This is a genomic window from Kribbella pittospori, assembly GCF_004331465.1.
GTDB classification, from domain to species: Bacteria; Actinomycetota; Actinomycetes; order Propionibacteriales; family Kribbellaceae; genus Kribbella; species Kribbella pittospori.
This window is the reverse complement of sequence record NZ_SJKB01000002.1, coordinates 167,099-281,291: the sequence shown is the minus strand read 5'-3', so window position 1 is coordinate 281,291 and position 114,193 is coordinate 167,099. Positions and strand designations below refer to the sequence as shown.

The following is a 114,193-nucleotide window of genomic DNA, read 5'->3' as shown; positions in this document are numbered from 1 at the left end:
CCGATCGGCCGCCAGCCGATGCGTCATCCAGTCGTGCGGCAGCACGACTGCCGCCGCACGGGCCGAGGCCTCGCGCCGTGCCGCGTCGCCGGGAGCAGTCGCGTCGGCGTCCCGCACCCAGCGCAGCTTGGTCACAGTGAACGAAGGCACCGGGACCGACCCGACCGCCTCGGCCCACGCACCCGGCCCACCGAGCTCCTCGACGAGCTCGACGGTCGCGTCGGCGGAGCTGGTGTCGTTCCACAGCACGGCAGGGTGGACGACCTCGCCGGCCTCGTCCAGCAGCACCATGCCGTGCTGCTGTCCGCCGACGGAGATCGCCTCGACCCCGTCGAGCAGTCCGTCCGACGCGATCTCCCAGGCCTTCCACCACTCGGCCGGATCCACCTGGGTCCCGTCCGGGTGCGGTGCCCGGCCTTCCCGCAGTACGGCGCCGGTCTCGGCATCGCACACAACGACCTTGGTCGCCTGAGTGGAACAGTCCACACCCGCAACCAGCCTGGCTTCAGTCATGACGTCCAGACTAAAGGGCTTCGAGAGTGGCGCGGGCGCCGATCTCGTGGAGCGACTTCAAGGCCGCGGTGTACTGCGTCACGAACACGTCGTCCGACGCCAGCTCACCGAACAGATCCGGGTCCGAGATGAACACCAGCGGGTCCTCGTGGTTGTGCTGCGCCCGCTCGACCAGCTTGTCGCGCAGCCGGTCCACCACCTCGATCGGCTCGCCCTGCTCGTCGACGCCCTCGGCGTACCGGGCCCACGACGCGACCACCAGCACGGACCGCGTGATGCTCCGCCCGGCCGCTAGTTGCTCGCGGACGACCGGCAGCAGCCACTTCGGGATCCGGTCCGAGCTCTCCGCGCACAACCGGGCCAGGGTGTCGCGGACCTCCGGATTCGCGAACCGCTCGACCAACTGGTGCTTGTACCGATCCAGGTCGACCCCGGGCACCGGCGGCAGCGTCGGCGTCCCCTCGTCGTCCATGTAGCGGAGCAGGAAGTCGACGAACAGCTTGTCCTGGCACACCTCGTGCGCGTACCGGTAGCCGGCCAGGTAGCCGAGGTAGCACAGCGCCTGGTGGCTCGCGTTCAGCAGCCGCAACTTCATCAGCTCGTACGGCTCGACGTCACCCACGATCTGTACGCCGACATCCTCGTACGGCGGCCGGACGCCACCGAAGTCGTCCTCGAGCACCCACTGGGTGAACGGCTCGCACACCACCGGCCAGCCGTCCTCGACCCCGAACCGCTCGGCCAGCGCTGCCCGGTCGGCGTCCGTGGTCACCGGCGTGATCCGGTCGACCATGCAGTTCGGGAACCGCACCTCGGTCTCCAGGAATTCGGCGAGCTCCGGATCCTTCAGCCGGGCGAACGATGCGAGCATCTTCCGGGCGACGTGACCGTTGCCCGGGATGTTGTCGCACGACATCACCGTGAACGGCGGCACCCCAGCCGCCCGCCGGCGCGCCAGCGCCTCGACGATGAACCCGAAGACACTCCCCGGCGTCGCGCCCGGCTCCAGGTCGGCGGCCAGCGCGGGGTCGGAGGTGTCCAGTTCGCCGGTCACCTGGTTCACGTTGTAGCCGCCCTCGGTGATCGTCAGCGACACGATCCGCGTCGCCGGATCGACGAGCCGGTCCAGTACGGCCGACGGGTTGTCCGGCGCGAACAGGTAACCGACGACGGACCCGATCACGCGCGGCTCGAGCGTCCCGTCCGGGTGCTTGATCACCAACGTGTACAGGTGGTCCTGCGTGGACAGGACGTCGTACATCCTCCTGTCCTGGGGGAGTACGCCGACGCCGACGATGCCCCAGTCCAGGGCCTTCCCGTCGTTCATCAGCCGGTCCAGGTACATCGCCTGGTGGGCCCGGTGGAAGCCGCCGACACCGAAGTGCACGATGCCCGGCTTCACCGCCGTACGGTCGTAGCCCGGTGTGGGGACGTCGTTGCCCAGAGCATCCAATGCGGTGGTGGTCAGTGCTGTCACTTGACCGCCCCCAGCGACAGACCCTGGACGAGCTTGTCCTGGGCGGCGAACCCGGCGATCAGCACCGGCAACGACACCACGATGGACGCGGCACAGACTTTGGCGAGGAACAATCCTTGGCTGGTCACGAACCCAGTCAAGAACACCGGAGCCGTCTGCGCCACTGTGCCGGTCAGCACCCGGGCGAACAGCAACTCGTTCCAGCTGAAGATGAAGCAGATCAGCGCCACCGACGCGATCCCCGGTGTCACCACCGGCGCGACCACCGACCGCAGCGTCCGCGACAGCGACGCCCCGTCGACTGAGGCCGCCTCGAGGATCTCCACCGGGACCTCGGACAGGAAGCTGCGCAGCATCCAGACCGCGATCGGCAGGTTCATCGAGGTGTAGAGGATGATCAGCAGCCAGATGTTGTCCAGGAATCCGACCGACTGCGCGAACAGGTAGATCGGCAGCAGGCCGGCCACCACCGGCAGCATCTTGGTGGACAGGAAGAAGAACATCACGTCGGTCCACTTCTTCACCGGCCGGATCGACAGCGCGTACGCCGCCGGGAACGCGAGCAGGATGACCAGCGCGGTGGACAGGATGCTCGCGGTCAGCGAGTTCGCGATCGATGGCCAGGGACCGGTGTCGAAGAACGCCCGGTAGCCGTCCAGCGTGAGCGGCGCGGCGATGTCCGGCGGGTTCTTGGCCGCGTCCTCCTCGGAGTGGAACGACGTCAGCAACATCCACAGCACCGGCAGCACGAACAGGATGCCGACGATCCAGGCCACCCCGCTCAGGACGAACCCTCCGCCCCGGTTCTTCCGCCCGGTCACGATTGTCACTTGCGAACTCATCGTCGTCCTCGCTTCGCTCCGGGCGCCGATGAGGCACCAAGCGCACTGTGCTTGATTGTGAATTCGCTTCGCTCATTCACCGTCCGGTCTCCTCTCGGAACAGCGTGGACACCGACCGCAGCGCGAGCGTCGCGATGACGATCGTGCCGATCACCACGATCACGCCCGCGGCCGAGGCCCGGCCGTAGTCGTGCGCGGTGTAGAAGGTCTGGTAGATCGTGTACGGCAGGTTCGCCGTCCCGAGGCCGCCGGACGTGATGGTGAAGACGGCGTCGAAGTTCTGGACGACGTAGATCGAGCCGAGCAGCGCGGACAGTTCCAGGTACTGCCGCAGGTGCGGCAGCGTCATGTACCGGAAGATCTCCCACTGGTTCGCGCCGTCGATCCCGGCCGCCTCGATCACGTCCAGCGGACGGCTCTGCAGGCCGGCCAGCAGGATCAGCATCATGAACGGCGTCCACTGCCAGACCAGCGCGAAGATGATCGACCACAACGGCTGGTTGCTGATCCAGTCCGGTTGCGGCGCGTTGTCACCGAAGATCCACTTCAGCACGCCGTTGAACAGGCCGTACGTCGGGTTGTACAGCGCGTGCTTCCACAGCAGCGCGGCCGCCACCGGCACGACCAGGAACGGCGTGATCATCATCGTCCGGACCGCACCCCGGCCGCGGAACTTCCGGTCCAGCAGCAGCGCGATCAGCAGCCCGAGGACCAGGCTGAGCAGGACGACGCCGGCCGTGAGCACGACCGTCACCCAGATCGCGTGCCGGGTGTTCGAGTCGGTCAGCACCCGGCGGAAGTTGTCGATGCCGGCGAACCCGCGCTCGTCGGGGTAGTAGGCGTTCCAGTCCATGAAGGACACGATGATCGTGACCACGAACGGCAGCTGGGTCACGATGATCATGAACACCAGCGCCGGCATCAACGGCGCACGCCGGGCCCAGTCGCCGGCCTTGCGCATCATCGTGCCCTCGGATCCCGGCGGCGGCGCATGGCGGCGCCCCGGACGCGTCTCGGTGTCAGGCTTTGCGTCGACGGACATGACCGGCTCCCCTTACTTCGCTGCGCGCGAGCGATACCGCTCGGCGACGTCGTCGGCGAGCTCCTGCCCGCGTTTCAGCGCTTCGTCCACACTCATCCGCCCGGCGATCGCCGAGCTCACGTCCTGGCTGACCTGCGTGCCGAGGTCCGGGAACTCCGGGATGTCGACGAACTGGATCCCGATCGCCGGCCGCGGCTGGGTGCCCGGGTTGCGCGGGTCGGCGGTCTCGATCGCTTCCTTGGTCGGCGTCGCGAACGCCGCGGCCTCCTTCAGGTACGACGGGTTGTCGTACGTCGAGGCCCGCTTGCCGGCCGGGACGCGGGACCAGCCGAGCTTCTCGCCGACCAGCGTCTCGTAGTCCTTGCCGGAGGCCCAGGAGATGAACTTCCAGGCGTTGTCCTTCTTCTTGCTGGCCTCCTGGATGCTCCACGACCACGCGTACAGCCAGCCGGAGCTGTCGGTCTTCACGACCGGCGCCGGGACGTAGCCGATCTTGCCCTTGACCGGCGAGTTCGGCGCTTCCAGCGATCCGGCCGCGGACGTCGCGTCGTACCACATCGCGACGTTGCCCTGGATCAGGTTGTTCAGGCACTCGGTGAACCCTGCCTGCGGTGCGCCGAGTTCGCCGTGCGCGCGGACCAGGTCGACGTAGAACTTGGTCGCCTCGGTGAACTCCGGTGAGTTCACCTGGGCCTGCCAGTCCTGCGTGAACCAGGTGCCGCCGAAGGTGTTCACCACGGTGGTGAGCGGCGCGAAGATCTGACCCCAGCCCGGCTGGCCGCGCAGGCAGATGCCGCGCATCCCCGGCTGGGCGTTGTCGACCTTGGCCGCGATGTCCGCGACCTCCTGCCAGGTCGGCTTGGCCGGCATCGTGACGCCCTTGTCCGCCAGCACGTCCTTGCGATACATCAGGAACGACGACTCACCGTAGAACGGTTCGCCGTACACCTTGCCGTCCTCGCCGGACAGCGACAGCGTCATCGGCTTGAGCACGTCGTCCTGGTCGAACGACGGGTCGCCTGTGATGTAGTCCGACAGCGGCGCGATCCACTTGCTCTTGGCGTAGATCGGGATCTCGAAGTTGCTCAGCGACGCCACGTCGTACTGACCGGCCTGGCTGGAGAACTCCTGGCTGATCTTGTCCCGGACGTCGTTCTCCGGCAGCACGGTGAAGTTCACCTTGATGCCGGTGTCCTTGGTGAAGTTGTCGGCCGTGAGTTGCTGCAGGTCGACCATCTGCGGGTTGTTCACCATCAGCACGTTGATGCTGTCGGTCCCGCCGCCACCGGCGCCGCCGCCCCAGCCGGCGCAGCCGCTGACCGCACTCAGCAGGAGTGCGACCCCGACAGTCATAAGCCTTCGTCCGGGCACGAGCCGCTCCTTCGCTGGTCTGCTCACCGTCGTCCGCTCATTTGAGCAAGCCTCTGCTCACTCCACGAGTGAACCGGGAACGTGCTTGACCTGTCAAGAGTCTGTGCAACACTAGTGCGCAGTCATGCTCATATGAGCGGCCGTGACTGTGGAGGCATCATGGAGCCCATGGCGGGGGGACCGGCACAGCTCGTGCTGACCGCGTCGATCGCGCGGCGGTACTACGTCGACGGCCGGTCCAAGGTGGAGATCGCCGACGAGTTCCGGCTGAGCCGCTTCAAGGTGGCCCGGCTGCTCGACCAGGCGCGCAGCAGCGGTCTGGTGCGGATCGAGATCAGCCATCCGGGCGCCATCGATCTCGACCTCTCCGCTCGCCTGCAGGAGTCCCTGGGCCTGCGCCGCGCGATCGTGGTGGACACGCCCGAGGAGGACCCGGCCGCGCTCAGGTTGCAGCTCGGCAAGGCCGCCGCTGATCTGCTGTCCGAGATCGTCACCGCGGAGGACGTGCTGGGTCTTGCGTGGGCACGGGCGGTCACCGCGATGACCGAGCAGCTGACCGCACTCGCTCCCGTTCCCGTCGTCCAGTTGACCGGTGCGTTGACCCGACCAGATGTCGAGGCGAACTCGGTGGAACTCGTCCGGCACACCGCTCGCTTGTCCGGCGGAGCGGCGTACCTCTTCTATGCGCCGCTGGTCGTTCCGGATGCGGCGACCGCGCGGGCACTGCGGCAGCAACCGGAGGTCGCGGAGGCGATCAGCCACTTCGACTCGGTCACCAAGGCCGTGGTCGGGCTCGGGTCCTGGGCGGCCGACCAGTCCACGCTGTACGACGCGATGGACGAGAAGGCGTGTGATCAGTTGCTCCGGCGCGGCGTGGTGGCGGACATCTCCGGGGTGTTCGTCGACGCGGACGGCGTACCGGTGCAGAGCCGGGTGACCGACCGGGTGATCGCGATCAACGCCGAGCAGATGGACGCGATCGACGAGGTGATTGCGATCCCGTACGGCCTGGCCAAGGTCGGCGCGGTCCGTGCCGCGGTCCGCAGCGGCCTGGTGAACGGTCTCGTCACCCACAGCCCTCTTGCACGAGCACTGCTCGAGGCGACACCCTGACCCGATGGCCGAGGTCGAAACGCCCCTGCTCGGTGGAACCGCCAACCGCGGACTGGTGGTGCGTGTCCGCGACACCGTACGCCGTCCGCTGCGCGGAAACAGCTCATCCATCCACGCGCTGTTCGAATATTTGAACGACGTCGGATTCGAGGGTGCGCCGACGCTGCTGGGGATCGACGAGCAGGGTCGCGAGGTCCTGTCGTACGTCCCCGGTGAGACGGTGACGCCGCCGTACCCGGCCTGGTCGATGACGGATGCCGCGCTGGACAGTGTCGCGGCGTTGCTCCGTGACTATCACCAGGCGGTCGCCGGCTTCCGGCCCGACGGCTACACGTGGTCCGAGCCGGTGCCGCCGGCGTACGTCGAGGACATCGTCAGCCACAACGACCCGAACCTGGACAACATCGTGTTCCGGGACGGGGTCGCGGTCGCGCTGATCGACTTCGACCTCGCCGGCCCTGGCTCGGTGCTGTGGGACGTCGCCACCGCGATCCGGCTGTGGGGGCCGCTACGCCCGGCCGCCGACATCCACGACGCCCGCCGCGGCCGCACGTTCGCCCGGTTCCGCCGGTTCGCCGACAGCTACGGTCTGTCCGAAGCCGACCGGCTGCGCCTGGTCGAGGCGGCCGCCGACAATCACGTCTGGTGCATGGACTACGTCCGCCGAGGCGCAGAAACCGGTCACCCCTGGTTCCGTCAACGCTGGACCACCGGCGAAGCAGCGCTCACCCAGCGCACCAACCACTGGTTCACCGCTCACGCGGACGCGCTGCACCAGGCTCTACTGGCCTGAGCCCGGGCGGGGACCGAGCGGGTCTTCGTCGGGTGGAGTGGGGGTACGGCGGGTGCTGTTGGTGAGGGAGCGCTCGGGGAGCCAGATGATGAACGTGCTGCCGGTGCCGAGCTCGGAGTGCAGGGCGACGGTGCCGCCGTGGGATTCGGCGATCTGGCGGACGATGGCCAGGCCGAGGCCGGCGCGGCGTTGACCGGTCGAAGGGATGGTCGCCGGCGGCTGCCGCTGCCCGCCGCGGAAGAAGCGGTCGAAGACCCGATCGGCGTCATCCGCCGCGATTCCTGGGCCTTCGTCGCGTACGGCGATCCAGGCCCAGCCGTTCCGACTTCCCACTGCGAGCACGAGTTCACTGCCGCCGCGCGCCAGCCGGACCGCGTTCGAGAGCAGATTGTCGACCGCACGCCGCAGCGCCGACGCGTCTCCGGCCGCGATCGGCCCGGGGGACAACCGGCGTACGACGTGAAGTTCGCGATCGGCCGCGAGCAGTTCGTACTCCTCGGCTGCCTCACCCGCGATCGCGGCGAGATCGACGTCCGCGTCGACGAACGCCGGCGAGGACCGGCGGGCCGAGGCGAGCAGGTCCTCGACCAGCCGCGTCATCCGCTGGATCGCCCGGCTCACGATCGCGGTCGCCTGGGCCCGGTCCTCCGGTGGAGTGTCGTCGTGCGCGAGGACGGCGTCCACGTTGGCCTGGATCACCGCGAGCGGATTGCGCAGCTCGTGCGACGCGTCGTCGACCAGTTGCCGTTGCGCCACGAACGCCGACTCCAGCCGGCCGAGCATGTCGTCGACGGTGTCGGACAGGTTCCGCAGCTCGTCCTGCGGTCCGCCAAGTGCGATCCGGCGGGACAGATCGGTTGCCGAGATCTCCTGCGCGGTCGCGGTGATCCGTCGTACCGGTCGTAGCGCCCGGCCGGACAGCCACCAGCCGGTGCCGAGGCTGACCAGGAACAGCACGCCCATGCCGGCGGCCGAGTAGTTCCGCAACGTCTGCAGGGTCTGGTAGTTCACCGCCGACTCGACGCTGGAGATCTCGGCGGCCTGGATCACCTGGCCCTGCTTGAGTTTGAGGTTGCCCTCGGCATCTTTGTAGACCTTGTTGACCTGGATCTGGTCCAGCGGCTTCGGATCCAGGATCTGCGACAGCGTCAGGTAGACGCCGCCGAGCAACAGTGCGGAGAGCGCGATCAGTACGGCGGAGTACGTCAGCGTCAGCCGGAAGCGGATCGTCTGGGCCCAGGGCGGGCGGGGGATCTTCATGCGTCACCTCGAAGCCGGTAGCCCCGGCCGATCACCGTTTCCAGTACGGGTTCCTCGCCGTCCTGGGTGAGCTTGCGGCGCAGCGTTCCGACCGTCACCCGGACGCTCTGCGTGAACGGGTCCGCGTTCTCGTCCCAGACGTGCTCGAGCAGTTCCTCGGCCGAGACCACGTGTCCGGGGCGCGACATCAGATACCGCAGTACGCCGAACTCCTTCAACGTCAGCGGGAGTTCGCGGCCGGAGCGAGTGGCGAGATGGCGGGAGGAGTCCAGGACCAGATCGCCGACGTGCAGCTGGGTGCTGCCGTTGGTGACGTCGCGGCGCAGCAGCGCGCGGATCCGGGCGAGAAGCTCGACCAGGGCGAACGGCTTGGTCAGGTAGTCGTCGGCGCCTTCGTCCAGCCCGCGGACCCGGTCGGCGAGCGAGGCGCGCGCGGTCAGCATCAGCACCCGCAGTTCGCGGCCGGACGCCACCTCGATCTCACCCCGGCGTACGGCGCGGCACAGGTCGAGGCCGCTGGTGTCCGGCAGCGTGATGTCGAGGATCGCCAGGTCGTACGCCGTGGTCGCGAGCTTCTCGGTCGCCTCGGCGCCGGTCAGCGCCGTGTCGACGGCATAGCCGGCCCGGCCGAGTCCGGAGCGCAGCGCGCTGACCAGGCCTTCCTCGTCCTCCACCACCAGTAGTCGCACGCAACCAAGGTAGCCGGGTCATCCGTATCCCCCGGCCTGCTCTTTCGGCGGACTTTCGCTCCGCTTTCCTGCCGTTTTCGCACTCCTTTGATGGTCTGGAGGCCAATCGAGCGAAGGAGTTTCCATGAACATCCCTGGCAAACGGCTCATCCTCGGTACGGCGGTCGCCGTGGCGGCACTCGGCGTCGGCGGGATCGCGTATGCGGCCGGTAACGACCCGGCTCCCGAACAGGGGTACGTGACCGTCGAGGACGGTGCCACCACCCCGTCGCCGCAACAGAACGGGACGCGGGAGGACTGCCCGGAGAAGAACGGCGCCGGTCAGGGGCAGAACCAGCCCTCGCAGCCCTCGCAGCCTGAGCAGAACCCGGCTGGGAACGCATGACGACGGCTGTTCTCGAGCACGCGCTGTTCGAGGTGAAGAAGGTGGTCGTCGGGCAGGACCACCTGGTCGAGCGGATGCTGGTCGGGCTGCTCGCCCGCGGACACTGCCTGCTGGAAGGCGTCCCGGGCGTCGCGAAGACCTTGGCCGTACGGACGCTGGCGGAGGTGATCGGCGGCCGGTTCGCCCGGCTGCAGTTCACCCCGGACCTGGTGCCCGGCGACATCATGGGAACCCGGATCTGGCGGCCGTCGACCGAGGGCTTCGACACCGAGCTCGGCCCGGTGTTCGCCAACCTGGTGCTCGCCGACGAGATCAACCGCGCGCCGGCCAAGGTGCAGTCCGCCTTGCTGGAGGCGATGGCCGAGCAGCAGGTCAGCATCGGCGGCACCAGCTACAAGTTGCCCGAACCGTTCCTGGTCCTCGCCACCCAGAACCCGATCGAGTCCGACGGCGTCTACGCCCTGCCCGAGGCGCAGCGGGACCGGTTCCTGCTGAAGATCACGGTGGACTACCCGAGTCCGCTCGAGGAGCTCACCATCCTGCAGCGGATGAGCACGCACCGGCCACACGCCAACGCGGTGCTGAGCCCGGAGCAGGTCGCACAGTTGCAGGAGGCAACGGAAGACGTGTTCGTCCACAATGCCGTGGCGGAGTACGTCGTACGTCTGGTGCATGCGACTCGGGCGCCTGCGCAGTACGGGATCCACGACCTGGGCGGCGTGCTGGAGTTCGGGGCCAGCCCTCGGGCCACGCTCGGTCTGGTCGCAGCCGGTCGGGCGCTGGCGTTGCTGCGTGGGCGGGACTACGTCCTGCCGGCCGATGTGTACGACGTCGCGCTTGACGTGATGGCGCATCGGCTGGTGCTCACGTTCGACGCGCTTGCCGACGGGGTTGACCCGCGTGCTGTCGTGTCCCGCATCCTGCACACGATCGAGCAGCCGCATGTTGTGCCGGCCGATGACGCGGCGGCCTGATGTCCGGCCCTGATCTGCTGGCCGGTCGGGAGCGGGCGCTGCGGGCGCTCGAGCTGACGGTGAAGCGGAAGCTGGAAGGGTTCCTGCACGGCGACATCACCGGCCTGCGCAGCGGTCCCGGCAGCGAGCCCAACGAGGCCAGGCCGTACCAAGCCGGTCAGGACGACGTACGCCGGATGGACTGGAACGTCACCGCCCGTTCGCTGGAACCGCACGTCCGGGCGCCGCTGGCCGAGCGTGAGCTGGAGACCTGGGCACTGCTGGATGCGTCGGCCAGCATGGACTTCGGTACGGCGCTCAGCGAGAAGCGGGACCTCGCGATCGCGATCGTCGGGGCGGTCGGTCTGCTGGCCGACCGTCCCGGCAACCGGCTGGGGGTTCGTGTTGCGATCGGCAACGAAGTACGCCGGCTGCCTGCGGCCGCCGGTTCGGTTCAGCTGCGGCGGTCGTTGCGATCGCTGCTGTCGTTGCCCAGAGCAACGCCGGGGGAGTTTCCGCGGACCGATCTCGGTCGCGCGATCACCCGGTTGAACCGCGAGCATCCGCGCCCTGGGCTGCGGGTGGTCGTGTCCGATTTCCACGACGACGACGGCTGGGTCGATCCATTGCGCCGGCTGTCGGCGCGGCACGAGGTGATCGCCGTCGAGGTACTGGATCCGCGCGAGCTCGAACTGCCCGAGGTCGGACTGCTCACCCTGGTCGATCCGGAGACCGGCCGGCGGCGCGAAGTCCGGACGAGCAGCCGCAAACTGCGCCGGCGGTACGCCGATGCGATGACCGCCCACCGCACCCAGACCACCCAGGCGATCCGGGCCGCCGGTGCCGCACACCTCGTGCTGCGGACCGACACCGACTGGGTCCGTGACGTCGCCGCCTTCGCCACCGCCCGCCGCCGGTCGAGTATCCGGCGGCACCCGACCGGGAGGACAGGTATCCGATGAGATTCGAGCAACCGCTGTGGCTCTGGCTGCTGGTGCTAGTGGCGGCGCTGATCGCCGCTTACCTGATCGCCCAGCGCCGCCGCAGCAAGTACGCCGTACGGTTCGCGACGCTGCCGATGCTGGAGAAGGTCGCGCCACACCGGCCTGGTTGGCGCCGGCATGCACCGGCTGCGGCGTTCCTGGCTGCGTTGACCGTGCTGACGATTGCGATCGCGCGTCCGGTGGCCGACGTACGGGTTCCGCGGGAGCGGGCCACCGTGCTGGTCGCGATGGATGTGTCGAACTCGATGGCGGCCACTGATGTTGCGCCGAATCGGTTCGAGGTGGCCAAGCAGGCGGCGGTGCAGTTCGTCCAGGATCTGCCGGAGAAGTTCAACGTCGGGTTGGTGTCGTTCGCGCGGACCGCGACTGTGGTGGCGACTCCGAGCACGAACCACCAGGCGACCGTTGATGCGATCAATGGTCTGGAGTTGAGCGACAGTACGGCGATCGGGGATGCCGTGCTGACCAGCTTGCAGGCAGTACGGACGATCGACCCGGATGACCCGCCGCCGAGCCGGATCGTGTTGCTGTCCGATGGTGGGAACACCGCGGGGCGGCCGATCGAAGAAGCGGCTGATGCTGCGGCGCAGGCCGGCGTACCGGTGTCGACGATCGCTTATGGCACGCCTGAAGGCACTGTGAACCTCGAAGGGCGCGACATCCCTGTCCCTGCTGACACGGAGTCGTTGCAGGGGCTCGCTGATGCGACGAGCGGGTCGTTCTACGCCGCCGAGAGCGATGAGCAGCTGCGCGACGTGTACTCCGACCTCCAGTCGTCGATCGGCTGGACCACCGAACCACGCGAGATCACCAACCTGGTGGCGGGAGTCGCCCTGGCCGCGGCCCTCCTGGCCGCCCTGGCGTCCCTCCTCTGGTTCTCCCGCCTCCCCTGACCAGGAGCCCCCATGCCCCCACACCTAGGCCACCCCTTCCGAGGCCCCCACTACTACCCCAGCCCCCCACCCGCCACGCCTCCACCCACTGCATCACCCACCTTCGCCGCGTCTGCAACCTCCTCCACCTCCACGCCGCCCACATTCCCCGTCACCCCGGCCTCCGCTCCGCAGAGGCCCCCCTCATCTGCTCCCCCCTCTCCGGCGGCGGCACCTCGGGCCGGGGTGACGGCCTCTCCTTCCACTGCTAGGTCCGGGCGTCGCGCCGGGTTGCTGGTTGCGAGTGTCGCGATGTCGATCGTCGCTGGCGGACTGGCTGGAGCGGTGACCGGCTCGCGGGACGCCGACCCGACGGCTATCAACCTGCCGCAGGTGGCGGCTCCTCCGGCGGCTGCTCAGGGGTCGATTTCGGCTGCGGCGGCGAGTGTGTTGCCTGGGGTGGTGTCGGTGCGGGCCGGGCGGGCGACCGGGTCCGGGTTCGCGATCGACCAGGAGGGGCACGTGGTCACCAACGCGCACGTCGTGGAAGGAGCGCGCGATGTATCCCTGGTCCTGTCGAACGGCCGCCGGGTCGACGCCGACGTCATCGGTTCCGACGCGGACAACGACCTCGCCGTACTCCAGGTCTCGACGGCCGATGCCGAGGGACTGCGCGCGCTCACGCTCGGCCGGTCCGCACAACTGCGGGTCGGCGACCCGGTGCTGGCCGTCGGTTCACCGCTCGGCCTGGAAGGAACGGTGACCGCCGGCATCGTCAGCGCGGTCGACCGCCAGGCCCGCTTCGGCGACAACGGCAACCGCCAGTCCGCGATCCAGACCGACGCCGCCATCAACCCCGGCAACTCCGGCGGCCCGCTCGTGAACGCCGCCGGCCAGGTGGTCGGCGTCAACACCGCCATAGCCACCCTCGGCGCCAGCCGCTCCGGCAACATCGGCATCGGCTTCGCCATCCCCGTCGACCGCATGACCACCATCGTCGAAGGCTTGGTGGACTGAACCGCTGGCCCATCACCACCGCACCGACCAGCCGCCGCCAAGCGGGAAGAAGCGGCGGGCGCCACGGTGGTGATGGCATGGCGGTCCCCGTCGTCCTCTAGCCTGGGTAGAGGACGCGGACCCGGTGCGGCAGCTGCGGGCGAGGGGAGAGATCAGGTGCCCAGGATGAGCAGGTCGACCGCTTTCGGGGTCGACATCGGCGGCAGCGGGATCAAGGGCGCCGTCGTCGACCTGGAGAAGGGCGACCTGGCCACGGAGCGGGTGAAGTACCTGACACCCAACCCGTCCACGCCGGAGCTCGTCGCCGCGGCCGTAGCCCGGCTGGTCAAGGAGGCCGGGTGGACCGGTGAGCTGGGTGCGACGTTCCCGGCCGTGATCAAGCACGGGGTGGCCAGGAGCGCCGCGAACGTCGACAAGAGCTGGATCGGGACCGACGTCGACAAGGTCCTCACCGACACCACCCATTGCGAAGTGACCGTGCTCAACGATGCCGACGCGGCCGGCATCGCCGAGGCCCGCTTCGGCGCGGCCAGAGGCGTCGACGGCGTGGTCATCATGCTCACCTTCGGCACCGGTATCGGCAGCGCGCTGCTGCTCGACGGCCGGCTCGTGCCCAACACCGAGCTCGGTCACCTCGAGCTGGACGGGCACGACGCGGAGACGAAAGCCTCCTCGGCGGCGAAGGACAACGAGGGCCTGTCGTTCAAACAGTGGGCCAAGCGGGTCCAGAGCTACCTTCGGCACGTGGAGAACCTGTTCACCCCCGACCTGTTCGTGGTCGGCGGCGGGGTCAGCAAGCACGCCGACAAGTGGGTGCCGCTGCTCGAGCTCTCCACCCCGGTGAAGCCGGCCCAACTGCTCAACAACGCCGGCATCGTCGGCGCAGCGATGGCCGCCCACGAGAAGTTCACCGAGTAAGACGCAACAATGAGCTCCAGGTAGGCGGGGATCGCGGGTCCCGGCGCGTAGTGCTGGGGAGCCCTACAGTTGGTGGATGGTTTGGTTTGGTGGGTTGCTGGGGCTGATCGGGCTGACCACGTTGGTGTTCCGGGATGGCGACGTGGTGGGTGTGTCCGCGGTCGGGGTTGGGGTCGCCCTGGTGCTCATTGGCGCCGTGGTGGCCGGGCTGGGAGTGGTACGGCGCCGGGCAGTGAAGCGGCGGCGGGCGGCTCGGGGTGAGCCGGAGCCGGTGGGGAATGTGTTCGAGCGGGCGGCTGCGTTGCCGCGGCTGCTGCGGGCCGCTCGGTCAGGGGCGTATGCCGACCTGCCGAAGAGCCGGATGGCCTTGTGGGTGTTGGCGTTGGTGTATCTGGTTTCGCCGATCGACATTCTGCCCGAGTTGTTGCCGATCATTGGTGTCGCCGACGATGCGGGCGTCGCGGTGTGGCTGCTCACGAGCGTGTCGACGGCGACAGGCCTCTACCTCGGCCGCGAGCGAGACCAGCAAAGGCGAGGAGAGCAGTTCGGGCGCGAACCTGGGACGAGGTAGCTCAGCCCGAGGAGCGCAGCCAGTCCGCCACATCAGCGGCGGCTTCCTCCGGATGCTCGTACGCGAACAACTGCAGAGCGTCCACCGGAGGGTACGGCGCAGGCTCAGCCAACCGGGATGCGGCCGCCAAGAGCCGTTGCGCTGCCGCCACCACGAGTTCAGCCTGAGCGCGAGCCTCCGCCGGGCTTGTCAGAGTGACCGCCGAGCGGGCGAGATCGGCCACTTCGCACGCCTGATAGGCCATCGCGAGCTGCGCCCGGTTCATCGCGCCGCCCGCACGAAGAACAACGCGGTCATCGCCACCGCGGTCGTGAGAACGAGGGCCTTGAGCAACGATGCGGGCAGGCGCCGGACCAGATGCGCCCCGGCGTACCCACCGACGACGGCCCCGACCAGCAGCGCCACAAGGCGGATCGGCTGATCCAGAACGTCGGCAGCGAAGAGGAAGATGACAGTCGCCGTGAGATAGACGGCCGCCACCTGGATGACCCGCAGAGGATTCCCACGAGCCGGGTCGAGTGTCGTCGTGGCGGTCCAGAACGCCAGCATCATCAACCCGACCGCACCACCGAAGTACCCGCCGTAGATCGACAGCAGGAACTGGCCCGCCAGGATCGCGGCCGGTCCCGGCGCACCCAGGCGGAGCGCCCGGGTGAGCCGCCGACCGAACGCGAGCACGACGGTGGCGAACGCCAGCAGCCACGGCACCGCCGCATCGAACGACGCCGACGGCAGCACCAGCAGCAACCCGGCGCCGATCGCCCCGCCGAGCACGCTCGCCAGTGTCAGCCCGAGCGTCGACGGCGGCGCGAATGCCTCCAGTTCCCGCCGGTAGACCCAGGCGATGGTTGCGTTCCCGGGCAGCAACGCGACGGTCGTGGTCGCGTTCGCAGTGACCGGCGGCATGCCGGTCGCGACCAGTGCCGAGAGTGCCACGAAGCTCCCACCACCGCCGACGGCGTTCAGAGCGCCGGCGGCGACACCGGCCAGGAGGATCATCAGCACCCTTCGAGGATCACGGCTCGGCGGGCACTCCACAATGCGCGATCCCCGTAGCCAGCCTCAGGCTGAGACGTAGGCTGGGGTCATGCGGTACGACTTGGACGACCTCCGGCTGTTCACGCACGTTGCAGCGGAAGGCTCGATCACCGGTGGAGCCCGCCTGATGCACCTGAGTCTGCCTTCGGCCAGCGCGCGGGTCAGAGCCCTCGAAGCGCAAGCCGGCGTACCGCTGCTCATCCGCGAGCGCCGAGGCGTCCGACTGACCCCGGCGGGCGCGACACTCGCCCGGCACGCCCGCGAGGTCCTGGCCGAGACCACCCGCTTGGACAGCGCCGTCGCGTCGTACGCTGTCTCCGGATCGGCCCCGATCCGCCTGGTCGCCGGCGGTTCCGCGATGCATCAACTCGTCCCCGCCGCGCTCGCCACCTTCCTGCGCGATCATCCGGAGTACGACGTGAACGTCAGCGAACGCCGCACGACCCGCAGCGTCCGCCTGCTCGCCGCCGGGGAGGCCGATCTCGGCGTGATCCTCGACGACGAACCCACGCCACTGCGGACCGAGCCGCTCGCCGACGACTCCCTGGTGGTGATCGGCCAGGCCGGCGGCATCCTCTCCGGTCGCGCCTCGATCGCGTACGCCGAAGTCGCCGAGCACCCGCTGGTCGGTCTGGACCGCCGTTCGCCGCTGACGCAGTGGATGGACGACCGCCTCGGTCCGCACGCCCCCGCGCCGCGCTTCCGTACTCTCGTCCCGACCCTGCACACCCTGATCACGCTCGCTACCGCGGGCGCCGGTCTGGCGATCGTTCCCCGCCGGGCCGTCGACACCAACCCGGCCGTCGAGATCTGCCCGCTGCAGGACTCCTGGTCCACCCGCCAGCACCTGCTCTGCTATGCCGCGGACGCACCCGCCTCCGCCCACCTCTTGGCGACGCACCTGCACGCGGCGGCTAGCGTGCGGGTATGAGTGCGGACGACGTTGCCATCCCCCTGCAGGCGTTCAGCGCGCTGCTGCACAGCGACAACATCGCCACGGTGTGCAGGGCCCTGAACATGTACCAGGTGGCCGCCTCGTACACGCGGTTGAGCGGTGGGAATCCGCTCGAACCGCTCGCCCAGGACGTCCGTCAGGTCGCACGCAACGTGCTGTCCGCGCCGCCGATGGAAGCAGATGAGGAACTGCGAGCCGCCTTCGACCACCTGAGTGCACTCAACGTCCTGACCAGCCTGGCCGAGGCCGACGACGCGGACCTGATCGCGACGATCCTGGAAGACACCACGGACGCCGAGGTCCGCGCGACAGCGCTCCTCGCCGCAGCCGCCGTACCAGCCGACGGGACGCCCAACGCGCACCTGCTCCAAGTCCTGGAGACCATGGCGGTCAACCAGGCGCTCGATGAGCGGGATCGAGGTCGGGCCAAGCTCGTGCGGGAGAAACTGACGGGTCCGTAGAACGGCTCTCGGATAGCGTGCACACATGCGCGCTTTGACAGTGGAAGAGGCCCGGCAACGGGCGACGGACCTTGCCGTGCGGTCGTATCGGGTCGAGTTCGACCTGACCGGACCCGGCGACACCTTCGTGACGACCAGCCGGATCTCGTTCGCGGCCCGGACCGGCACGAGCTGGGTCGACGTGAAGCCCGAGCGATTGCTCGCGGTGGAGCTGAACGGCACGGCACTGGACGTCGGTCTGCTCGCCGAGGGCCGCTTTCCGCTGACCGAGCTGCGGGACGAGAACGAGCTCGTGGTGACAGCCGAGCTGAAGTACTCCGCGGATGGCGAGGGCCTGCAGCGCAGCGTCGACGCCGCGGACGGCAAGGTCTACACCTATGGCATGTCGTCGCTCGAGTCGGCGCCACGGTACTTCCCGTGTTTCGACCAGCCGGATCTCAAGGCGCCGTACACGATCACTGTGAAGTGCCCCGAGGACTGGGTTGTCCTGGGCAACGGTGCGGCGACGCAGGTCGGATCGGGGGAGTGGCAGCTGGCCCAGACGAAGCCGCTGTCGACGTACTTCGTCACGATCCTCGCCGGGCCGTATCACCTGATTCGCAGCGAGCACGACGGGATCCCGCTCGGGCTCGCCTGCCGGCAGTCGCTGAAGGAGCATCTGGACCGGGAGGCGGAGGACCTGTTCCGGACCACCAGCGAGGCGTTCGACGAGTACCACCGGATGTTCCGGCAGCGGTACCCGTTCGGTGAGTACTGGCAGGCGTTCGTGCCGGACTTCAACCTCGGTGCGATGGAGAACCCGGGCTGCGTGACGTTCGCCGACCACCTGGTCTTCCGTGGCGCGGTGACCGCGGCGGAACGCAGTACCCGGGCCCGGATCGTCGACCACGAGATGGCGCACATGTGGTTCGGCGATCTGGTCACGATGCAGTGGTGGAACGACATGTGGCTGAACGAGTCGTTCGCGGAGTACATGGGGCACCGGGTCGCGGAGGACGCCACCAGCCACGGCGGCAACTGGACCGACTTCGCCTTCGTCCGCAAGTGGTGGGGTCTGCGCACGGACCAGAGCAGCTCGACCCACCCGGTCGCCCCGGACAGCCTGAAGAACGCCCGGGAGTCGCTCGACGACTTCGACGGGATCTCGTACGCCAAGGGCGCCGCGGTGCTCAAGCAACTGGCGAAGTACCTCGGCGACGACGTGTTCCTGAAGGGTGTGAACGCGCACCTGGAGGCGCACGAGTACGGCAACGCCGACCTGGCCGAGTTCATCGCGAAGCTGACCGAGGCCGGCGCGCGGGACCTGGCCAACTGGTCGGACCAGTGGCTGCGGACGTCCGGCCTGGACACCATCTCGATCGAACGCACCGCCGACGGCGTCGTCCTGCACCGCAAGAGCCCGGACGGTTCGCGCCGGCCGCACAAGCTGAGTGTCGGTGGGTACGACGCCAGTGGCGCGGCCACGATCGTGGACGTGATGCTCGACCAGGACAGTGTGGAAGTTGCACTGAGCAACGAGTACGCCGTGATCGTGCCGGACGCGAACGACGACACCTGGGCCAAGATCCGTCTCGACGCGACGAGTCTCGCCAACCTGCCCGCGGTGCTGCCGAAGATCGCCGACGGCACCACCCGCGCGGTGATCTGGAACTCGATCCGCGACTCCACCGCCGGCGCCGAGCTCGACCCCCGGCAGGCACTCGACCTGTTCGTCACCGCGATCAAGGACGAGGACAGCGACATCGCCGTCGGCTCGCTGGTGCGCTGGCTCGAGGAGCATGTGCTCGGCGTCTACCTCCCGTACGACGAGTCGCGCGGTCTCGTCGCGGATGCAGTCGGCGCGAAGCTGGCGACCGTCGAGCCGGGCAGCAGCCTGCAGCTCGCGACCGTGCGCGGCTTCGTCGCGACGACCGACGATGCCGAGCTGCTGAAGTCCTGGCTGGACGGTGCCGAGACCCCGGCCGGCCTGGAGCTCGACCAGGATCTCCGCTGGGAGCTGATACTGCGGCTCGTCCAGCTGGACGCGTTCGGCGCCGCGGAGATCGACGCCGAGCTGGCACGCGACACGTCGACCGAGGGCGTCAACCAGGCCGCCCGCTGCCGGGCCGCGCTGCCCGCGGGCAAGGAGGCGGCCTGGACGCGGATCATGACGGACCCGACGATCGGCGTGAAGGAACTGCTCGCAGTGGCCGACGGCTTCTGGCATCCGGGGCAGGCCGCGATCACGGCGCCGTACGTGCAGCGCTACTTCACCGACATCGCGGGAACGGACGCCATCCGGGCCGGGATGGTGATCGGGCTGACCGCGCGCCTGATCGCGCCGCGGTTCGCGATCGACGAGAGCCTGGTCGAGCCGGCCGAGCGGCTGATCGCCGACGAGTCGGTGGTCTCCTCGGTGCGGCGGCAGACGGCGAACTTCCTGGACGACCTGCGCCGGGCGCTCGCCGTCCGCCGTACCTTCGGCTGACCTCCAGGGGTACTAGCAGGTCAGGTGACGGTGAGGCGCTCCGCGACGGCCTTGCGGGCTTGGTGGATCCGCGCCTTGACGGTGCCCAGCGGTACGTCGAGTTCGTCGGCGATCTCGGCGTACGTGAGTGAGCCCAGGTCGCGTAGGACCAGCGGCTGGACGAGTTGCGGGTGGCTGGACTCGAGAGACTCGAGCGCCTCCAGCAGGTCTAGCCGCGAGCCGGCGATCACCGAGGTGGTGCGCGGATCGGCCGACTCGGGCATCACCTCGGCGGACTGCTCGACCGAGCGCCGCTTCAGCGACCGGTAGGTCTGCCGGGCCTGGTTGGTGGCCACGACGGTGACCCAGCCGGCGAAACTGCCGGTGCCCTTGAAGGTGTGGATCTTGTTGGCCACCTGGAGCAAGGTGTCCTGGGCCGCCTCCTCGGCGTCCTCGTGGTACGGCAGGAACTTGGCCACCCGCCGCTGCACCTGCGGGCGGATCGCCGCCAGGATGGTCGGGAGCACGCTCTGGTCGCCGGCCGCGGCGCGCGCAGCGAGTTGTTCCAGATCGTCGTTCATGCTCCCCCAGGGTGCTGTTGGCCGGACAACCCAGCCGTGCACGACAATAGCCGGGATGGATGTCATCGGCAGGTACCGGCTGCAGGACAAAATCGGTGCGGGCGCGTTCGCGACCGTCTGGCGTGGGTACGACGACGACCTCGACGTGGACGTGGCCGTGAAGGTCCTCGCCGACAACTGGGCGTCGCGCGCCGACGTACGCGAGCGGTTCCTGTCCGAGGCACGGCTGATGCGGCGGATCGCCAGCGACCGGGTGGTCCGGGTCTTCGACCTCGGCCGGCTCCCGGACGGACGCCCGTACTTCGTGATGGATTACGTCGGCGGTGGCTCACTGGGCGACGTACTGCGGCACGGGCCACTGGACGTTGTCGATGCCTTGTGGTGGGGCGCTGACCTGTCCCGCGCGGTCGCAGCGTTGCACAACGAGGGCGTCGTCCATCGCGACGTCACCCCGGCGAACCTCCTGCTCCGGCCTAACCAGAGTGGCGAATCCGGCGGCGGTGGCACGCATCGGATCGTGCTGGCCGACCTCGGCCTGGCCAAGCGCGCGGCGGAAGCATCCGGGTTGACCCAGGCCGTCGGGACGCCGTCGTACATGGCGCCGGAGCAAGGCCGCGGAGACGGTGGATTCGACGAGCGCGCGGACATCTACGCGGTCGGTGCGGTGACCTACGCACTGATCACCGGGCATCCGCCGTTCTCCTCGTCCTCGATCGGCGAGGTGGTCAACCGCGATCCGGATCTGCCGCCACCGAGCCTTCAATCGCTGTTGCACGACGCCGTTGGCCAACTCGACGACGTCCTGGGGCGTGCGCTGGCGTACCGGGTCACCGATCGCTGGGAGCGTGCCGACGCACTCGCCGAGCGGCTGGAGGCGGAGGCGTACCGGCTCGAGCAGGAGGCGCCGATCCGGGCGATGGAGCGGACCCGCATCGCCGACGACGACAGGCTGCCGACGACGGTCGCGACCGATCCGCCGGTACGGCGACGCCGGCGCCGGAACCGGGCGTGGTTCCTGCTCTCGCTGCCGGTGGTGTTCGTGCTGGCCGGCGTGGGTGGCTGGTTCCTGTTCGGTCAGTGAGACGAGGGGTCCCGTCGCCGACGATGGCTTCTTAGAGTAGCCATATGGCTACTCACCGCAGTCTTATGATTCTCGGTGTCGCCGTACTCCCGTTGCTGGTCGCCACCGGTGCCGAGGCGGCGCCGACTGCCAGCTACGCCTGCCGGGCGGACACCAAGTTCGGCCGGCATCTCCTGTCGTTGCGGCAGGGCGTCGACGCGAAGGCGCCGGCGACCGTCCGGCCGAACGCCCGGTTCGCCATCGTTGTCGACCTCAAGCCGGGCTCGCTGCCGGGTGAGGTCAAGGGCTTCAAGCTCCAGGAGGTGCGCGATCTGTCCCTGCGCGTGCCGATCCCGGTCAACTCGTCGTACGTCAGCTCCCGGCTCACCGGCGGGTCCGGCCTGAACTCGACGCCGACCGTCCAGCTCGACGGACGCGTCGCGGTCGTCAAGGTCCCGGGTCCGATCTCCGGCGGGGCGAACTACCAGTTGCCGACTCTGGCCGTCCGGCTGCAGGCGGGCACCGCCGGTACGGTCATCGAGACCAAGCTCAAGGGCACCAGCTATGACGACCCGGGCCTGACCCTGCAGGCCAAGATCAAATGGAAGTTCATCTCGATCACGGCCCCGGTCGCCTGCTATCCCGACCCCAACCCGGCGCTGACGCGCACCGAGGTGCACTAGTAGGTGACCGTGATCCGCTGGTTGACCGGGTCGACCCGTGCCTGGCCGCCGTACGGGAGGATCTGCGCCGGGTCGGTGTGCCCGATGTCGAGGCCCTTCACCACGACCGCGGACGGGTTGTACTCCATCAGCGCGCGATCGACCGCGAGGTACTGCCCGGTGACGTAGGCGACGGACTCCGCCGGCGTGAGGTGGTTCTCGAGCGACGAGGACTTCGGACGGGCCCAGAGGACGGCGTCGAACCGCTCGAGCAGACCGCGTTCGCCGAAGTTGCGAAGGATCTGGTAGACCGTCTGGGAGCTCGGCATCTCCTCGCTGGTCTCCAGGAAGAGGATGCCGTTGTAGGAGTCCGTGGGCAGCATCCAGCGGTTCGCGGCCAGTTGCCATTCGAGGATCTCGAGGCAGCCGCCCCACAACCGCCCGCTGACGGGCTGCGAGCCCTGCCAGGTCCAGCCGGTGCCGGGGAAGAGCGGCGGCTCGGTCTCCAGGTTGGCCGGAACGTTCCAGTCGTGGTCGTGATCCGTCCAGGCCTCGGCCGGGGTCAGCTCGAACTCGCCCGGGGTGAAGAAGGCGGCACGCAGCGAGCGCTCGGTGTCCGGGTGCATCGCGCCGCCGCGACCGAGCTGCACCATCACACTGCCGCCGTGGAAGGCCGGCAAACCCAGCGAGTACAGGAAGTTGAGCAGGTTCGTGTTGTCGCTGTACCCGAAGAACGGCTTCGGGTCCGCCTGGAACACCGCGGGATCGAGGTGCTTCAGCACGGTCAGCTGGTCGTCCCCGCCGATGGTCGCGATCACCGCGCGGATCGACGGATCCGACCAGGCCGCATGCAGGTCGGCGGCGCGCTCCTGCGGGGTGGCCCCGAGGACCTTGGTGGTCGGGTACTCGACCGGAATCAGCTTGAAGTCGTCGCGCAGCCGTCGCAGGCCGAGCTCGTACGGTCCCGGAAAGATCTCCGGCAATCCCCGCGAGGGTGAGACGATCGCGACCTTGTCGCCAGGCTGAAGCATGCTGCGACTGTACGACGCATCCGGTCCCGACGGGACTGGTTTACAGTCCGATCGGGTGCCAGACGGTCTTCAGTTCCAGGTACTGCGTGAGCCGCGACAGCCCGGGGGACTCGGTCCAGTCCTCCTCGGCCGGACGCCGTACCCGCTTGAGGTTCTCGGCCGACGCGGCCTCCAGGTCGCGGGCCTCGTCCGGGTCCTCGATACCGCACAGGTCGATCGCGTTGACGTCCATGTGCGACGCCAGCCACGGGCCGACCTCGGAGGCAGACCCGGTGAGGATGTTGACCACGCCACCCGGTACGTCGGACGTCGCCATCACCTCGCCCAGCGTCACAGCCGGCAGCGGCCGCTCGTACGACGACACCACGACCACCGTGTTGCCGGACACGATCGCCGGCGCGATCACGCTGGTCAGGCCGAGCAGGCTGGACTCCTGCGGTGCCAGCACCGCGACCACGCCGGTTGCCTCAGGCAACGAGAAGTCGAAGTACGGCCCTGCCACCGGGTTGCTCGAGCCGACCACCTGGGCGAGCTTGTCGGCCCAGCCGGCGTACCAGACCCAGCGGTCGATCGACGCGTCCACGACCGCGCGGGCCTTGCTGATCGACAGGCCTTCCGACAGTGCGACCTCCGAACTGAACTGCTCGTGCCGGCCCTCCATCACCTCGGCGATCCGGTAGAGCACCTGGCCGCGGTTGTACGCCGTCCGGCCGGACCAGCCACCGAACGCCTTACGGGCCGCGACGACCGCGTCCCGGGCGTCCTTGCGGGAGGCCTGTGACGCGTTCGCCAGGAACTTGCCCTTGGCATTGTTCACCACGTACGACCGGCCGGATTCGCTGCGGGGGAAGGCGCCGCCGATGTAGAGCTTGTACGTCTTGCGCACTTCCAGACGGGTGCCAGGCTTATCGGACGCAGCCTTAGTGGGCAAGGTAGGCCTCCAGACCGTGGCGGCCGCCCTCGCGGCCGTAGCCCGACTCCTTGTACCCGCCGAACGGCGAGGCCGGGTCGAAGCGGTTGAACGTGTTGGCCCAGACCACGCCGGCGCGCAGCTGGTTGGCCATCCAGAGGATCCGGGAGCCTTTGTCGGTCCAGATCCCGGCGGACAGCCCGAACGGGGTGTTGTTCGCCTTCTCGACGGCCTCGGCCGGGGTGCGGAAGGTCAGCACCGACAGCACCGGGCCGAAGATCTCCTCGCGGGCGATCCGGTGCGCCTGGGACACGCCGGTGAAGACGGTCGGCGGGAACCAGTACCCCTCGGCCGGCAGCTCGCACTCCGGCGACCAGCGCTCGGCGCCCTCGTCCTCGCCGATCTGGGACAGCTCGCGGATCTTGGCCAGCTGGGCCGCGGAGTTGATCGCGCCGATGTCGGTGTTCTTGTCCAGCGGGTCACCGACGCGCAGTGTGCCCATCCGGCGCTTCAGTCGCGCCAGCACCTCGTCGTACACGCTCTCCTGGACCAGCAGCCGCGAACCGGCGCAGCAGACGTGGCCCTGGTTGAAGAAGATGCCGTTGACGATGCCCTCGATGGTCTGGTCGATCGGCGCGTCCTCGAAGACGATGTTCGCCGCCTTGCCACCGAGCTCCAGCGTGACCGCCTTGTCCGAGCCCGCGACCGACTTGGCGATCGCGCGGCCGACCTCGGTCGACCCGGTGAACGCGACCTTGTCGACGTCCGGGTGCTCGACCAGGGCCTGACCGGTCCGGCCGGCGCCGGTGACGATGTTCACCACGCCCGGCGGCAGGTCTGCCTGCTGGCAGATCTCCGCGAACGCGAGCGCGGTCAGCGGCGTGGTCTCGGCCGGCTTGAGGATGACGGTGTTGCCCGCGGCCAGGGCCGGCGCGATCTTCCACGCCAGCATCAGCATCGGGAAGTTCCACGGGATCACCTGACCGGCGACACCCCACGGCTGCGGGTCGTCGCCGACGCCGGCGTACTCGAGCTTGTCGGCCCAGCCCGCGTAGTAGAAGAAGTGTGCGGCCACCAGCGGGATGTCTACGTCTCGTGACTCGCGGATCGGCTTGCCGTTGTCCAGCGACTCCAGCACGGCCAGTTCGCGGGAGCGCTCCTGGATCAGCCGCGCGATCCGGAACAGGTACTTGGCCCGGTCCCGTCCGGACATCGGGCCCCAGACCTTCTCGAACGCCTTCCGGGCTGCCTTGACCGCCTTGTCGACGTCCGCCGGTCCGGCCTCGCTGATCTCCGCGAGCACCTCCTCCGACGACGGGCTGACGGTCTTGAACGGCTTGCCGTCCGTCGCCTCGACGAACTGGCCGTTGACGAACAGCCCGTACGACGACCTGATGTCGACGATGGCCCGGGATTCCGGGGCCGGTGCGTACTCGAATCTGCTCATACCTCAGTCCAGCGTGAAGTAGTCGGGTCCGGGGTAGTGCCCGGTGGCCAGCTTGGTGCGTTGCATCAGCAGGTCGTTCAGCAGGCTGGACGCCCCGAAGCGGAACAGTTCCGGGTCCAGCCAGTCCGGTCCGGCGGTCTCGTTGACCATGACCAGGTACTTGATCGCGTCCTTCGCGGTCCGGATGCCGCCGGCCGGCTTGACGCCGATGTGCAGGCCGGTGGACTCGTGGTAGTCGCGGACCGCCTCCAGCATCACCAGCGTCACCGGCAGGGTGGCCGCGGGGGACACCTTCCCGGTGGAGGTCTTGATGAAGTCCGCCCCGGCCAGCATCGCCAGCCAGGACGCGCGCCGGACGTTGTCGTAGGTGACCAGCTCACCGGTCTCCAGGATCACCTTCAGATGCGCGTCGCCGGCCGCCTCACGGATCGCGGCGATCTCGTCGAAGACCAGGCCGTACCGCCCGGACAGGAAGGCACCGCGGTCGATCACCATGTCGACCTGGTCGGCACCGGCCGCGACCGCGTCCTTGGTGTCCTGGATCTTGATCGGCAGGCTGGAACGCCCACTGGGAAAGGCGGTTGCGACACTCGCCACCTTGACGTCGGAGCCGCGCAGTTCGTGCTTGGCCGTGGCCACCAGGTCCGGGTAGACACAGACGGCGGCGACCTGCGGGGCGGTCGAGTCGGCCGGGTCCGGCCGCATCGCCTTCGCGCACAGCGCCCGCACCTTGCCGGGGGTGTCCTGGCCTTCCAGCGTGGTCAGGTCGATCATCTGGATGGCCAGATCCAGCGCGTATGCCTTGGCGGTGGTCTTGATCGACCGCGTGCTCAGGGTGGCGGCCCTGGCCTCGGCGCCGACCTGGTCGACGCCCGGCAGGCCGAGCAGGAACCGGCGCAGCCGGTCCTCGGACGAGGTCACGTCGGCCAAGGAGTCGACGCCGCTGTCGAGTGTGGTCACTTCGGCAGTCTAAGCCGTGTCCGGTGATCCCACGCCTACTGCGCGGCACTCGGCACGGCATCTCGCCGCACTGGAGCAAAGGCCACGATGGAACCACATCGAGGCCTTCACTCCAGCACGCCGAGCTACCGCACCGAGCACCTGCTCGCGACGACGTGGGATCACCGGACACGGCTTGTGCCGATCGTGACACCCGGTGGACGTACTGGTCCTATGCCTGCTACCGGTCGCCGGTTAGTTTGTCCGGGTGAAGTCGAAGTCCTCCGAGAGCGAGCAGTACCTGTCCGCGTCGAACCGGATCACCGGGGTCATCGTGATGGTGATCGGCGCCGTCGGCCTGCTCGACATCGTGCTGGAGTGGCGGACCGCCACCGGCGTACTGGTCGCCAGCCTGATCGGCATCCTGATGGTGCTGGCGTACGTCGGCCTGATCCGGCCGTCGGTCACCCTCAGCCCCGAGCACCTGCTGCTGCGTAACCACCTGCGCGACCATCTGATCCCGTGGGCGAAGGTGACCGGTGTCGACGTCACCGACATCCTGCGCGTGCACACCGCCGACAACCGGTGGCGTGCTCCCGGCGTCCAACTAGTCATGCGCGATCTCAGGAAGCAGCGGGTCGGCGGGCGCAAGCTGTCCACCGACAGTTCGATCTCCCGCGCCGACTTCGTGGTCGGCCGGATCGAGACCCACATGACGCAGTACTCCGAGCAGTCGAACGGCGAGGTGGTGACCACCTGGGCCAGGCCGGAGCTGACCATTGTCGGTGTGCTCGCTGCCATCGGCATCGTGGCCGCCTTCCTCCGCTGACTGCCGCTGTACTGATGCCTTTGTTGTCACGCCGCCTCCTGCTGCGCACCGGCACGGCCGCCACGATCGTCGGGGTCGCCGCGGTCGCGGGCCTGGAGTCCGGTGCGATCCCGGGCCGCGCGAAGGTGCACGACGTACTCGGGCTGAGTGGCCCGGACGGCGTCGTACCCGATGTGCCGGCCGGTCCGGTGGAGTCCGGGACGTTCGAATCCGCTGCCCGGCGTACGACGGTGGGCTACAGCATCATCCGCCCGCACGAGTCGTCCGCGGAGCTGCCCGTCGTTCTGGCGCTGCATGGGCGCGGTGGGGATCACACGTCCGCGATCGGCGACTTCGGGATGGACCGCTACCTGGCCGCGGCGATGCAGTCCGGTACGCCGCCGTTCGCGGTGGCGACTATGGATGGGGGACGGGACAACTACTGGCATCCGCGTGCGACCGGAGACGATCCGCTGCGGATGCTGTCCGCGGAATTCCTTCCCCTGCTGGCGAAACGCGGCCTCCGCACCGACCGGGTCGGCGTACTCGGCTGGTCCATGGGTGGGTACGGCGCTCTGTTGTGGGGCGGACGATCCGCAGTCGCGATCGGTGCGATGAGCCCTGCGTTGTGGCGCCGGTACGGCGACGATGTGGCGGCCGGCGCGTTCGACGGGGCTCGCGACTTCGAGCAGCACCAGGTCTTCGGTCGTCCGCTCGAGAATGTTGCCGTGCGCATCGATTGTGGCCGGGACGACCCGTTCGCGGACGCGGCCGGGGCGTTGCGCCGCGAACTGCACGCGGCCGGTGGGCAGCAGGCCGGTGCGCACACTGGTGGCTACTGGCGCCGGATGCTGCCCGAGCAGTTGCGCTTCCTCGGCGAGAAACTCGCCCGCTGACAGGAACGGTCGCCTGACCAAGCTGTGCCGTAGCCTGCTCGAGAGCGTAACTCGGCCGCCTGGTACGCGTTGGCGTACCGGGCGGTGTTGCGTTTTGCCGAGACGTGCACGATCTGCGATCGTGTGGTTACTTGTTTCGGGTCCGCACGCCTTACAGTTCTGGTCGAGCAGTCTCACGGCAGGAGTCAAGGACAGTGAACTACGACGAGTTCAACACCGAGTACGCCAAGGTGCTGGACAAGATCAAGAGCGGCAGGAGCACCTGGTCGGAGCTGTCCGGTCATGTCACCCGGCTGCGTCAGGCCACCGCCGGGATCACCGTGCCGATGGAGCGGACGCAGATCGACCACGACCTGGCCGCACTGAGCCAGATGGTCGACATGTCCCGGCGGACCAACGACAAGGAGGACGTCTGGACGGTCACGTCCGACGCGATCCGCAAGGCCAGCAGCCAGGAGGGTTCGGTCGCCGACCGGATCGCCCGGATCGAGGCGAGCATCAACGAGATCGCCAACCTCGCCAACCGGAACCCGGACGAGCGCGACGCGCTGATGCAGTCGACCAGCACGCTGCGGATCCTGCACTCGTCGCTGCAGAGCTCGCTGCGCGCCGAAGAGGCCGACGCGGCGGCTGCCGCAGCCCGCTGACCGGAGCCACCCGCCAGGTGTTCCGGTCGACGTCAGCCGCTGAAGCTCCGCTCCAGCGGCTGACCACTCACGCGTTCTACAGACCCAGAGCTGTGGAGAGCGCCTGCTTGATGCCGGCCAGGTTCTTCGCTGCCTGGGCGCGGGCGCTCGAGACATCCGATTCCACCACCGGCACGACCACTTCCAGGTAGCACTTCAGCTTCGGCTCCGTGCCCGACGGCCGCACCACCACTCGAGCTCCCTCGGACAGCGTGTAGCGAAGACCGTCGGTCGGCGGGAGCGTCTCCGAGCCCTGGCTCAGGTCGTCGATCCGCTCGACCGTGTACTCGCCCAGCGCCGTCGGCGGTGTGGCCCGCAGCCGCTCCATCGCGGCACCGATCAGCGACAGGTCCTCGACCCGCACGGACAGTTGGTCCGTGGCGTGCAGGCCGTACTTGTGCGCCAGATCGTCCAGCAGATCCAGCAAAGTGCGCCCGTCGGCTTTCGCCGCGGCGGCCATCTGCAGGACCCGGACCAATGTCGAGATGCCGTCCTTGTCCTTCACGGCCGTCGGATCCACGCAGTACCCGAGCGCCTCCTCGTAGCCGAACACCAGCTCCGGGACCCGCCCGATCCACTTGAACCCGGTCAGCGTCTCGACGTACCGGACGCCGTACGACGCTGCGATCTTGCCGAGCAGCGACGACGAGACGATCGAGCAGGCGGCGACTCCGTCGGGCCGTGGCGACAGCAGGAACTCCCCGAGCAGCGCGCCGAGCTCGTCCCCACGCAGCATCCGCCAGCCGCCGTCGGCCGCCGGATCGGGTACGGCGACAGCACACCGGTCGGCATCGGGATCGTTGGCCACGGCGATGTCCGCGTCCACGGATCGCGCCAGCTCCAAGGCGGCGTCGATCGCGCCCGGCTCCTCCGGGTTCGGGAACGAGACGGTCGGGAAATCCGGATCCGGGTCCGCCTGCGCCGCCACCACCGCCGGTACGGCGAACCCGGCGCGGGCGATCGCATCCTCGGCCAAGGTCCGTCCGACGCCGTGGAGTGGCGTGTAAGCGACCTTGAGGTCCCGGGGTGCGTCGGCCGGTACCAACTGGGCGATGCGGTCCAGGTAGGCGTTCAGGAGCTCGTCACCGATGGTCTGCCAGTCGTCTCCGCGCGGCACCGAGTCCAGATGGCCGACCGCCGCGATGGCCGCCGCGATCTCTGCGTCCGCGGGCGGCACGATCTGCGAGCCGTCGCCGAGGTAGACCTTGTACCCGTTGTCCTGCGGCGGGTTGTGCGACGCGGTCACCACGACGCCGGCCACGGCTCCGAGATGCTTGATTCCGAAGGCAATCACTGGCGTCGGGGTGTGCTGGTCCAGCAGGACCGCGTCCAGGCCGGCACCCCGGACCACGGCCGCCGTGTCCTGCGCGAACACGTCGGACTTGTGGCGGGCGTCGTACCCGATCAGGACCGGGCCGTCGGTGCGGCCCTTGGCCTTCAGGTAGGCGCAGAGGCCGGCGGCGGCGCGGATCACGACGACCCGGTTCATCCGGTTCGGTCCCGCGGCGACGGCGCCGCGGAGCCCCGCCGTACCGAACTCGAGGGTGCCGGCGAAGCGGTCGGCCAGCTCGTCGCCGGCCTCGGCGGAGCCGTCGGACAGCAGTTGCCGCAGCTCGGCGCGCGTGTCGGGGTCGGGATCTTCGCTCAGCCAGGCTTCGGCGGCTGCCCTGAGGTCATCGTTGACGGTCACCACCGCACGATAACCGGCGTACCGGATCTAGTGCCCGGACGACTGGCAGGGGCGGGCGCGGAGGTCGGCGACGTAGTCGTCCGGGGCGCCTGCGGCCTCGGCCGCCTCGGCAAGGATGCCCAGGTAGCGGGCGGACGGCAGGCCGCCCTCGTAGGCGTTCAGGACGTACATCCAGGCCAGTTGCTCGCCGTCCAGGGTCTGCACCCGGACCTGGATCTTGCGGTAGATGCCCTGGTCGATCGCCTCCCACTCGTCCAGCCGCTCGACGTCCTTGGGGTGGATGTCGTACAGCGCCACGAAGACCTGGTTGGCCGGGTCGGCCGGGTCCTCGACGACGGTGGCCATGGCGCCCTCCCAGCCCAGCTCCTCGCCGCCGAAGGTGAGGCGCCAGCCGGTGATCCAGCCGGTCCCGCGCAAGGGCGAGTACGGGCACCGCTCGGCCATCAGGTTCGGGTCCAGATTCGACGCAAACGCGGCGTACAGGGTCACGACGACACAGGATACGGAACAATGGCCTCCCGTGGCGCGAGTTGTGATCATCGGAGGCGGTCCCGGCGGGTACGAAGCGGCCAGTGCGGCTGCCCAGCTAGGGGCGGAGGTGACGGTTGTCGATTCCGACGGGATCGGCGGTTCCTGCGTGCTCACGGACTGTGTCCCGAGCAAGACTTTGATAGCGACCGCCGAGGTGATGACCGAGGTGGAGGAGGCCGGCGAACTGGGCGTCCGGCTGGATGACGGCGACGAGGACCCGGCGAACTCCGTGCGGGTCGATCTGTCCGTCGTCAACCAGCGCGTGAAGGCGCTGGCGACGGCCCAGTCGGAGGGCATCGAGCGGCGGCTGGACTCGGACGAGGTCCGGGTGATCAAGGGTCGCGGCCGGCTGGACGGCCCCGAGACCGTGGTCGTCGGCAACGAACGGCTGGACGCGGATGTCGTCCTGATCGCCACTGGTGCAAGGCCGCGCATCCTCAAGGGCTCGGAGCCGGACGGCGAGCGGATCCTGACCTGGGAGCAGGTCTACGAGCTCGAGGAACTGCCGGAGCGGCTGATCGTGGTCGGCTCCGGTGTCACCGGTGCGGAGTTCGCCAGCGGGTACGACGCCCTCGGCAGCGACGTCGTCCTGGTGTCGTCCCGGGACCGGGTGCTCCCCGGAGAGGACGCCGATGCGGCCGCCGTACTGGAGGACGTGTTCAAGCGGCGCGGGCTGACCGTGCTGGGCAAGTCCCGGGCCGAGTCGGTCAAACGGCAGGGCGACGGGGTCGTGGTGACGCTGACCGACGGCCGGACGGTGGAGGGTTCGCACGCGCTGCTCGCGGTCGGATCGCTGCCGAACACCGACGACATGGGATTGGTCGAGTCGGGCGTGTCGCTCGGCGACGGCGGCTTCGTCACGGTCGACCGGGTCTCCCGGACGACGGCCCGTGGCGTCTACGCGGCCGGCGACTGCACCGGCGTACTGATGCTCGCCTCGGTCGCGGCCATGCAGGGCCGGATCGCCATGTCGCACGCCCTCGGCGACGCGGTCTCCCCGCTGGACCAGTCGACCGTGTCGTCGAACGTCTTCACCGCGCCCGAGATCGCCACAGTCGGCCTGACCCAGGCGGTCGTCGACGCCGGCGGCAGTACGGCGATGGTCGTGAAGGTGCCGCTGGCCGACAACGCCCGGGCCAAGATGCAGGGTGTCCGGGACGGTTTCGTGAAGCTGTTCTGCCTGCCGAACACCGGCATCGTGGTCGGCGGCGTCGTCGTCGCGCCACGGGCCAGTGAGCTCATCCACCCGATCTCACTGGCCGTCGGCGCCCGCCTCACAGTCGATCAGGTCGCCCAGTCCTTCACCGTCTACCCCTCCATCACCGGATCCATCGCTGAAGCAGCCCGGCGCCTCCACCTCCGCAGCTGACCGCTCAGCAGTACAGCGGCTCCAGGGTGAAGGGCAGACGGGTGTCAGAACCCTGGCGGAGGGCCACGTCGACCGAGGCCGGTCGGTAGTCGGGGGCGGCGACCACTACGCGGGCCTTCGGTCCGCCGCCGGGCAGCCAGAGGGCGTAGCCGCCGTCGTTCGCGGTGGCGAGCGTCCAGGAGTTGGCGCGGCGGTCGATCGCGACGGTCGCACCGGCCAGGGGAATCGTGTCGCCGTCACAGGTCCGCCCGATCACAGTGCCCGAGAGCCGAGCCCAGTTGGCTGGCGCCTGCGCGGTCAGCATGACGTCGACCGAGGGAGCGGCGTACGGCGTGTCCTCGCGGACCGACACCGCGGATCGGTAGACACCCGGCTGGGACAGCTCCCCGGAGTCCATCGTCAGCGTGACGGTCACACTCGCCTTCTGGGCCAGCGTGCCGGTGGTGACGGACTCGGTCAGCCAGGGTGCGTCGGTCCCTGCGTCGTCGCAGGTGCCGTAGGCGGGGAGCTGCTCGGTGTACGGGACGGCACGGGCGTCCTGCAGACCGCCCACGCGGTACAGGCCACAGGCCGCCGCGCCCCGGTAGATGCCGTTGGCCGAGTTCGGCAGGGCGGTCCACCGGTCGGTGCCCGGGTCGTAGACGAAGCCCTCGTTGGTCAGCACGGTCGAGTCCATCGCCGCGCCGCCGGTGACCGCCAGCTGCCCATTGGCAACGGCGTAGCTGCTCGCCCACAGGTCCAGCGGGATGTCCGCGACGCGTGCCCAGCTGTTCGTCGCCGGATCGTAGACGTAGCTGTGCGAGGTGCTCTGCGGGCGCGGAGAACCGTCCGACCCGAGACCGCCTGAGCAGTACAGCTTGCCTTCGATCCCACCGCAGGACACCCACGAGATCGGCTCCGGGTACGGCGCCACCGTGTCGAACCGGTTGTGCGCCACGTCGTACGCCGTCACGTCGGTGGTGGCGGACTGACACTCGTCGACGCACCCGCCGACCGAGTAGACCTTGCCGTCGACAACCGCCGAACCTGCCGCACCCCAGGGCTTCGGGTTCGCAGCGCCGGAGCTCCAGCGGTTCGCGGCCGGGTCGTAGATCAGCGTCTTCGGCGCCGGAGCGCCCGACGGCCCCCATCCGCTCACCACGTAGAACTTGCCGTCCACGAACCCGGCGGCGGGCTTCTGCCGCGCCTCCGGCATGTCAGTCAGCCGGCGCCACTGCAGCTGCGCCGGGTCGTAGACGAACGACACCGGAGTAGGAGTGCCGTCGGCCAGCGCGCCACCGAACGAGTAGAGCAGACCGTCATGCGCCGCTGCGGCGTTGTCCTTCACCGGCACCGGATAGTTCGCCACCGGCACCCACCACTCGGCGGCAGGTTGAGCCGCGGCCGGTTGAGCGCCGCCACTGGTGATGCGCCCAGGCTGGGGCTGCGCCGGAGTACGCCGTACCGGAGTGGTTCCAGCAGCCTTGAGCGACTGCTGCAGGTCGAATCCGCGCTGCGTGTCCGCGATCGAGTACGTCGCCGGCGCCGTGCCGTCGTTGGTGATGGTGATCGTCTTCTGCGTGGACTTGCCGAGCCTGATCGTGGCGTCGACGCCAGACTCCGCCACCGTCAGCCGGCCGGCCTTCAGTGCGAAGTTCAACGGCCGCACCCAGTCGGTCTGGACTGTGACGGCCTTCTTCTGCTGTTGATAGCCGTGCATCGCCACGGCGGCCTTCTCGGTGCCGGCCGGTGCGAACAACCAGTAGAACCCGTCCGACAGCGCGGGGTCGTCCGGGGTGGTGACCGTCGTCGCCGACTGACCGGCGCGGGTGATGGTCGCGCCGTTGACCGGCTGATTGGTGTTCGCGTCCTTGACGACGCCCTGCACCAGTCCGCCGCGCACCTTCTGGCATTCGGCGTCGTACCCGGGTGCCGTGCAGGTCTTGGTGTCGATCTCGATGCTGACGTCCTTGACCAGGTCATCGGTCAGCAGTACGTCGACGCTCGTGGTGGTGTAGCCGCCGTACACGGGCTGGACGACCAGCTTGTGGGTGGTGCCGACCGGCATGTCGATCGTGTACCGGCCGGTGCGCGGATCGGTGTACCACTGCCCGGGTACGCCGTCGATCGTCAGCTTGGCGTAGAGCGGCCAGCCGTGACCCGAGCCGTCCCGGACGAGCCCGCTCAGCGTCGAGCGTGGCGTCGTACTGAGCTCAAGGTTCTTCGTTGTCGTGGTCTGGGCCCCGATCTGCACGTGGAAGGTCTGCGTGGCGTAGCCGAACGACTGCACGGTCACGTCGTGATCGCCCGCATCGAGGTACAGCCGGTACGTCCCGTCGGTGCCAGTCGTCACGACGTTGCTGTCGGGGGCGCTGAGTTTGGCGCCGGGCAGCGGTTTGCCCGTGTCGTCGGTCACGGTGCCGGTGAGCAGGCCCGCGTTGGCGCGCGGTGCGTCGCTGACGGCTTCGTAGACGTCGAGCATGCCTTCGCCGTAGACGTTGTTGTCGGCCGGCGTACCGCCGCAACTGGTGTCGTCGTGATCGTGCGCGGACCGGTCCAGGAGCGCCCGAGTGGCCTGTACGTCGCCGATCAGCGACGGAGCCGCCGACAGCAGCAGGGCGACAGCGCCGCTGAGGTGCGGTGCGGCCATCGACGTACCGCTCGAGTAGCCGAACCGGTTGCCCGGAACGCTGGACAGGATCATCTGACCCGGAGCGACGATGTCGGGCTTGATGGTGCCGGACGCCGGGTTGCCGCGCGCGGAGAAGCTCGCCACGGCGCCGTGCTCGTCGACCGCGCCGACGGCGTACGACTCGGCGTAGTCACCCGGCGAGGCAACGGTCGCACAGGCCGGTCCGTCGTTGCCGGCGGCAAAGGTCGTGAAGATGCCGGCGGCAACCCACTGCCGGACCCAGTCCTGGTACCACGGGTCGTTCGGCAACCCGGACCACGAGTTGTTGATGACGTTCGGCCGCTTCGACGGGTCCGGGTCGGACCCGTCCAGCTTGGTCGGCGCCAGCATCCACTGCGCGCTCAGCGCGAGCGACACATCCGTGCAGCCGTCAGGGGTCTCGCAGCCCTTCGCGGAGATCCAGCGGGCACCGGGGGCGACACCGATCTGGTGGCCGGCGTGATCGTCGCCGACCATCGTGCCGATCGTGTGGCTGCCGTGCCCGACGTTGTCGCACGGCGCGTCGGTCGGACAGACCCGGCCCGGGTCGTACCAGTTGTAGTCGTGGCTGAACGTCCCGTCGGCGTTGGTGCCGCGATACTGCTGCACCAGCGCCGGGTGGTCGTACTGCGCTCCCGAGTCGATGCTCCCGACCACGATGCCCTGACCGGTGGCGCCGTACCGGCTCCAGACCTGGTCGGCGTGGACGGCCGAGACGCCCCACTCGAGACCTGCGGTGGCGTTGGCCTTCGGTGTGGTCGACAGCTTCGGCAAGGCGTACGTCTTGGGAGCCTGCAGGGACACGACGTCCGGGTCTGCCTCGAGCTTCGCCGCGAGTTCACGGCTGCCGTTCCGGACGTAGATCGAGTTGTCGATGTAGAGCGAGACGTAGTCCGCCTTCGCGGCTCGCAGTACTTGGACCGCCTTCGATTGATCACTGTCCGCCTTGGTGCGCAGGGCGGAGACGACGGCCTCACCGCGCGCTTTCCAGTCGGTGATCCGTGCCGCGGTCTTCAGCTCGGGCTGCCGCGCGAAACGCACCCAGAAGCCGGACTGCCCCGCATCGAGCTGCGCAGCCAGGGCCCGCTCGACCTTGCCGGGTTGTTCGTCGGCTCGCGCACTCACCCCCGACGTGGCGAGCAGCCCCGCCGCCAGTACGCCGATCACGGTACGCCGAAGGTGTCGCCTCACGGATCCTCCCCAGATGGTTCGCCGCCGTGATCCTCACCACCGGCAGGACGCGCGAGCAAGACGTCCCCGCTGGCCTGTACCCGCCAAGTCGTGTGTCTGCCAGTTGCTGCTGGTGCCCCGCAACAAAAACCACCCGCGGACAGGTGTCCGCGGGTGGTTCTGTGGAGCGGTCGGTCAGAAGTCGCCGCCGAAGTCTCCGCCGCCGAAGTCCCAGCCGCCGGAGTCGCCGCCGCCGTCGCCCATGTTGAAGTCGCCACCGTCACCGCCACCATCGCCGCCGCCGTCACCGCCACCGTCGGCCATGCCGGCGTCGTACCCGGCCGCGTAGTCCCCGTAGCCGCCACCGGCGAACATGCCGCCGAGCATCGTGCCGAGGAACATGCCGGTCATCACACCGCCCAGCGCGCCGAACATGCCCTGCGCGTACGGCGAGTAGGCCGGGCCGGCCTCCCAGTACGGCACCCGCTGCGGGCCGACCATCACCTTGCGGACGTCCGGCTCGGCGCCGGCGCGGACCCGCTCGGCGTCGGCCGCACAGGCCGGCACCTCACGCGGCGCACCGCCCGGCGGCGCCCAGGTCACGTCCACCACGGACGGACCGTGCTGCGGGTTGAAGAAGCAGGACGGGCGGCGCTGCGGCAGCGGCTCGCCGTTCACGCGAGCGCGCACACAGGCAGCCGCGTACCGGCCGTCCTCGAGGATCTCGATCACGTGCTTGATCTGATCGGCCTCGGTGACCTGGCCGACCGCCTCCTTGGCCGACTCGTAGGAGTCCAGCGCGCGCTGGTAATCCTGCCGGGCCCCGTCGCCGAGGTCCTTGCCCACCATGTCCAGGTCGAGGTCCTGCAGCTCCTCGCCGAACCGGGTGATGTCCTCGTCGGCGGTCCGCTTCACCGATTCCAGTTCGGCGGCGGTGATCTGGTGCTGCTGCTTGTTCTGCAGCTGGGTCCGACGGTACGAGCGATATGCGAGCACCGCGATCACCACAACCGCGATGATCAGGATGAGTTCCATGCCGGGCCTCTTCAAACGTAGGGATCAAGCCTCGACGGCTTTACGCCGAGCCTATCCAATCCGTCAAAACCGTGCCGCCACGCAGGGTCACGCAATACCGGTAAAGCGGTCACCCAGCGCGCATAATCGATGAGCGCCGCCCAGCGACCGTCGTACCTCCGCCGGAAGGCTGGCCCATGAGCACGTTCTCCCGACTGCTCCCGCTCGCTGTCACCGTTGTCTCACTGGTCCTACCCACCCTGCCGCAGCCGGGCGACGAGGTCGAGCCGTCGTACCAGGAACTCTCGCTCGACGGACGTTCTGTAGCCGTTGAGACGAAGCCTTTTGCGATGGTCGGCATCACGTGGCCCGTGAGTGCGCAGACGGTGCAGGCGAGGGTCCGCGTTCAGCAGAACGGCCAGTGGAGTGACTGGGAGTCGCTGACCGTCGAGGATGAACACAGCCCGGATCCATTGGTTCCTGAAGGAATTGAACGATCCGGTACCGAACCGTTGTGGGTCGGTAATGCGACCGGCGTGCAGGCGCGTGCTGAATCTGGCGGTACATCGGTTGCCGATGCAAAAGTGGTGCTGATTCAGCCGGGTGTATTGGCTGGTGATTCTTTTGAACCGTCCGATATGCAGGCGTCTGCGAGTGGTACGCCGTACCCGATGCCGGCGATGGCGAGCCGGAAGCAGTGGGGTGCGGACGAGCGGCTGCGCAGTCACAACGGGGCGGCCTGCGCGCGGCCGAAGTACACGACGACCGTGATGGCCGCGTTCGTCCACCACACCGCGGATCGCAACGACTACACGCGCACGCAGGTGGCCGCGATGGTGCGCGGGATGTACGCGTACCACGTGAAGAGCCGCGGCTGGTGCGACCTCGGCTACAACTTCCTGGTGGACCGCTTCGGCCGCGTCTTCGAGGGCCGGTACGGCGGTGCGCAACTGCCCGTCCTCGGTGCGCACACCGGCTCGTTCAACACGAACTCGTTCGGCATCGCGCTGATCGGCAACTTCGAGAAGGCCGCGCCGACGCAGGCGATGCTGGAGAAGACGGCACGGGTGATCGCGTGGAAGTTCGACGCCTACTACCGGTCGCCGAAGTCGACGGTGGTGCTCGCCGGCACCACGCTGCTCAGCATCTCCGGGCACCGCGACACGAAGGCGACGGCGTGCCCGGGTGCCCAGCTGTACAAGCAGTTGCCGTGGCTGAGACATCGGGTCGACGTGCTGATGGGCGGCGGTGTCGCGACGCCGATCTACCGGTTCGCGCTGAAGCTCGGCCTACGTGCGGTCGGTCCGCCGTTCTGGGGTGAACACCGGACCCGGACGGGCTGGGCGACGTACTTCGCGAACCGCGACATCTTCTACTCCGTTGCTACCGGCCCCCATTCGACGGTCGGCATGTTCCGCTCGCGGTACCGCAGTCTCGGCGCTGAGCGGTCGCGGCTGGGGCTGCCGACGACCGAGGTCTACAAGATGACGGGTGGCTCTCGGCAGCGGTACCAGCACGGCTGGCTCAACTACAACCAGAGCCGGCGCACGATCACCGTCCAGTACAGGAGTGCAACATGAACAAGCGCGCAGTTGCCGTGATCGTCTTGTCCTCCACATTGATCAGCGCGACCGCACAGGCGAGGGAGATCGACCCGGCCGCCGCCGCGGACACCACCATCAGCGGTCGCGGCTTCGGCCACGGCCGGGGGATGTCGCAGTACGGCGCCCAGGGCGCGGCGATCGCGGGGAAGTCGGTCAAGCAGATCCTCGACTTCTACTACCCGGGAACGACGACAGGCAAGGCGACCGGCAGCATCCGGGTCCGGGTCACCGCGGACACCACCGACGGCATCCGGGTCGGTGTGGTCAACCACCTGAAGGTCCGCGATCTGGTCACCCGCAAGGTCTACGAGTTGCCCAGGGCCTCGACCCGGAACCAGTGGTCGATCGATCCGTACGGCGACCACGGCACCAAGGTGAGCTCGTTCAACACCAAGACGCGCAAATGGACGCTGTGGAAGACGTTCACGGGCATCACCCAGTTCGAGGGTGCGCCGGTGATCGGGCTGATCCTGCCGAGTGGCGCCGTACGGCGCTATCGCGGTGCGCTGCGGGCGGTCGACGTGTCCGGGATGCATCTGGACACGGTGAACGTCGTGTCCCTCGAGTACTACCTGCGTGGCGTCGTGCCGCGGGAGGCCGTGTCCAGCTGGAAGCCGGCGGCCCTGCAGGCGCAGGCGGTTGCCGCGCGCACCTATTCGGTCTTCCATCGGAGCCGGGCAACGCGGAAGGCGTACGACCTGTGTGACACGACGGCCTGCCAGGTGTACGGCGGGTATGACTCGGAGAAGGGCTCGACGAACACCGCGATCGCTGCGACGGTCGGGCAGGTGCGGTTGTACAAGGGGAAGCCGATCATCGCGGAGTTCTCGTCGTCGAACGGCGGGGCGACGCCGGCCGGGCCGATTCCCTACCAGGTGATGAAGGCGGACGGCTGGGACGCGTACCCGGGCAACGGGAATCCGAACGTGACCTGGACGGTGACGCGGACGGCGGCGGAGATCGAGGCGGCCTTCGCTGTCGGGACGATCCAGAGCCTGCGGGTGGTGAAGCGGACCGGGGTCGGGCCGTCCGGTGGGCGGGCGGTCACCGTGGAGGCCGTCGGGTCGAAGGGGAAGCGGGCGCTGACCGCTGACCAGTTCCGGATCCGGCTGCATCTGCGGTCCGGCTGGATCGCGTTCCCGGTGGATCCTCTTGATATACCAACCGATCCGTCCAAGACGCTGGATCGCTGAGGCATTGACGGGGTGTTGGTCCGCCGGTTAGAACGTGACATCGATGTCAACCGCCACCGCCCAGGAGGAGCAGGTCGATGCTCAGAAAATTTGGTATATCAAGTCGGATCGCGGCGGGTGTGCTCGCGGTCGCTGTCCTCGGATCACTTCACCTCACGGCGGCTGACGCCGTGACCGGACCGGCCTCCCGCGCCAAGGCGTCGTACGAGGCACTGAACAAGTACTTCGACGCGGGGCAGCAAGGGCTCCTGCTGGAGGAGTACCCGAACACGCAGACCAACCCGTACTCCTACGTCTGGCCGTACTCGCAGGCGGCGATCGCGGCCGAGAACCTCGCCGGGGTGCCGGGCGCGGGCCGGGAGGCGTCCGAGGAGGCGGATCGGCGGATCGCGGCGTACGAGCCGTACTGGAACGCCGGGACGACGCCGACGGGGTACGACTCGTACGTGCGGCCGCCGCTCGGTCAGGGTGGTGACAAGTTCTACGACGACAACGAGTGGATCGGCCTGAACCTGGTCCAGCACTACAAGCGGACCGGGGACCGCGCGGCGCTGGCGCGCGCCAAGGAAATCTTCGCGCTCGTCGTCCACGGCTGGGACACCGATCCGTCGCATCCGTGTGCCGGCGGGGTGTACTGGACCCAGGCGCCGTGGAGCCAGGATCGCAACACGGTGTCGAACGGGCCGGGCGCTGAGCTCGGTGCGCATCTGTACCTGCTCACCCGGGACAAGTCGTACCTGACCTGGGCGAAGCGGATGTACGAGTGGGCGCAGACCTGCATGCTGGCGCCGAACGGCCTGTACTGGGACCACATCGACCTGGCCGGTAACGTCGAGAAGACCCAGTGGAGCTACAACCAGGGCGTGATGCTCGGTGCCGGCGTGTTGTTGTTCAAGGCAACGGGTGACGGGCAGTACCTCCGCGACGCGAAGTCGGTCGCGAACGCCTCACTTGCCTTCTACGGCGCCGAGGATCGGCTGTGGAAGCAGCCGACGCGCTTCAACTCGATCTACTTCAAGAACCTGCTGATCCTCGACTCGGTCGCCCCCGACCCCCGCTACAAGAAGACCATGCAGGCGTACGCCGACCGCGCCTGGACCGAAGCCCGGGACCCCGCCACCAACCTGTACCACTTCGCCGAAGGCCCCGTGCAGTTGCTGGAACAAGCCGGCATAACCCAAATCCAAGCCCTACTCTCCTGGCCCCGCTCCAAGTACGACCTCCTCGCCTGAGTCCGGACAGCAGTCGGCCCCTCCTGAAGACTCTCAGGAGGGGCGGACTCTTGATCAGGCAGCCGACGTAGCGGTCTTGATTTCTACTGGGGTGATGGGGGTCCCGTCGGTCGGGCTCTGCTGGGGAGCGACCCCCGCCTGCGCGACCTTGTCGATCAGCTTCAGGCTCGGCTCGTCGATGGTCCCGAAGGCTGTGTACTGCGGCCCCAGCCCGGACGCGTCGCCGTACACGATGAAGAACTGGCTCCCGTTCGTGTTCGGCCCCGAGTTCGCCATCGCCAGCACGCCGCGACCGTACTTCAGCGTCGGGAACACCTCATCCGCGAAGCTGTACCCCGGCCCGCCGCTCCCGGTCCCCGACGGGTCGCCGCACTGCAGGACCTGCAGCCCTTCACCCACCGTGAGCCGGTGACACTTCGTCCCGTCGAAGTACTTCTGCCCGACCAGACTGACGAAGCTCTTCACCGCGCACGGCGCGAGCGAGCTGTCCAGCTTCAACTGCAGGTCGCCAATGGACGTGTTCAGGCTGACCTTCGACGTACCCGACGCCTTGACCTTCCCGTCGGCCGGCGGGTCCACCTTCTTGCTGGCCGGCTCCGGGCTCTTCTTGTACGTGCAGCTGACCTCCGCCGGCAGCGGAGTCGCCCGCTTCGGCGCCGCCGCTGGTGCGGTCGGAATGCTCTTCGGCTTGTTGTCCGGCCCCGCCGACGCCGGCAACTCGGTCGGCGCCGTCGACGCCCCGGCCGTCGGCGTGTCCCCGTCGTTCCCGGTCCCGATCACCACGAAGACCCCGACCACGACCACGACGACCGCCACGATCGCCGTGATCGTGATCGCCAGATTCCGTCGCTGCCGTGCGTGCTCAGCCGCCCGTTCGGCCTGCCGCTTCGCCTTCCGCGCCGCAAGCTGCTGCTGATGAGTCTTCTTGGACATGCAGAACCCTCCTCACCGAGATGTCTGCAGGGAACCTACAGCGTCAACCTGAGAACTGTCTGTCAACCCCCGAACCACCCGCCGACGGTACAACCCTCCCAGCACCCACCCACCCAAGACCCCCACCTGGTGTCGGTGGGTGGGGGCAAGATGGCGCGCGAACAGTGCTCGAGTCAGGGAGGCTGCTTGTGTCGGTCCGGCGGACGGTGAAGGTTCTGCTGCTTGATGAGGAGGACCGGTTGCTCCTGCTGCGGGGGCGTGAATCGGCTGGATGTGAAGCGATCTGGTACCCGGTGGGCGGGGGGATCGAGGACGGTGAGGATGCTGTTGCCGCGGGGCGTCGGGAGATCCTGGAGGAGACTGGCCGGCGCGAGGTGGTGATCGGGCCGGAGGTGTGGCATCGACGGCATCTGTATTCGTGGCGAGGAAAACAGACCGACACGGATGAGCGGTGGTTCGTCGCACGGACCCAGCACTTCACCCCGACGCCGTACGCCCTGACCGCCGAGGAGCAGACCTATGTCACCGGCTCCCGCTGGTGGAGGGCCGAGGATCTTGCCGCGACGACCGATCCCGTCTTCCCGCCCGACCTGGGCATGCACCTGGCATCCCTTCTGCACAACGGCTTCCCCGCAACACCTATCAACATCAGTGCGCTTGGCTGAAGTGGCAGATAGACCCGGCTGTCGAAACGGTCAGGTGGTGGGGCGGGTGAACAGGCGTTCGGCTGTCGAGCGGTCAGGTGGTGGGGGCTGAACAGTCGTTCGGCTGTCGAAGCGGTCAGCCGGTGGGCGGGTGAGCGGGCGGCCGGCGGCGGCTGTCGAAGCAGTCAGGTGGTGGCGCGGGTGCCGTCGGCTCTCGCTGCCGGACATCGTCCGCGGCATCAAGCTCGCCTCCAGAAGGTCGGCTAGGGCGCAGCATTCCAGCTCCGACATCCGGCTAGGCCAAGGGAACCGCTTCCTGAGGCTGCTGCATGCACAGCCGGAGTACATCGGTGACAGATCACCGGCACCGTCACAGCTTCCGGTGCGGCCCGTTCCGGTGCGGCCCGGCCGAGGGTGCCGCGGCCCTGAACCCGTGCCACCCGCGGCGGTCCGGGCCTGCCGCAGGTGTCGCCCACCTGAACTCGCGCCATCCGCTGCCGGTTGTCAACCACACATCACCACTCAGGGTCCGCGGAACGGTGCACAGACGGACGTGAATCCGTGGTCGGTGGTTGTCCGGGGTGGTGGCTACGGCGCGTGTTCGGAGGTGAGGGTGGTCTGGTGCCACGGGTCGAAGGGGTGGTCCTCCTGGAGAGCGAATGGTTGATCGTCGGGGGAGAGTTTGGCTGGGGTGGCGGGCTGATCGGGCGGGGAGGGTTCGCCCCAGATGGCGAGGCTTGCGGCCTCTCGGAGCGATGACAGCGTCGTACCGCCGTCGTTCTCACTCTCGGTGCGGAGCAGTCGATGGAGGAGTCCGATTCCGGGGGCCATGTGACCTGCGGATCTGCGGACGCTCGTGGTGCTCACCGCGGTCGGTGAGGGTGGAGTCCTGGGCTCGAGTCGACTGCTTGGAGCTCCGCGAAAGGCCGGTGGAGTTGGAGGCTCGGGCCAGAGTTGAAGCGGGCCGCTCGCGGAGGATGGTTGAGGCGTGCGGGATGGACCGGCCGGCTCGGGTCGCGAGCCGGATGGGACCGGTTCGGTGTCTGCGGGCGAGCCCGGTGTGCCATGGGCGGGTGCAACAAGCGGTGTGCCATGGGCGGGTGGAACAAGCGGGGTGCGGGCATGCGAGCGCGGTGTGGTGTGCGCGGTGGGTTGGAGGGGTGGTCTGGTTGTGCGGCGTGGTGGTGGGTCGGCCCAGGTGGGGCGGGAGACGTGGACTACGCCGTTGGTGATCGTGATGGCCCAGTCACCTGCGTGGAGGTCGATGTGGTGGCGGCGGCAGAGGAGGACCAGGTTCGAGACTGCGGTCGGGCCGCCGTCAATCCAGGAACGGACGTGGTGGGCGTCGCATTGGATCGGTGGGGCGCTGCAGACGACGCAGCCTTTGTCGCGGGCGTTCAGGGCGCGACGCATCGCGCGGTTGACGAGGCGTTCGGCGCGGCCGACGTCGAGCGGTTCGGACTTGGAACCTAGTACGAGCGGGATGATCTTCGCGTCGCAGGCGAGTCGCCGGATCGCCGCGGCGGACAGACCGTCGCCGTAGACCAGATCCCCGGTCGCATCCGCGGCAGCCGATGTCAGATCCTGCAGGTCGATCGTGACCGTAATCGTCGCCTTCGCCCCAAACCCAGGAACAGCACCCGCCGCCCGATCACCCGAGTTGCCGTCAGCACATGCTGCGCCGTCGCCTGGGTTGCCGTCGGATCCTGCTGCGCTGTCGGCTGGGTTGCGGTCGGTGCCTGCCGCGTCGTCGCGTGGGTTGCCGTCAGCGCCTGCCGCCCGATCGCCCGGGGTGCCGTCAGCACTTGCCGCGCCGTTGCGTGGGTTGCCGTCAGCGCCTGCTGCGCTGTCGGCTGGGTTGCGGTCGGTGCCGGCCGCCCGATCGCCTGGGTCGCCGTCAGCACCTGCCGCCCGATCGCCCGGGGTGCCGTCTGCACTCGCCGCGCCGTTGCGTGGGTTGCTTTCAGAGCCTGCTGCGCCGATTGTGTATTCGCCAGCTGTTGTTGTGTGGGTGCGTGAGCTGCCCTTGGTGGCTGGTGTGTGGGCGGTTTGGGGGCCGGCGGTGGGGGTGGGGGCTTGCGGGAGTGTGGGTTGGCGTGGCGTCGTAGGCGGTGGCTGCGATGGTGAGGGTGGTGGTTAGGGCGTCGGCTTGGCGTTTGTCGCGGGGTCGGGGGTCCAGTTGGCCGTCGACGGTGCGGTGGGGGCGGGCGCCGGCGTGGATGAGGGATCTGAGGAGCTCGGCGTTCTCGTTGGCCAGGTAGCCGCGGAACTTGACTCCGTTGGGGGCGGTGAACAGAATCAGGCTCTCGCGGTCGTAGGCCTTTCGTTCGTCCGGCTCGGGGCCGTCGGTGTCGAGTATGTCGCGGATCCGCTGGCCGGCTTTGCGGAGTTCGCCGGGAGACAGGTGGCGGGCGAGGTTGACCAGCTGCTGCTCGGCGACGGCGATGTCGTCGGCAGGGACAGTGCTCGGGACTCGCTCGAGTGCGGACACGATTGCCTCGGCCTGGGCAGGACGCAGGTACACATCAGTCGCCCTGTCCCGGTCGCCAGTCTCATCGTCGTGCAGGCCCGGCTCGTCTGCCTGAGTTGGGGCGTCCGGCCGAGTTGGATCGTCGAGCTGGTCTGCGTCGACGGGGTGGTCGGGATCACCGGGCCGGCCGGCATCGACGGGGCGGTCGGTTGCGGGGAGGGCGGCCTCTACTTCGGCGTACTTGGACAGGGCTAGGGCTAGGCGTACGTCGCGGCGGGCCTCGGGGCGATCGATTCGGTACCGGAAGGCCAGCAGCTGGACGGTGTCATGGGCGCCGATCTCCTGTGCGTATCCGACTTCTTCCAGGCCGGCGATCGTCTGGAGACGAGCCGTCTGCAGGCGGGCGAGCTCGGCCTCCAGGGCGTCGAGGGTGGCGAGTCTCTCCGCGCCACTCATCGACCACACCGGTCGCTCGCCCAGAAGTTCCATACCGCCAACCTAGACAACGCCTCCGACAGTTTCTGAGCCCCAGAAACCCTTGTTTTCAAGCTATTTCGTTATCCACAGGATCAGGTACGTCCCGTCCACAGCTGCTCAGGGCTGTGGATGTTGCCTAGTGCAACAACTGCGGTCGGTAGGGTCCTGCACAAGGCCGGCTGGAGTGAGTGCATGCCGACGGACGCTGGTGGGGGAGCAGATCGCACCAGACAGTGAAGGGCTCGGAGGGCGACACGCGTGCGCTCGGCCAGGGGATGGGACCCGGGCGAGGTCGAGCTGCCGAAGACTGGCGTACGGCGGCGCGGGGTTGCTTTCCAGACACGGCCGCTGCGGCCGGCAGCTACCTCGCCGGACCGGCCGCACCTTTGATTTTGATCCTCGATGGGTTCGAGGTGGGGTTGATCAGTCGTTGATCTCGCAGAGGACTGCGCCGGCGGTGACGGTGGCGCCTACTTCGGCGGACAGGCCGGTGATGGTGCCGGATTTGTGGGCGTTGAGGGGTTGTTCCATCTTCATGGCCTCGAGGACGACGATGAGGTCGCCTTCGGCTACCGTTGCGCCTTCCTCTACGGCGATCTTGACGATGGTGCCTTGCATCGGGGAGGTCAGGGAGTCGCCGGACGCGGCTGAGGTCTTGCCGGAGCCGCCGGCCCGACGGGCGGGCTTCTTCTTTGTGCCAGCGCCGGCCGCCGCACCCCCACCGACCGCGCCGGCGCCCAGGCCGGCCGGCAGAACGACCTCGAGGCGCTTGCCGCCGACCTCCACCGTGACTTTCTCGCGTTCGGCGGGTTCCGGGATCTCGGCCGTGGGTCCCTCGTACGGCGTGAGTTGGTTGTCGTACTCGGTCTCGATCCAGCGGGTGTGGACCTTGAAGCCGTCGTCGCCGACGAAGGCCGGGTCGGACACAACCGCGGAGTGGAACGGGATGACCGTCGGCATTCCCTCGACGACGAACTCGCGCAGCGCGCGCCGCGACCGCTCGAGCGCCTGGGTGCGATCCCGGCCGGTGACGATCAGCTTGGCGACCAGCGAGTCGAACGCACCCGGCACGGTCTCGCCCTGGTCGTAGCCGCCGTCGAGCCGGATGCCCGGGCCGGACGGAGCGTGCCAGCGAGTCAGCGTCCCCGGCGCGGGCAGGAACCCACGCCCGCCGTCCTCCGCGTTGATCCGGAACTCGATCGAGTGCCCCGACACGACGGGATCGTCGTACCCGAGTTCCTCGCCGTCGGCGATCCGGAACATCTCCCGGACCAGGTCGAGGCCGGTGACCTCCTCGCTGACCGGGTGCTCGACCTGCAGCCGCGTGTTCACCTCGAGGAACGAGATCAGCCCGTCCTGACCGACCAGGAACTCACAGGTGCCGGCGCCGACGTACCCGGCCTCGCGCAGGATCGCCTTGGAGGACTTGTACAACGTCTCCAGTTGCTCGGCGGTGAGGAACGGCGCGGGCGCCTCCTCGACCAGCTTCTGGTACCGGCGCTGCAGCGAGCAGTCCCGGGTGGAGACGACCACAACGTTGCCGTGGGCATCGGCCAGGCACTGGGTCTCGACGTGCCGCGGCTTGTCCAGGTACCGCTCGACGAAGCACTCGCCGCGGCCGAAGGCACTCGTCGCCTCACGTACGGCGGACTCGAACAGCTCCGGCACTTCCTCCAGATTGCGGGCGACCTTCATCCCGCGGCCGCCACCGCCGTACGCCGCCTTGATCGCGATCGGCAGCCCGTACTCCTCCGCGAACGCCAGCACCTCGGACGCATCCGCGACCGGGTCCGGCGTACCCGGGACCTGTGGCGCGCCGACCTTCTCGGCGATGTGCCGGGCCTTGACCTTGTCGCCGAGGGAGTCGATCGCGGACGGCGGCGGACCGATCCAGATCAGTCCGGCATCCAGAACGGCCTGGGCGAAGTCGGCGTTCTCGGCCAGGAAGCCGTAGCCGGGGTGGACGGCGTCCGCACCGGAGCGGGCCGCGACGTCGAGGATCTTGGCGATGTTCAGGTAGGAGTCGGCCGGTGTCGACCCGTCCAGCGCGTACGCCTCGTCGGCGAGCCGGACGAACAGGGCGTCACGATCCTGGTCGGCGTACAGGGCAACGCTCCCGAGCCCCGCGTCGGCGGCGGCCCGGACGACCCGGACGGCGATCTCGCCACGGTTGGCGATCAGCACCTTGGTGATCTTCTTGCTGTCGGACACAGCTGACTCCCTTCGGCCAGCCTGAGTCTAGGGTGAACCGGGCCTGCTGGGAGTACGGCGTTGCTCACACGACGGCGGGTTGCCGCTCGAAGAACGACTCCAGCACGACGACAGTCTGCGTACTGGTCACGCCGTCCACCTCGTGCAGCGCCCGCAGCGTCGCCTGCAGGTCCTCTGTGGTGGTCGTCCGTACCTTCACCAGCACGGACGCGGGACCCGCGATGATGTGCGCCTCCTCGACCGCCGGGATGTCGCGCAACGCCTGCTGAGTCGGCTCGTCGCCCATCCAGGCGTTCGCCTCGAGCAGGACGAACGCGAGCACGCCGGCGCCGAGCGAGGCCGGGTCGATGTCGACCGTCGTGCGGCGGATCACGCCGGCCGCCTTCAGCTTCCGCACCCGCTCGTGGGCCGATCCGGCCGACAACCCGGCGATCTCCCCGAGTGCGGCGTAGGACTGCCCGGCATCCTCCTGGAGAGCCGCCAGAAGCTTGCGATCCACATCATCTATGGTCATCAATACCCAATTCCATATCTCATTCTGTCAGAATGGATGATAGCAGGATATGGTTCGGATATGACGATCACTCTCACCGACACTCTCCCGCGGATCCGGGCCGAGCTCGAGGTGCTCGACGAGCGGTTCCGCAAGATCGCGGGGGACGAGTACGTCGAGTGCCTGTACGACGGCGGCCGCTGGCTGGAGGGCCCGGCGTACTCACCGGCCTGGCGCTGCCTGATCTTCAGCGACATCCCCAACGACCGGCTGCTGCGCTGGGACGAGGTCTCCGGCGAGGTGAGCCTCTTCCGCCAGCCGTCGGGGTATGTCAACGGCAACACGATCGACCGCGAGGGCCGCCTGGTCAGCTGCTCCCAGGGCGAGCGCCAGGTCGTCCGGACCGAGTACGACGGGACGCGGACGGTGGTGGCGTCCCACCTGGACGGGAAGCGGCTGAACAGCCCGAATGACGTGGTTGTACGGCGGGACGGCTCGATCTGGTTCACCGACCCGCCGTACGGGATCACCTCGAACTACGAGGGACACAAGGCCGGGCAGGAGATCGACGGCTGCCACGTCTACCGGATCGACCCCGCCGGGGCGCTGACCGTGGTCGCGGACGACTTCATCCGTCCGAACGGGCTGGCGTTCTCGCTCGACGAGTCCCAGTTGTACGTCGTGGACACCCCGGGCAAGCACATCCGCCGCTTCGACGTGGACGGCGACAAGCTGATCGGCGGCGAGGTGTTCGCGCCGTGCGAGGCCGGCATGTTCGACGGCATCAGGCTGGACGACGCGGGCCGGGTCTGGGCCGCGACGCATGAGGGCGTGCACTGCTTCGATCCCGACGGCACGCTGATCGGCAAGCTCCTGCTGCCCGACGTCGTCTCCAACCTGACCTTCGGCGGACCCAAGGGCAACCGGCTGTTCATCACCGCGACGAACGCGGTCTGGTCTTGGCTGTTGACCGCATCCGGCGCACCGCAGCCATGGGCGGCTCCGAGGGAATAGGCTTTCCGGCTGACGCACAGTCGAGCCCTGGGAGAGTGCTGATGACCATCCTCGAGCCGTTGGCCGGAACCGCGCCGGCCGTCTGGGAATCGCTGGACGACCGGTTCGCCGGCATCCGTGGGGACAAGTTGCTCGAGCGGTTGTGGACCGGTGGCCGGTGGGTGGAGGGGCCGGTGTACTCGCCGGCCGGCCGCTACCTGCTCTGGAGCGACATCCCGAACGACCGCATCCTGCGCTGGGACGAGACGTCGTACCAGGTGTCGGTGTTCCGGCAGCCGGCCGGGAACACCAACGGGCACACGCTCGACACCGAGGGCCGCCTCGTCAGCTGCGAGCACGGGAACCGCCGGGTCACCCGGACCGCGCACCACGGCGCAATCACGGTGCTGGCCTCGGAGTACGACGGGAAGCGGCTGAACAGCCCGAACGACGTGGTCGTGAAGCGGGACGGCTCGGTCTGGTTCACCGACCCGGCGTACGGGATCGACAGCGACTACGAGGGCTACAAGGGCCAGATCGAGACCGGCGGCTGTCACGTCTACCGGGTCTCGACCGACGGTGTGCTGACCCGGGTCGCCGACGACTTCAACCGGCCGAACGGGCTGGTCTTCTCGCTGGACGAATCGTTGCTCTACATCACCGATTCGGAGGAGGGGACGATCCGCGTCTTCACCGTCGAGGGCGACAAGTTGTCCGGCGGAGACCTGTTCGCCGAGTGCGGCAACGGGATCTTCGACGGCATCCGCCTCGACACCGAGGGCCGCATCTGGGCCTCGGCGGCGGACGGTGTGCACGTCTACCACCCGGACGGCACGCTGCTCGGCAAGCTGCTCGTGCCCGAGACCGTGTCCAACCTGACCTTCGGCGGCGCGAAGCGCAACCGCCTCTTCATGACCGCCACGACCTCGGTCTACTCGGTCTTCACCACCGTCAACGGAGCACCGCAGCCGTACCAGCGCTGATCTCCCTCGGCGGAGGGAGACGGTTGGTTCTCCGGATGGATCCCTGGCCGCTGGCTGAATGGAAACGTCTTCTCGGTGGCCCGCACACGGCGGGCCGGCCGAGGAGGGGTTCGCGTGAGAAGCCGGAGATTCGTACGGCGGTTGGTCGTCGGAGCACTGGTGTTGATGGTGACGGCCGGTGCCGTGCCGCCAGCGGTTGCTGCTGGCAACAACCATGGGGGTACGACGGGCGTCATGCGGGTGGTCGGGGCGGGCGGTGGCACGCTCGGACCGGAATGGCGCGACTTCGCCGGGGATCCGGTCAGGTTCGAGATCGACGGGCGGGCCACCGACCCGCTGCATCCGTCCGGCACGTTCCATGTCGTGCACCGCAAGCCCGACGGCAAGTTGCTCGCGGAGTTCAGTGGCCCGATCACCAGCCTGAAGGCGGTCGACGAGGTGGCGGTGGTCACCGGGGTGATCGACACGGCCGACAACCCGGGTCTGCCGCTGGAGATGGTCGGGAAGAACATCTCGCTGACCGTGTACGACGGCGGCCGGCAGGACCGGATCAGCTGGATCTGGGGCTTCTTCGGCGCCCCGGTGAGCCTGTTGCAGGGCACCGCGCCGACGTTCCCGCTGACCGAAGGCGGCTTCCAGGTACACGGCGTGCGGCAGGCGCCGGGGGCTCACCCGGCAGTTGCGGTGCAGGCGGCCGACGGCGGGACTACGGTCGCCGCGCTGCTAGGTGATTCCAAGCTGCGGTTCCGGATGGCGGCTCGGGTTCCGGCCGGCGGCAACCCGACGGAAGTTCAAGGGAACTTCCACTTCGCGGATCGGCGCGGCTCCGGGGTGGACGTCGAGGGCCGGATCGGCTGCCTGGTCGCCGGCGGCCCGGTGGCGGTCGCGACCGGCGTGGTGACCGCGTCGAACGACCCGGCGAAGGTCGGCAAACCGGTCTCGTTCTCGCTGAAGGACGGCCGGATCGACCGCCTGGGGTGGATCTGGGGCTTCGCCGCGGACGCTCCGCAGATCGTCGACTGCCAGTCGGTCGTGCCGTCGTACGCGCCACGCTGGGGCGGTCTCGTCGTCCGGTAATTGCCAGGAGAATGCGCCGGACAACCAGTAGCGTGACTGCGGTGTGGGTTCAGGACGACGTACGGACGAAGGATCAGGTGTGGCGGGCAACGGCCTTCCTGGTCGTGATCGCGAATCTCGTGCTTGCTGTGGTCGAGATCGTCCACTACGCCGGAGCGGACGCCAGTTGCCCGACGGACGTCACGGAGTACCTGGAGTGCAGTCACCGCACGCTCGACGTGATGGACGACTCGTACACCTGGATGACGATCGCATCGATTCCGTTGCTGCTGGGCGTGTTCCTGCCGCTGCGACCGAGTACGACGCCGTGGCGGATCGCCTGTGTCGCGGTCCTGGCGCTGTCCTTCGTCGTCCGGCTGATCCTGATGCTCACACACTGACCACGCACCCCGAGGAGGAGTTGTGACCACACCGATCGACCAGGTTCCCGCGCACCTTCGGGAGATCGCGCAGGCCGTTGTCGCCGAGGCCGCGGCCGACGAGCGGATGCTGGCCGTCGTGGCCGGCGGATCGATCGCGACCGGGACGAGTGACGAGTACTCCGATCTCGATCTGGTGCTGGTCTGCACTCCGGAGGGGCAGGCAGCCTGCCTGGCCGAGGCAAAGACCTTCGCCGGGCGGTTGGGGACGCTGCTGACGAGCTTCACCGGCGAACACGTCGGCGAGCCGCGGCTGCTGATCGCGCTCTACGGACCGCCACTGCTGCATGTCGACCTGAAGTTCGTCACGCCCGACGATCTGCGTCGCCGGGTCGAGGACGGCCTGGTGCTCTGGCGGCGCGACGACACCGTCGACACGACTCCCGGCGGGGCGGCGCAGTGGCCGCAGCCCGATCCGCAGTGGATCGAGGACCGGTTCTGGGGGTGGACCCATTACATCGGCGTGAAGATCGCGCGGGGCGAGTTGTTCGAGGCGATCGAGGCCTGGGCGCGCTGCGTTCGGCCGCGATCGCGCCGCTCGCTGTCCACGGTCGTACGCCGAAACCGTCCGGTGTACGGCGGTTGGAGACGTTGGCCCCGGAGCTTGTGCCGGAGTTGCGCCAGACCGTGGCGACGGCGGACCGCGACGACTGCCTGCGGGCCTTGAAGGCGGCGGTGGAGCTGTATCGCAAGGTCCGGGACAGCAGTGGCGTCGCGGTCGAACGCCGTACCGAGGCCGAGCGGGTTGTGGCCGAGTTCCTGACCGACTTCAAGTGACCCCGGGGTACGGCGTACCCCGGGGTCCCAGGGTCAGAAGTTGTTCTTGATCTGGTCGATGACGGTGAACACGGCGAGGAACCCGAACGCCAGGAACGCGAACGCCATCACCAGCGTGCGGACCAGGTTGATCCGGATGGCCTGCGGCAGGGCGCGGGAGTTCATGTACCAGAGCAGACCGGAGTACACGAACATCATCGTGCCCGCGGTACAGGCGGAGATCACCAGCAACACCAGCGGCTGGGTCAGGCCGGCCAGCAGCACGATGATGCCGAAGGCAACCAGTCCCCAGACCAGCCAGAAGTACAGCTTGGATTCGCTGACCGCCGAGTCGCGCAGATAGCGGGCCTTGATCATGTCCGAGGCCAGCCGCGAGGTGTAGTCGACGATGCCGGCCGCGGCCGCGAACAGTGCGAACGCACCGATCGCCCAGAACAGGTAGCCGAACCAGTCGCCGACCAGGGACTGCAGCGTGGTGCCCTCGATCTTCAGGAAGCTGATGCTGTTCTTGACGGTCTCGTCGCCGAACAGGGTCGCGTGCGCCAGCATCGAGGTGAACACGATCGTGAGCACTGTGATCGCCACGAATGTCGCGAGCTGCTCGATGTTGGCGAACTTCCACCAACGCCTCCACCGGGCCATGTTCGCCTCGTCCGGTTCGAACACGTAGCCGTTCGCGGACGGGTCGGCCTCGGTCTCGCCGGTGATCGGCGAGGTCAGCCGCGGCACATGCACACCCATGCCGAATCCCTTGTCCCGGATCCAGTTGCTCTGCACCAGGTTCTGGCCGCCGCCGGCACCGGCGTACGCGATCGCACCCATGATCAGGGCGAAACCGAGCTGGTCGGCCGGGAACTCCGGGTGGGTGACCGCGTCGCCGAGCGCGTGGTAGGTCTTCGCCCGGATCGCGAAGATCAGCGCCAGGATCACCAGCAGGGCGACGGCGAGGATCTTGACCAGGATCAGCCGCTCCAGCATCACGTAGACCACCGGCGCCAGGGTCAGGATCACGCCGATGACGACCAGGATGCCGATCGCGATCCAGCGCGGATCGCCGGCGCCGAACAGGTACGTCAGCATCGAGGCCGAGCTGGTCGCCCAGCCGGGCCACATGTTCGCGAAGTACGTCATGATCGCGAAGAACAGGCCCCAGTGCTTGCCGAACCGGTTGAAGCCGGTCAACGCTGTCTCACCAGTGGCCAGCGTGTACCGCTCGATCTCCATGTTCAGGAACCACTGGACGATCACGCCGACGACGGCGCCCCAGAGGAACACCAGGCCGACCTGACTGGAGATGTACGGCCAGAGGATGAACTCACCGGACGCCAGACCGACACCGGCACCGACCATGCCGGGGCCGACGATCTTCCAGGTCTGGCTGGGTGGTTCGGGTAGGTCACGCACCTGCGGCGCGGGCAGGTTCTTGGTGGGCAGTGCGAATCTGCCGTGGTCAGTCGATCTCGTGTCAGCCATAGGCTCCTCACTTCCTCGACCCCCTTTTTGGAGGTTAACGAAGTCGACGGGTACAGGCGACCCGACACAGCCACGACTCAAGAGGACTTGAGCATTTCCAGCACCTTGGTGATTCGACGGTTGCGCGTTTCTGGCTTCTTCGCGTCGTTGATCGCGCTCACGTGCTCGCGGCGGTGGCTGTAGCTCAGCGCATCGAAGGCCTTCCGCAGACCGGCGTCCTCGAGCGCCGCGGCGAGATCAGCCGGAACCTCGACGGTCCGCTCGGCCGCGTCCCGCGTCAGCGTGACGGTGACCGGATCGCCGGCGCCTTTGCCCAGCTCGGTGCGGATGCTCTTCAGGATGCCGAGCGCCATGCAGCCGCCCATCGACGCGATCGAGCCGCGGTACGCGATGCCGTCGAACGTCGCCTGCACCGGGATCCGCCCGCCGCCACCGAGCCCGGCGATCACCTCGCCCGGCACCTCCACCCAGGCGCCGCCCCCGTCGTTCACCACGATCGTGCCCTCGAACGTCTCCATGTGACGCACCCTAGGACGAGAGTTTGCTCGGCCACCAGACCCGCTTGCCGATGTCGTACGCCAGCGACGGCACCAGCAGCGAGCGGACCACGGTCGTGTCCAGCAGTACGCCGAACGCGACCATGAACGCGATCTGGACCAGGAACAGGATCGGCAGCACCGCGAGCGCCGAGAAGGTCGCCGCGAGCACCACCCCGGCCGACGTGATCACACCGCCGGTGACCGCCAGGCCGACCAGGATTCCCGGTCTTGTCCCTTGTTCTCGCGATTCCTCCCGCACTCGGGTCATCAGGAAGATCGAATAGTCGATGCCGAGGGCAACGAGGAAGACGAACGCGTAGAGCGGGATACTCGGGTCCGCGCCGGGGAAGTCGAAGATGTGGTTGAACGCGATCGCGCTCACCCCGACGGTCGCGCCGAACGAGAGCACGTTCGCGACCACCAGCAGCACGGCCGCGACGATCGAGCGCAGCAACAGCATCAGGACGACGAAGATCACCGCCAGGATGGTCGGGATGATCACGCGCAGATCCCGTTTGCTGGCGTCGAGTACGTCGAGGTTGATCGCCGTACTGCCGCCGACCAGGACGTCCGGACTGACCGTGTCCAGCTCGGTGCGCAGATGCTCGACGACCTTGGTTGCCTCCGGTGAGTCGGCCGGGACCTTCAGCGTGGCCTGGACCAGCACCTTCCCGTCGACAACCTTAGGCGGTGCGCCGGGAGCCACCGACGCGGACGCCGTAGCAACGCCGTCGACCTTGGACGCGACCTGGACCACTTGGTCAGCCTGGTTGGACGGTGTGAGGATCTGGACCGGCGTACCGGCGCCGGCGTCGAAGTGCTGGCCGAGCACCTCCTGGCCGGTGACGGACTCGACCTCGTTCAGGAACAGGTCCTCCTGCGACGTACCGCTCGCCTTGAACGTCGGCAGGAACGCGGCACAGGCGAGCAGTGCCAGCACGGTGATCACCCAGACCCGGCGCGGACGGCGGCCGACGAGTCCGGAGACGCGGCCCCAGAGCTTGCGGCCGCCGACCTGGTCGCGGGCGTGTACGTGGTCGAGCCGCGGGATCGACGGCCAGAAGATCCGCCGCCCGAAGGCGAGCAGGATCGCGGGCAGGAACGTCATCGCGGAGATGAAGGCGCCGGCGATACCGATCGCGCCGACCGGGCCGAGACCCTTCGTACTGCCGAGCTGGGAGAGCAGCAGGCAGAGCAGACCGAGGATGACGGTCGCCGCGCTGGCCGCGATCGGCTCGACCGCGGCCCGCCACGCGATCCGCATCGCCTGGTACTTGCTGGCGTAGTCGTGCAGCTCTTCCTTGTACCGCGACACCAGCAACAGCGAGTAGTCGGTCGCGGCTCCAACGACGAGGATGAACAGGATGCCCTGACTCTGCCCGTTCAGTTCGAGTACGTCGCTCTTGGCCAGCGGATACACCACCAGCGCGGCGAGGGCGAGGCCGAAGACGGCGGTGAGCAGAACGGCGATCGGCAGGACCGGACTGCGGTAGACGATGAGCAGGATGACGAAGACGACCGCGAGTGCGACGCCGAGCAGGATCCCGTCGATGCCGCTGAACGCCACGACGAAGTCCGCGAACACACCACCGGGGCCGGTGACGTAGACGTCGAGACCGGTCGGAGTCAGGGTCTGCTTGATCTCGGTGCGCATGGTGTCGGCGACCGCGAACAGCACGGTCTCGCCGTCCTTGACCACTTCGTCGGCCCGGTCGCCGTCGATCTCGACCGTGAGCAGCAGCGCCTTCTTGTCCTCGGACGGGACGATCGTCGTGGCCGGTGCGGCCAGATAGTCGCCGATCGTCTTGCCGTCGCCGAGGTCCATCGCCGGGACGGAGGCCAGGAAACGTTGAGCGTTGGCCAGATCCGTCGGCGTGATGCCGGAGTCGCGCACGATCAGGACGAAGTACGGCAGAGCTTTGGAGTCGACGAACTTGGCCGACTCGTTCGCGACCAGGGTCGACTCGGCCTGTTTCGGAAGGAAGTTCGCGTTGTCGTTCTCCTGGACCTCGCTCAGCTTGCCGACCGTCGGACCGCCGAGTGACCCCAGCACCAGCCACCCGATCAGCACCGCCGCGATCGCCGCCCGCCACGCCCAGCGGCTCCGGCTCTTGCCACGCCGGCTGCCGCTGTCAGGGCTCTGCTGCTCGTCTTGTTCCACCGCTGTCCCCTCGCCGTCGGTGCGGCCCACGAGTAGGCACAGTACCCAGGCCCGGCCACGTCTTCTCTCACCACCCACCGGCGGGTGTGCGGGAGCCGTTTCTGCGGCGTAACAACGAGATGACCACTCGGAAACACCCCGGTCATAGCGTCCTGGCCTACTAAGTGAGGCCGGATGATCGGAGACGCACGATGACGCTCGAGGCACGACCGGAGGTCGTCACTCACCGCGACCGGACCGGGACGGTCGGCACGGTCGAGGCGCCGCGCCGCGGCCGCTGGATCGACGTATGGGACCCCGAGGACGCCACCTTCTGGGCGCGAACCGGTCGCCGGGTGGCGCGCCGCAACCTGTGGCCGTCGATCTTTGCGGAGTTCCTCGGCTTCTCCGTCTGGCAGCTGTGGAGCATCGTCGTGGTGTCGATGCCCAAGGCGGGCTTCACCTACAGCACCGATCAACTGTTCTGGCTGGTCGCGCTGCCCAGCCTGGTCGGCGCGACGCTGCGGCTGCCGTACACGTTCGCGGTGCCGCGGTTCGGCGGACGGAACTGGACCATCGTCTCCGCGCTGCTCCTCCTGATCCCGACGGCCGGACTTTCCTACTTCCTGACCCAGCCGGACACGCCGTTCTGGCTGATGGCGCTGGTCGCGGCCACCGCAGGCGTCGGCGGCGGCAACTTCGCGAGCAGTATGACGAACATCTCGTTCTTCTTCCCGGAGAAGGAGAAGGGCTTCGCACTCGGCATCAACGCGGCCGGCGGGAACCTCGGTGTCGCCGTGGTCCAACTGGTGGTGCCGATCGTGATCGCGGCCGGAGCCGGGCTCTCGCTGAACCGGGCCGGGCTGCTGTGGATCCCGCTGATCGTGCTGGCCGCCGTCCTGGCCTGGAAGGTGATGGCGAACCTGTCCGTCGCGACCTCGTCGTTCCGGACCTCGGTGACGGCGGCGAAGCGGCCGCACACCTGGATCATCTCGTTCCTCTACATCGGCACCTTCGGGTCGTTCATCGGCTTCTCGGCCGCGTTCCCGCTACTGATCAAGACCACGTTCCCGGACGTCACCGGGGCCAACATCGCCTTCCTCGGCGCGCTGGTCGGCTCGGTCGCTCGGCCGTTCGGCGGCAAGCTCGCCGACCTGGTCGGCGGCGCCCGGGTGACGGTCTGCTCGTTCGTGGTGATGGGCCTGGGCATCCTGGCCGCGATCGTCTCGCTGAACGCGGGCAGCTTCGCCGGGTTCCTGATCAGCTTCCTGTTCCTGTTCGTCGCCAGTGGTGCCGCGAACGGATCGACGTACCGGATGATCCCGGCGGTGTTCCGGCTGACCACGCCTGGCGACCCCGGCCGGGCGCGGCGCGAGGCGGCGGCCTGCATCGGCATCGCCTCCGCGGTCGGCGCGTACGGCGGCTTCCTGGTCCCGCGCGGCTTCGCGATGTCGACGAGCCACTTCGGCTCGTTGATCCCGGCGCTGTACGTCTTCTGCGGCTTCTATGTGATCTGCCTGGCCGTGACGTACTTCTGCTACCTCCGCAAGGGTGGCCCGCTGAGTGGGGAGCGCGTGTGACGGCTGTCCCCACTCACTGCCCGTACTGCGCCCTGCAGTGCGCGACGACCCTGGTTGACCGGCAAAGCGTTGTGTCGGTGCAGCCGCGTGCCATTCAAGCATTTGAGGGTGGCCCGACCAATCGCGGCGGGCTGTGCCGGAAGGGCTGGACGGCGCCGGAGGTCCTCACGGTGCCGGACCGGCTCACGACGCCGCTGATGCGGAACGCCGCGGGTGAGTTGGTGGCGGCGAGCTGGGACGAGGCGCTGGACTTCGTCGCGGATCGCATCCGGTCGCTCCAAACGTCGTACGGCCCCGACAGCGTGGCGGTCTTCGGTGGTGGTGGGCTGACCAACGAGAAGGCTTATGCATTGGGCAAGTTCGCCCGGGTCGCGCTGAAGACTGCGAACGTCGACTACAACGGACGGTTCTGTATGTCGTCCGCGGCGGCCGCGACGAACCGTGCCTTCGGCATCGATCGCGGGCTGCCGTTCCCGCTGGCAGACCTCGGTGGTGCGGATGCGGTGCTGCTGGTCGGCAGCAACATCGCCGAGACGATGCCGCCGGCGGTCGCGCATCTGCAGGGCGCGCGGGACGCTGGTGGGCTGCTGGTCGTCGATCCGCGTCGTACGGCGACTGCCGGCCTGACCGCGGACGACGCGGGCATCCACCTGCAGGCGACTCCGGGGACTGATCTGGCGTTGGTGCTCGCGCTGACGCACGTCGTACTGCAGGAAGGGCTTGCGGACACGGCGTACCTGAGTGAGCGGACGGACGACCCGGAGGGGTTGATCCGCTCGACCGCGGCGTGGTGGCCTGAGCGGGCCGAGCGGGTGACTGGTGTGCCGGCCTCGACGATCCGTCGGGCGGCGCGGGTGCTTGCGGCTGCTGCGCCGGTGCATGGTGGTGCTGGTGTGTTCATCCTGACCGGGCGTGGTGCTGAGCAGCACAGCAAAGGCACGGACACGGTGACTGGGTGCATCAATCTGGCGCTGGCGCTTGGTCTGCCGGGGCGGCTCGGGAGTGGGTACGGCTGCATCACCGGACAGGGAAACGGTCAGGGCGGTCGGGAGCATGGTCAGAAGGCTGACCAGTTGCCTGGGTACCGCAGCATCGCTGACCCGGCCGCGCGGGCTCACGTTGCCCGGGTGTGGGGTGTGGATCCCGACGAACTGCCTGGTCCGGGCAAGAGCGCGGTCGAGTTGATCAACGCGTTGGGTACGACGGGTGGTCCGCGGGCGCTGCTCGTGCACGGGAGCAATCTCATGGTGTCGGCGCCGCGGCTCGCATCGGTGCGGGAACGCCTTGCTGCATTGGACTTGCTGGTCGTCGCAGACGTCGTACCGTCCGAGACCGCACTGCTGGCGGATGTCGTCTTTCCGGTGACGCAGTGGGCCGAGGAAGAGGGCACCATGACGTCGCTCGAGGGCCGGGTACTGCGGCGTCAGGCTGCTGTCGCACCGCCTGGTGAGGTGCGGAGCGATCTGGCGGTCTTTGCTGGGTTGGCCTCTCGGCTGGGGTGTGGGGCGGCGTTTTCGACTGACCCGGCTGAGGCGTTCGAGGAGCTGCGGTTGGCGAGCGCCGGTGGGAAGGCTGACTACTCGGGGATCACCTGGGAGCGGATCGACGCGGGGGAGGCGTTGTTCTGGCCTGTTCCTTCTCCAGGGCATCCGGGGACGCCGCGGTTGTTCGCGGACGGATTCAGTACGCCGGATGGGCGGGCGCAAGTGGTGGCGGTGGACCATCGGCCGGTTGCGGACGATCTTCACGCCGCGGCGCCGATGTATCTGGTGACCGGGCGGCTGTTGCAGCACTATCAGAGTGGGGCGCAGACGCGGCGGGTGCCGGAGTTGGCGGCTGCCGAGCCGGAGGTGTTCGCGGAGATCCATCCGCGGGTGGCGGCGCAGTTGGGGATCGCGGACGGGCGGCCGATGCGGTTGCGGACCGCTCGTGGGTCGATGGTGCTGGCGGCGCGGGTGACGGCGGATGTACGTCCGGACACGGTGTTCGTGCCGTTCCACTTCGGTGGTGCGGAGGCGGTCAATGAGCTGACCAACGATGCGCTCGATCCTGTGTCGCGGATGCCTGAGTTCAAGGCGTGTGCCGTCGAGGTGAGCGCCGCGAGTCTGCCGGCGACTGGAGTGTCCGCATGAGCTCGCGCGTGGTGATCATCGGCGGCGGGATGGCCGGTCGGCGGTTGGCCGGGCTGTTGCCGTCGTACGACGTGACGGTGCTGGGCGACGAGCCGTCGTACAACCGCAGCCGCCTCACCGAGTACGTCGCCGGCCGCACGCCCGAGCCGACCGTCGGCGATGAGCCCGTCACGACCGCGGTCGCTGTGGACCGCGACCGCCGCGTGGTAAGGGATTCCACCGGACACGAGTGGTCCTACGACCGGCTGGTGTTTGCGACTGGTGCGGTGCCTACCGAGGTCATTGCAGCTCACACCCTGCGTTCCGTGGATGACGCCCGGGCTCTCGTTGACGCGGCTGCTCGGGTACGGCGGGTGGTTGTGCTTGGTGGCGGTGTGCTTGGTGTGGAGACTGCCTGTGCTCTGCGCGGGCGCGGCGTGCCGGTCACGCTGGTGCATGACGGCGAAACGCTGCTGAACAAGGCGGTTCGAGGACCGGCGGGGCGGCGGGTTACGCGGGCGGTTCGCGAGTTGGGTGTGGAGGTTTTGCTCAACGCGACGGTTGAACAGGTTGCGTCGCGGGATGGGCAGTTCCGGGCGTTGAACCTGCGTGGCGGGCGGCAGGTGTTCGGGGACTTGCTGGTGGTGGCTTGTGGGGTGCGCGCGCGGACCGAGCTGGCGGCTGGGCTGACGGTGCGGGACGGCATCGTTGTCGACCACACGTTGACGAGTCCGGACGATCCGCGGGTGCATGCGATCGGGGATTGTGCCGAGGTTGACGGCTGGGTCAGCGGGACGGTCGCGTCCGCGTGGGGTCAGGCCGAGGCGCTGGCGCGGCAGCTGAACGGTGAGCCGGCAGGTGTCCCGGAGTACGACGTGCTGCGGCTGACTGCCGGCGGGCTCGACGTACTTGCCTTGGGCAACAAGGACGAGGATGGGGAGGTGGTGCGGCTCGAGGACGGTGAGCGGTATGTGCGAGCCGTACTGCGGGATGGTGTGGTCCGGTCCGCGGTCGCGATCGGGGCGCCCGAGGTGGCCGCGGAACTGGTGCTGTTGGCGGACCGGGGGACGCCGGTCGCGGCGGACGGGTTGCTGGCGGATCCCGTCGTACCGAAGAAGAAGGTGACCACCGTCTGCCGTTGCAACGGGGTCACCAGGGCCGCGATCGAGGCGGCCTGGCGTGGAGGTGCCGACAGTGTCGCCGGCATCGCCGCCACGACGCGGGCGACGACCGGGTGCGGCAGTTGCGCCGGCGCCGTCGGCGCACTGCTCGACCGCTTCCGGCGCGGCGAGACCGAACCAGTCCCGAGCAGGAGGGCGACGATGACAGAGCTGAAGAAGGCCCGGCACGTGGTTGTGGTGGGCGGTGGCATGGTCGCGCACCGGCTGGTAGAGGCACTGCGATCCCGCGACACCGAGATCCAGTGGCGGATCACTGTGCTGGCCGAGGAACCACGGCTGCCGTACGACCGGGTCGCGCTGACCAGCTACTTCTCCGGCCGCGACCCGCACGACCTCTCGCTCGGCGAGCCCGAGCTCTGGGACGACCCAGCGGTGACGCTGCGGAAGGGTGTGCAGGTCACGTCGCTCGATTCCACCGGCAAGACCGTCACGACCGCGCGCGGCGAGCAGATCGGGTACGACGAGCTCGTGCTGGCGACCGGCTCGTCGGCGTTCGTCCCACCCGTGAAGAACAACGACGCGCAGGGCTGCTTCGTCTATCGGACCATCGACGACGTCGCCGCGCTCCGGGTCTACGTGGAGCGGCTGAAGTCCGAGGGCCGGCAGGTCAGTGGTGTGGTCGTCGGCGGTGGCCTGCTGGGGCTGGAGGCGGCCGGCGCGCTGCGGGCGTTGGGAGCTGCGACGAAGGTGGTCGAGTTCGCGCCGCGGCTGATGCCCCTGCAGGTCGACGAGGGCGGTGGCGCTGCTCTCGCCCGGCTGATCGAAGGACTGGACGTCGAGGTGCTGGTGTCGACGCAGTGCAACCGGGTGAAGCTGACGTCCCAAGGTGCGGCCCACGCGATGGCCGTTGCCGACGGCCCTGATCTGCCCGCGGACGTGGTCGTGTTCGCGACCGGCGTACGGCCGCGGGACGAGCTCGGCCGGGCGGCCGGTCTGGAGATCGGCGAACGCGGTGGCGTCGTGGTGGACGAGGGCTGCCGTACGTCCGTGCCGGGCGTCTGGGCGATCGGCGAGGTCGCCTGCATCGAGGGCCGGGTCTGGGGATTGGTTGCCCCCGGCTACACGATGGCCGAGATCGTCGCCGACCGGCTGCTCGGCGGTGCGGCGACGTTCCCGGGTGCGGACACCTCGACCAAGCTGAAGCTGCTCGGTGTCGACGTTGCCAGCTTCGGCGACGCGTTCGGCGCGACCCAGGGCGCACTGGACATCGTGTACGCCGACCCGGTCGCCGGCGTCTACAAGAAGCTCGTGCTGTCCGACGATGCCCGGACGTTGCTCGGCGGCATTCTGGTCGGCGACGCCTCGGCGTACTCCGGACTCCGCCCGATGGTCGGCCGTGAGCTCGGGGCGGACCCGGCGGCGTTCCTGCTGCCCGAGGGAGCGGGGCCGGTCAAGCTCGAGCTCCCGGACGACGCGCCGGTGTGCTCGTGCAACAACGTCTCGGCCGGCGCGATCCGGTGTTCGGTCCGTGACGACGGCTGCACCGACATCAAGTCCGTGTGCGGCAAGACCAAGGCCGGGACCAGTTGTGGCTCCTGCCTGCCGATCGTGAAGAACCTGCTGAACTCCGAGCTCACCAAGGCCGGTGTCGAGGTCAGCAAGGCACTGTGCGAGCACTTCGCGTTGTCCCGCGCCGAGCTGTTCGACGTCGTCCGGGTGACCGGGCTGCGGACGTTCAGCGAGATCGTCGAGCGGCATGGCAGCGGACGCGGCTGCGACATCTGCAAGCCGGTGGTCGCGTCGATCCTGGCCAGCCTGGACCCGGCCGGTCACGTCCTCGACGGTGAGCGGGCGACGCTGCAGGACACCAACGACCACGTGATGGCGAACCTGCAGAAGGACGGGACGTACTCCGTCGTTCCACGGATCCCGGGCGGTGAGATCACCCCCGAGGGTCTGATCACAATCGGCGAAGTGGCCCGCGACTTCGGCCTCTACACGAAGATCACCGGCGGCCAGCGGGTCGACCTGTTCGGCGCGCGGATCGAGCAACTGCCCGCGATCTGGAAGCGGCTGGTCGACGCCGGCTTCGAGTCCGGGCACGCGTACGGCAAGGCGCTGCGCACCGTGAAGTCGTGTGTCGGCTCCACCTGGTGCAGGTACGGCGTACAGGACTCCGTCGGGATGGCGATCGCGCTGGAGCTGCGGTACCGCGGGCTGCGGTCGCCGCACAAGCTCAAGCTCGGGGTGTCCGGGTGCGCGCGGGAGTGTGCCGAGGCGCGCGGCAAGGACGTCGGCGTGATCGCGACCGAGAAGGGCTGGAACCTGTACGTCGGTGGCAACGGCGGTATGACGCCACGGCACGCCGAACTGCTCGCGACCGACCTGACCGACGAGGAGCTGTTCCAGGCGATCGACCGGTTCCTCATGTACTACATCCGCACCGGCGACCGGCTGCAGCGGACCGCGGTGTGGATCAACGACATCGAGGGCGGTCTGGATCACGTCCGGGACGTCGTACTGAACGACAGCCTCGGCATCGCCGCCGACCTGGACGCCGCGATGGCCGCGCATGTCGACTCGTATGTCGACGAGTGGCGGGCCACCCTCAACGACCCCGACAAGCTGGCCCGGTTCGTCTCGTTCGTGAACGCGCCGGACCAGCCGGACGCCGACCTGCGGTACGTGGTCGAGCGCAACCAGCCGCGGCCCGCCACCCAGGCCGAACGCGGACAGCTGGAGCCGGTGCTGCTCGCCGGCCCCCGATTGGAGGTACGCCCGTGAAGGAGCGAAGCGAGTTCACAATCGAGCACAGTGCTCTTCGTGCCTCATCCGCGCCCGGAGCGAAGCGAGGACGTGGATGAGCGTCGTGACCGCCTTTGTGGTGTGTGAGTACGACGTGCTGCTGCCCGAGCGTGGGGTCGCCGCGTTGGCCGGTGAGCTGCAGCTCGCGATCTTCCGGACCCACGCCGGCGAGGTGTTTGCTCTGGGCAACCAGGATCCGTTCAGTGGGGCGAATGTGATGTCGCGTGGCATCGTGGGGAGCAGAGGCGAGGTGCCGACGGTGGCGTCGCCGATGTTCAAGCAGGTCTTCGACCTGCGCACCGGCGAGTGCCTGGACGATCCGTCGGTGTCGCTGCCCGTGTACGAGGTCGAGATCGTCGACGGACGGGTGATGGTGAAGCGACCGGGGTGGTGGGGCGGGGAAGGCCTTGAGACCAGTGAGCACGGCTAGGCCAGGGCCGCTGAGCGGCTGCACGATCGCGGTCACCGCGCACCGGCGCGCGGAGGACCTGATCGCGGCGTTCGAGCGGCGCGGCGCGAAGATCCTGCACGCGCCGACGCTGCAGATCGTGCCGGTCGCCGACGACCACGCGCTGCTCGAGGCGACCCGGCGGGTGATCGCGAACCCGCCGGACGACGTTGTCGTCACCACTGCGGTCGGGTTCCGCGGCTGGATCGAGGCCGCGGACAGCGCCGGTCTGGCCGCGGACCTGCTCGGGACGCTCGAGCAATCACGGATCCTGGCGCGTGGGCCGAAAGCGCGTGGCGCGATCCGGGCCGCCGGACTGGTCGAGCACTGGTCCGCGCGGTCCGAGACGACGGCCGAAGTGGTGGACTGGCTGCGCGACCAGGGTGTCAGCGGCCGGAAGATCGTCGTACAGCTGCATGGGTTGTCTGATCCGGCGCTGCAGGACTCGCTGCGCACGGCTGGAGCATCGGTGCGTGGGCTGGAGGTGTATCGCTGGGGTCCGGCGCCCGATCCCGTTCTGGTGGAGCGGATGATCGGTCAGATCGGCACGGGTGCGGTGGACGCGGTGGTCCACACGTCCGCGCCCGGTGCGCAGGCCATGCTCGATTCGGCGGCTCTCACCGGACAGTACGACGCTCTGATCGCGGCGCTGAAGTCCGGCCGGGTGCTGAACGCCTGTGTGGGTCCGGTAACCGCGGGGCCGTTCGTGAATCTGGGTCTGGAGCCGTTGGTGCCGGACCGCTTCCGGCTGGGTGCGTTGATCCGGATCGTGACGGATCGGCTCACCGACGACAATGCGCGGTCGATCGAGACCGAGCACGGGCAGTTGGTGATCCGTGGCGGGGCCGCGGTGCTGGACGGCGTCGTACTGCCGCTCGGTCCCGGTCCGCGTGCTGTGTTGGCCGCTTTGGTGGCGGCCGGAGGTGATGTGGTGTCGCGGCCGGCGTTGCTCGCGGTGCTCCCTGGTGCTGAGGACGTGCATGCGGTGGAGGTCACGGTGAACAGACTCCGGACGGCGATCGGGAAACCGGAACTGGTGCGGACGGTGGTCCGGCGCGGGTACCGGCTGGCGGTCGAGGCGGCCGGGGTCCCTTCGTGATCGACCTGGTCGCGGTCGCGCACGGGACTGCCGATCCGCGCGGTATCCAGGTCGTTCACGAGTTGGTCCGGATGATGGCGCGGCAGCGTCCCGGCGTACCGGTATCGCTGGGTTTCGTGGATGTCGACGTACCGGCGCTGCCGTCGTTGGTGCGGCGGGTTGTTGCCGACAGCAATCAGGCGGTCGTGGTGCCGCTGCTGCTCAGCTCCGGCTATCACGTGTACGTCGACGTGGCGGCCGAGGTGGACCGCTACCCCGGCCGGGTCCACGCGGCCGCCGCCCTCGGCCCCGATCCGGTCCTGGCCGACATCCTCGCCGACCGCCTAGGCGACCTGTCTCAAGTCGACCACGTAGTCCTCGCTGCAGCCGGCTCCTCCGACCCCCGAGCCCTCCAAGACTGCTCAACCACAGCCGAGTTCCTATCCACTCGCATCGACCGCCCAGTAGACGTCGCCTACATCTCCGGCACCACCAACCCCCTCACCACAGTCCTCTCCCAAACCCCAGCCCGCACAGCCGTAGCGACGTACCTCCTGGCCCCCGGCTTCTTCGAAACCCTCCTCCACCGCCGCGCCCCCGGCCACCCCATCAGCCCGCCCCTAGGCGCAGACCCCCGCCTCGCCGCACTAGCCCTGCGCCGGTACGACGAAGTCCAGGTGCTGGCTCACGCCGCCAGGGCTGTAGGTGTTGATGACTACTCCGGTGGTGGTGGTTTCGGAGTCTTCCAGGGTGAGCGGCTGGTGGAGGTCGCCGAACAGTTGCTGACCTGAGCCGAGGGTCAGTGGGTGGATGAGGAGGATGTAGCGGTCGATCAGGTCGGGGATGGAGCGGATCAGGTGGCCGCTGCCCAGGACGATCAGGTCGTGCTCGGTCTTCAGTTTCGGGATGTCGTCGACGGTGATGACGTGGGAGTTGGACCAGGCGGGGTTCGTCAGGGTCGACGAGACGACGTACTTCTGCTGGTTGTTGAGGGCCTCGGTGTACGGGTTGTCCGGCTGGTTCGGCCAGAAGCCGGCGAAGTCGTCGTACGTGCGGCGCCCGAGCAGCATCCCGCCGAACCGGCGGCCCCGCCCGAGCACGCGGCCCATCGCGTCCTGGCTGTACGGCGTCGCCCAGCCGCCGTGCCGGAATCCGTCGCGCGGGTCCTCGTCCGGCCGGCCCGGCGCCTGCATCACACCATCCAGGCTGACGTTGCACACCACCGTGATCTCACCCATGACGACCTCCTCGTGTCGGTCCTTTCACCCTCTACACGAACGCGGATGCGGCGAATCGACACCAAGCCAGAGCTGCTTGCGTGGGTGGTGGACAGGGAGCATCGTGGAGGCGTGGGTAGGACGAGGTGGGAGGACCTGAGCACAGCGCAGCGGCGGCTTGTCGTCGTTGGTGTGGTTGTCGAGGCGGTGTTGAAGATCGCCGCGCTGGTTGATCTCGCGCGTCGGCCTGCTGGGGAGGTCAACGGCTCCAAGGTGCGCTGGGCGCTCGTCATCACGCTGGTCAACTCGATCGGCATCGCACCGCTTGCCTACTTCAGGTACGGGCGGCGCAAGATCACGTAGTTCGGAGGCCACGATGCCTGACGGCCGAGGTCGCCTCCCTCGAGCGTGCGCAGCGGCGCTAGCCACGGAGTGATTTGAGGTCGGTCTGGCAGCGGGCCTCGACCTCGTCCAGTTCCTGGAGGGTTTCGTCGATGTCGCGGCGGCGTTGTTCGAGGTCGGCGCGGCGGTGGGTGATCTGGTCGAGGAGGTAGACGAGTTGGCCCTCCTCGCCCGGCTCGGCGTCGTACATGTCGACGATGGTGGCGATCTCGTCGAGGGAGAAGCCGAGGCGTTTGCCGCGCAGGATCAGGCCGAGGCGGACCTTGTCGCGGGAGTGGTACACGCGGACGGTGCCGCGGCGCTCGGGCGTGAGCAGGCCGCGGTCCTCGTAGAACCGGATCGTGCGCAGGGTGACGTCGTACTCGGCCGCCAGTTCGGCGATCGACCAGGTCTGAGCGGGCACCCGGATATTGTGCACGCACCCCACTGTGCTTTACGTTTACGTAAGCGTCAAGCACAGAGGAGTGCGTCATGTACGAGCTGTCCGAGGAGCACCGCGAGTTCCGCCGCAGCGTGCGCGACTTCGCCGAGGCGGAGATCGCCCCGCACGCGGCCGAGTGGGACCGCAAGCACTACTTCCCGGTGGAGGTCGTGCAGAAGATGGGCCGGCTCGGCCTGTTCGGGCTGACCGCCCCGGAGGAGTACGGCGGCTCGGCCGGTGACTTCACCAGTCTGTGCGTGGCGATCGAGGAGATCTCCCGCGTCGACCAGTCGATGGGCATCACCTTGGAGGCGGCGGTCGGGCTCGGGATCAACCCGATCCTCACCTTCGGCACCGACGAGCAGAAGGCCACCTGGCTGCCTGACCTGGTCGCGGGCCAGAAGCTGGCCGGGTTCGGGCTGACCGAGCCGGACTCGGGCTCGGACGCCGGCGCGACCAGGACCCGCGCGGTGCTCGAGAACGGCGAGTGGGTGATCGACGGCTCGAAGCAGTTCATCACCAACTCCGGCTCGTCCATGACCTCGTGCGTGACCGTGACCGCGCGGACCGGCGAGAAGGCGGACGGCAAGCCCGAGATCTCCACCATCATCGTCCCGAGTGGTACGCCGGGCTTCGCGGCCGAGGCGGCGTACGACAAGCTGGGTTGGCACGCTTCGGACACGCATCCGCTGTCGCTCAGTGGCTGCCGGGTCCCCGAGGCGAACCTGCTGGGCGAGCGCGGCAAGGGGTTCGCGCAGTTCCTCGCGACGCTCGACGACGGGCGGGTGGCGATCGCCGCGGTCGCGCTCGGCTGCATCCGGGCCTGCCTGGAGATGTCGGTCCAGTACGCCGGCGAGCGCACGACGTTCGGGGTGCCGATCGGGCGCAAGCAGGGTGTCGCGTTCCAGATCGCGGACCTCAAGGTGATGGCGGACGCCGCCGAGCTGCTCGTCTACCGCGCGGCCGCGTTGAAGGACGCCGGCGCGTCGGTGCAGGACTTCAAGCAGGCCGCGTCGGTGGCGAAGCTGTACGCGACCGAGTCCGCGGTGACCGCGACCCGGATCGCCACCCAGGTGTTCGGCGGCTACGGCTTCATGGAGGAGTACCCGGTGACGCGGTTCTACCGGGACGCGAAGATCCTCGAGATCGGCGAAGGTACGTCGGAAGTGCAGCGGATGCTGATCGCCCGGAGCCTCGGGCTCCCGGTGGAATGATGTCTGCATGACCCACGATCACTGGACCGAGGTCAAGGTCGCTCGCGAGGCGACCCTGGCGCCGCCGGAGAAGGCTGCGGCCAAGCTCGCGAGTCAGAACAAGCTCTACGTCCGCGACCGGATCGCGCTGCTGGTCGACGAGGGCAGCTTCGTCGAGGACGCGCAGTTGGCCAACGCACTCAACGCCGGCCTGCCGGCCGACGGCGTGGTCACCGGCCGCGCGCTGGTCGACGGCCGGCCGGCGCTGATCGTCGCGAACGACCCGACCGTGAAGGCGGGGTCGTGGGGTGCGCGGACGGTGGAGAAGATCGTCCGGATCACCGAGGTCGCACTCCGCGACGAGCTGCCGATCTTCTGGCTGATCGACTCCGCCGGCGCGCGGATCACCGACCAGGTGGACCTGTTCCCCGGCCGTCGCGGTGCCGGGCGGATCTTCCACAACCAGGTCGCGCTGTCCGGCAAGGTGCCGCAGATCTGCTGTCTGTTCGGGCCGTCGGCGGCCGGTGGCGCCTACATCCCGGCGTTCTGCGACCTGGTGATCATGGTCGACGGCAACGCCTCGATGTACCTGGGTTCGCCGCGGATGGCCGAGATGGTGGTCGGCGAGAAGGTGACGCTGGAGGAGATGGGCGGTGCGCGGATGCACACCAGCGTCTCCGGCTGCGGCGACCTGCTCGCCGCCGACGACACTGAGGCGATCGACCTCGCCCGCACGTACTTCTCCTACCTTCCCGGTTCATGGCAGTCGCGGCCGCCGTCGTACGACGCTGCGCCGCCGGCCCGGGACTTCACCCGGGACCTGGTGCCGGCCGAGGAGAGCGTCGGGTTCGACATCCATGATGTGATCGACGCACTGGTCGACGCGGACACGTTCTTCGAGGTCAAGCCGGCGTACGCGCCGGAGCTTGTCACCGGGTTCGGGCTGCTGGCAGGGCAGGTGGTCGGGATCGTGGCGAACCAGCCGGCCGTCAAGGGTGGCGTGCTGTTCGTCGACTCCGCGGACAAGGCGGCGCGGTTCATCTGGCTGTGCGATGCGTTCAACGTGCCGCTGGTGTACCTGTGCGACGTACCGGGGTTCATGATCGGCAGCGAGGTCGAGCGGGCCGGGATCATCCGGCACGGCGCGAAGATGATCACCGCGGTGTCGGAGGCGACCGTGCCGACGGTGTCGGTGATCGTCCGCAAGGCGTACGGCGCCGGTCTCTACGCGATGTGTGGACCCGGCTTCTCGCCGGATGCGTGCGTTGCGTTGCCGACCGCGAAGATCGCGGTGATGGGTCCGGAGGCGGCGATCAACGCCGTCTACTACAACAAGATCCAGGAGATCGCCGACGAGGGCGAGCGGGTCGAGTACGTGTCCCGGCTGCGGGAAGAGTACGAGACCGACATCGACATCCTCCGCCTGGCCGCGGACCTGGTCATCGACGCGATCGTCGAACCGGAAGACCTCCGCACCGACCTGATCGCCCGCCTCGCCGCAGCCCAGACCAAAGACCGCCACTTCTCCACCCGCCGCCACGGCGTCCCGCCGGTCTAGAACTCCTTCAGCCGCTCGCCGAGACCGGTGAGGTAGCCGACCAGGGAGTTGCGCCAGCCGGTCACCAGGTGGGTGCGGTCGGCGTCGAGGTCGGGGTCGATCTCCCAGCCGGCGAACGGCCCGTGGGTGAACCAGGCGATCGCGTTCGTGACGCGATGGAGGGCCGCTGTGTCCGGCCGCGCGCCGTACGTATCGAAGAAAGCGCCGGGGAGCTCGCCGCCGTTGATCAGGTGGATGCGCTCGTCGAGGGCGGCGATCTCCTGGCCGGGATCGGCGACGCGGGCCTGGTCCCAGTCGATCAGGGTGGTCTGTGACGTGCCGACGATGATGTTGGCGAGGAAGACGTCGCCGTGCAGCAGGGCGGTCGGAGCCTGCCGGAGCCGCTCCGCGTGGTCGTCGATCACCGCGTGCAGGCGGGGGAGGTGCGGGAGTACGAACGAGAGGTTGGGTTCGAGGCGAGACTCGGCGTCGACCAGGAGCCGGTGGAGATCCTCGACCGGATCGGTCGGGCGGAGGACCAAGCTGTCGGGTCCGAAGTCGCCGGACAGGCCGCTGGGGAAGCGGACGGCGTGGACGCGACGGAACGCCGTACCGACCGACCTCCACCTGGCGTCTGTCATCTTGTCGATCACCGTGGACAGCATGTCGCCGGGGACGTAGTCGTACAGCGTTGCGAAGTCGTTGCCGCCGAGCAGCACCGGCGCCTGTACGTCGTGGTCGGCCAGGAAGCGGGCTCGGCCCAAGGGAAGTGGACGGGACTCCTGCCGGTGCCGCAGGACGACCTGCCGGGTATCGGCGAGTGTCGCGCGCAGTACCTCGTGGTCGAACCCGTGGCCGCGCATTGGCTCGACCGAGCGCACTTGAGCCAGACCGGCCGCGGAGACGAGGTCGTGGAGCAGGCGCTCGGTGGCTGGCATACCCTCCATCCTCTCGTCCACAGATCGGTCAGGCGAGCGATTTTGCGCGTGGGGGACCGATAGGGTGCAGGTGTGAGCGCAAACGATTTCGCCAAGAGGATTCGGGGCCGGGAGCGGTTGATCGGGTACTGGGTGGTGATGGATGCACCGGTGGCGACCGAGCGGATCGCGAGGCTTGGGTACGACTACGTCGTACTGGATGGGCAGCACGGTCTGCTGGGGTACCAGGGGCTGTTGAACGGGCTGCTGGCGGTGGATGCGGGTGCTGCTCTTGGTGCCGGCGGAACGGTCGGGATCGTGCGGGTCGAGGCGAACCATCCGACCCCGATCGGCCGGGCGCTGGATGCGGGTGCGACCGGGGTGATCGTGCCGCTCGTGGACAACTCCGAGGACGTCACGCGGGCCGTGCAAGCGGCGAAGTATCCGCCGACCGGAGTGCGGTCCTTCGGGCCGATGCGGGCGTCGCTGCGGATCGGGCCGGTCCCGGCCGACGCCGACGCGGCGACCGTCGTACTGGCGATGATCGAGACGCCACTCGGGCTCAAGAACGTGGCCGAGATCTGCGCGACGCCGGGGCTCGACGGGATCTACGTCGGGCCGTCGGACCTCGGACTGTCGGTCGGGGCTCGCTTCCCCGGTGACCCCGAGGTCGAGGGGCCGTTCGAGGAGGCGGTCGCACTGATCGCGCGGACCGCGCAGGAGGCGGGGGTCGCGGCAGGCATCCACACCCAGGACGGGCAGTCCGCTCGGCGGCGGCTGAGCGAGGGCTACACCTTCGCGACCGTCGCGTCGGACCTCAGCCACCTCGAGGCCAGCGCCGCCGCGCACCTCGACACAGCACGTTCGTAGGAACATCGCGGCGTAGTCCCGGGTTAGGTTTCTTCAAGGGAGCACACCGAGGAGGCCGGGGATGAAAGCACCCGAGCGAGGGGCGTTGCCGCTGGGGCTGGCGGCGACGCTGGGCCGGGAGTACGGGCGGTTGACGGAGGTCGTCCAGGGGCTGAGCGACGCCGACTTCGGGCTCGCGACCAGATGCCCGGGGATGCCGGTCGGGCCGCTGCTGGTCCATCTGCTGTACGACGCCGAGCGCGCGCTGATCGCCTTCGCGAGCCCGGCCGTGGTCGGGCCGGACCGGGATTTCGTCACGTACTGGCAGGACTTCCCGGCGGGGATGGACGGCGACAATCCGGATACGAGCTTCGTCCGCGGCGTAGCCTCGTCGTACCGGCGGCCGGGGATGCTCGTGCAGCATTGGCGCGAGGTGTCCGAGGCCGCCGTACGCGCGGCTGCGGCCGGGCTGGCGGACAAGGGGCGGCGGATCGAGACGCAGGGTCACGTACTGCGGGCGACGGACTTCGTGGCCACGTTGGTGCTGGAGGCAACGGTCCACCATCTCGACCTGACCGTTGGTCTGCCGGATGCGCCCGAGCCAGATCCGGAGGCGCTGCAGGTCACCGCGCGGACGCTGGACGGGCTGTTCGGCCCGGAGGCGTGGGACCTGATCGGCTGGGACACGACGACGTACATCCTGAAGGCGACGGGCCGGGTGCCGCTGGACGAGGATGATCTGGACATGCTCGGTCCACATGCGGACCGCCTGCCGCTGCTGGGTTAGTTACAGCAGACCCGCGAACGGGTCGTCAAGGTCGTGCCAGTCCAGGCAGGCGAGCTCGGACTCGGTCAGCAGGCACGCGTCGAGGATCGACTGCAGCCGGGCCGGATCCAGACCCATGCCGGTCGCAACCACCGTGCACTCGGCCAGGTGCTCGCTGTCCGACCACTCGCCGAGCATGCCGAGCGACGCGCTGTACCCGGCGGACTCCCACCGCACGCGCTGCGTCGGCCGGTTCGCCAGCCAGACCACGCCACGGCTGCGGACGACGCCGTTCACGATGTCCTCGAGCGCGTCGTTCAACCGCGACGGATGCATCGGCCGCGTGGACCGCCAGAGCACGGTCGTCACGCCGTCACCACTCGGTTGGACCCGATCCGAAGACGCCAGCTCGCCGGCCCACGCCTCGGCCGCGTCGAAGTCGAACAGCCCGGTCCGCGCCACCGGCCCGTCCGGTACGCCGACTCGGTCCGCCACGACGACGGTTGTCCGCGGGTTCAGGTGCAGCAGCAGGTTGTGCAGTCGATCCGGCGCTGCGTTGCGGTGCAGGTTGGCGAGCACGCACACGTCGGCGTACTCGATCTGCCGCGCGGTGAGCTCGGCGACGTTGCGGCGGTCCGGCAGCCCGAGTGCGAGACCGCGCTCGTCGAGGAGCTCGTCACCGGACAGTTGCTCGACCAGCAGTACGGCGTCGACCACACAGGTGATCGTGTCGACGGCGATCTCCGGCAACCCCGCGACCAGTGAGCCTACGAGCGGTCGTGCCTCCATCGCCGGCGGAGCCGCCAGTACGACGTGATCCCAGCGCTGCCGTGCGACCAGGGCCTCGAGCAACGGCAGCAGCGACTCGATCAGCTGACACGCCCCACAGTCGTCCCCGACGGTGAACTCGCCGGCGTCGATCCGCCCGGACGCGTCCAGCACACGCCAGGACAGCACACCCCGCTCGCGCAACTCGTCCTGGTCGACCACCACGACCACGCTGGTGGTGTCGAGCATCGCGTCCAGCACAGGTTCCCGCAGTGTCGTGGAAAGCCCGACCAGCAGGGACAACGGCGTCTTCGAGTGGGCGGTCATCCCTCAAGTATATGAAAACGATTTTCATCAGTCCAGACCGGGAGTCGCCCGACTTTCCTGTCAGCACGGGAAATTCCCGGCCCTGCCGAGTTTTCGCAGGGCAAATCGTGGCGCGGTGGTTCTTGGGGTCTGGTAGGTGTTGGGCATGGCGATCGAGATCGGGCGGTTCGAGGGTGAGTGGGGCGAGCTCCTGGAGCTCATCGACGTGGCGTTCTCGGCGCCGTGGAGTGATGCGCAGCTGGAGGCGGAGCGGAAGGTCTGGGAGCCGGACCGGAGCATCGTCGCGATCGACGAGAAGCAACTGGTCGGCCACACAGCGGCGTTCTCGCACCTGATGACTGTGCCGGGCGCACAGGTGCCGATGGCCGGGGTGACCATGGTCGGGGTCCGTGCGACGCATCGCCGGCGCGGCATCCTGCGCGACCTGATGCGGGCTCAGCTGAACGAGATCCACGAGGCCGGGACCGAGCCGCTCGCCGGACTGACCGCGAGCGAGGCGGTGATCTACGGCAGGTTCGGGTACGGCCTCGCCAGCGACCACCAGGAGATCGTCGTACCGAAGCCCGCTCGCGAACTGCGGCCGGTCGCCGGCATCGACGACGTACGGATCAGGTACGTCGGGGTGCGCGAGACGCTGGCCGAGACCGCGGCGCTGCGCAACAAGCTGGCGACCGAGCGGGTCGGCATGTTCGAGCACAACGACCGGTGGCAGGAGCTGGTTGTCAGCGACAACGTGATGGTCGACCCGTCCAACGCCTCCGCGCTGCGCTGCGTGCTGGCCGAGCGGGACGGCGAGCTGACCGGGTTCGCGCACTACCGGACGAAGCGCGCCGACAAGGGGTTCGTCGAGGTACGGCGCGTGCATGCTGTCGACCTGGCCTCGCATGCCGCGCTCTGGCGCTACCTGCTGGAGCCGGACCTGCTGAGCGAGACGCGGTACGAGGCGCTGCCGTCGGACGACCCGCTGCTGGACCTGCTGGTCGACCAGCGGGCGCCGTCGCCGATCACCCGCGACGGTCTCTGGCTGCGGTTCGTCGACCTGGCCCCGGCGCTTGCGGCCCGGACATACGCCCGCGACATCGATGTCGTCCTCGAGGTGACCGACGGATTCCTGCCCTGGAACGCGGGCAAGTGGCACCTCGCCGGCGGTCCGGCCGGGGCGACCTGCGAGTCGACCACCCGGCCGGCCGATCTCACCGTCGACGTGCGCGATCTGGCCTCGGTCTACCTCGGCAAGCCGTCGTTCGTCCGGCTCGGTGCGGCCGGGCTGGCGCAGGAGCACACGGCCGGGGCGCTCGGGGCCGCGGCGCAAGCGTTTTCCACGAGCCGGCTTCCGTGGCTCGATACGGGCTTCTGATCGGTTAGCCTTCCTGGATGCACACCCACCGTCGGGGCGCGTGGACGCTGGCTGTCGTGCTGATCCTGGGGGTCACCGCGGCCGGATTCGTGGTGCTCGCCTCGGCCGGTGGTTCGGTGCGGCCGATCAGCGAGAGCACGCTCAAGTCGTCGCCCCGGCCATTGCCGACACTGACTCCGACGGACCGGGCTCAGCCGCCCACGCCGTTCTTCCCGCCGGAGAAGAAGGACGAGGGCAGCCGGCCGATGCCCGACTGGCTGAAGGCCTTGTGGCAGGCGCTGATCTACCTGGTGATCGCGGCCATCGTGCTCCTCCTCGGCCGGTTGCTCTACCGGATCCTCCGCAAGGTCGAGCTGCCCCAGGCCGAGACCGCGGACGCGGACTGGGAGCGGATGAAGGCGGACCGGCTGGCCGAGGCGGTCGACACCGGCCTCGCGCGCATCGACTCCGGTACGGCGACCGACGCGGTGATCGCCTGCTGGGTCGCACTGGAGGAAGCGGCCGCGTCCGCGGGACTGGCCCGGGAGCCGTCGGAGACACCTGCCGAGTTCACGGTCCGGGTCCTCGGCGTCGGCGGCATCTCCGAGCCGCAGCTGAACCGGCTCGGCGAGCTGTACCGCGAGGCCCGCTACTCGACGCACGGGTCGACCGAACAGGCCAGGGCCGAGGCGCGGGCTGCGTTGATGCGCCTGCGTGACGAACTGGCCGCCGTTCGATCCGCGCGGGCCGCGAAGCAGGCGGACGAGGTGGTGCCCGGATGACGTCGTACCGCTGGACTCCGTTGGACGAGAGCGCGCCACGGAACAGTGACCAAGGTGGCGGGCAGAAACGGCGTCTTCGGTCGATGCGGCTGGACAAGGCGCTGGTGCAGCACGTCGGGTTCACCGCGCTGGCGAGTCTGCTGCTGATCGGTGCGTTCGGTGCGGCCGGGATGGCGCCGCGGCCGCTGTGGTTCGTGGCGATGGCGCTGGCCATCGGATTCGGATCGCTGGCGCTGCGGCTGATCGTCCCGCAGGTGCTGGAGACCAACTGGCCGGCGCGGCAGGACGAGAAGCTGGCCGCGCTGCGGACCCGCAGCACCGACAACCGGACCCAGTTCGTCGCGACCTGGCTGCAGGAGTCGAGCCGCGAGCGCCGGGCCGGTGAGGGATCGCAGACGTTCGCCCGCCGGATCCGGCCGCTGCTGCTCGAGCTGACCACCGACCGGCTGGTGCACCGCCACGGCGTCGACCCCGCGCTGGAGCCGGACCGCGCCCGCGCGATCACCGGCGAACGGCTGTGGGCCCTGGTCATGGCAGACGACAAGCGCACCGCGTCCCTCGACGAGATCGAGGACGCGATCCAGACCATCGAGAACCTGTGAGGAACTGTGACTGATCGCGAGCTGAAGCTCGGTGAGGTGTCCGACCTGAGCCGCCAGGTGCTGGACCGGGTGAGCCAGGCAGTGGTCGGCAAGGCCGAGGCGCTCGAGCTCGTGCTTGCTGGCATCCTGGCCGGTGGTCACGTGCTGCTGGAGGACTACCCGGGGCTCGCCAAGACGCTGGCCGCGCGGTCGTTCGCGCAGGCGCTCGGGCTGGAGTTCCGGCGGGTGCAGTTCACTCCGGACCTGCTGCCGTCGGACGTCACCGGCGCGTTCGTGTACGACCAGAAGCAGTCCGAGTTCGTCTTCCGGCCCGGCCCGATCTTCACCGGGTTGCTGCTGGCCGACGAGATCAACCGGACCCCACCGAAGACGCAGGCTGCACTGCTGGAATCGATGCAGGAACACCAGGTCACCGTCGAGGGTCAGACCTTCCCGCTGCCCACCCCGTTCCACGTGCTCGCGACAGCGAACCCGGTCGAGTACGAAGGCACCTACCCGCTGCCCGAGGCGCAGCTCGACCGCTTCATGCTGCGGATCGGCTTCGGCTATCCCAGTGCCGCGGAGGAGTGGGAGGTACTGCGGCGCCGGATGAGCCGCCGTACTGAGGACCAGACCGTTGAGGCGGTCACGGACGCGGCCGGACTGCACGCTGCGCAGCGTGCGATCGAGACTGTCACTGTTGACGACACCGTCGGGCAGTACTGCGTCGACCTGGCCGCTGCCACCCGGCGCGACTCCCAGGTGCTCGTCGGTGCTTCGCCGCGTGGATCGCTGGCGCTGCTGCTGACGGCTCGGTCGTACGCCGTGATCCAGGGCCGGGACTACGTCGTACCGGAGGATGTGAAGGCGGTCGCGGTGCCGGCGCTTGCGCACCGGATCACGGTTCGTCCGGAGCTGTGGCTGCATGAGGTGACTGGCGCGACGGTGGTCCGCACTGTGCTGGGCTCGGTGGCGACGCCTCCCACCGTGGTCGGCGCGTCCCAGGGTGCGGTCCAGGACATGTCGCAGTGAGCGGAGCGCTCCGATGAGATGGAAGCCCACGCACGCCCAGATCCGCGCGGTCAGCGTGGCTGCGGTGTTGCTGGTGCTCGCAGTGCTGGCGCGACGGCCGGATGCGGCCGTGCTGGGTTTGCCGCTGGCGTTCGTCGCGGTCTGGAGCCGGTACTTCCGGCCGCGGGAGCGTCCCGAGGTGCACACCGAGCTGGACACGGACGTGTTGTTCGAGGGCCAGGCGACGACGTACCGGCTGGAGGTCTCCGGGACGATCGATCCGGACATCGACCTGATCGTGGCGGCGCTGCCGCGGTCGCAGTGGTTCCAGTACGACCCGGCGCAGGCCGCGATCGCTGAGCCGGTGTCCCAAGGCGCCGTGACCCTCGAGGTCGGCCTGCGGTCCAAGCGCTGGGGGATCCGCGCGCTCGAGCGGCCGACGGTCATCGCGACGTCGACGCTGGGTGCGTACCGGGTTCCGGTGGTGTCCGCCCGCGCGATGTCCGTGACCACGCTGCCGTTGCGCGAGGGCTTCGAAGCGGTCGACGCCATGCCCCGCCCGGCTGGCCTGGTCGGGCTGCACCGGTCGCGGCGGCCGGGCGAAGGGACCGAGTTGGCCGGAGTCCGTCCGTTCCGCACCGGTGACCGGCTCCGCCGGATCAACTGGTCGGTCTCGGCGCGGACCCGCGAGCTGCACGTGACGTCGACCTGGTCCGATCGCGACACCGAAGTGGTGATCCTGCTCGACACCGGCGGCGAGATCGGCATCAGTGAAGGGATCGACGGGCAGTCGAGCAGCCTCGACACCGGGGTCCGGGCCGCGGCTTCGATCGCGGAGCACTACCTGCGGCACGGCGACCGCGTCCGGCTGATCGACACCGGGAACACGGTCCGCGGCGTCCGGTCCGGCAGTGGTCGCGGTCACCTCCGCCGGATCCTGGACGCGCTCACCCACGCCGACCGCCAGGGCCGCCAGCAGGACGAGCAGCAGTTGGCTCGGCGGCACCGGATCAGGTCCGACAGCCTCGTGCTGGTGCTCAGCCCGCTGCTCCGGCAGACAGTGCTCGGGTACGTCGTGACGCTGGTGCACTCGGGATGCACTGTGATCGCCGTGGACACGCTGCCACCGGACGTCACCTCGGTGATCGACCTCGAAGAGCACGACGCGCGGACGTGGCCGCTGGCCTGGCGACTGCGACTGCTGGAGCGTCGTCGCGAGCTCGACCGGCTCGGCGACCTCGGCGTACCGACTGTGCCGTGGCATGGAGCCGGCACGCTGGACGAAGTACTGCGGGACGCCTCGCGACTCGCGGCGGCGCCGAGGATGCGCTCATGACCGCCGCCGAGAGGATCACCCTGTGGCTGGTGCAGCTGCGGGCCGCCGGCGAGGCGGCATTCCTCGCCCGGTTGGTAATCGCTGTCGCGGGCGGCGTCGCGCTGCTGATCTCGTGGCTGCAGCCGTGGGATCAGCTGGACCTGATCCCGCTGATCGCGATTCCGATGCTGGTGGCAACCGTCATCCTGCCGGACTCGCCGGCCGGGCTGGTCTTCATCATCGTGGTCGCGCTCGGCTGGGTCTTCCGGGCGCCGAGCGAGGTGGACTGGAGCGTGGTCGTGACCGGGATCGCCTTGCTGGTGGTGCATCTGGCCGCCGCGTTCACCGCGCAGATCCCGTCGTACGCGCGGGTGCACCGGGACTCGCTCCGGCGCTGGTTGTTGCCTGGGGCAATCGCTGTGCTGATCGGGCCGGTGGTTGCGGTGGCGGTCGCGGTCGTGCGCGGAGCGGACGTGCGGGGCTCGTTGCTGGTGACCGTGAGTGCGCTGGTGCTGTCGACGGTGGCGATCTGGTTCGCCTCCGGGCAGAAGCTCGGCAGGGACTGACTACTTCGCGTCGCCAAAGGTCGACGTGAGCTCCTCGGCCCACGGCATGCTGGCCGCGTCGGGACCGATCACCTGCATGGCGGACATGACCGTCAGCAGCATGCCGGTGGCGAGGAACTCGCGGGTCTCGGTCGGTGACGCGCCGGTCAGCTCGCGGACGAGGCTGTAGATGCGGCCGAAGCGCTCGCGGACCGCGTCGCCGATGGCCGGGTCGCGGCTGGCCGAGAAGCCGTGCAGCAGGACGAGGAGCAGCTCCGGCTCGGCCAGGAGCCGCTCGTAGTTGTGCCCGAGGGTGCGCAGCTCGGGTGATTCCTCGGCGGCCTCGCGGAAGATCTGCTCGATCCGGTCGCAGACGGACTGTACGGCGGCCAGGAACAGCTGCTGCTTGGTGCCGAACAGGCGGATCACGTACGGCTGTGAGACGCCGGCCAGCCGCGCGATCTCGTCCGTCTTGGTGCCTTCGTACCCGGAAGCGCCGAACGCCTGCACAGCCGCTTCCAGCACCTCCGCACCACGCTCAGCCGCGGTCAATCGCATCTTGGTGCCCATCGTTCTCCTCTCGGGTGGTCGACGCCCTCACCCACTGTCCCTTGACATGTTATCAGTGGATGCATACTTTGGTCTCACGAACTTGTTATCAGTGAATTACAACTAGGAGACCGAGATGACGTCGACCGCTCTCGATGAGCTGGGACCCACGCTGGAACCACCCGCGCAGCGGGCCCGTCGCGCCGGGCTGGGCGCCGTACTCGCCGCGGTGGGGATCCCGACCTTCATGGTCACGCTGGACAACCTGGTCGTGACGAACGCGCTGCCCGTGATCAAGTCGGAGCTCGGCGCGTCCCTGTCCGACCTGCAGTGGTTCGTGAACGCCTACACGCTGTCCTTCGCCGCGCTGCTGCTGACCGCGGCCGCGATCGGCGACCGCCTCGGGCGCAGGCGGATCTTCCTCGCCGGGATCGCCCTCTTCACACTCGCCTCGGCCGCCTGTGCGCTGGCCACCGAGCCGTGGATGCTGATCGGTGCCCGGGCGATTCAGGGCGTCGGCGCGGCCGCGGTGATGCCGTTGTCGCTGACGCTGCTGGCAGGCGCCGTACCGGAGCGGTTGCGGAGTGCCGCGATCGGCATCTGGGGTGGCATCTCCGGACTGGGTGTCGCAGTCGGTCCGGTCGTCGGCGGAGCTGTCGTCGACGGTCTGAACTGGCAGTGGATCTTCTGGCTGAACGTGCCGGTCGGTGTGGTCGCAGTGGTACTGGCCGCACGCGTCCTGACCGAGTCCAGGGGTACGGCGAAGAAGCTCGACCTGCTCGGACTCGTCCTGGCCGCGGCCGGCGTACTGGCCATCGTCTGGGGCGTTGTGCACGGTGCGGACGACGGCTGGACCTCTACGAGTGTGCTGGGCTCGCTGGTCGCCGGTGTGGCGTTGCTGGCCGCGTTCGTCGGGTGGGAGCGGCGGACCGCGTCGCCGATGCTGCCGCTGCGGTTGTTCTCGGTACGGGCGTTCAGCGTCATCAACATCACCTCGTTCACGTTCTCGGTCGGCGTCTTCGGGTCGGTGTTCCTGCTGGCGCAGTTCTTCCAGGTCGTGCAGGGCTACAGCCCGCTGGAGTCCGGCATCCGAACCATGCCGTGGACGATGGCGCCGATGGTGGTCGCGCCGATCGCCGGTCTGATCGTGGACCGGGTCGGGGCGCGCACGTTGATCACGTCCGGGCAGGTCTTCCTGGCAGTGGCGCTCGGCTGGCTCGCTCTGATCACCACCGCGTCGACGCAGTACAGCGAGATGGTGCTGCCGTTCATCCTGGCCGGTGTCGGGATGGGTCTGACGTTCGCACCGGCCGCGAGCGTCGTCATGGCCAGCGCGTCCGATGCCGACCGCGGTGTGGCTTCGGGGACGAACAACACCATCCGTGAGGTCGGTGTCGCGATGGGCGTGGCCGTGCTGGCCTCCGTGTTCGCCTCGGCGGGCTCCTACGAGTCGCCGGCCCGGTACGCCGATGGCCTGGTCCCCGCAGTGTGGACGGGTGCCGCGATCGTCGCCGTCGGCGCGGTCGTCGCGCTCCTGCTGCCGGGCCGCAAGCCGCGTTAATGTGTCTGCGTGCTGGACGCTGACGACGTACGACGGATCGCGCTGTCCTTCCCCCAGACGGTGGAGAAGCAGCGGTGGGGACACCCGACGTTCGACGTCGCGGGGCGGATGTTCGTGACGGTGCCGGACGACCAGACCTCGTTCGCGGTCCGGTGTCCCCGGCTGGAGCGGGAAGAGCTGATCGCGGCGGAACCCGGGAAGTTCTGGGTTCCGCCGCACGAGGCGGGTTCGAACTGGGTTCGGGCCCGCCTCGCCGCGCTCGAGGACGCCGGCGAACTGCACGACATCCTGGTCGACTCCTGGCGGCAGGTCGCGCCGCCCGGGCTGACCGTCAGCTGACGTTGGCCGCCGAGGCCGAGAAGGTGTTGCAGGTGGCCGGGTTGCCGGTCTTGAACGACCTGCCCATGAAGCGCGCCTGGCTGGCCTTGCTGCCGTGGTCGCCCTGCTCCGGCGGGTCGCCGGCGGTGACGACGTACTTGTTCCAGACGCTGAGCATCAGGCCGTTGATCGGGTAGCTGCGCTTGTTCACGGCCAGGAAGACGCCGGCGAAACAGTTCGCCTGCAGCTCCATCCGGCGCGTCATCCGCATCTGGCTCGCATCGTCCGGAGCGTCGTACCGCATCCGGCTGGAGGCCTGCAGGATCCCGGTCTCGTTCTGCACGCTGTGGCCGTACTCGTGCGCGATCGACCGGGTGTACCACATCCGCGCGTAGGCCTTCGCCTCCGGATCGGAGTACTCGTTGTAGGCCTTCACGAAGACGTCGACCTTCATGTACATCATGTGGTTCGCCGAGCAGTAGAACGGCACGTTGACCGCGCCACCGGAGCATGGGTTCGACACGCTCGTGCCGGACCAGTAGACCATCTGCGGCGCCTTGAACGTGTAGCCCGCCTTGGCCACCATCGGCGCCCAGGACTTGTCCAGGCACGGCTTGATCGCGGCCCAGTACGCCGCCGCGTTGCGGGCCGTGTTCGGCCGGACGCTCGGCTCCTTGCAGTTCACCGGCGCCATCTGGCCGACCGTGTACAGCTTGTTCTTGGCAACGATCGTCGCGTCGGACGGTCCGTTCGGCTGTGTCGTCGTACTCGACGTCGGTTCCTCGGTGGGCTGCTCGGTCGGCTCGGACGTCGGCCCGGTCGGCGAGGGCGTGTGGCGGCCGGAGCTCACCGGTGGCGTGTAGTTGCTGTCGGCATTCTTCTTGACGATGCCGAAGATCCACGCGCCGGCGACGGCCAGCACCACCAGGCTGAGGACCAGGAACGCCGGGCCCTTGGACTTCTTCCGCGGCGGCGGTCCAGCGTTGGGTCCCCAACCGAATCCCTGCTGCGGTGCCACATACACCGGTGGGTAGAGCTGCCCGTACTGCGACTGCCCGGGGTATTGGCCAGGTGGCGGACCGTACTGCGGCTGCCCGCCGTACTGGCCGGGTGGCGGTCCGTAAGGACCTGGCTGCGGCGGTGGGCCGGGCTGCTGCTGGTACGGCGGATTCTGGCCAGGTGGCCCGCCGTACGGTGTCTGGCTCAACCCTGTTCCTTTCGCTGGAGAGCCATGGATAGCGGTCGCCACAGTACCGGGAATATCAGGTCAGCTCCGAGCTCAGCTGCGGGTAGGGTCGGCCAGGTGAGCGAAGCCACCACACCGGACAGCCCGATCGACCAGCTCTCCGAGCAGTATCTGGAGCAGTACGTCGTCCTGCAGCCGATCTCCGCGACCTATCTGGGCATCACCGGCCACGACCACGAGTTGCCGGACTACACGCCGTCCGGTTTCGAGGCGCTGACCGAACTGACGCAGCGGACCGTCGCCGAGGCCCAGGCCACTGCGACGAGCAGCCCGCGCGAGGAGGTCGCCAAGGATGCGTTCCTGGAGCGGCTCGGACTGGAGCTGGAGCGATACCAGGCCGGTGTCCCGCAGCACCAGCTGAACGCGATCGCCTCGGTCCCGTCCGAGATCCGCTCGGTGTTCGACCTGATGCCGACCGCGACCGAGCAGGACTGGGAGACCGTCGCGATCCGGCTCAACCAGGTCGGTACGGCGCTCGACGGGTACCGCGAGACGTTGCTGGAGCAGGCCGGGCTCGGACGTGTGTCGGCGCTGCGTCAGGTGAACGACCTGGCCGCCCGGATCGCCAGCTGGACCGGTGCCGAGGGCGACGACTTCTTCGCCGGCCTGGCCGCGCAGGCACCCGATGGCGCGGTCAAGTCGGAGGTCGAGGCCGCGTCCGCCTCGGCGCGGAAGGCGTACGAGCAGTTCGGCGCCTGGCTGACTGCGGAGATCGCACCGCGTGCGCCGCAGCGGGACGCGTGCGGCCGGGAGGTGTACGAGCTGGCCTCGCGCAGCTTCCTCGGTGCCGCGATCGACTTCGAGGAGACGTACGCCTGGGGCTGGGAGGAACTGGCCCGGATCGAGGCGGACATGCAGGCGATCGCGGCCGGCCTGAACGGCGGCGACCGCAGCATCGAGGCCGCCGCGGCCGTGCTCGACAACGACCCGGGCCGCAAGATCCACGGCAAGGAGGCGTTCCGCGACTGGATGCAGGAGATGTCCAACGCGGCCGTGGCCGAGCTGGGCGCGACTCACTTCGACATCCCGGACGAGATCCGCACGCTCGAGTGCATGATCGCGCCGACCTCGGACGGCTCGATCTACTACACCCAGCCGAGCGAGGACCTGACCACCCGGCCGGGCCGGATGTGGTGGGCGGTGCCGAGCGGCATCGAGGACTTCGCCACCTGGCGCGAGGTCACCACGGTCTACCACGAGGGCGTGCCCGGGCATCACCTCCAGTGCGCGCAGACCATGCTGCGCACCGACCTGCTGAACCGGTGGCAGCGGCTCGACTGCTGGGTCTCCGGTCACGGCGAGGGCTGGGCCCTGTACGCCGAACGCCTGATGGAGGAGCTGGGTTACCTCGAGGACCCGGGTGCCCGCTTCGGCATGCTGGATGCGCAGGGCTTCCGCGCGGCCCGGGTGATCATCGACATCGGCATGCACCTGGAGCTGGAGATCCCGCGCGACAACCCGTTCGGCTGGCGGCCGGGCGAGCGCTGGAACGCCGAGCTCGGGTTCGAGTTCCTGCGGGCGCACTGCCGGATGGAGAGCGAGTTCCTGCGGGCCGAGCTGAACCGTTACCTCGGTTGGCCGGGGCAGGCGCCGTCGTACAAGGTGGGCGAGCGGATCTGGCTGCAGGCGCGGGAGGAGGCCAAGCAGCGCAAGGGTGCCGCGTTCGACCTGCGGTCGTTCCACTCCGACGCGCTGAATCTGGGCTCGATCGGACTGGACCCGCTGCGCCGGGCCCTCGCCAAGCTGTGAGCGACGCGGCCGTGCCTGTGCGGTTTGTGCTGGCGTCCGCGTCGCCGGCGCGGCTGAAGACGTTGCGTGGTGCGGGAGTCGAGCCGGAGGTGATCGTCTCCGGTGTCGACGAGGACCACATCACCGCGGAGAGCCCGGGCGAGCTGGCCCGGCTGCTGGCGACGCTGAAGGCACGAGCGGTCGTGGCGAGCCTGACTGAGCACGCGACCGTGCTCGGGTGCGACTCGGTGCTCGAGCTCGACGGTGAGCCGTACGGCAAGCCCGGTACGCCGGAAGTCGCGCGCGAACGACTGCGGTCGATGCGCGGGCGGAGCGGCGTACTGCACACCGGACACTGCCTGATCGACACGAACTCCAAGCAGGAACTGCGGGAGCTGGAGTCGACCGAGGTGTTCTTCGCCGACCTGACCGACGAGGAGATCGACGCGTACGTCGCCACCGGTGAACCGCTGGTCGTTGCGGGGTCATTCACCGTTGACGGTCTCGGCGGCCCGTTCGTCACCGGCATCAACGGCGACTACCACAACGTCGTCGGTGTCTCCCTGCCGTTGCTCCGCCGCATGCTTGCCGAGGTAGGCATCTCGTGGCCGGCGCTCTGGCGATCCACCACGCCCTTCGCCTACGACGAACCCGAAGCAGCCCGCTACGACGACACCCGAGGCGGCGTGGAACGCGCGCAGGCCGCAGCATTCGCGGTCGACTCACTCCTGCCGAAAGGTGGGAGAGTACTGGAACTGGCGGTGGGGACCGGGATCGTCGGGGCAGAGCTTGTTGCCCTCGGCCACTTAGTACACGGGGTCGACCTGTCGTCGGCGATGCTTCGGCGGGCGCGGGTTCGGTTGCCTGGGCATGTTGCCGCTGCCGACGCCGCCAAGCTTCCGATCGCCGACCGACGGTGTGATGCGGTGGTCGCGGTTTGGTTCTTGCATCTCTTGGAGGACATCGACGCCGCTCTGGCCGAGGTCGCGCGAGTCCTGCGCCCCGACGGTGTCTTCGTCACCACCACCGACAAGTCCGACGCGGGCCGCTACGCCGACGGCCGAGGTCTGAACGACACCCGCGCGCAAGACGCCATCACCCACCTCGTCGCTCGAGCAGCCCACCACGGCCTCACCCTCGACGGCGCGACCACCTTCCCCGGCCCACCCCGCAACACCGATCAGACCCCGATCTACCCCCTGGTCCGCTTCCGGCGTACCTAAGCCTTCAGGCCGGCCTTCGCGTCCAACTCCTGGAGGAGGTCGTGGGCGGCGAGTTCGACTGCCTTGTGGCGCCATTCGGAGGCGCGGTAGACGCAGGCGATCAGACCGGTCCGATGGATGCGGCGGAAGTCGCCCATGACGAAGGCGTACCGCGCCTTGGTCTCGTCGCCGGCACCGTCGGTCAGTCCGAGGTGCCAGGCGCCGTACTCCGCCCAGTTGTGCTTGTCGAGGAAGGCGTTCTGGTCGTCCGCCCGGGGCTGGACCTCGCCCCAGTCGCTGTCCAGCACGTACTGCCGTCCGTCGATCAGCTTCCGCGCGTACTCGACGGCTTCCGGGTTGACCTCGTATCTGGCCATGCCCTCAGTGTCACGGATGAGCGGACGCGCGCCAACGACCCGGGCCGGGGTGGAGCGGACGGCGGGCGTGCCGCCAGTACGTCGCCCAGTCCGACGCGCGATCCGGTTCAGCCGGTACGGCGGCCGCCGCGGAGCGCGCCGCGATCACGGCCACCAGAGCGGCGAGCTCCTCCGGCGTCGGATTGCCTTTGACTACCTCCAAGCCACTCACAGTGGGATGTTCCCATGCTTCTTGGGTGGCAGGGTGTCGCGCTTCGTGCGCAGCAGGCGCAGGGCGCGGATGATCTCGGCGCGGGTCTCGCTCGGCTTGATGACCGCGTCGATGTAGCCGCGCTCGGCCGCGATGTACGGGTTCGCCAGGTGGTCCTCGTACTCCGTGATCAGCTGCTGGCGGCGGGACTCGGCGTCGTCGGAGCCGGCCAGTTCGCGTCGGTACAGGATGTTGACCGCACCCTGCGCACCCATCACCGCGATCTGGGCGGTCGGCCAGGCGATGTTCATGTCCGCGCCCAGGTGCTTCGAGCCCATCACGTCGTACGCGCCGCCGTAGGCCTTGCGGGTGATCACGGTGATCATCGGCACGGTCGCCTCGGCGTACGCGTAGATCAGCTTCGCGCCGCGGCGGATGATGCCGTTCCACTCCTGGTCGGTGCCGGGCAGGAAGCCGGGGACGTCGACGAAGGTCAGGATCGGCAGGTTGAACGCGTCGCAGGTGCGGACGAAGCGGGCCGCCTTCTCGGAGGCGTCGATGTCGAGGGTGCCGGCGAACTGCATCGGCTGGTTCGCGACCACGCCGACCGGGCGGCCCTCGACCCGGCCGAATCCGACGATCATGTTCGGCGCGAACAGCGTCTGCACCTCGAGGAAGTCGCCGTCGTCGACCACCGCCTCGATCGCGGTGTGCATGTCGTACGGCTGGTTCGGCGAGTCCGGGATCAGCGTGTCCAGCGCGAGGTCGGTCTCGGTCACCTCGAGGTCGGCCGGGGCGTCGTACACCGGCGGGTCCTCGAGATTGTTCTGCGGCAGGTGGCCGACGAGTGCCTTGACCCACTCGATCGCGTCCTCCTCGTCGCTGCCGAGGTAGTGCGCGTTGCCAGACTTGGTGTTGTGGGTCCGGGCGCCGCCTAGCTCCTCCTGGCTGACGTCCTCACCGGTGACGGTCTTGATCACGTCCGGCCCGGTGATGAACATGTACGACGACTCGTCCACCATCACGGTGAAGTCGGTGACCGCGGGGGAGTAGACCGCACCACCGGCACACGGGCCCATGATCAGCGAGATCTGCGGGATCACACCGGAGGCACGGACGTTGCGGCGGAAGATCTCGCCGTACAGACCGAGGCTGACCACGCCCTCCTGGATCCGCGCGCCGCCGGAGTCGTTGATGCCGATCAGCGGGCAGCCGATCTTCATCGCCAGGTCCATCACCTTGACGATCTTCTCGCCGAAGACCTCGCCGAGGCTGCCGCCGAAGACGGTGAAGTCCTGCGCGAACACGCACACCTGCCGGCCGTCGATGGTGCCGAACCCGGTCACCACGCCGTCGCCGTACGGGCGGTTGCCGTCCAGGCCGAACGACGTCGAGCGGTGCCGGGCGAACTCGTCCAGCTCGGAGAAGGAGCCCTCGTCCAGCAGCAACGCGATCCGCTCGCGGGCAGTCTTCTTGCCGCGGGCGTGCTGCTTCTCCACCGCGCGCTCCGACCCGGCGTGCACCGCCTCGTCGAGCCGGTGCTCGAGGTCCGCGAGCTTCCCGGCGGTGGTGTGGATGTTCACGGTCTCTCCCATAATCGGGCAGCCTAATGGCAGCGCGCCGTGACGTGTTGTGACGTCGGCCGCAACGCGGCCAGGGGTACGCCGTCCTCAGGCCGGGCCGACGGCGAAGATCTTGGTCAGCCGGGCCGCCAGCGCCAGGTCGCCGCGGACCGAGAGGCGTTGCTTGAGCACGGCCAGGACGGGGTCTTCGTTGCCGGTGACAACCCGCAGCAGGGTGGCCGGGTCGGTCCGGATCGAGATGTCGGCGGCCTCGGGCGGCTCGGACAGCAGCCGGCAGCGGCCGTCGCTGACCCGGATCCAGTACTCGTCCACGCCGTCGGGACGACCGTCCCCGCCGGCCCCCGTGATCTGCCAGGCGACGATCGCATCGAACCCGGCGGCCCGGGCGGGGCGGAGATACTCCGGCATCCGGCGAAAGATCTCGCGCAACGCGATCTCTCGCACACCCCCGATGAGCCGATGCCGAAGCTCCCGCTCCGAGGTCCGGTCGACCAGCCGGGCCAGCTCACTCGCGTCCAGGGCGGTGAGGCCCTCGGACTCGAGCCAGCCGGCACTGCCTCGCTCGGCCATCGACCACCCCCGCGGCAGTTCTCGCCAGACCTGTCCGGTAGTTCCTACCAGACTGTAGGAATTTCCTACGATGCTGTAGGTTTGTCAAGTGGTTGGGGACACATCAGGGGATACGGAAAAACGCCGGCGGGCGGCCCATCTGGGTCCGGAGAAGCGACGCCCGATGCTCCTGGACGCGGCTCTCGAGGTGTTCTCCGCGAACGGCTACGCCGGGACGACGATGCAGTCGGTTGCGGACGCCGCGGGCGTGACCAAGCCGGTCGTCTACGACTGCTTCGCCAACCGCGACGAACTGCTGCTGGCCCTGCTCGCCCGCGAGGAGCAGCACCTCGTCGTCTCGATCGTCTCCGCGCTCCCGGCCGATCCGAGCGTCGGCACTCCCGAGGAGCAGGTGCTCGACGGTTTGACCGCATTCCTTACCACCGCCTCGAAGAACCCGCAGTCCTGGCGGATCGTCTTCGGAGCCCAGTACGGCGCCGCCCCGGCAGTGTCTGAGCGAGTCCGGGCCGCCCGGGCGTTCCTGGTCGAAGGCCTGCGGCTGACCCTGCTGAAGTCGTTGCCAGGCGTCACCGACCCGGATGCGAACCTGCCGGTCCTGGCCGAGCTGCTCGCCTCGATGACCGAGTCCTGCGCCCGGATGCTCGTGGTCGACGGCACCGACCGGACCCCGCCCGAGCTGGCCAAGGTCGTCTCCCAGGTCGTCGGCGGCGGCTTCGGTAACGTCTGATCGCCTTACTGGGAAGTAGCTGAGCAGTCGGTCACGATCGGCTTCCAGCTGTTGGACTGAGCGGCGCCGACGTGCGCCCGCCGATAGGGTGGGCGAACGTGACCGAGACCGGTAGTCAGGCAACCGCGCGCACCCGTACCCGCGCACGTTTCGAAGTCCCCGAGGAGCTGCGTGCCGACGTACGGCTGCTCGGCGAACTGCTCGGACGTGTTCTCGTCGAGTACGCCGGACAGCCGCTGCTCGACGACGTGGAGAAGCTGCGCGAACTCACCATCGCCGGTGACGGCGCGGCGGCAGAGCAGCTGGTGGCCTCCTGGCCGCGCGAGCGGGCCGAGGACGTGGCCCGGGCCTTCACCTGCTACTTCCACCTCACCAACCTGAGCGAGGAGCTGCACCGGGCTCGCGTCCTGCGCGAGCGCGACCGCGCGAGTGACAGGCCCGCGGTGTCAGAGCTGGCCCAGGCGGTCGAGCAGATCTCGCGGGACAGCGGTGAGCAGCAGGCCCGCGCATTGCTCAACGGGCTGGAGTTCCGCCCGGTGCTGACCGCGCACCCGACCGAGGCCCGCCGCCGCGCCGTACTCGCGACGATCCGGCGCATCTCGTCGTTGCTGGAGGAGCGGAGCGATCCTCGCGCGGGCGACAGCGAGCTGGCCGAGAACCGGCGCCGTCTGATCGAGCAGGTCGACATCCTCTGGCGTACGTCGCAACTGCGCACCAGCCGGCCGTCGCCGCTGGACGAGGTGCGGTCCGCGATGGCCGTGTTCGAGGAGACGCTGTTCGATGTGGTGGGCAACGTCTACCGCCGCCTCGACGACGCGCTGGCCGGTGACTCGGCCGGGACCAGGCCGCCGGTGGTGGCCCCGTTTGTCCGGCTCGGCTCGTGGATCGGTGGCGACCGGGATGGCAACCCGAACGTCACCGCGGCGATCACCCGCGAGGCGATGCAGATCCAGGCCGACCATGTCCTGCGGGCGCTCGAGCAGGCCACGGACGAGCTAGGCCGGGCCCTGACGCTGGACGCCGCGACCACGCCGCCGTCCGCCCCGGTTCGCCGCATCCTGGAGGACGCACGGGCCGTCAACCCCGATCTGATCGCGGACATCGAGACGCGCTCGCCTGCCGAGCCTCACCGGCAGCTCTTGCTTCTCGCCGCGCGCCGACTGGCCGCGACCCGGGCTCGGGACGCGGACTTCGGCTACCCACGGGCGTCCGACTTCCAGCACGAGCTCAAGGTGCTGCAGGACTCGCTGGTCACCGCAGGCGCACCACGTCAGGCGTACGGCGACCTGCAGCAGCTGATCTGGCAGGTGACGTCGTTCGGCTTCCACCTGGCCGAGCTGGAGGTCCGTCAGCACTCGTCGGTCCACGCCAAGGCGCTGGAAGAGGTGCTTGGTGGTGGCGAGCTGTCCGACCAAACCGAGGAGGTGCTGGCGACGCTGCGGGTGATCGGTCAGATCCAGCAGCGCTTCGGCCCCGAGGCCTGCCGCCGGTATGTCGTTTCGTTCACCCGGAACGCCGGCGACCTCGCAGCGGTCTACGAGCTCGCGGACGCCGCGATGGACGGCCGCCCGATCGAGCTGGACGTCGTACCGCTGTTCGAGACCGGGGAGGACCTGCAGAACTCGGTGGAGGTGCTGGACAACGCGATCCAGCTCACCCGGGTCCGGCACCGGCTCACCGCCAACGACCGGCGCTTCGAGGTCATGCTCGGGTACTCCGACTCCGCCAAGGACGTCGGACCGGTGTCGGCGACGCTGGCCCTGTACGACGCGCAGGCGCGGATCACCGCATGGGCACAGCGCAATGCGATCCGGCTGACGCTGTTCCACGGTCGTGGTGGTGCACTCGGCCGTGGCGGTGGTCCGGCGAACCGCGCCGTACTGGCGCAGGCTCCTGGATCCGTGGCCGGCCGGTTCAAGCTCACCGAGCAGGGTGAGGCGATCCCGGCTCGCTACGGCAACGCTCCGATCGCGCAGCGGCACATCGAGCAGGTGACTGCGGCGACGCTGCTGGCGTCCACGCCCGCTGTCGAGGAGCGAGCGGCTGTGGCGGCGGACCGGTTCGCCGTGATGGAGAAGACGCTCGACGAGGCGGCGCGTACGGCGTACCACCGGCTGGTGAAGGCGGATGGCTTCGCGGACTGGTTCGGCCGGGTGACTCCGCTGGAGGAGCTCGGGCAGCTGCCCCTCGGCTCGCGTCCGGCCCGTCGCGGCGTGGCGGTGTCGTCGCTGGAGGACCTGCGGGCGATCCCGTGGGTGTTCGCCTGGTCGCAGGCGCGCGTGAACGCACCAGGCTGGTACGGCCTCGGGTCCGCGCTGTCGGCCGTCGGGGACGTCGCCGTACTGCGGGATGCGAACCAGAACTGGCCGCTGTTCCAGGTGATGCTGGAGAACGCGGAGATGTCGCTGGCGAAGACCGACCGGCGCATCCTCGGCCGCTACCTGGAGCTGGGTGACCGGCCCGACCTGACCCAGCTGATGCTGGACGAGCACGAGCTCACCACGGAGTGGGTGCTGCGAGTGCTCGACCAGGACCGTCTGCTGGCCGGGCGTCGCGTCCTCGGCCGTGCGGTCGAGCTGCGGAACCCGTACGTCGACGCCCTCAGCTACCTGCAGTTGCGGGCGCTCCGGACGCTGCGGACCGACGACTCGCTCGACGAGGACCAGATCGTCCGCACCAGGCGCCTGCTGTTGCTGACCGTCTCGGGTGTCGCCGCCGGCCTGCAGAACACCGGCTGATGTTCAGCGATCTGGAGCGGCCGCCCCTCGATGCACGCTTTCTGAGTGGGCGGCTGGTACGACCCGGCTCGTTCTGGACGCAGATCGACGTACTGGCCGAGACGGAGTCGACGAACGCGGTTGTCGCGGCGGCTGCGAGTGCTGGGGCTCCGGAAGGGCTCGTGGTTGCTGCTGAACACCAGTCGTCCGGTCGTGGGCGGTTGGGGCGCACGTGGACCACTCCGGCTCGGTCTGCGGTGCTCATGTCGGCTCTGCTGCGCCCGACGGGTGTGAGCCCGGCACACTGGCCTTGGCTGGGTCTCCTGGTGCCGTTGGCCGTGGCAGCCGCCGTACGGCGGGTTGGCGAGATCCCCGCTTTGGTCAAGTGGCCGAACGACGTACTGGTTGAGGACCGGAAGCTTGCGGGCATCCTGCTCGAGCGGATCGAGGGCCCGGCCGCTGTGGTTGGCATCGGTCTCAACGTGACGCTGCGCGAGGCCGAGAAGCCGCATCCGGCCGCGACATCCCTCGCCCTGGAAGGCGCCGCGACCACCGATCGCGCCACCGTCCTGGCCGCCGTACTGCGCGAGCTGTCCACGCGCTACCAAGCCTGGGTCGCGGCGGACGGAGACCCGGACACGATCCTGCCGGAGTACCACGAGCTCTCCGCCACCCTGGGCCGGTCCGTCCGCGTCGAACTCCCCGACGGCACCTACCTCGAAGGCACCGCTCGCGACCTTGCCGACGACGGCCGCCTCATCGTCGACACAGCAGACGGCCCCCGCCCCCTGGCCGCCGGCGACGTCACCCACCTACGCGCGGGTTGAGAGCTCGCCGATCGTTCGGCCACTGCTCGGGCGGTGGATGACGACGATCTGGTTGCCGGCTCGGACAGTGCCGGTGGACAGGACCTTGAGGTAGGCGCCGACGCGGCCGGTGGCCACGAATCGGCGGTGGAACTTCGGGATACCCATCCGGGCGGACAGGTTGCCGCAGGGGTCGCGGGGTGACCTGACCTCGACGAGGATGCCGGTCTTCGGGCCGCCGATGCGCCAGCGTTCGCCGATCAGGGCGCCGGTGATGTCGAGGCCGTGGGTAGTGAGGTTCTCGCCGAACAGGCCTGGTGGGATCTCGCGGTCGAGCTCGGCCGACCACCAGTCGGCGTCCTCCTCGGCGTACGCGTAGAGGGCCTTGTCCGGGCCGCCGTGGTACCGGCGGTCGCACTGCTCGTCCCCGGCCAGCCCGAGTTCGGTGACTGCGACCGGACCGCTGGCCGGGCGCTTGTCGATCGCCGTCCAGCGGGTCGGACCGCGGATGAGTTCGTGGACGACGTTGACCGCCAGGAGCCGCGCGGACATCAGCGTGACTGGGTGGTGATCCAGCGGATGGGGTCGCCGCCGTCGAAGTCGTCGCGGCCGGCGTCGTGCAGGGCACCGGCGACGAGAGTACGGCGGTACGACGCGAACGTGATGACGTGGGCGATCATCGCGCCGGCCGTGTAGACCTCGACGTTCTCGCCGGGGCAGACGATCAGTTCGTCCAGGCGGTCCTGCGCGCAGAGTTCGCCGATCTCGGCCGCGAACGCCGGCCCGACCTCGTCGAGGCGGCGGCGCATGCTCTGCACGCTTTCTCCCTGCTCGACGGAGAAGTCGTACTCCTGACCGGCCAGCGCCGCGTGCCACATGCCCAGCTGACCGATCAGCCGGGAGAGCAGGGAGCGGAGGGTCGGCTCGTCGTCGATGCCCTCGACCGAGATCTCGATCCTGGTGTCCAGTTGCTCGTCGGTCAGCGTCGCGGTCTCGTCGAGCATCCTGCCCAGGAGCCAGACGTGGTGGTCGACGATCGTACGGAGAAGATCCATGGAGCTCACCTTGTCCCTGGCCGGCACGCGCAGGCCGTTCGGTGGATGGAAATGGATGCCACTCGGCGCGTCGATCCGGATCCGGTCCGGGCGGCCACGCCACGCCGCCGGCGGGACGCCGTACGCCCGGCTGAAGGCACGCGTGAACGCCTCGTGGGATCCGTACCCGGCCTCGACCGCGACGTCGAGGATGTGCCCCGGCCCGGTCAGCAGCCGGTACGCCGCCCGCTCCAGCAGGATCCGGCGCCGGAACGCCCCCGGCCGCTCGCCCGCGGCGGTCGCCACGACCCGGTCAAGGTGCGACCGCGACAGCCGCACCCGGGCAGCCAGGTCGGAGGCCTTCGCCTCAGGCTCGTCCAGCGCTTCGGCCAGTACATCGACGAAGGCGGCGAACACGTCGGTGGTCATGCCACCTATCGTGCCGCCGCCCAGGTCGGAGTACTTGATCGTTTTCGCTGTTTCAGCTGGTGAAGATCTTGACTGCGGTGATCAGGGTCTCGATCACGCCGTACCCGAGCAGCACGGCGACCAGCAGCCAGGAGACCACCAGGCGTGGGGTCTGGTTCATCGGGATGCCTCCACGGTCGTCTCGGAGCTTTCGTGGAACTTGTCGGCGACCGACCGGATCAGCAGGTTGGCGACGAACCCGACGGCCAGCACTCCGACCATCGTGAACAGCGCCGGCCGGTACGCCTCGGCCGTCAGTGTGCCGGGCTTGCCCTCGCGGTCCAGGAAGCCGTTGATGATCAGCGGCCCGGCGATACCAGCCGCCGACCACGCGGTCAGCAGCCGACCGTGGATCGCGCCCACCTGATAGGTGCCGAAGAGATCCCGCAGGTACGCCGGTACGGTCGCGAAACCGCCGCCGTAGAACGAGATGATCACCGCGGCCAGCAGGACGAAGATCGCCGTGCTGTTGTGCCCGACGGTGGCGAGCAGGAAGTAGGCGATGATGCCGACGCCGAGATACATCATGTAGATCGGCTTGCGGCCGATCACGTCCGACGTCGTCGACCAGCCGAACCGGCCGCCCATGTTGAAGATCGACAGCAGCCCGACGAAGCCGGCCGCCGCGGCGACCGCGACGCTGGACTTGCCGTCGTCACCGCGGAAGAAGTCCTGGATCATCGGGCTGGCCTGCTCGAGGATGCCGATCCCCGCGGTGACGTTGCAGAACAGGACCACCCAGAGCAGCCAGAACTGCGGGGTCTTGATCGCGTTCGCGGCGGATACGTTCGCGGTGGTAACCATGGTCTTCTGCTTGACCGTCGCCGGGTCGAAGCCGTCGGGCACCCAGCCTTCGGCCGGCACCCGGATGTTGAAGACGCCGAACATCATGATCGCGAAGTAGACGATGCCGAGGGTGAGGAACAGCCCGACCAGCGCGCCGCCACCGGCGACCGACGTACTGACGTCCGGGTCGTAGCCCGAGTCGTACAGGCTCAGCAACTGACGCGACAGCGGGCTCGCGACCAGGGCGCCGCCGCCGAAGCCCATGATCGCCAGGCCGGTGGCCAGTCCCGGGCGGTCCGGGAACCACTTGATCAGCGTGGACACCGGCGAGATGTACCCGATCCCGAGTCCGATACCTCCGATGAAGCCGTAGCCCAGGTAGACCAGCCAGAGTTGCCCTGTGCCGATGCCGAGGGCGCCGACCAGGAACCCGGAGGCCCAGAAGCAGGCGGCGACGAACATCGCCTTGCGTGGGCCATTGCGCTCCACCCAGGTGCCACCGACGGCGGCGGACAGGCCCAGCATCACGATCGCGATGCTGAACACCACGCCGACCGCGGTCTGGCTGGTGTCGAAGTGCTTGACCATCGACGTCTTGTACACGCTGGTCGCGTACGCCTGGCCGATACACAGGTGGACCGCCAGTGCAGCCGGCGGAATCAGCCAGCGGCTGTATCCCGGGGGTGCGACGGTGTGCTCCCGGTCGAGTACCGACAAGATGCCCATCACGGCTCCTTCTCTCGGCCCCCCAGTTGTTACCCCTCGCGCATCTTGGCTGACTGTATGCATTTTGTGAAGTGTTAAACCACTTTCTCACCGAACGTGTCGGGGCGGGACAACCGAACCTGGTTGCTGTGACACTGGAGCCATGGCGATCTCGGCGAAGTTGTTGGGTGAGGACGAGTACGTCGTCGTCAGCACCCGGACGCACTGGAAGGCGCTGATCTTCCCGGTGTTCCTGCTGCTGGTGGTGGCGGGTGCGGGCGGGTTCCTGGCCGCGATCGTGCCGTCGGGGTCGCTGCAGACGCCGGGCCGGATCGCGATCCTCGCGGTCGGCGTGGTGATCCTGGTGGCGTTCGCGCTGAAGCCCTTCCTGAACTGGTTCTTCTCGACGTACACGGTGACGAACCGGCGGCTGATCACCCGGCACGGCATCCTGACCCGGACCGGCCGCGACATCCCGCTGATGCGGATCAACGACGTGTCGTACGAGCACGGCCTGGTCGACCGGATCCTCGGCTGCGGCACCCTGCACATCGAGTCCGCGGGCGAGCGCGGTCAGGTCGTGCTGCCCGACGTACCGCATGTCGAGCATGTCCACCTGCAGATGTCCGACCTGCTGTTCGGCGGGCCCGAGGGCCGGCCCGGCGACGGCATCCTGTCCGACGAGGATCCGCCGGAGCACATGCGCCGCCGGTCGCAGCAGGAGGAGCAGCGGCCGAAGTCCGACGACGGCGAGACGCTGTTCAGCTCCGACGACGGCGACCGCTAGGCAGTACTCAGAAGATCTCGAGGCTGACCGGGAGGACCGGCCAGGCGAACGCGGCGGTCGCGGAGTCGAGCGCGCCCGGAGTCTGCTCGCTGACCCGGCCCGTGGCAGCGAATTCGGCGAGTGGACGACCACCGAGGTACGCCGCGCCGAGCTCGGTCACCGAGAGGCTCAGGTCGGCCGGGTCCTCGGTCCGCTCGCACTGCACCTTCGGGCCGTCGGCGGTCAGCCGGAAGCGTCCGGCGTTCGCCGGCATCAGCTCGTCGGTCACGTCGAGCACGAGGTCCACAGGTACGGCGTACCGGCGCTGCCCGAGGGCACGGACGACGTCCGTCACCCGAACCCAGAGCGATTCGTTCACCCGCCGGTTCAGCGCGGTCGGAGTGACGACGAGTTGCTGCAGTGGCTCGTCCATCGCGGCGTACCCGTACCCCAGCGTGGCGGCCAGATCGAGCGTCAGCACGTAATGCCACAGCGCCTTGTACGCCGCTGGGCTGAGCGCGACCAGCTCCTCCAGCATGACCTGGTTCGCCGGACCCGCGTGGCTCCACTCGAGCTTGCCGCGCCACAGCGCGTACCCGTCGATGGTGCCGGTCTCGTCGCGGTGGATCAGGATCTGGCGCGCCGTCCGGCCGTCGCGATCGTCCTTCTTGTCCTGCAGGTGCCCCTCCCAGCGGAGCTCCGACCGGCCGGACACACCGGGCCGCCGTTCCTGCAGGCTGCGCAGGATCGGCGCCAGCTCCTTGATCGCCTCGTCCGCGGTGATCTCGGTGATCTCTCCGGGACGGATCCGCACGTCCGGCGGACCGACCCGGCGCAGGTCGATCTCGTACGACGTACCCCAGGCGGCAGCGCCGTACCCGAACCGTCCGTAGATGCCGGGCTCGCTGGCCCACAGCACCGCGATCGCTTCCGGCACCTCGCGCAGTTGGCGGACGATCAACTCCGCCATGACGCCCCGACGCCGGTGAGTTGGCCGTACTCCGACCCCGGTCACATGCGCGGCGGGGACCACCGCACCCGGCACGGACAGATCGCGGGTCAGCGCTCTCGTGGTGCCGATGATGGCCGGCCCGTCGGTCGCGACCAGCGCGCGGTCCGGCTCGAACAGCCGCCGGCTCAGATCGTCCGGCGACGGATCGAACATCATCGCCCCGCTGAACACAGCCTGTACGTCGTCGTACTCCCCGGCCACCGCCACACGCACGTCAAAGTCGGTCACGTCCGCATCCTCACACGACCGACCGACACAACCAACGGCCTTTCGCGGGAGAGATCAGCGAACGGCGGGCAGGTCGCCGGTGGTCTCCGGGTCGAGCTCGGCGGGGGAGTCCGGGGTGGGCTCGTGCTCGGCTTCGTCGAGCTCGATCTCCTCGCGGAAGACGAACTTGCGGTACGACCAGAAGCGGAACAGCGTGCCGAGGCCCAGGCCGATGAAGTTCGCGGCGATGTTGTCGGACAGCCAGGTGTGCAGGTCCAGCACGTAGCGGGAGAAGGCCAGGCAGCCGGCCGCGATCAGCAGGCCGATGCCGTTCAGCACGAAGAACAGCACGTACTCGCGGTGCAGCCCGCTGCGCTCACGGTGCTTCCAGGTCCAGTACCGGTTCCCGAAGTACGTCGCGACGGTCGCCACCGTGGTCGAGATCAGCTTCGCGGTCAGCGGCTTGTGGTGCAGCATGCCCTCGCCGGAGTCGGCGAGCACCAGCGGGTTGTTGAAGACCAGCCAGTTGTAGATCGGCAGATCGACGACCAGACCGAGCAGACCGACAAGACCGAACTTGGCCACTTCGTGGACCAGGTGCTCGACCTGGCCGTAGAGCTTGGTGACGAGCTTCAAGGTCTCCGGAACCTTCTGTGATCACACCGCGACGGGAGGGCAGCTTCCCACGGTACCCGGCGAACGGCCCGGTTCCGAAATCGCCCGCGCGCCGCGGTGGCCGCCTGCAGCAGGTTGTTGTATGGACATTAGGCTCCAACCTGTGAAGTTCGATCGGAAGGACCTCCCGGCCGGTACACCTGTGGTCGGCATGGTCGGCGGTGGACAGTTGGCCCGGATGACGCAGGAGACCGCGGTCGCGCTCGGCATCCAGCTCAGGGTGCTGGCCGAGGGCCCGACGGTGTCGGCGGCGCAGGCGGTCGCGGACGCGCCCGTCGGCGACTACAAGGACCCCGAGACGGTACGCCGGTTCGCCGCGGAGTGTGACGTGGTCACGTTCGACCACGAGCACGTGCCCACGGATCTGCTGCACACGCTCGAGGCCGACGAGGTCAAGGTCCACCCTGGTCCGGACGCGCTCGTGCACGCCCAGGACAAGGCGGTCATGCGCCGGCGGCTGGACACCTTCGACGCACCGTCGCCGGCCCATCAGGTCGTTGAGACGCCGGCCGACGTGGCCGATTTCGCCAAGCGGGTCGGCGGATTCCCGATCATCCTGAAGACCACCCGCGGCGGATACGACGGCAAGGGCGTCTGGTTCGTCGACGGCCCGGACGACGAGGCGGTCGCGGCCGCGTTCGGCAGCGGCGTACCGATCCTGGCCGAGGAGAAGGTGGACTTCGTTCGCGAACTGTCGGCGATCGTCGCCCGTTCGCCGCACGGACAGGCGGTCGCCTACCCGATCGTCGAGTCGGTGCAGAAGGACGGCATCTGCGTCGAGGTCACCGCACCCGCGCCCGGTCTCGCGCCGGACAAGGCCGCGCAGGCGCAGCAGACCGCGCTGAAGATCGCCGGCGAGCTCGGAGTGGTCGGGATCCTCGCGGTGGAGATGTTCGAGGCCCGCGACGGACGCCTGCTGGTGAACGAGTTGGCGATGCGCCCGCACAACACCGGCCACTGGTCGATCGACGGTGCGGTCACCTCCCAGTTCGAGAACCACCTGCGGGCGGTGCTGGACCTGCCACTCGGGTCGCCGGCCGCGCGAGCGCCGTACACGGTGATGGTCAATGTGCTCGGCGGCGACGTCGAGGACATGCACCGAGGGCTACTGCACTGCCTGGCCCGCGATCCCGGGCTGAAGGTCCACTTCTACGGGAAATCGGTGCAGCCCGGACGCAAGGTCGGCCACGTCACGGCGTACGGCGACGACCTCGAGGAGACCCGGGAGCGCGCCCGGCACGCGGCGGCGTACCTGACCGGAACCATCGACGAGTAAGGGATTTGCGGCATGAGCGTTGGAATCGTGATGGGGTCGGATTCGGACTGGCCGACGATGAAAGCTGCCGCCGAGGTCTGCGCGGAGTTCGATGTGCCCTTTGAGGCAGACGTCGTGTCGGCGCACCGGATGCCGGCCGAGATGATCGATTACGGACGGTCAGCACACGAGCGCGGCCTGAAGGTGCTGATCGCCGGCGCCGGCGGGGCCGCGCACCTGCCCGGCATGCTCGCGTCGGTGACTCCGCTGCCGGTGATCGGCGTACCGGTGCCGCTCAAGTACCTGGACGGGATGGACTCGCTGCTGTCGATCGTGCAGATGCCGGCCGGGGTCCCGGTGGCGACGGTGTCGATCGGGAATGCCCGCAACGCGGGCCTGCTGGCGGTCCGGATCCTGGCCGCGTCCGACGAGAAACTGCGGGACCGGATGATCGCCTTCCAGGAGTCGCTGGCCGACCTCGCCCGGGCCAAGGGTGCCACGGTGCGTGACGAGGCGACAGAGCTCCGTAAATCCTGACGATGTAATTGTTTTCCACAGGCCGGGCAGGGTAGATCGTGAGATCCCAACCGATGTCGTCTAAGGTCGTCGATCGTGACTCCGCCCGCTGAACCGGATACGCAGCGCATCCCGGTCCGTTATTGGATCTGGCTGTTCGGTGCTGCCGTGTCCCTCCTCGGCGACCTGACGATGACGTTCGCCATCGGATGGTCCGCCAGCCAACACGGTGGCCGTACCGCCGGACTTGTCCTGCTCCTGGCCGCCGCGCCGCGGGCCGCCCTGCTGCTGGTCGGCGGTGCGGTAGGCGATCGGTTCGGCGCCCCGCGCGTGTTGCTGGCCAGTTGTACCGCGATGTTCCTGCTGACGCTGGCGCTGGTCCCGGCCACTCTGGCCGTCGGTGAACCGATCTGGCTGCTGCTCGGGCTGGCGCTGATCGTCGGCGTGATCGACGCGTTCTTCCTGCCGTCGTCGCGCTCGATGCCCCGGCTGCTCGTCCCGCCGGAGCAGGTGCCGCGCGCGCTGGCCAGCTTCCAGGTCACCGGCGTGGTCTTCGCCGTGACCGGTACGGCGGTCGGCGGCGTACTGGTCAGCTGGTCCGGGCTCACCGCGGCGGCGGGGTTCGACGCCATCACCTTCGGCGTGATGATCGGCGTACTGCTGCTGCTCCGGAACACGATCAGCCCACCGCGGCGGATGCAGACCGGCATGTTCCGGTCGATCGTGGACGGGATCAAGGTCGCCTTCGGCCGGCCGTTGACCCGGGCGCTGCTGATCACGATGACGGTCGCGGCCGGTCTGCTGATGCCGCTGGATGCGTTGCTCTTCCCACTGCTGGCCCGGTCGCACGGCTGGGACGCTGCGACCGCGGGTCTGCTGGTGGCCAGCCGGAGCCTCGGAGTGGGGGTGATCGCGTTGCGCATCCTGTTGCGCGGCGCGTTTCCCCGGCCGGGCATCTTCGCCGCCCTCGGACTGCTGGTGGCGGCCGCTGGTCTGCTCGGCCTCTCGTTCCTCGATCCGCTGCCGCTGGCCTTCGCTGCCGGCGTACTGAGCGGGATCGGCGTCGGCACGTTCACCGGCCACGTGCTGCCGCTGCTGATGAACTCGGTCGAGCGGGACTACCAGTCCCGCCTGCAGTCCGTCGTGGTGCTGTGCCAGAGCCTCGCGCTCGTGGTGATGAACCCGGTGCTCGGCAGCCTCGCGGATCTGGACGGGTTCGGCATCAACGGTGTCTGCCTCTTCATCTCCATCGCCTCGGCCGCCACCGGTCTCGTCGTCCTGACCCGCCCTGTCCTACGCTCCGCCACCGTCACCTAGCGGCCTAGGGCTTGCCCGGGGCGCGGTAGATCCAGCCCGCGGCGCGCCACTTCGCCGCGTCGAGCAGGAGGCGGGCGTCGATGATCGCCGGCGCGGTGACGACTCCCCGCAGGGCGGCCGGGTCGAGCTCGCGGAACTCGGGCCACTCGGTCAGGTGCAGTACGGCGTGAGCGCCCTCGCACGCCTCGGTGGCGGAGGCGGCGTACCGCAGCGTCGGACGGACCTTGCGGGCGTTCTCCATCGCCTCCGGATCGTAGACCGTGACGTTCGCGCCGTGCAGCTGGATCCGGCCGGCCACGTCGAGAGCAGGCGAGTCGCGTACGTCGTCAGTCCCGGCCTTGAACGCGGCCCCGAGGACGGTGACGTTCCGGCCGACCCACTCGCCGCCGAGCACCTCGTGGGTGACGTCGACGATCCGGGCCCGGCGGTGCTGGTTGATGTCGTCGACCTCACGCAGCAGCGTGATCACCTCCTCGACCCCGAGCTCGCCGGCCCGGGCCATGAAGGCGCGCAGATCCTTCGGCAGGCAACCGCCGCCGTACCCAGGACCCGCGTTCAGCATGCCGCGGCCGATCCGCTTGTCGTACCCCAGCGCGTCCGCCAGCTGGGTGACGTCGGCACCGGTTGCGTCGGCCATCTCGGCGAGCGCGTTGATGAACGAGATCTTCGTGGCCAGGAAGGCGTTCGCGCCGCCCTTCACCAGTTCGGCGGTCGGCAGGTTGCAGACCACTACCGGCGTACCCTCGCCGATCGGGGTGGCGAAGACCTCGCGCAGGCGTGCTTCCGCGGTCGCGGACTGGACGCCGAACACCAGCCGGTCCGGGTGCAGCGTGTCGTCCACGCCGTGCGCCTCGCGGAGGAACTCGGGCTGCCAGGCGATCTCGACCGCCGTACCGGCCGGGGACTCGGCGTGGAAGCGCTGCTCGACCAGCTTCGACGTACCGACCGGGACGGTGGAGCGACCGACCACCAGGGTCGGCCGGGTGAGCAGCGGCGCCAGCATGTCCACGACCGAGTTCACCTGCGCCAGGTCGGCCGCCTCGCTGCCCTCGAGTTGCGGCGTGCCGACGCAGATGAAGTGCACGTCGGCCCAGTCCGCGATCAGCTGATAGTCCTTGGTGAACCGCAGCCGGCCGGACTCGGTGTGTTTCTTCAGCAGCGGGTCCAGCCCGGGTTCGTACAGCGGCGCCTTGCCGTCGTTCAGCAGCTTCAGCCGGTGCTCGTCGATCTCGACCCCGATCACGTCGAAACCGAACTCGGCCATCCCGGCGGCGGTGTTCGCGCCGAGGTAGTTGGTGCCGATCACGGCGATCCGCAGGGGGCGGGAGGTCGCTTCACTCATGTCCGGGACTCTACCCACCACGGTTATCAGCCGGTGACCGGCTCATGGCCACGGAGCCTCCGGGCCGTGCGCTGTTGGTCACTTTCGGCTCCCCGCGGGCGGGCGTACGTCGTACAGTGCAACTCGTGAGTAACTCATTCGACCTGTACGCGCTGTCCGAGGAGCACGAGGCGATCCGGGCCGCGGTCCGCGACGTCTGCGACGCCAAGGTCGCCCCGCACGCGGGCGATGTGGACGAGCTGGCCGAGTTCCCGAAGGCGTCGTACGACGCGCTGAAGGCGTCGGACTTCCACGCGCCGCACATCCCGGAGGAGTACGGCGGCGCCGGGGCGGACGCGCTCGCGACGGTGATCGTGATCGAGGAGGTCGCCCGGGCCTGTGCCTCGACCTCGCTGATCCCGGCGGTGAACAAGCTCGGCTCGCTGCCGCTGCTGCTGTCCGCGTCGGACCAGGTCAAGCAGCGCTACCTGCCGCCGGTGGCCGCGGGCGACGCGATGTTCTCGTACTGCCTGTCCGAGCCTGAGGCCGGTTCGGACGCCGCCTCGATGAAGACCCGCGCGGTGCTCGACGGGGACTCGTACGTACTGAACGGCGTGAAGCGGTGGATCACCAACGCCGGCGTCAGCGACTACTACACCGTCTTCGCGGTGACCGATCCGGACGCGCGGTCTCGCGGGATCTCGGCGTTCGTCGTCGAGAAGTCCGACGACGGCGTCTCCTTCGGTGCGCCGGAGAAGAAGCTCGGCATCAAGGGGTCGCCGACGCGTGAGGTGTACCTCGACAACGTCCGGATCCCCGCCGACCGGATGATCGGCGACTCGGGCACCGGCTTCGCCACTGCGATGGCGACGCTGGATCACACCCGGGTGACGATCGCAGCGCAGGCGCTTGGGATCGCGCAGGGCGCGCTCGACTACGCGCTCGGATACGTCAAGGAGCGCAAGCAGTTCGGCAAGGCGATCGCGGAGTTCCAGGGCCTGCAGTTCATGCTCGCCGACATGGGCATGAAGATCGAGGCCGCCCGCCAGCTCACGTACTCCGCCGCCGCCCGCTCCGAGCGCAACGCCGCCGACCTCACCTACTTCGGCGCCGCCGCCAAGTGCTTCGCCTCCGACGTGGCCATGGCCGTCACCACCGACGCCGTCCAACTCCTCGGCGGCTACGGCTACACCCACGACTACCCGGTCGAACGCATGATGCGCGACGCCAAGATCACCCAGATCTACGAAGGCACCAACCAGGTCCAGCGCATCGTCATGGCCCGCCAACTGCTGAAGGGCCTCGGCTGACGCCGCGGTAGTGGGTTGGCCCGCTGGTGGGGCCGTGAGACGGTGGGGCGGTGTCGAGCGCCTTGCTGATCGCCGGCGGTCTCGTCGGCCTGTTGGGGGGCGCCGAGCTGCTGGTTCGAGGCGGGACCGGGCTGGCGCTGCGGCTGGGGATCGCGCCGATCGTCGTCGGGGTGACGGTGGTGTCACTCGGCACCAGCATGCCGGAGTTGGCGATCGGGATCGACGCCGCGCGGCAGGACAGCGCCGGTCTGGCGGTCGGCAACATCGTGGGCACGAACCTGGTCAACCTGTTGCTGATCCTCGGCCTGAGTGCCCTGATCGCACCCATCGTGCTCGACTCCCGGACGGTGCGGTTCGACCTTCCGTGCATGGCCGGGGTGTCGGTGGTGCTCCTGCTCGTGTCGCTCGACGGCACCCTCGGCACGCTGGATGGTGTCGTGCTGTTGCTGCTCGGGATCGGCTACACGGTAGGGGTTCTGCGTACGAGCCGTCAGGAGTCCTCGTCCGTCCAGGCGGAGTACCAGGCCGACACCAGTGCGAAGAAGACCAGGCCCTGGATGGCCGTGGTGAGCCTGGTGGTGGGGATCGCGGTCATCGTGATCGGCGCGACGCTGCTGGTGGACGGTGCGGTCGACGCTGCGCAGGCGTTCGGAGTCAGCGACGCCGTGATCGGACTGACGATCATCGCGATCGGTACGTCGGCTCCCGAGCTGGTGACCACAATCGTCTCGACGATCCGGGGGAACCGTGACATTGCCCTGGGCAACCTCCTCGGATCGAGCGTCTACAACATCGCGATCATTCTCGGAGTCACGATCCTCGCGGCCCCCCGGCGTCGTCGAGGTCCCCGACGAGGTGCTGCAGAGCGATCTCCTGCTGATGGTCGGCGCGGCCGTGGCCTGCATACCGGTCTTCGTCTCCAGCCGCCGCATCACCCGAACCGAGGGCGGCATCTTCGTCGCGGCGTACGTCGCCTATCTCGCCTGGCTACTCATCTCCCGCGCCTGAGGCCGGGTTGTCGGTTCGACAGCGTTTTGAAGACAGCCCTTGCCATAGTCCCTTCAAAGTCGTGAGCCACAGGGACTGGAGGGGTCTGGATGAGAAGACTGAGGGCGTTGGGCCTGCTCGCGACCGGGGTGGTTGTCGCAGCAGGACTCACACCGGTTGCCACGGCACCGCCGGCCACCGCCGAGGCGTCGATCGACTGGACGACGTGCGCCAACCCGGGACTGCAGGACGCCGGAGCAGAATGCGCTCTGGTGCCCGTGCCGCTGGACTACGCGAAACCGGGCGGCGCGACGATCAGGATCGCTGTGTCCCGGATCAAGCACACTGTTCCGGACGCGCAGGCCCAGGGCGTCATGCTGGTCAATCCGGGCGGGCCGGGAGGATCCGGGCTGGCCTTGTCCACCCTGGGACAAGCGGTGCCGAACGGCGCGGGCGGCTACTACGACTGGATCGGGTTCGACCCGCGGGGCGTCGGCTCGTCGCAACCCTCGCTGTCGTGCGACCCGGACTACTTCGGCTTCAACCGGCCGACCTATCTGCCGGTGCTGAAGTCCACGGTGCAGACCTGGCTCGGCCGGGCGAAGGGCTACGCGGACGCCTGCAAGGCGAACGGTCCCATCCTGTCGCACATGACCACGATCGACAGCGCCCGGGACGTCGACAGCATCCGCGCAGCGCTCGGCGTGGAGCGGATCAACTACTACGGCTTCTCGTACGGCACCTATCTCGGTCAGGTGTACAGCACGCTCTTCCCGTCGCGGGTACGGCGCATGGTGCTGGACAGCAACGTCGACCCGCGAAATGTCTTCTACCAGGCCAACCTGAACCAGGACGTGGCGTTCGACCGGAACATCAAGATCTGGTTCGGCTGGCTGGCGACGTACGACAGGGTGTATCACCTCGGGACGACGGAGAAGGCGGTCGAGCGGCTGTTCTACGAGACCGAGGCCAAGCTGACGTTCCACCCGGCCGACGGCAAGATCGGCGGCGACGAGTGGGTCGACACCTTCCTGCTCACCGGCTACTTCCAGTCGACCTGGACCGATCTGGGTGACACGTTCGCTCGCTATGTCAATGCCGGCGACGTCTCGAACCTGGTGGACCACTACCTGGGTGCGAGCGGACTCGGCAACGACAACTTCTATGCCGTCTACAGCGCGGTGCAGTGCACCGACGTGCAGTGGCCGCAGAAGTGGTCGACCTGGGAGCGCGACAACTGGCTGACCTTCGCCAAGGCGCCGTACGAGACCTGGGCGAACGCCTGGTACAACTCGCCGTGCCTGTACTGGCCGGCTCCCGCGCACAAGCCCCTCGAGATCGACGGCAGCAAGGTGGGCAACGTGTTGCTCATCGATCAGACCCTCGATGCACCGACTCCGTTCGAAGGCAGCCTCGAGGTACGTCGGCGGTACCCGCACTCAAGTCTGATCGCCTTGCCGGGTGGCACGTCCCACGCCAGTTCTCTGTCCGGCAACGCCTGCCTCGACAACCAGGTGGCCGCCTATCTCACGAACGGCACGCTGCCACCGCGCAAGCCTGGTCCGGGCCCGGACACGACCTGTGCACCCCTTCCACAACCCGTCCCTGGCGCCGCGGTCGCGGGTACGACGGTCACGTCGACACAGCCTGTGGCTCGCCGAGGCTCCGGATTTGTGTCACCAGGTCCTCACGGCTGACCTCTCTCGAGCGCACGAGATCCATCGTGTCGATGTTCTCGAGTGCCTCCTCCCAGTGTGCTCGGGCCTCCTCACCTCGGCCGGCGCTTCGCAGCGCCCGGCCGAGGTTGTTGAGGATCGCGGTCTCACACCACTTGTCCCGTTGCGCCTGCGCTTGGACCATCGCGCGTCGGTAGCAGCGCAGTGCGGCATCAATCTCCCCGAGGCCGGTGAGCGCCTGGGCGAGCGTGTCCGTGACGTACGGCTGGAGGTGTGGTGTGTTGCTGGTCTCCGGCGCGCTCAAGGCCTGCCGACAAGCCACAGCGGCTTGGTCGAAATCGTCCACCGCCAGGTAGCTGAGGGCCAGCTCATTGAGGGCGAGCACCAGTTCGTCGGTGTCGCCGGCCCGGTCGCAGATCTCGACGGCGGATTGCTGTACGGCGATGGCCCGGTCGAGGTGCCCCGACCAGCGCAGCGCGGCGCCCAGCCTGCCGAGCGCTCTCGCGTGACCGATGTCGTCGCCGAGCGAACTGAACAGTCGCGCTGCCTGCCTGAAGTAGCCGCGAGCCCGCTCGTGCTTGTCGGCAAGGCTGTACGCCAACCCGAGTTCATTGCACGCCACGGCCTGTGCGGCGATGTTTCCACGGCGCTGTGCGGACTCGAGCGCAATCTGTTGCACTCGGGTCAGATCGTCGTGGGCCGCGCGTACCGCGAGATAGTTCGACAGCTGGTCAGCCAGTTGCCACGCGGCCGGGTCGTGTCCCGAAGCAGTGGCCACCTCGACGGCGCCCAGCAACGCGGTCCGCTCGACATCGAACCAGTCGAGTGCGTCCTCGACGTCTCCGAACTCCCGGGGAACCACCGTCGCGGGCAGTTCGTCGACCGTTCCGAGCGGGGTGCATTGGCCCATCACCATCCGCGCCCTGGCGGCGCTGTGGACATACCAGGCGAACAGCCGATCGAGCGCAGCATCGCGACCTGGCTGGTCCTCGCCGGAGAGCTCGTGCGCGTACAGACGTAGCAGATCGTGGAGTTGGTACCGTCTCGGCTGTCGTTGGTCCAGGAGGTGAATCTCCACCAGCCGATCCAGGACGGGCAGAACCTCGCCGGCTGTCGATCCGACGATGGCCGCTGCGCAATCCACGCTGAAATCGGGCCCAGGATGGAGACCGAGCACCGCGAAGGCCTTGGCCTGCTCCGGTGTGAGCGAGTCCAGCGAGCGGCGGAACACCGCACGCACGCCACGGTCGAGGCCGCCGTCGCCGGTGCTGCTCAGAACGTCGATGCGACGCGATGCCGCTCTGAGCTGCGACACCAGGCGGCGATCGCCGTAGCCCATGCGCTGCTCCAGTTGCTCCGCAGCGACAGCCAGGGCAAGAGGCAGCCGTCCGCACAGGTCGGCCAAGTCGGACAGCATCCGCAGATTCCATCGCGACCGGCTCAGCTTCGACGCTGTCGTCAGGTAGGTGATCGACTCATCGGCGCTGAACTCCGCCAGCGCAATGCGATCCGCGCCGTCCCTGGCGACAAGCCCGCGCAGTTGGTTGCGACTGGTGACCACGACCATGCTCGCGGATCCCGGCAGCAACGGACGAACCTGATCCGCACCGCGAGCGTTGTCGAGCAGGAGAAGAACGCGGCGTTCGGCCAGCCGGGATCGCAACAGCGCGCTCCGGGCATCCACATCGTCGGGGATGTTCATCGGCGCGGCGCCCAGCTCCCGCAGCAGCAGCTCGAGGGCGGTACTCGGCTCGAGTTCAGGTCCGGGCCCGGTGGCGTGAAGGTCCAGGAAGAACTGGCCGTCCGGGAACCGCTCGGCAACGCTGTGCGCCCAGTGGATCGCGGTGGTCGTCTTCCCGACACCTGGTGCGCCGTCGAGGACGACAACGGCTGTAGACCCGTCGGCTCCTTGCGGGAGCAGGCCGTCGAGTGCCGCCAGCACGTCAGCCCGACCGACGAAGTCCGCGGTGTCATGGGGCAGTCGGATCCGTGAAGGAGACAAACTCACCCGCGCCTGCTGGAGCGCGGTCCCCGGATCGACACCGAGCTCAGCGGCGATCCGCTCGTGAACCTCCTCGTAGCAGGCGATGGCGGCCGCAGTCTGACCAGTTGACTGCAGGGCCGCGATCAGTCGAGCCCAGAGCGGCTCGTGCAAAGGAAACTGCTGGGTCACCGTGCGGAGGTCGGCCACGACGTCTGACGACGTACCTGCGGCCAGCTTGAGATCCGCGCGGGTAGCCACGGCATCCAGGTAGCACTCGGTGAGACGCGGTGCTCGGGTCTCCGCGAGCCAGGATGAGTCGACGCCGGTGAAGGGGGTGCCTCGCCAGAGCGCCAACGCGTCGTCGAGCGTGTTCACGATCTCCGGCGCGGGCGGGAGGTCTGACAACAGCCGGAGGAAGAGCCAGGCGTCGACTTGGTTGGGCTCCACGCAGAGCTGATAGCCGCGGGGTGCGGTCACGATGACGTGACGTCCCAGCGTCTGGCGCAGCCTGGCGATGTAGGTCTGCAAGCTGGCGCGGACGTCGAGGGGCGGCCTTGCGCCCCAGACCGCAGTGGCCAGCGTGTCGACCGAGACGACCTCGCCGGCCGCATCTGCCAAGGTGGCGACGATCGCGCGGAGCCGGCCTTGGGGCAGTGTGATCGCCCGGCCGTCTTTCAGTACTTCGAACGGGCCGAGGACACGGATCTCCAGAGTCGTCACGTCGCCCTTCCGGTTGCCGGACTTTGGCTCGAGCATAGGACCGGTCGGTACCAGCGGCAGGCGCGTTGTGACAGCGAATTGCAGGCGTTGCGCGGTTGGATGGCCAGTGTTGTGCCGCGGGTGGAGAAGCCGTCGGCGGCCGATCGGCGTGGAGTGTCCCTGAACGTGCACAAGGTGAGTGTTCGGCTACTGGGTCCGATGGAGGTCCGGGTCGGCAGCCGGCCGATCGCGGTCGTCGGCAGCCGTCGACGGGTCCTGCTTGCTCTCCTGGCCGTGGCGGCACCTGCGCCGCTGCTGGCGGAGACACTCGGCGGGCGGATCTGGCCGGATCTGCCAGCAGCGGGCACCCGGAAGAAAGTCCAGACACTGGTCGTGCGGCTTCGGCAGGACCTCGAGTTCGATGCCATCGAGAGAGGGCCAGGCGGGTATCGACTGCGCTGCGATGTCGAAGACCTCGACATCGCCCACTTCGACAGCCTGCTGTCGGAAGCGGCCCGAGCGGACGATCCGATGGGGGAGCGGGACCTGCTGGCGGCGGCGCTGGACTTGTGGCGAGGAGATCCCTTCGATGGCATTGATTGCGGTTGGCTTCTCGATCACGTGGCCCCGCGCCTGACCGAGCGGTACCTGGCCGCGATCGGCCGTCGCATCGAGCTGGACCTGGCGGCTGGTCGCCACGCCGAGTCGATCGCAGAGCTTCGGGTTCTCACCGGGAGATATCCGCTGCACGAGGCCGGCTGGGAGCAGTTGCTCAAGGCACTCAACTCCGCCGGACGGCCGACGGAGGCGTTGGCCGCCTATGCCGAGGTTCGAGGTCTGCTGGCGACCGAGCTGGGAATCGAGCCGGGATCGCAGTTGCAAGGGATCTACCGCGGCCTGTTGCAGGCCGACGCCGAGCGCCAGCCTCCGGAGTTCGTACCACAGCAGCTTCCGCAGACCGTTCGCCGGTTCATCGGCCGCAGTGCCGACCTTGCCACCCTCGACGCACTGCTGCCTGTCGCCGACGACGCCGGTCAGGTCCTGTGCGCAACCATCGTCGGCGGTGGTGGCGTTGGTAAGACGGCTCTGGCCCTGCGATGGGCACATCGGGTCCGTCATGAGTTCGGTGACGGCCAGCTGTATCTGAACCTCCGCGGGTTCGGCAGGACCGATCCCCTGGAGCCGATGGCGGCGCTGGAGGCACTTCTGCGCAGCCTTGGGTTCACCGCGGACCAGATACCTCGCTCGGGTACGGCGCGCACCCGCGCACTGCGCGGCCGGCTGTCCGGGAAGCGGACCCTGGTGGTCCTGGACAACGTCCGCGACGTCGACCAGATTCGCCAATTGCTCCCGGGCCTCGTGGGTGTCCGCGCTCCGGTCCTGATCACCAGCCGCAACCGCCTCCGTGACCTGAATCGCCTTGGCTGTCACCGAACCATCGAGCTGGGCATGATGCCGTCGCAGGAGGCGGTCGACGTACTGACCGCCGCCCTCGACGAGACGTCGCACCATCGGCGCGCAGCTGAACTGGCTGAGCTTGCGCGGCTGTGTGGGCACCTGCCGTTGGCGCTCGCGATCGCGGGTGAGCAGTTGGCAAGGCAGCCGTGGGCGACGACCGCCGAGGTGATCGACCGGCTCAATGCCAGTCGACCCCGACTCGATGCCTTCGACTCACCAGATGACCCCACGACCAGTCTCCGAGCCGTCTTCTCCTGGTCATATCGCGGGCTCGACACCGGCACCGCTCAGCTGTTCCGGATGCTCGGCCAACACACCGGATCCGACATCACCGTCCGTACCGCCGCTGCACTAGTGGGAACCGACGAGCCCGACGCAGCCCGCAAACTACGCCGCCTCGTCGACGAACACCTCCTCGTCACCCACGGCCCCAACCACTTCGAGCTGCCCGACCTGCTACGCAGCTACGCCCTCGAGCTCCCAGCTCCCGCTGGACCAACCGACGACGTGACCGAGGATCTCTAGTCGGTGGTTGAGGGGGTTCCTGCGCCCCAGACGAGGCAGAATTCGTTGCCTTCGGGGTCTCGGAGGCATTGCCAGAGGCCGCCGTCGTAGATGTCGTCGGCTCGGGAGGCGCCCAGTTGCAGGGCGCGGTCGATGGACTGGTTGCGAGTGGCGGGTGGGACGTAGAGGTCCAGGTGCTGGCGGTTCTTTGCCTGCTTGTCCTCCGGCACATGGACGAAGTCGAGGCGGACGGCGGCGCCGTGGAGCTCGATGACGCCGTCGTCGGCCTGGCGTAGTTCGCCGCCGAGCAGGGAGTGCCAGAAGCGGCTGAGTGCGTCCGGGTCTGATGCGTCGAAGGCCACTGCGTCGATCACCGGCACGGGTAAGGACGACGTACTGCGGTCCTCGTCGGTGCTCGGTCGATCGGTCATGTGCTCTCCTCGGTTCACTGCTGCTGGATACTACGTCGACTTCCGTGGGCGGAGCTGGTCGCGGCCGTCGAGGAGCGCGAGGGTGGCGCGGGCGGCGGAGGTGGCGGCCCGGGTGGTGGCGCGGGATCCGGTGCCGAAGCGGCCGTCGAGGAGCAGCGTCGCGTGTCCGTGGGCCGTCGCCTCGACAGCGGCGGCCAAGGCTTCCGCTGCGCGCTTGTCAGGGGTGAACGCCTTCACCGAGTCCAGGAACACTTCGTCGATCGGCCGTTCGGCAGCCGCGATCTCGGGATGACCGGCCTTGTCCAGGCTCGAACCGAACTCCGCCGAGAACAACAGCTGGAACAACGCCTGGTGAGAAGAGGCGAAGCGGACGTAGGCCCGCGCGATTGCCGCGAGTCGGTCGGCCGGTGTGGCCGACCGTGTGAGTTTCGGCTCCAGTTCGGCGCGGAAGAGTTCGAGGGCGTGGACGCACACCGCCGCGAGCAGGTCGGCGCGGCCGGAGAAGTGCGCGTACGGCGCGCTGACGGCGACCCCGAGCCGGCGACTGGACTCCGCGAGGGAGAACGCGCCGACGCCGCGCTCGGTGATGAGCTCGATCGCGTCGTCGATCAGTGCCGCCCTGAGACTCCCGTGGTGGTACGACCGCCGACTCATGCGGTCACCGGATAGCTGACCTCGGTGAGCTGCTCAGACAGTGTCCACAGCCGCTTCGCTGCCTCGCGGTCGTACGACGAAGGGCTCGTGCGGACCTTGACCGGCGACCCGGCGTACTGGAACCAGCCGTCCGGCCCGTAGCACTCGCCTCCTCGCGCGGACTTGTCCGTGGCCGCGCGGAGCTGCGGCAATGCACCTCGGCGAGCGTCTTGGGCGAGCCAGAAATTGACCGGTCGCAGGGCCCGCCCTATCAGCACACGTTCGAGTCTCGAGCTCGTCCGCCACAGGTCGGTGCGGGCGTTGCCGGGATGTGCCGCCAACGAGGCGGTCGTGCCTCCGACGGCCTCCAGCCGGTGCTGCAGTTCGTACGCGAACAAGAGGTTCGCCAGCTTCGAGCGGTCGTACGCCGCACCAGCGTCGTACTCCTGATCCACGTCGAGACGTCCACGGCGGTGCGCGTTGCTGGTGACGGTGACGACCCGCGATCCGGCGGTCCGCAACAGCTGCTCGAGCAGCAGCCCGGTGAACGCGAAGTGTCCGAGATGATTGGTGCCGAACGTGAGCTCGAAGCCGTCCTCGGTGTGCTGGAACGGCACGTTCATCACGCCGGCGTTGTTGATCAGCAGATCCAGCCGCGGACAGGTCGAACGGATGGTCTCGGCAGCCGCGCGAATCGACGCCAGCGAAGCCAGGTCGAGCTCCACCACACACGCCCCAGGGATTGCCTCCGCCTTCGCGGTGTCGCGGCACGCGAGCACAACCGTGGCACCACGCGCCGCCAGCACTCGCGCCGTCTCCAACCCGAGTCCTGCGTTCGCTCCAGTCACCACGGCAATCCGCCCGGACTGATCGGGTACGTCGGCCGCCGTCCATCGAGCCATGATCTGAGCATAGCTCAGAATCTGAATGTCTTTAAGTTTCT

At 68.8% G+C, this 114,193-nt stretch carries 105 protein-coding genes and 1 pseudogene (1 of these 106 only partly in view); 59 read left to right on the top strand and 47 right to left on the bottom strand.

Going from position 1 to position 114,193, the window contains the following annotated elements:
• The 5 genes from E0H73_RS07840 to E0H73_RS07820 all read right to left on the bottom strand — a co-directional run.
• Positions 1-513, bottom strand: partial view of an FGGY family carbohydrate kinase gene (locus E0H73_RS07840; RefSeq protein WP_131352819.1) — the beginning only. The gene continues 945 nt to the left of window position 1, outside the view; the window shows 513 of its 1,458 coding nt (coding positions 1-513); the start codon lies at positions 511-513; its stop codon lies beyond the left edge, outside the window.
• 10 nt (positions 514-523) lie between these two features.
• Complete coding sequence (locus E0H73_RS07835; protein WP_131352818.1) at positions 524-1,990, bottom strand: mannitol dehydrogenase family protein; 1,467 nt, start codon at positions 1,988-1,990, stop codon at positions 524-526.
• Entirely contained in the window at positions 1,987-2,832 is an 846-nt protein-coding gene (locus E0H73_RS07830; RefSeq protein WP_131352817.1) for a carbohydrate ABC transporter permease, read from the bottom strand. Before E0H73_RS07830 ends, E0H73_RS07835 begins: the two co-directional genes overlap by 4 nt.
• A 76-nt stretch (positions 2,833-2,908) precedes the next feature.
• Positions 2,909-3,874 (bottom strand): carbohydrate ABC transporter permease, encoded by a 966-nt coding sequence (locus tag E0H73_RS07825; RefSeq protein WP_131352816.1) that lies wholly within the window; start codon positions 3,872-3,874, stop codon positions 2,909-2,911.
• A 12-nt stretch (positions 3,875-3,886) separates the two neighbouring features.
• Positions 3,887-5,227: an ABC transporter substrate-binding protein gene (locus tag E0H73_RS07820; protein ID WP_131352815.1), complete on the bottom strand. Its 1,341-nt coding sequence runs from the start codon at positions 5,225-5,227 to the stop codon at positions 3,887-3,889.
• Positions 5,228-5,413: 186 nt separating this feature from the next.
• Between E0H73_RS07820 and E0H73_RS07815 the strand changes: the two genes are divergently transcribed.
• Both E0H73_RS07815 and E0H73_RS07810 read left to right on the top strand, forming a co-directional pair.
• Positions 5,414-6,358, top strand: coding sequence for a sugar-binding transcriptional regulator (locus E0H73_RS07815; RefSeq protein ID WP_202867248.1), 945 nt, complete (start codon positions 5,414-5,416; stop codon positions 6,356-6,358).
• Positions 6,359-6,362: 4 nt separating this feature from the next.
• Positions 6,363-7,151, top strand: a complete 789-nt coding sequence (locus E0H73_RS07810; protein WP_131352813.1) for a phosphotransferase — start codon at positions 6,363-6,365, stop codon at positions 7,149-7,151.
• Here the strand turns inward: E0H73_RS07810 and E0H73_RS07805 are convergent.
• A complete protein-coding gene (locus E0H73_RS07805; protein ID WP_131352812.1) occupies positions 7,140-8,411 on the bottom strand; it encodes a sensor histidine kinase in 1,272 nt (423 codons plus the stop codon). The genes E0H73_RS07810 and E0H73_RS07805 overlap by 12 nt on opposite strands.
• Positions 8,408-9,100 carry a response regulator transcription factor gene (locus E0H73_RS07800; protein WP_131352811.1) on the bottom strand — a complete coding sequence of 231 codons (693 nt, stop codon included), beginning with the start codon at positions 9,098-9,100 and terminating at the stop codon, positions 8,408-8,410. The genes E0H73_RS07805 and E0H73_RS07800 overlap by 4 nt, the downstream gene beginning before the upstream one ends.
• 124 nt (positions 9,101-9,224) lie before the next feature.
• Here E0H73_RS07800 and E0H73_RS07795 point away from each other — a divergent pair, with 124 nt between their 5' ends.
• From E0H73_RS07795 to E0H73_RS07765, 7 genes are all read left to right on the top strand, one after another.
• Positions 9,225-9,485 carry a hypothetical protein gene (locus E0H73_RS07795; protein WP_131352810.1) on the top strand — a complete coding sequence of 87 codons (261 nt, stop codon included), beginning with the start codon at positions 9,225-9,227 and terminating at the stop codon, positions 9,483-9,485.
• Positions 9,482-10,459 (top strand): AAA family ATPase, encoded by a 978-nt coding sequence (locus E0H73_RS07790; protein ID WP_131352809.1) that lies wholly within the window; start codon positions 9,482-9,484, stop codon positions 10,457-10,459. Before E0H73_RS07795 ends, E0H73_RS07790 begins: the two co-directional genes overlap by 4 nt.
• A complete protein-coding gene (locus E0H73_RS07785; protein ID WP_131352808.1) occupies positions 10,459-11,400 on the top strand; it encodes a DUF58 domain-containing protein in 942 nt (313 codons plus the stop codon). Before E0H73_RS07790 ends, E0H73_RS07785 begins: the two co-directional genes overlap by 1 nt.
• On the top strand, positions 11,397-12,335 hold the full coding sequence (locus E0H73_RS07780) for a VWA domain-containing protein (protein ID WP_131352807.1): 939 nt from the start codon (positions 11,397-11,399) through the stop codon (positions 12,333-12,335). Before E0H73_RS07785 ends, E0H73_RS07780 begins: the two co-directional genes overlap by 4 nt.
• A 291-nt stretch (positions 12,336-12,626) precedes the next feature.
• Positions 12,627-13,331 (top strand): S1C family serine protease, encoded by a 705-nt coding sequence (locus E0H73_RS07775; RefSeq protein ID WP_238163880.1) that lies wholly within the window; start codon positions 12,627-12,629, stop codon positions 13,329-13,331.
• A 165-nt stretch (positions 13,332-13,496) separates the two neighbouring features.
• Positions 13,497-14,249 carry a polyphosphate--glucose phosphotransferase gene (ppgK, locus tag E0H73_RS07770; RefSeq protein WP_131352805.1) on the top strand — a complete coding sequence of 251 codons (753 nt, stop codon included), beginning with the start codon at positions 13,497-13,499 and terminating at the stop codon, positions 14,247-14,249.
• 76 nt (positions 14,250-14,325) lie between these two features.
• Positions 14,326-14,820 (top strand): YkvA family protein, encoded by a 495-nt coding sequence (locus tag E0H73_RS07765; protein ID WP_131352804.1) that lies wholly within the window; start codon positions 14,326-14,328, stop codon positions 14,818-14,820.
• A 1-nt stretch (position 14,821) separates the two neighbouring features.
• On the opposite strand, the gene E0H73_RS07760 is transcribed toward E0H73_RS07765, so the two are convergent.
• Both E0H73_RS07760 and E0H73_RS07755 read right to left on the bottom strand, forming a co-directional pair.
• The gene (locus E0H73_RS07760) at positions 14,822-15,085 is read right to left on the bottom strand and encodes a hypothetical protein (protein ID WP_131352803.1); all 264 of its coding nucleotides are present in this window, start codon (positions 15,083-15,085) and stop codon (positions 14,822-14,824) included.
• Positions 15,082-15,819, bottom strand: a complete 738-nt coding sequence (locus E0H73_RS07755) for a sulfite exporter TauE/SafE family protein (protein WP_131353297.1) — start codon at positions 15,817-15,819, stop codon at positions 15,082-15,084. The genes E0H73_RS07760 and E0H73_RS07755 overlap by 4 nt, the downstream gene beginning before the upstream one ends.
• Positions 15,820-15,907: 88 nt before the next feature.
• On the opposite strand from E0H73_RS07755, the gene E0H73_RS07750 reads away from it, so the two are divergent.
• Genes E0H73_RS07750 through pepN form a run of 3 tightly spaced genes read left to right on the top strand, consistent with a single transcriptional unit; the run spans position 15,908 to position 19,741 of the window.
• Complete coding sequence (locus E0H73_RS07750; RefSeq protein WP_131352802.1) at positions 15,908-16,789, top strand: LysR family transcriptional regulator; 882 nt, start codon at positions 15,908-15,910, stop codon at positions 16,787-16,789.
• The gene (locus tag E0H73_RS07745) at positions 16,786-17,274 is read left to right on the top strand and encodes a hypothetical protein (RefSeq protein ID WP_131352801.1); all 489 of its coding nucleotides are present in this window, start codon (positions 16,786-16,788) and stop codon (positions 17,272-17,274) included. Before E0H73_RS07750 ends, E0H73_RS07745 begins: the two co-directional genes overlap by 4 nt.
• Positions 17,275-17,299: 25 nt before the next feature.
• On the top strand, positions 17,300-19,741 hold the full coding sequence (gene pepN, locus E0H73_RS07740) for an aminopeptidase N (RefSeq protein ID WP_131352800.1): 2,442 nt from the start codon (positions 17,300-17,302) through the stop codon (positions 19,739-19,741).
• 20 nt (positions 19,742-19,761) lie between these two features.
• Here pepN and E0H73_RS07735 read toward each other — a convergent pair whose 3' ends face one another.
• The gene (locus tag E0H73_RS07735; protein WP_131352799.1) at positions 19,762-20,301 is read right to left on the bottom strand and encodes an RNA polymerase sigma factor; all 540 of its coding nucleotides are present in this window, start codon (positions 20,299-20,301) and stop codon (positions 19,762-19,764) included.
• Positions 20,302-20,356: 55 nt separating this feature from the next.
• Between E0H73_RS07735 and E0H73_RS07730 the strand changes: the two genes are divergently transcribed.
• Together E0H73_RS07730 and E0H73_RS07725 are read left to right on the top strand one after the other, a co-directional pair.
• Positions 20,357-21,382: a serine/threonine-protein kinase gene (locus tag E0H73_RS07730; RefSeq protein ID WP_131352798.1), complete on the top strand. Its 1,026-nt coding sequence runs from the start codon at positions 20,357-20,359 to the stop codon at positions 21,380-21,382.
• A 65-nt stretch (positions 21,383-21,447) separates the two neighbouring features.
• On the top strand, positions 21,448-22,044 hold the full coding sequence (locus tag E0H73_RS07725; protein WP_202867247.1) for a hypothetical protein: 597 nt from the start codon (positions 21,448-21,450) through the stop codon (positions 22,042-22,044).
• Here E0H73_RS07725 and E0H73_RS07720 read toward each other — a convergent pair.
• Genes E0H73_RS07720 through deoC form a run of 4 tightly spaced genes read right to left on the bottom strand, consistent with a single transcriptional unit; the run spans position 22,041 to position 26,371 of the window.
• Positions 22,041-23,054 (bottom strand): S66 family peptidase, encoded by a 1,014-nt coding sequence (locus E0H73_RS07720; protein WP_131352797.1) that lies wholly within the window; start codon positions 23,052-23,054, stop codon positions 22,041-22,043. The two genes, E0H73_RS07725 and E0H73_RS07720, sit on opposite strands and share 4 nt — an antisense overlap.
• 40 nt (positions 23,055-23,094) lie before the next feature.
• Positions 23,095-23,940: an aldehyde dehydrogenase family protein gene (locus E0H73_RS07715; protein WP_238163879.1), complete on the bottom strand. Its 846-nt coding sequence runs from the start codon at positions 23,938-23,940 to the stop codon at positions 23,095-23,097.
• A 34-nt stretch (positions 23,941-23,974) separates the two neighbouring features.
• Positions 23,975-25,411, bottom strand: a complete 1,437-nt coding sequence (locus tag E0H73_RS07710; RefSeq protein ID WP_131352795.1) for an aldehyde dehydrogenase family protein — start codon at positions 25,409-25,411, stop codon at positions 23,975-23,977.
• A 3-nt stretch (positions 25,412-25,414) separates the two neighbouring features.
• Complete coding sequence (gene deoC / locus E0H73_RS07705) at positions 25,415-26,371, bottom strand: deoxyribose-phosphate aldolase (RefSeq protein ID WP_131352794.1); 957 nt, start codon at positions 26,369-26,371, stop codon at positions 25,415-25,417.
• A 247-nt stretch (positions 26,372-26,618) separates the two neighbouring features.
• Between deoC and E0H73_RS07700 the strand changes: the two genes are divergently transcribed.
• From E0H73_RS07700 to E0H73_RS07690, 3 genes are all read left to right on the top strand, one after another.
• Positions 26,619-27,179, top strand: coding sequence for a PH domain-containing protein (locus tag E0H73_RS07700; RefSeq protein WP_131352793.1), 561 nt, complete (start codon positions 26,619-26,621; stop codon positions 27,177-27,179).
• 14 nt (positions 27,180-27,193) lie between these two features.
• Positions 27,194-28,054: an alpha/beta hydrolase gene (locus E0H73_RS07695; RefSeq protein ID WP_131352792.1), complete on the top strand. Its 861-nt coding sequence runs from the start codon at positions 27,194-27,196 to the stop codon at positions 28,052-28,054.
• 194 nt (positions 28,055-28,248) lie between these two features.
• Positions 28,249-28,701, top strand: a complete 453-nt coding sequence (locus E0H73_RS07690; RefSeq protein WP_131352791.1) for a hypothetical protein — start codon at positions 28,249-28,251, stop codon at positions 28,699-28,701.
• A 76-nt stretch (positions 28,702-28,777) separates the two neighbouring features.
• Here E0H73_RS07690 and E0H73_RS07685 read toward each other — a convergent pair whose 3' ends face one another.
• Together E0H73_RS07685 and E0H73_RS07680 are read right to left on the bottom strand one after the other, a co-directional pair.
• Complete coding sequence (locus tag E0H73_RS07685) at positions 28,778-30,433, bottom strand: phospho-sugar mutase (RefSeq protein ID WP_131352790.1); 1,656 nt, start codon at positions 30,431-30,433, stop codon at positions 28,778-28,780.
• A gap of 24 nt (positions 30,434-30,457) precedes the next feature.
• Positions 30,458-30,919, bottom strand: coding sequence for a gamma-glutamylcyclotransferase family protein (locus tag E0H73_RS07680; RefSeq protein WP_131352789.1), 462 nt, complete (start codon positions 30,917-30,919; stop codon positions 30,458-30,460).
• Positions 30,920-30,950: 31 nt separating this feature from the next.
• Between E0H73_RS07680 and E0H73_RS07675 the strand changes: the two genes are divergently transcribed.
• Positions 30,951-32,330 (top strand): NAD(P)H-quinone dehydrogenase, encoded by a 1,380-nt coding sequence (locus E0H73_RS07675; RefSeq protein WP_131352788.1) that lies wholly within the window; start codon positions 30,951-30,953, stop codon positions 32,328-32,330.
• 4 nt (positions 32,331-32,334) lie between these two features.
• Here the strand turns inward: E0H73_RS07675 and E0H73_RS07670 are convergent, their stop codons facing one another.
• Together E0H73_RS07670 and E0H73_RS07665 are read right to left on the bottom strand one after the other, a co-directional pair.
• Positions 32,335-36,171 carry a S8 family serine peptidase gene (locus E0H73_RS07670; RefSeq protein ID WP_131352787.1) on the bottom strand — a complete coding sequence of 1,279 codons (3,837 nt, stop codon included), beginning with the start codon at positions 36,169-36,171 and terminating at the stop codon, positions 32,335-32,337.
• A 174-nt stretch (positions 36,172-36,345) separates the two neighbouring features.
• Positions 36,346-37,185, bottom strand: coding sequence for a hypothetical protein (locus E0H73_RS07665; RefSeq protein ID WP_131352786.1), 840 nt, complete (start codon positions 37,183-37,185; stop codon positions 36,346-36,348).
• A 176-nt stretch (positions 37,186-37,361) separates the two neighbouring features.
• On the opposite strand from E0H73_RS07665, the gene E0H73_RS07660 reads away from it, so the two are divergent.
• The 3 genes from E0H73_RS07660 to E0H73_RS07650 all read left to right on the top strand — a co-directional run bounded on the left by E0H73_RS07660 (position 37,362) and on the right by E0H73_RS07650 (position 41,193).
• Positions 37,362-38,744: an N-acetylmuramoyl-L-alanine amidase gene (locus tag E0H73_RS07660; RefSeq protein ID WP_131352785.1), complete on the top strand. Its 1,383-nt coding sequence runs from the start codon at positions 37,362-37,364 to the stop codon at positions 38,742-38,744.
• Complete coding sequence (locus E0H73_RS07655; RefSeq protein WP_131352784.1) at positions 38,741-39,961, top strand: SpoIID/LytB domain-containing protein; 1,221 nt, start codon at positions 38,741-38,743, stop codon at positions 39,959-39,961. Before E0H73_RS07660 ends, E0H73_RS07655 begins: the two co-directional genes overlap by 4 nt.
• Positions 39,962-40,131: 170 nt before the next feature.
• Entirely contained in the window at positions 40,132-41,193 is a 1,062-nt protein-coding gene (locus tag E0H73_RS07650) for a glycoside hydrolase family 76 protein (RefSeq protein WP_238163878.1), read from the top strand.
• Positions 41,194-41,247: 54 nt separating this feature from the next.
• Here E0H73_RS07650 and E0H73_RS07645 read toward each other — a convergent pair whose 3' ends face one another.
• Positions 41,248-42,126, bottom strand: coding sequence for a peptidylprolyl isomerase (locus E0H73_RS07645; RefSeq protein WP_131352782.1), 879 nt, complete (start codon positions 42,124-42,126; stop codon positions 41,248-41,250).
• 188 nt (positions 42,127-42,314) lie between these two features.
• Here E0H73_RS07645 and E0H73_RS07640 point away from each other — a divergent pair, with 188 nt between their 5' ends.
• The gene (locus E0H73_RS07640) at positions 42,315-42,791 is read left to right on the top strand and encodes an NUDIX domain-containing protein (RefSeq protein ID WP_165555527.1); all 477 of its coding nucleotides are present in this window, start codon (positions 42,315-42,317) and stop codon (positions 42,789-42,791) included.
• Between the two features lie 567 nt (positions 42,792-43,358).
• Here the strand turns inward: E0H73_RS07640 and E0H73_RS07635 are convergent.
• From E0H73_RS07635 to E0H73_RS07620, 4 genes are all read right to left on the bottom strand, one after another.
• Positions 43,359-44,753: an HNH endonuclease signature motif containing protein gene (locus E0H73_RS07635; protein ID WP_131353295.1), complete on the bottom strand. Its 1,395-nt coding sequence runs from the start codon at positions 44,751-44,753 to the stop codon at positions 43,359-43,361.
• Entirely contained in the window at positions 44,734-45,729 is a 996-nt protein-coding gene (locus E0H73_RS07630) for a DUF222 domain-containing protein (protein ID WP_131352780.1), read from the bottom strand. Before E0H73_RS07630 ends, E0H73_RS07635 begins: the two co-directional genes overlap by 20 nt.
• A gap of 411 nt (positions 45,730-46,140) precedes the next feature.
• Complete coding sequence (locus E0H73_RS07625; RefSeq protein WP_131352779.1) at positions 46,141-47,928, bottom strand: acetyl/propionyl/methylcrotonyl-CoA carboxylase subunit alpha; 1,788 nt, start codon at positions 47,926-47,928, stop codon at positions 46,141-46,143.
• 64 nt (positions 47,929-47,992) lie between these two features.
• Positions 47,993-48,427, bottom strand: a complete 435-nt coding sequence (locus E0H73_RS07620; RefSeq protein ID WP_238163877.1) for an Lrp/AsnC family transcriptional regulator — start codon at positions 48,425-48,427, stop codon at positions 47,993-47,995.
• 75 nt (positions 48,428-48,502) lie between these two features.
• Between E0H73_RS07620 and E0H73_RS07615 the strand changes: the two genes are divergently transcribed.
• The 5 genes from E0H73_RS07615 (at position 48,503) to E0H73_RS07595 (ending at position 52,560) form a co-directional block, all read left to right on the top strand.
• Positions 48,503-49,435, top strand: a complete 933-nt coding sequence (locus E0H73_RS07615; RefSeq protein ID WP_131352777.1) for an SMP-30/gluconolactonase/LRE family protein — start codon at positions 48,503-48,505, stop codon at positions 49,433-49,435.
• Between the two features lie 41 nt (positions 49,436-49,476).
• Positions 49,477-50,397: an SMP-30/gluconolactonase/LRE family protein gene (locus E0H73_RS07610; protein ID WP_131352776.1), complete on the top strand. Its 921-nt coding sequence runs from the start codon at positions 49,477-49,479 to the stop codon at positions 50,395-50,397.
• Between the two features lie 114 nt (positions 50,398-50,511).
• Entirely contained in the window at positions 50,512-51,474 is a 963-nt protein-coding gene (locus tag E0H73_RS07605; protein WP_131352775.1) for a hypothetical protein, read from the top strand.
• A gap of 41 nt (positions 51,475-51,515) precedes the next feature.
• Positions 51,516-51,854, top strand: coding sequence for a hypothetical protein (locus E0H73_RS07600; RefSeq protein WP_131352774.1), 339 nt, complete (start codon positions 51,516-51,518; stop codon positions 51,852-51,854).
• Positions 51,855-51,876: 22 nt separating this feature from the next.
• Positions 51,877-52,560, top strand: coding sequence for an aminoglycoside 6-adenylyltransferase (locus tag E0H73_RS07595; RefSeq protein ID WP_131352773.1), 684 nt, complete (start codon positions 51,877-51,879; stop codon positions 52,558-52,560).
• Between the two features lie 143 nt (positions 52,561-52,703).
• Here E0H73_RS07595 and E0H73_RS07590 read toward each other — a convergent pair whose 3' ends face one another.
• The 3 genes from E0H73_RS07590 to E0H73_RS07580 form a co-directional block, all read right to left on the bottom strand.
• The gene (locus E0H73_RS07590) at positions 52,704-54,143 is read right to left on the bottom strand and encodes an Nramp family divalent metal transporter (RefSeq protein WP_131352772.1); all 1,440 of its coding nucleotides are present in this window, start codon (positions 54,141-54,143) and stop codon (positions 52,704-52,706) included.
• 77 nt (positions 54,144-54,220) lie between these two features.
• On the bottom strand, positions 54,221-54,661 hold the full coding sequence (locus E0H73_RS07585) for a YdeI/OmpD-associated family protein (protein ID WP_131352771.1): 441 nt from the start codon (positions 54,659-54,661) through the stop codon (positions 54,221-54,223).
• A 10-nt stretch (positions 54,662-54,671) separates the two neighbouring features.
• A complete protein-coding gene (locus E0H73_RS07580) occupies positions 54,672-56,873 on the bottom strand; it encodes an MMPL family transporter (protein WP_238163876.1) in 2,202 nt (733 codons plus the stop codon).
• 161 nt (positions 56,874-57,034) lie between these two features.
• On the opposite strand from E0H73_RS07580, the gene E0H73_RS07575 reads away from it, so the two are divergent.
• The 6 genes from E0H73_RS07575 to E0H73_RS07550 all read left to right on the top strand — a co-directional run bounded on the left by E0H73_RS07575 (position 57,035) and on the right by E0H73_RS07550 (position 66,756).
• Positions 57,035-58,402 (top strand): MFS transporter, encoded by a 1,368-nt coding sequence (locus E0H73_RS07575; protein WP_131352770.1) that lies wholly within the window; start codon positions 57,035-57,037, stop codon positions 58,400-58,402.
• Positions 58,399-60,534: a molybdopterin oxidoreductase family protein gene (locus E0H73_RS07570; RefSeq protein ID WP_131352769.1), complete on the top strand. Its 2,136-nt coding sequence runs from the start codon at positions 58,399-58,401 to the stop codon at positions 60,532-60,534. Before E0H73_RS07575 ends, E0H73_RS07570 begins: the two co-directional genes overlap by 4 nt.
• Complete coding sequence (nirB, locus tag E0H73_RS07565; protein WP_131352768.1) at positions 60,531-64,418, top strand: nitrite reductase large subunit NirB; 3,888 nt, start codon at positions 60,531-60,533, stop codon at positions 64,416-64,418. The genes E0H73_RS07570 and nirB overlap by 4 nt, the downstream gene beginning before the upstream one ends.
• Positions 64,419-64,494: 76 nt before the next feature.
• Positions 64,495-64,869 carry a nitrite reductase small subunit NirD gene (nirD, locus tag E0H73_RS07560; protein ID WP_131352767.1) on the top strand — a complete coding sequence of 125 codons (375 nt, stop codon included), beginning with the start codon at positions 64,495-64,497 and terminating at the stop codon, positions 64,867-64,869.
• Positions 64,856-65,986, top strand: coding sequence for a uroporphyrinogen-III synthase (locus E0H73_RS07555; RefSeq protein ID WP_238163875.1), 1,131 nt, complete (start codon positions 64,856-64,858; stop codon positions 65,984-65,986). Before nirD ends, E0H73_RS07555 begins: the two co-directional genes overlap by 14 nt.
• Entirely contained in the window at positions 65,983-66,756 is a 774-nt protein-coding gene (locus tag E0H73_RS07550) for a sirohydrochlorin chelatase (protein WP_202867246.1), read from the top strand. The genes E0H73_RS07555 and E0H73_RS07550 overlap by 4 nt, the downstream gene beginning before the upstream one ends.
• Here the strand turns inward: E0H73_RS07550 and E0H73_RS47095 are convergent.
• Positions 66,739-67,158: pseudogene (locus tag E0H73_RS47095) on the bottom strand (dihydrofolate reductase family protein); the annotation flags it as partial. The gene E0H73_RS07550 and the pseudogene E0H73_RS47095 sit on opposite strands and share 18 nt — an antisense overlap.
• Before the next feature lie 156 nt (positions 67,159-67,314).
• On the opposite strand from E0H73_RS47095, the gene E0H73_RS07540 reads away from it, so the two are divergent.
• The gene (locus E0H73_RS07540; protein ID WP_131352765.1) at positions 67,315-67,545 is read left to right on the top strand and encodes a hypothetical protein; all 231 of its coding nucleotides are present in this window, start codon (positions 67,315-67,317) and stop codon (positions 67,543-67,545) included.
• Positions 67,546-67,603: 58 nt separating this feature from the next.
• Here E0H73_RS07540 and E0H73_RS07535 read toward each other — a convergent pair whose 3' ends face one another.
• On the bottom strand, positions 67,604-67,987 hold the full coding sequence (locus E0H73_RS07535) for a MerR family transcriptional regulator (protein ID WP_131352764.1): 384 nt from the start codon (positions 67,985-67,987) through the stop codon (positions 67,604-67,606).
• Positions 67,988-68,055: 68 nt separating this feature from the next.
• Between E0H73_RS07535 and E0H73_RS07530 the strand changes: the two genes are divergently transcribed.
• Together E0H73_RS07530 and E0H73_RS07525 are read left to right on the top strand one after the other, a co-directional pair.
• Positions 68,056-69,219 carry an acyl-CoA dehydrogenase family protein gene (locus E0H73_RS07530; protein WP_131352763.1) on the top strand — a complete coding sequence of 388 codons (1,164 nt, stop codon included), beginning with the start codon at positions 68,056-68,058 and terminating at the stop codon, positions 69,217-69,219.
• A gap of 7 nt (positions 69,220-69,226) precedes the next feature.
• Complete coding sequence (locus E0H73_RS07525) at positions 69,227-70,756, top strand: acyl-CoA carboxylase subunit beta (protein ID WP_131352762.1); 1,530 nt, start codon at positions 69,227-69,229, stop codon at positions 70,754-70,756.
• On the opposite strand, the gene E0H73_RS07520 is transcribed toward E0H73_RS07525, so the two are convergent.
• On the bottom strand, positions 70,753-71,673 hold the full coding sequence (locus E0H73_RS07520; RefSeq protein WP_165555526.1) for a phosphotransferase family protein: 921 nt from the start codon (positions 71,671-71,673) through the stop codon (positions 70,753-70,755). The two genes, E0H73_RS07525 and E0H73_RS07520, sit on opposite strands and share 4 nt — an antisense overlap.
• A gap of 72 nt (positions 71,674-71,745) precedes the next feature.
• On the opposite strand from E0H73_RS07520, the gene E0H73_RS07515 reads away from it, so the two are divergent.
• Together E0H73_RS07515 and E0H73_RS07510 are read left to right on the top strand one after the other, a co-directional pair.
• Positions 71,746-72,522, top strand: a complete 777-nt coding sequence (locus tag E0H73_RS07515) for an HpcH/HpaI aldolase family protein (protein ID WP_131352760.1) — start codon at positions 71,746-71,748, stop codon at positions 72,520-72,522.
• Positions 72,523-72,583: 61 nt separating this feature from the next.
• The gene (locus E0H73_RS07510; RefSeq protein ID WP_131352759.1) at positions 72,584-73,288 is read left to right on the top strand and encodes a maleylpyruvate isomerase N-terminal domain-containing protein; all 705 of its coding nucleotides are present in this window, start codon (positions 72,584-72,586) and stop codon (positions 73,286-73,288) included.
• On the opposite strand, the gene E0H73_RS07505 is transcribed toward E0H73_RS07510, so the two are convergent.
• Positions 73,289-74,362 carry a CobW family GTP-binding protein gene (locus E0H73_RS07505; protein ID WP_131352758.1) on the bottom strand — a complete coding sequence of 358 codons (1,074 nt, stop codon included), beginning with the start codon at positions 74,360-74,362 and terminating at the stop codon, positions 73,289-73,291.
• 145 nt (positions 74,363-74,507) lie between these two features.
• Here E0H73_RS07505 and E0H73_RS07500 point away from each other — a divergent pair, with 145 nt between their 5' ends.
• The 6 genes from E0H73_RS07500 to E0H73_RS07475 are packed head-to-tail and all read left to right on the top strand — an operon-like array spanning position 74,508 to position 79,953.
• Positions 74,508-75,719 (top strand): GNAT family N-acetyltransferase, encoded by a 1,212-nt coding sequence (locus E0H73_RS07500; protein WP_131352757.1) that lies wholly within the window; start codon positions 74,508-74,510, stop codon positions 75,717-75,719.
• A 17-nt stretch (positions 75,720-75,736) separates the two neighbouring features.
• Entirely contained in the window at positions 75,737-76,480 is a 744-nt protein-coding gene (locus E0H73_RS07495; RefSeq protein WP_131352756.1) for a DUF4129 domain-containing protein, read from the top strand.
• Entirely contained in the window at positions 76,477-77,082 is a 606-nt protein-coding gene (locus E0H73_RS07490; RefSeq protein ID WP_238163874.1) for a hypothetical protein, read from the top strand. Before E0H73_RS07495 ends, E0H73_RS07490 begins: the two co-directional genes overlap by 4 nt.
• A 6-nt stretch (positions 77,083-77,088) precedes the next feature.
• Complete coding sequence (locus E0H73_RS07485; protein ID WP_131352755.1) at positions 77,089-78,093, top strand: AAA family ATPase; 1,005 nt, start codon at positions 77,089-77,091, stop codon at positions 78,091-78,093.
• 13 nt (positions 78,094-78,106) lie between these two features.
• Positions 78,107-79,408: a DUF58 domain-containing protein gene (locus tag E0H73_RS07480; protein ID WP_131352754.1), complete on the top strand. Its 1,302-nt coding sequence runs from the start codon at positions 78,107-78,109 to the stop codon at positions 79,406-79,408.
• Positions 79,405-79,953 carry a hypothetical protein gene (locus E0H73_RS07475; protein WP_131352753.1) on the top strand — a complete coding sequence of 183 codons (549 nt, stop codon included), beginning with the start codon at positions 79,405-79,407 and terminating at the stop codon, positions 79,951-79,953. Before E0H73_RS07480 ends, E0H73_RS07475 begins: the two co-directional genes overlap by 4 nt.
• Here E0H73_RS07475 and E0H73_RS07470 read toward each other — a convergent pair whose 3' ends face one another.
• Positions 79,954-80,502 carry a TetR/AcrR family transcriptional regulator gene (locus tag E0H73_RS07470; RefSeq protein WP_131352752.1) on the bottom strand — a complete coding sequence of 183 codons (549 nt, stop codon included), beginning with the start codon at positions 80,500-80,502 and terminating at the stop codon, positions 79,954-79,956. It abuts the gene before it with no gap.
• Positions 80,503-80,617: 115 nt separating this feature from the next.
• Here E0H73_RS07470 and E0H73_RS07465 point away from each other — a divergent pair, with 115 nt between their 5' ends.
• Both E0H73_RS07465 and E0H73_RS07460 read left to right on the top strand, forming a co-directional pair.
• Positions 80,618-82,042 (top strand): MFS transporter, encoded by a 1,425-nt coding sequence (locus E0H73_RS07465; protein ID WP_131352751.1) that lies wholly within the window; start codon positions 80,618-80,620, stop codon positions 82,040-82,042.
• 9 nt (positions 82,043-82,051) lie between these two features.
• Positions 82,052-82,381, top strand: a complete 330-nt coding sequence (locus tag E0H73_RS07460; protein ID WP_131352750.1) for an MmcQ/YjbR family DNA-binding protein — start codon at positions 82,052-82,054, stop codon at positions 82,379-82,381.
• On the opposite strand, the gene E0H73_RS07455 is transcribed toward E0H73_RS07460, so the two are convergent.
• Positions 82,374-83,567 (bottom strand): neutral zinc metallopeptidase, encoded by a 1,194-nt coding sequence (locus E0H73_RS07455; protein ID WP_131352749.1) that lies wholly within the window; start codon positions 83,565-83,567, stop codon positions 82,374-82,376. The two genes, E0H73_RS07460 and E0H73_RS07455, sit on opposite strands and share 8 nt — an antisense overlap.
• Positions 83,568-83,663: 96 nt before the next feature.
• Here E0H73_RS07455 and E0H73_RS07450 point away from each other — a divergent pair, with 96 nt between their 5' ends.
• Positions 83,664-85,355, top strand: coding sequence for a DUF885 domain-containing protein (locus tag E0H73_RS07450; protein WP_238163873.1), 1,692 nt, complete (start codon positions 83,664-83,666; stop codon positions 85,353-85,355).
• An 11-nt stretch (positions 85,356-85,366) separates the two neighbouring features.
• Positions 85,367-86,557 (top strand): Maf family nucleotide pyrophosphatase, encoded by a 1,191-nt coding sequence (locus E0H73_RS48220; protein WP_337590314.1) that lies wholly within the window; start codon positions 85,367-85,369, stop codon positions 86,555-86,557.
• Here E0H73_RS48220 and E0H73_RS07440 read toward each other — a convergent pair.
• From E0H73_RS07440 to E0H73_RS07425, 4 genes are all read right to left on the bottom strand, one after another.
• The gene (locus E0H73_RS07440) at positions 86,554-86,913 is read right to left on the bottom strand and encodes a hypothetical protein (RefSeq protein WP_131352747.1); all 360 of its coding nucleotides are present in this window, start codon (positions 86,911-86,913) and stop codon (positions 86,554-86,556) included. The two genes, E0H73_RS48220 and E0H73_RS07440, sit on opposite strands and share 4 nt — an antisense overlap.
• Before the next feature lie 10 nt (positions 86,914-86,923).
• Positions 86,924-87,124: an acyl-CoA carboxylase subunit epsilon gene (locus E0H73_RS07435; RefSeq protein WP_202867245.1), complete on the bottom strand. Its 201-nt coding sequence runs from the start codon at positions 87,122-87,124 to the stop codon at positions 86,924-86,926.
• Positions 87,121-88,698, bottom strand: coding sequence for an acyl-CoA carboxylase subunit beta (locus E0H73_RS07430; RefSeq protein ID WP_202867244.1), 1,578 nt, complete (start codon positions 88,696-88,698; stop codon positions 87,121-87,123). Before E0H73_RS07430 ends, E0H73_RS07435 begins: the two co-directional genes overlap by 4 nt.
• A gap of 75 nt (positions 88,699-88,773) precedes the next feature.
• Entirely contained in the window at positions 88,774-89,256 is a 483-nt protein-coding gene (locus E0H73_RS07425; protein WP_131352745.1) for an SCP2 sterol-binding domain-containing protein, read from the bottom strand.
• A 163-nt stretch (positions 89,257-89,419) separates the two neighbouring features.
• Here E0H73_RS07425 and E0H73_RS07420 point away from each other — a divergent pair, with 163 nt between their 5' ends.
• The 3 genes from E0H73_RS07420 to E0H73_RS07410 all read left to right on the top strand — a co-directional run bounded on the left by E0H73_RS07420 (position 89,420) and on the right by E0H73_RS07410 (position 93,527).
• A complete protein-coding gene (locus E0H73_RS07420; RefSeq protein WP_131352744.1) occupies positions 89,420-89,983 on the top strand; it encodes a TetR/AcrR family transcriptional regulator in 564 nt (187 codons plus the stop codon).
• 98 nt (positions 89,984-90,081) lie between these two features.
• Entirely contained in the window at positions 90,082-92,721 is a 2,640-nt protein-coding gene (locus E0H73_RS07415) for a phosphoenolpyruvate carboxylase (protein WP_131352743.1), read from the top strand.
• A complete protein-coding gene (locus tag E0H73_RS07410; protein ID WP_131352742.1) occupies positions 92,721-93,527 on the top strand; it encodes a biotin--[acetyl-CoA-carboxylase] ligase in 807 nt (268 codons plus the stop codon). The genes E0H73_RS07415 and E0H73_RS07410 overlap by 1 nt, the downstream gene beginning before the upstream one ends.
• Here the strand turns inward: E0H73_RS07410 and E0H73_RS07405 are convergent.
• Genes E0H73_RS07405 through E0H73_RS07395 form a run of 4 tightly spaced genes read right to left on the bottom strand, consistent with a single transcriptional unit; the run spans position 93,513 to position 96,520 of the window.
• On the bottom strand, positions 93,513-94,058 hold the full coding sequence (locus E0H73_RS07405) for an MOSC domain-containing protein (protein WP_131352741.1): 546 nt from the start codon (positions 94,056-94,058) through the stop codon (positions 93,513-93,515). The two genes, E0H73_RS07410 and E0H73_RS07405, sit on opposite strands and share 15 nt — an antisense overlap.
• Positions 94,058-94,969 carry a helix-turn-helix transcriptional regulator gene (locus E0H73_RS07400; RefSeq protein ID WP_131352740.1) on the bottom strand — a complete coding sequence of 304 codons (912 nt, stop codon included), beginning with the start codon at positions 94,967-94,969 and terminating at the stop codon, positions 94,058-94,060. The genes E0H73_RS07405 and E0H73_RS07400 overlap by 1 nt, the downstream gene beginning before the upstream one ends.
• 52 nt (positions 94,970-95,021) lie before the next feature.
• Positions 95,022-95,129 (bottom strand): MFS transporter small subunit, encoded by a 108-nt coding sequence (locus E0H73_RS48325; RefSeq protein ID WP_420323307.1) that lies wholly within the window; start codon positions 95,127-95,129, stop codon positions 95,022-95,024.
• On the bottom strand, positions 95,126-96,520 hold the full coding sequence (locus E0H73_RS07395; protein WP_202867243.1) for an OFA family MFS transporter: 1,395 nt from the start codon (positions 96,518-96,520) through the stop codon (positions 95,126-95,128). The genes E0H73_RS48325 and E0H73_RS07395 overlap by 4 nt, the downstream gene beginning before the upstream one ends.
• A gap of 142 nt (positions 96,521-96,662) precedes the next feature.
• Here E0H73_RS07395 and E0H73_RS07390 point away from each other — a divergent pair, with 142 nt between their 5' ends.
• The gene (locus E0H73_RS07390) at positions 96,663-97,286 is read left to right on the top strand and encodes a PH domain-containing protein (protein ID WP_131352739.1); all 624 of its coding nucleotides are present in this window, start codon (positions 96,663-96,665) and stop codon (positions 97,284-97,286) included.
• A 7-nt stretch (positions 97,287-97,293) separates the two neighbouring features.
• Here the strand turns inward: E0H73_RS07390 and E0H73_RS07385 are convergent, their stop codons facing one another.
• Both E0H73_RS07385 and E0H73_RS07380 read right to left on the bottom strand, forming a co-directional pair.
• Positions 97,294-98,505, bottom strand: coding sequence for a GNAT family N-acetyltransferase (locus E0H73_RS07385; protein WP_131352738.1), 1,212 nt, complete (start codon positions 98,503-98,505; stop codon positions 97,294-97,296).
• 54 nt (positions 98,506-98,559) lie between these two features.
• Positions 98,560-99,120, bottom strand: a complete 561-nt coding sequence (locus tag E0H73_RS07380; protein ID WP_131352737.1) for a GtrA family protein — start codon at positions 99,118-99,120, stop codon at positions 98,560-98,562.
• 142 nt (positions 99,121-99,262) lie between these two features.
• Here E0H73_RS07380 and E0H73_RS07375 point away from each other — a divergent pair, with 142 nt between their 5' ends.
• The 3 genes from E0H73_RS07375 to E0H73_RS07365 all read left to right on the top strand — a co-directional run bounded on the left by E0H73_RS07375 (position 99,263) and on the right by E0H73_RS07365 (position 102,247).
• Entirely contained in the window at positions 99,263-100,435 is a 1,173-nt protein-coding gene (locus E0H73_RS07375; protein ID WP_238163872.1) for a 5-(carboxyamino)imidazole ribonucleotide synthase, read from the top strand.
• Between the two features lie 12 nt (positions 100,436-100,447).
• A complete protein-coding gene (gene purE / locus E0H73_RS07370; RefSeq protein WP_131352735.1) occupies positions 100,448-100,951 on the top strand; it encodes a 5-(carboxyamino)imidazole ribonucleotide mutase in 504 nt (167 codons plus the stop codon).
• 75 nt (positions 100,952-101,026) lie between these two features.
• On the top strand, positions 101,027-102,247 hold the full coding sequence (locus E0H73_RS07365; protein WP_131352734.1) for an MFS transporter: 1,221 nt from the start codon (positions 101,027-101,029) through the stop codon (positions 102,245-102,247).
• 4 nt (positions 102,248-102,251) lie between these two features.
• Here the strand turns inward: E0H73_RS07365 and E0H73_RS07360 are convergent, their stop codons facing one another.
• The gene (locus E0H73_RS07360) at positions 102,252-103,589 is read right to left on the bottom strand and encodes a UDP-glucose dehydrogenase family protein (protein WP_202867242.1); all 1,338 of its coding nucleotides are present in this window, start codon (positions 103,587-103,589) and stop codon (positions 102,252-102,254) included.
• A gap of 125 nt (positions 103,590-103,714) precedes the next feature.
• Between E0H73_RS07360 and E0H73_RS07355 the strand changes: the two genes are divergently transcribed.
• From E0H73_RS07355 to E0H73_RS07345, 3 genes are read left to right on the top strand one after another with little or no spacing between them, the layout of a single operon-like run.
• Positions 103,715-104,878, top strand: a complete 1,164-nt coding sequence (locus E0H73_RS07355; protein ID WP_131352733.1) for an acyl-CoA dehydrogenase family protein — start codon at positions 103,715-103,717, stop codon at positions 104,876-104,878.
• A 50-nt stretch (positions 104,879-104,928) separates the two neighbouring features.
• Positions 104,929-105,951, top strand: coding sequence for a calcium/sodium antiporter (locus tag E0H73_RS07350; protein ID WP_202867241.1), 1,023 nt, complete (start codon positions 104,929-104,931; stop codon positions 105,949-105,951).
• A gap of 24 nt (positions 105,952-105,975) precedes the next feature.
• Positions 105,976-107,562, top strand: coding sequence for an alpha/beta fold hydrolase (locus E0H73_RS07345; protein ID WP_131352732.1), 1,587 nt, complete (start codon positions 105,976-105,978; stop codon positions 107,560-107,562).
• On the opposite strand, the gene E0H73_RS07340 is transcribed toward E0H73_RS07345, so the two are convergent.
• Positions 107,498-110,281, bottom strand: coding sequence for an AfsR/SARP family transcriptional regulator (locus tag E0H73_RS07340; RefSeq protein WP_131352731.1), 2,784 nt, complete (start codon positions 110,279-110,281; stop codon positions 107,498-107,500). The genes E0H73_RS07345 and E0H73_RS07340 overlap by 65 nt on opposite strands.
• Before the next feature lie 63 nt (positions 110,282-110,344).
• Here E0H73_RS07340 and E0H73_RS07335 point away from each other — a divergent pair, with 63 nt between their 5' ends.
• Positions 110,345-112,207, top strand: coding sequence for an AfsR/SARP family transcriptional regulator (locus E0H73_RS07335; protein ID WP_131352730.1), 1,863 nt, complete (start codon positions 110,345-110,347; stop codon positions 112,205-112,207).
• On the opposite strand, the gene E0H73_RS07330 is transcribed toward E0H73_RS07335, so the two are convergent.
• The 3 genes from E0H73_RS07330 to E0H73_RS07320 are packed head-to-tail and all read right to left on the bottom strand — an operon-like array spanning position 112,204 to position 114,152.
• Complete coding sequence (locus E0H73_RS07330; RefSeq protein ID WP_131352729.1) at positions 112,204-112,617, bottom strand: VOC family protein; 414 nt, start codon at positions 112,615-112,617, stop codon at positions 112,204-112,206. The two genes, E0H73_RS07335 and E0H73_RS07330, sit on opposite strands and share 4 nt — an antisense overlap.
• A gap of 30 nt (positions 112,618-112,647) precedes the next feature.
• The gene (locus E0H73_RS07325; protein ID WP_131352728.1) at positions 112,648-113,271 is read right to left on the bottom strand and encodes a TetR/AcrR family transcriptional regulator; all 624 of its coding nucleotides are present in this window, start codon (positions 113,269-113,271) and stop codon (positions 112,648-112,650) included.
• Positions 113,268-114,152, bottom strand: coding sequence for an oxidoreductase (locus tag E0H73_RS07320; protein WP_131352727.1), 885 nt, complete (start codon positions 114,150-114,152; stop codon positions 113,268-113,270). Before E0H73_RS07320 ends, E0H73_RS07325 begins: the two co-directional genes overlap by 4 nt.
• Between the last annotated feature and the right edge of the window lie 41 nt (positions 114,153-114,193).

Excerpts from the sequence above, each read along its gene's own strand:
- E0H73_RS07520 (WP_165555526.1), bottom strand. The coding sequence starts at position 71,673 with ATGCCAGCCACCGAGCGCCTGCTCCACGACCTCGTCTCCGCGGCCGGT.
- E0H73_RS07785 (WP_131352808.1), top strand. The coding sequence starts at position 10,459 with ATGTCCGGCCCTGATCTGCTGGCCGGTCGGGAGCGGGCGCTGCGGGCG.
- pepN (WP_131352800.1), top strand. The coding sequence starts at position 17,300 with ATGCGCGCTTTGACAGTGGAAGAGGCCCGGCAACGGGCGACGGACCTT.
- E0H73_RS07645 (WP_131352782.1), bottom strand. The coding sequence starts at position 42,126 with ATGTCCAAGAAGACTCATCAGCAGCAGCTTGCGGCGCGGAAGGCGAAG.
- E0H73_RS07470 (WP_131352752.1), bottom strand. The coding sequence starts at position 80,502 with ATGGGCACCAAGATGCGATTGACCGCGGCTGAGCGTGGTGCGGAGGTG.
- E0H73_RS07805 (WP_131352812.1), bottom strand. The coding sequence starts at position 8,411 with ATGAAGATCCCCCGCCCGCCCTGGGCCCAGACGATCCGCTTCCGGCTG.
- E0H73_RS07630 (WP_131352780.1), bottom strand. The coding sequence starts at position 45,729 with ATGGAACTTCTGGGCGAGCGACCGGTGTGGTCGATGAGTGGCGCGGAG.
- E0H73_RS07525 (WP_131352762.1), top strand. The coding sequence starts at position 69,227 with ATGACCCACGATCACTGGACCGAGGTCAAGGTCGCTCGCGAGGCGACC.
- E0H73_RS07400 (WP_131352740.1), bottom strand. The coding sequence starts at position 94,969 with ATGACCACCGACGTGTTCGCCGCCTTCGTCGATGTACTGGCCGAAGCG.
- E0H73_RS07695 (WP_131352792.1), top strand. The coding sequence starts at position 27,194 with ATGCCTTTGTTGTCACGCCGCCTCCTGCTGCGCACCGGCACGGCCGCC.
- E0H73_RS07530 (WP_131352763.1), top strand. The coding sequence starts at position 68,056 with ATGTACGAGCTGTCCGAGGAGCACCGCGAGTTCCGCCGCAGCGTGCGC.
- E0H73_RS07340 (WP_131352731.1), bottom strand. The coding sequence starts at position 110,281 with ATGCTCGAGCCAAAGTCCGGCAACCGGAAGGGCGACGTGACGACTCTG.
- E0H73_RS07475 (WP_131352753.1), top strand. The coding sequence starts at position 79,405 with ATGACCGCCGCCGAGAGGATCACCCTGTGGCTGGTGCAGCTGCGGGCC.
- E0H73_RS07575 (WP_131352770.1), top strand. The coding sequence starts at position 57,035 with ATGACGCTCGAGGCACGACCGGAGGTCGTCACTCACCGCGACCGGACC.
- E0H73_RS07585 (WP_131352771.1), bottom strand. The coding sequence starts at position 54,661 with ATGGAGACGTTCGAGGGCACGATCGTGGTGAACGACGGGGGCGGCGCC.
- E0H73_RS07360 (WP_202867242.1), bottom strand. The coding sequence starts at position 103,589 with ATGAGTGAAGCGACCTCCCGCCCCCTGCGGATCGCCGTGATCGGCACC.
- purE (WP_131352735.1), top strand. The coding sequence starts at position 100,448 with ATGAGCGTTGGAATCGTGATGGGGTCGGATTCGGACTGGCCGACGATG.
- E0H73_RS07395 (WP_202867243.1), bottom strand. The coding sequence starts at position 96,520 with ATGGGCATCTTGTCGGTACTCGACCGGGAGCACACCGTCGCACCCCCG.
- E0H73_RS07780 (WP_131352807.1), top strand. The coding sequence starts at position 11,397 with ATGAGATTCGAGCAACCGCTGTGGCTCTGGCTGCTGGTGCTAGTGGCG.
- E0H73_RS07775 (WP_238163880.1), top strand. The coding sequence starts at position 12,627 with ATGTCGATCGTCGCTGGCGGACTGGCTGGAGCGGTGACCGGCTCGCGG.
- E0H73_RS07710 (WP_131352795.1), bottom strand. The coding sequence starts at position 25,411 with ATGAGCAGATTCGAGTACGCACCGGCCCCGGAATCCCGGGCCATCGTC.
- E0H73_RS07795 (WP_131352810.1), top strand. The coding sequence starts at position 9,225 with ATGAACATCCCTGGCAAACGGCTCATCCTCGGTACGGCGGTCGCCGTG.
- E0H73_RS07480 (WP_131352754.1), top strand. The coding sequence starts at position 78,107 with ATGAGATGGAAGCCCACGCACGCCCAGATCCGCGCGGTCAGCGTGGCT.
- E0H73_RS07765 (WP_131352804.1), top strand. The coding sequence starts at position 14,326 with ATGGTTTGGTTTGGTGGGTTGCTGGGGCTGATCGGGCTGACCACGTTG.
- E0H73_RS07425 (WP_131352745.1), bottom strand. The coding sequence starts at position 89,256 with ATGGCCGAGCGAGGCAGTGCCGGCTGGCTCGAGTCCGAGGGCCTCACC.
- E0H73_RS07420 (WP_131352744.1), top strand. The coding sequence starts at position 89,420 with ATGCTCCTGGACGCGGCTCTCGAGGTGTTCTCCGCGAACGGCTACGCC.
- E0H73_RS07390 (WP_131352739.1), top strand. The coding sequence starts at position 96,663 with ATGGCGATCTCGGCGAAGTTGTTGGGTGAGGACGAGTACGTCGTCGTC.
- E0H73_RS48325 (WP_420323307.1), bottom strand. The coding sequence starts at position 95,129 with ATGAACCAGACCCCACGCCTGGTGGTCTCCTGGCTGCTGGTCGCCGTG.
- E0H73_RS07660 (WP_131352785.1), top strand. The coding sequence starts at position 37,362 with ATGAGCACGTTCTCCCGACTGCTCCCGCTCGCTGTCACCGTTGTCTCA.
- E0H73_RS07505 (WP_131352758.1), bottom strand. The coding sequence starts at position 74,362 with ATGACCGCCCACTCGAAGACGCCGTTGTCCCTGCTGGTCGGGCTTTCC.
- E0H73_RS07720 (WP_131352797.1), bottom strand. The coding sequence starts at position 23,054 with ATGCTTCAGCCTGGCGACAAGGTCGCGATCGTCTCACCCTCGCGGGGA.
- E0H73_RS07755 (WP_131353297.1), bottom strand. The coding sequence starts at position 15,819 with ATGATCCTCCTGGCCGGTGTCGCCGCCGGCGCTCTGAACGCCGTCGGC.
- E0H73_RS07465 (WP_131352751.1), top strand. The coding sequence starts at position 80,618 with ATGACGTCGACCGCTCTCGATGAGCTGGGACCCACGCTGGAACCACCC.
- E0H73_RS07665 (WP_131352786.1), bottom strand. The coding sequence starts at position 37,185 with ATGGAACTCATCCTGATCATCGCGGTTGTGGTGATCGCGGTGCTCGCA.
- E0H73_RS07405 (WP_131352741.1), bottom strand. The coding sequence starts at position 94,058 with ATGTCCGCGCGGCTCCTGGCGGTCAACGTCGTCCACGAACTCATCCGC.
- E0H73_RS07825 (WP_131352816.1), bottom strand. The coding sequence starts at position 3,874 with ATGTCCGTCGACGCAAAGCCTGACACCGAGACGCGTCCGGGGCGCCGC.
- E0H73_RS07610 (WP_131352776.1), top strand. The coding sequence starts at position 49,477 with ATGACCATCCTCGAGCCGTTGGCCGGAACCGCGCCGGCCGTCTGGGAA.
- E0H73_RS07830 (WP_131352817.1), bottom strand. The coding sequence starts at position 2,832 with ATGAGTTCGCAAGTGACAATCGTGACCGGGCGGAAGAACCGGGGCGGA.
- ppgK (WP_131352805.1), top strand. The coding sequence starts at position 13,497 with ATGAGCAGGTCGACCGCTTTCGGGGTCGACATCGGCGGCAGCGGGATC.
- E0H73_RS07790 (WP_131352809.1), top strand. The coding sequence starts at position 9,482 with ATGACGACGGCTGTTCTCGAGCACGCGCTGTTCGAGGTGAAGAAGGTG.
- E0H73_RS07510 (WP_131352759.1), top strand. The coding sequence starts at position 72,584 with ATGAAAGCACCCGAGCGAGGGGCGTTGCCGCTGGGGCTGGCGGCGACG.
- E0H73_RS07615 (WP_131352777.1), top strand. The coding sequence starts at position 48,503 with ATGACGATCACTCTCACCGACACTCTCCCGCGGATCCGGGCCGAGCTC.
- E0H73_RS07760 (WP_131352803.1), bottom strand. The coding sequence starts at position 15,085 with ATGAACCGGGCGCAGCTCGCGATGGCCTATCAGGCGTGCGAAGTGGCC.
- E0H73_RS07590 (WP_131352772.1), bottom strand. The coding sequence starts at position 54,143 with ATGGCTGACACGAGATCGACTGACCACGGCAGATTCGCACTGCCCACC.
- E0H73_RS07500 (WP_131352757.1), top strand. The coding sequence starts at position 74,508 with ATGGCGATCGAGATCGGGCGGTTCGAGGGTGAGTGGGGCGAGCTCCTG.
- E0H73_RS07330 (WP_131352729.1), bottom strand. The coding sequence starts at position 112,617 with ATGACCGATCGACCGAGCACCGACGAGGACCGCAGTACGTCGTCCTTA.
- E0H73_RS07735 (WP_131352799.1), bottom strand. The coding sequence starts at position 20,301 with ATGAACGACGATCTGGAACAACTCGCTGCGCGCGCCGCGGCCGGCGAC.
- E0H73_RS07430 (WP_202867244.1), bottom strand. The coding sequence starts at position 88,698 with ATGGGAGAGACCGTGAACATCCACACCACCGCCGGGAAGCTCGCGGAC.
- E0H73_RS07730 (WP_131352798.1), top strand. The coding sequence starts at position 20,357 with ATGGATGTCATCGGCAGGTACCGGCTGCAGGACAAAATCGGTGCGGGC.
- nirB (WP_131352768.1), top strand. The coding sequence starts at position 60,531 with ATGAGCTCGCGCGTGGTGATCATCGGCGGCGGGATGGCCGGTCGGCGG.
- E0H73_RS07655 (WP_131352784.1), top strand. The coding sequence starts at position 38,741 with ATGAACAAGCGCGCAGTTGCCGTGATCGTCTTGTCCTCCACATTGATC.
- E0H73_RS07440 (WP_131352747.1), bottom strand. The coding sequence starts at position 86,913 with ATGGCCAGATACGAGGTCAACCCGGAAGCCGTCGAGTACGCGCGGAAG.
- E0H73_RS07495 (WP_131352756.1), top strand. The coding sequence starts at position 75,737 with ATGCACACCCACCGTCGGGGCGCGTGGACGCTGGCTGTCGTGCTGATC.
- E0H73_RS07325 (WP_131352728.1), bottom strand. The coding sequence starts at position 113,271 with ATGAGTCGGCGGTCGTACCACCACGGGAGTCTCAGGGCGGCACTGATC.
- E0H73_RS07725 (WP_202867247.1), top strand. The coding sequence starts at position 21,448 with ATGATTCTCGGTGTCGCCGTACTCCCGTTGCTGGTCGCCACCGGTGCC.
- E0H73_RS07745 (WP_131352801.1), top strand. The coding sequence starts at position 16,786 with ATGAGTGCGGACGACGTTGCCATCCCCCTGCAGGCGTTCAGCGCGCTG.
- nirD (WP_131352767.1), top strand. The coding sequence starts at position 64,495 with ATGAGCGTCGTGACCGCCTTTGTGGTGTGTGAGTACGACGTGCTGCTG.
- E0H73_RS07320 (WP_131352727.1), bottom strand. The coding sequence starts at position 114,152 with ATGGCTCGATGGACGGCGGCCGACGTACCCGATCAGTCCGGGCGGATT.
- E0H73_RS07815 (WP_202867248.1), top strand. The coding sequence starts at position 5,414 with ATGGCGGGGGGACCGGCACAGCTCGTGCTGACCGCGTCGATCGCGCGG.
- E0H73_RS07490 (WP_238163874.1), top strand. The coding sequence starts at position 76,477 with ATGACGTCGTACCGCTGGACTCCGTTGGACGAGAGCGCGCCACGGAAC.
- E0H73_RS07820 (WP_131352815.1), bottom strand. The coding sequence starts at position 5,227 with ATGACTGTCGGGGTCGCACTCCTGCTGAGTGCGGTCAGCGGCTGCGCC.
- E0H73_RS07335 (WP_131352730.1), top strand. The coding sequence starts at position 110,345 with ATGGCCAGTGTTGTGCCGCGGGTGGAGAAGCCGTCGGCGGCCGATCGG.
- E0H73_RS07410 (WP_131352742.1), top strand. The coding sequence starts at position 92,721 with ATGTTCAGCGATCTGGAGCGGCCGCCCCTCGATGCACGCTTTCTGAGT.
- E0H73_RS07750 (WP_131352802.1), top strand. The coding sequence starts at position 15,908 with ATGCGGTACGACTTGGACGACCTCCGGCTGTTCACGCACGTTGCAGCG.
- E0H73_RS07345 (WP_131352732.1), top strand. The coding sequence starts at position 105,976 with ATGAGAAGACTGAGGGCGTTGGGCCTGCTCGCGACCGGGGTGGTTGTC.
- E0H73_RS07810 (WP_131352813.1), top strand. The coding sequence starts at position 6,363 with ATGGCCGAGGTCGAAACGCCCCTGCTCGGTGGAACCGCCAACCGCGGA.